The 115,343-nt window shown below is 66.9% G+C and carries 100 protein-coding genes and 4 pseudogenes (2 of these 104 running past the window's edge); 43 read left to right on the top strand and 61 right to left on the bottom strand.

The window, feature by feature from the left end; genetic code table 11:
• On the top strand, nt 1-129 hold the final stretch of the coding sequence (locus OCU_RS31575; RefSeq protein WP_014379499.1) for a hypothetical protein. 828 nt of this gene lie to the left of the window's left edge; only the last 129 of its 957 coding nucleotides appear in the window; the start codon falls outside the window, past its left edge; the stop codon is at nt 127-129.
• A gap of 34 nt (nt 130-163) precedes the next feature.
• Entirely contained in the window at nt 164-1,231 is a 1,068-nt protein-coding gene (locus OCU_RS31570; RefSeq protein WP_225341449.1) for an NHL repeat-containing protein, read from the top strand.
• Nucleotides 1,232-1,246: 15 nt separating this feature from the next.
• On the opposite strand, the gene OCU_RS31565 is transcribed toward OCU_RS31570, so the two are convergent.
• The 3 genes from OCU_RS31565 to OCU_RS31555 all read right to left on the bottom strand — a co-directional run bounded on the left by OCU_RS31565 (nt 1,247) and on the right by OCU_RS31555 (nt 4,159).
• On the bottom strand, nt 1,247-2,407 hold the full coding sequence (locus tag OCU_RS31565) for a thiolase family protein (RefSeq protein WP_009953694.1): 1,161 nt from the start codon (nt 2,405-2,407) through the stop codon (nt 1,247-1,249).
• Nucleotides 2,408-2,709: 302 nt separating this feature from the next.
• Nucleotides 2,710-3,837, bottom strand: a complete 1,128-nt coding sequence (locus tag OCU_RS31560) for an amidohydrolase family protein (protein ID WP_009953692.1) — start codon at nt 3,835-3,837, stop codon at nt 2,710-2,712.
• Nucleotides 3,838-3,970: 133 nt separating this feature from the next.
• Nucleotides 3,971-4,159 carry a ferredoxin gene (locus tag OCU_RS31555; protein WP_372457228.1) on the bottom strand — a complete coding sequence of 63 codons (189 nt, stop codon included), beginning with the start codon at nt 4,157-4,159 and terminating at the stop codon, nt 3,971-3,973.
• A 153-nt stretch (nt 4,160-4,312) separates the two neighbouring features.
• Between OCU_RS31555 and OCU_RS31550 the strand changes: the two genes are divergently transcribed.
• Nucleotides 4,313-5,149 (top strand): SDR family oxidoreductase, encoded by an 837-nt coding sequence (locus tag OCU_RS31550; protein ID WP_036396783.1) that lies wholly within the window; start codon nt 4,313-4,315, stop codon nt 5,147-5,149.
• Nucleotides 5,149-6,087: an alpha/beta hydrolase gene (locus tag OCU_RS31545; RefSeq protein ID WP_009953686.1), complete on the top strand. Its 939-nt coding sequence runs from the start codon at nt 5,149-5,151 to the stop codon at nt 6,085-6,087. Before OCU_RS31550 ends, OCU_RS31545 begins: the two co-directional genes overlap by 1 nt.
• Here OCU_RS31545 and OCU_RS31540 read toward each other — a convergent pair.
• The 3 genes from OCU_RS31540 to OCU_RS31530 are packed head-to-tail and all read right to left on the bottom strand — an operon-like array spanning nt 6,084 to nt 10,119.
• Complete coding sequence (locus OCU_RS31540) at nt 6,084-7,214, bottom strand: acyl-CoA dehydrogenase family protein (RefSeq protein WP_009953684.1); 1,131 nt, start codon at nt 7,212-7,214, stop codon at nt 6,084-6,086. The two genes, OCU_RS31545 and OCU_RS31540, sit on opposite strands and share 4 nt — an antisense overlap.
• An 18-nt stretch (nt 7,215-7,232) precedes the next feature.
• The gene (locus tag OCU_RS31535; RefSeq protein WP_009953683.1) at nt 7,233-8,432 is read right to left on the bottom strand and encodes an acyl-CoA dehydrogenase family protein; all 1,200 of its coding nucleotides are present in this window, start codon (nt 8,430-8,432) and stop codon (nt 7,233-7,235) included.
• Nucleotides 8,433-8,448: 16 nt separating this feature from the next.
• Nucleotides 8,449-10,119 (bottom strand): thiolase C-terminal domain-containing protein, encoded by a 1,671-nt coding sequence (locus OCU_RS31530; protein ID WP_036396781.1) that lies wholly within the window; start codon nt 10,117-10,119, stop codon nt 8,449-8,451.
• Between the two features lie 154 nt (nt 10,120-10,273).
• Between OCU_RS31530 and OCU_RS31525 the strand changes: the two genes are divergently transcribed.
• Nucleotides 10,274-11,038 carry an SDR family NAD(P)-dependent oxidoreductase gene (locus OCU_RS31525; protein WP_009953681.1) on the top strand — a complete coding sequence of 255 codons (765 nt, stop codon included), beginning with the start codon at nt 10,274-10,276 and terminating at the stop codon, nt 11,036-11,038.
• 12 nt (nt 11,039-11,050) lie between these two features.
• The gene (locus OCU_RS31520; RefSeq protein ID WP_009953679.1) at nt 11,051-11,845 is read left to right on the top strand and encodes an SDR family NAD(P)-dependent oxidoreductase; all 795 of its coding nucleotides are present in this window, start codon (nt 11,051-11,053) and stop codon (nt 11,843-11,845) included.
• 41 nt (nt 11,846-11,886) lie between these two features.
• On the opposite strand, the gene OCU_RS31515 is transcribed toward OCU_RS31520, so the two are convergent.
• The gene (locus OCU_RS31515; RefSeq protein WP_009953677.1) at nt 11,887-13,053 is read right to left on the bottom strand and encodes an acyl-CoA dehydrogenase family protein; all 1,167 of its coding nucleotides are present in this window, start codon (nt 13,051-13,053) and stop codon (nt 11,887-11,889) included.
• Nucleotides 13,054-13,057: 4 nt separating this feature from the next.
• The gene (locus OCU_RS31510) at nt 13,058-14,083 is read right to left on the bottom strand and encodes an acyl-CoA dehydrogenase family protein (RefSeq protein ID WP_009953676.1); all 1,026 of its coding nucleotides are present in this window, start codon (nt 14,081-14,083) and stop codon (nt 13,058-13,060) included.
• A gap of 221 nt (nt 14,084-14,304) precedes the next feature.
• Here OCU_RS31510 and OCU_RS31505 point away from each other — a divergent pair, with 221 nt between their 5' ends.
• Genes OCU_RS31505 through OCU_RS31495 form a run of 3 tightly spaced genes read left to right on the top strand, consistent with a single transcriptional unit; the run spans nt 14,305 to nt 18,360 of the window.
• On the top strand, nt 14,305-15,489 hold the full coding sequence (locus OCU_RS31505; RefSeq protein WP_014379493.1) for an amidohydrolase family protein: 1,185 nt from the start codon (nt 14,305-14,307) through the stop codon (nt 15,487-15,489).
• Nucleotide 15,490: 1 nt separating this feature from the next.
• Nucleotides 15,491-16,735: a cytochrome P450 gene (locus OCU_RS31500; protein WP_009953671.1), complete on the top strand. Its 1,245-nt coding sequence runs from the start codon at nt 15,491-15,493 to the stop codon at nt 16,733-16,735.
• Nucleotides 16,735-18,360: a class I adenylate-forming enzyme family protein gene (locus tag OCU_RS31495; protein ID WP_009953669.1), complete on the top strand. Its 1,626-nt coding sequence runs from the start codon at nt 16,735-16,737 to the stop codon at nt 18,358-18,360. Before OCU_RS31500 ends, OCU_RS31495 begins: the two co-directional genes overlap by 1 nt.
• 688 nt (nt 18,361-19,048) lie before the next feature.
• Here OCU_RS31495 and OCU_RS31490 read toward each other — a convergent pair.
• The 10 genes from OCU_RS31490 to OCU_RS31445 form a co-directional block, all read right to left on the bottom strand.
• Nucleotides 19,049-19,561, bottom strand: coding sequence for a Dps family protein (locus OCU_RS31490; protein WP_044059204.1), 513 nt, complete (start codon nt 19,559-19,561; stop codon nt 19,049-19,051).
• Between the two features lie 179 nt (nt 19,562-19,740).
• Nucleotides 19,741-20,235, bottom strand: a complete 495-nt coding sequence (locus OCU_RS31485; protein ID WP_014379492.1) for a MarR family winged helix-turn-helix transcriptional regulator — start codon at nt 20,233-20,235, stop codon at nt 19,741-19,743.
• 318 nt (nt 20,236-20,553) lie between these two features.
• Nucleotides 20,554-21,393, bottom strand: coding sequence for an enoyl-CoA hydratase (locus OCU_RS31480; RefSeq protein ID WP_014379491.1), 840 nt, complete (start codon nt 21,391-21,393; stop codon nt 20,554-20,556).
• Nucleotides 21,365-21,898 (bottom strand): acyl-CoA thioesterase domain-containing protein, encoded by a 534-nt coding sequence (locus OCU_RS31475; protein ID WP_009953207.1) that lies wholly within the window; start codon nt 21,896-21,898, stop codon nt 21,365-21,367. Before OCU_RS31475 ends, OCU_RS31480 begins: the two co-directional genes overlap by 29 nt.
• Nucleotides 21,895-23,541 (bottom strand): AMP-binding protein, encoded by a 1,647-nt coding sequence (locus tag OCU_RS31470; protein WP_009953206.1) that lies wholly within the window; start codon nt 23,539-23,541, stop codon nt 21,895-21,897. Before OCU_RS31470 ends, OCU_RS31475 begins: the two co-directional genes overlap by 4 nt.
• Nucleotides 23,534-24,274, bottom strand: a complete 741-nt coding sequence (locus tag OCU_RS31465; RefSeq protein ID WP_009953203.1) for an SDR family NAD(P)-dependent oxidoreductase — start codon at nt 24,272-24,274, stop codon at nt 23,534-23,536. The genes OCU_RS31470 and OCU_RS31465 overlap by 8 nt, the downstream gene beginning before the upstream one ends.
• Complete coding sequence (locus OCU_RS31460; RefSeq protein ID WP_009953202.1) at nt 24,274-25,086, bottom strand: enoyl-CoA hydratase/isomerase family protein; 813 nt, start codon at nt 25,084-25,086, stop codon at nt 24,274-24,276. Before OCU_RS31460 ends, OCU_RS31465 begins: the two co-directional genes overlap by 1 nt.
• The gene (locus OCU_RS31455; protein WP_009953201.1) at nt 25,083-26,075 is read right to left on the bottom strand and encodes an acyl-CoA dehydrogenase family protein; all 993 of its coding nucleotides are present in this window, start codon (nt 26,073-26,075) and stop codon (nt 25,083-25,085) included. The genes OCU_RS31460 and OCU_RS31455 overlap by 4 nt, the downstream gene beginning before the upstream one ends.
• Nucleotides 26,075-27,193, bottom strand: a complete 1,119-nt coding sequence (locus OCU_RS31450; protein WP_009953200.1) for an acyl-CoA dehydrogenase family protein — start codon at nt 27,191-27,193, stop codon at nt 26,075-26,077. The genes OCU_RS31455 and OCU_RS31450 overlap by 1 nt, the downstream gene beginning before the upstream one ends.
• 15 nt (nt 27,194-27,208) lie before the next feature.
• Nucleotides 27,209-28,207, bottom strand: coding sequence for a dihydrodipicolinate synthase family protein (locus tag OCU_RS31445; protein ID WP_036396691.1), 999 nt, complete (start codon nt 28,205-28,207; stop codon nt 27,209-27,211).
• On the opposite strand from OCU_RS31445, the gene OCU_RS31440 reads away from it, so the two are divergent.
• Together OCU_RS31440 and OCU_RS31435 are read left to right on the top strand one after the other, a co-directional pair.
• Nucleotides 28,200-29,141 (top strand): SDR family oxidoreductase, encoded by a 942-nt coding sequence (locus OCU_RS31440; RefSeq protein ID WP_196771100.1) that lies wholly within the window; start codon nt 28,200-28,202, stop codon nt 29,139-29,141. The genes OCU_RS31445 and OCU_RS31440 overlap by 8 nt on opposite strands.
• Nucleotides 29,142-29,194: 53 nt before the next feature.
• A complete protein-coding gene (locus OCU_RS31435; protein ID WP_014379488.1) occupies nt 29,195-30,406 on the top strand; it encodes a CaiB/BaiF CoA transferase family protein in 1,212 nt (403 codons plus the stop codon).
• 18 nt (nt 30,407-30,424) lie between these two features.
• Here the strand turns inward: OCU_RS31435 and OCU_RS31430 are convergent, their stop codons facing one another.
• The 3 genes from OCU_RS31430 to OCU_RS31420 all read right to left on the bottom strand — a co-directional run bounded on the left by OCU_RS31430 (nt 30,425) and on the right by OCU_RS31420 (nt 33,630).
• Nucleotides 30,425-31,114 (bottom strand): TetR/AcrR family transcriptional regulator, encoded by a 690-nt coding sequence (locus tag OCU_RS31430; RefSeq protein ID WP_009953194.1) that lies wholly within the window; start codon nt 31,112-31,114, stop codon nt 30,425-30,427.
• A complete protein-coding gene (locus tag OCU_RS31425) occupies nt 31,098-31,892 on the bottom strand; it encodes an alpha/beta fold hydrolase (protein ID WP_014379486.1) in 795 nt (264 codons plus the stop codon). The genes OCU_RS31430 and OCU_RS31425 overlap by 17 nt, the downstream gene beginning before the upstream one ends.
• Before the next feature lie 235 nt (nt 31,893-32,127).
• The gene (locus OCU_RS31420; protein WP_044059229.1) at nt 32,128-33,630 is read right to left on the bottom strand and encodes an aldehyde dehydrogenase family protein; all 1,503 of its coding nucleotides are present in this window, start codon (nt 33,628-33,630) and stop codon (nt 32,128-32,130) included.
• A gap of 225 nt (nt 33,631-33,855) precedes the next feature.
• Between OCU_RS31420 and OCU_RS31415 the strand changes: the two genes are divergently transcribed.
• On the top strand, nt 33,856-34,698 hold the full coding sequence (locus OCU_RS31415) for an SDR family oxidoreductase (RefSeq protein ID WP_009953190.1): 843 nt from the start codon (nt 33,856-33,858) through the stop codon (nt 34,696-34,698).
• Between the two features lie 414 nt (nt 34,699-35,112).
• Here the strand turns inward: OCU_RS31415 and OCU_RS31410 are convergent, their stop codons facing one another.
• From OCU_RS31410 to OCU_RS31400, 3 genes are all read right to left on the bottom strand, one after another.
• Complete coding sequence (locus OCU_RS31410; protein WP_009953188.1) at nt 35,113-36,504, bottom strand: AAA family ATPase; 1,392 nt, start codon at nt 36,502-36,504, stop codon at nt 35,113-35,115.
• Between the two features lie 150 nt (nt 36,505-36,654).
• Nucleotides 36,655-37,479: a hypothetical protein gene (locus OCU_RS31405; RefSeq protein ID WP_009953187.1), complete on the bottom strand. Its 825-nt coding sequence runs from the start codon at nt 37,477-37,479 to the stop codon at nt 36,655-36,657.
• A 998-nt stretch (nt 37,480-38,477) separates the two neighbouring features.
• Entirely contained in the window at nt 38,478-38,738 is a 261-nt protein-coding gene (locus OCU_RS31400; protein ID WP_029384319.1) for a helix-turn-helix domain-containing protein, read from the bottom strand.
• A 272-nt stretch (nt 38,739-39,010) separates the two neighbouring features.
• On the opposite strand from OCU_RS31400, the pseudogene OCU_RS51880 reads away from it, so the two are divergent.
• A pseudogene (locus OCU_RS51880) lies at nt 39,011-39,430 on the top strand (TniQ family protein); the annotation flags it as partial.
• 258 nt (nt 39,431-39,688) lie between these two features.
• Nucleotides 39,689-40,189 carry a hypothetical protein gene (locus OCU_RS51615; protein WP_225323323.1) on the top strand — a complete coding sequence of 167 codons (501 nt, stop codon included), beginning with the start codon at nt 39,689-39,691 and terminating at the stop codon, nt 40,187-40,189.
• 86 nt (nt 40,190-40,275) lie between these two features.
• On the opposite strand, the gene OCU_RS50230 is transcribed toward OCU_RS51615, so the two are convergent.
• The 5 genes and pseudogenes from OCU_RS50230 to OCU_RS31370 all read right to left on the bottom strand — a co-directional run bounded on the left by OCU_RS50230 (nt 40,276) and on the right by OCU_RS31370 (nt 47,748).
• Nucleotides 40,276-42,498 carry a TniQ family protein gene (locus OCU_RS50230; protein ID WP_230487559.1) on the bottom strand — a complete coding sequence of 741 codons (2,223 nt, stop codon included), beginning with the start codon at nt 42,496-42,498 and terminating at the stop codon, nt 40,276-40,278.
• 82 nt (nt 42,499-42,580) lie between these two features.
• Nucleotides 42,581-43,742 (bottom strand): annotated as a pseudogene (locus OCU_RS31385) (ATP-binding protein).
• The gene (locus OCU_RS31380) at nt 43,739-45,868 is read right to left on the bottom strand and encodes a helix-turn-helix domain-containing protein (protein ID WP_029384314.1); all 2,130 of its coding nucleotides are present in this window, start codon (nt 45,866-45,868) and stop codon (nt 43,739-43,741) included. The pseudogene OCU_RS31385 and the gene OCU_RS31380 overlap by 4 nt, the downstream one beginning before the upstream one ends.
• The gene (locus tag OCU_RS31375) at nt 45,865-46,530 is read right to left on the bottom strand and encodes a TnsA-like heteromeric transposase endonuclease subunit (RefSeq protein WP_224112302.1); all 666 of its coding nucleotides are present in this window, start codon (nt 46,528-46,530) and stop codon (nt 45,865-45,867) included. Before OCU_RS31375 ends, OCU_RS31380 begins: the two co-directional genes overlap by 4 nt.
• A gap of 55 nt (nt 46,531-46,585) precedes the next feature.
• Nucleotides 46,586-47,748, bottom strand: a protein-coding gene (locus OCU_RS31370) for an IS3 family transposase (protein ID WP_085977638.1) whose coding sequence is annotated in 2 segments (ribosomal slippage) — nt 46,586-47,454 and nt 47,454-47,748 — 1,164 coding nt in all. Because the reading frame shifts where the segments join, the coding sequence is not laid out codon by codon here.
• A 386-nt stretch (nt 47,749-48,134) separates the two neighbouring features.
• On the opposite strand from OCU_RS31370, the gene OCU_RS31360 reads away from it, so the two are divergent.
• Both OCU_RS31360 and OCU_RS31355 read left to right on the top strand, forming a co-directional pair.
• Nucleotides 48,135-49,376 carry a cytochrome P450 gene (locus OCU_RS31360; protein ID WP_008254689.1) on the top strand — a complete coding sequence of 414 codons (1,242 nt, stop codon included), beginning with the start codon at nt 48,135-48,137 and terminating at the stop codon, nt 49,374-49,376.
• Nucleotides 49,376-49,957, top strand: a complete 582-nt coding sequence (locus OCU_RS31355) for a TetR/AcrR family transcriptional regulator (protein ID WP_008254688.1) — start codon at nt 49,376-49,378, stop codon at nt 49,955-49,957. The genes OCU_RS31360 and OCU_RS31355 overlap by 1 nt, the downstream gene beginning before the upstream one ends.
• Before the next feature lie 121 nt (nt 49,958-50,078).
• Here the strand turns inward: OCU_RS31355 and OCU_RS31350 are convergent, their stop codons facing one another.
• Together OCU_RS31350 and OCU_RS31345 are read right to left on the bottom strand one after the other, a co-directional pair.
• Nucleotides 50,079-51,218: an acyltransferase family protein gene (locus OCU_RS31350; protein ID WP_009953175.1), complete on the bottom strand. Its 1,140-nt coding sequence runs from the start codon at nt 51,216-51,218 to the stop codon at nt 50,079-50,081.
• A complete protein-coding gene (locus tag OCU_RS31345; protein ID WP_009953174.1) occupies nt 51,215-52,918 on the bottom strand; it encodes a DEAD/DEAH box helicase in 1,704 nt (567 codons plus the stop codon). The genes OCU_RS31350 and OCU_RS31345 overlap by 4 nt, the downstream gene beginning before the upstream one ends.
• Before the next feature lie 99 nt (nt 52,919-53,017).
• Here OCU_RS31345 and OCU_RS31340 point away from each other — a divergent pair, with 99 nt between their 5' ends.
• Together OCU_RS31340 and OCU_RS31335 are read left to right on the top strand one after the other, a co-directional pair.
• Entirely contained in the window at nt 53,018-53,620 is a 603-nt protein-coding gene (locus tag OCU_RS31340; RefSeq protein WP_036390547.1) for an LppP/LprE family lipoprotein, read from the top strand.
• 60 nt (nt 53,621-53,680) lie between these two features.
• Entirely contained in the window at nt 53,681-57,112 is a 3,432-nt protein-coding gene (locus OCU_RS31335; RefSeq protein ID WP_014379477.1) for a TM0106 family RecB-like putative nuclease, read from the top strand.
• Here OCU_RS31335 and OCU_RS31330 read toward each other — a convergent pair.
• Entirely contained in the window at nt 57,109-59,121 is a 2,013-nt protein-coding gene (locus OCU_RS31330) for an MFS transporter (RefSeq protein WP_020188814.1), read from the bottom strand. The genes OCU_RS31335 and OCU_RS31330 overlap by 4 nt on opposite strands.
• Before the next feature lie 273 nt (nt 59,122-59,394).
• Between OCU_RS31330 and OCU_RS31325 the strand changes: the two genes are divergently transcribed.
• The 4 genes from OCU_RS31325 (at nt 59,395) to OCU_RS31310 (ending at nt 65,983) form a co-directional block, all read left to right on the top strand.
• On the top strand, nt 59,395-60,174 hold the full coding sequence (locus OCU_RS31325) for a hypothetical protein (protein WP_029385054.1): 780 nt from the start codon (nt 59,395-59,397) through the stop codon (nt 60,172-60,174).
• A gap of 184 nt (nt 60,175-60,358) precedes the next feature.
• The gene (locus OCU_RS31320) at nt 60,359-64,111 is read left to right on the top strand and encodes a multifunctional oxoglutarate decarboxylase/oxoglutarate dehydrogenase thiamine pyrophosphate-binding subunit/dihydrolipoyllysine-residue succinyltransferase subunit (protein WP_014379474.1); all 3,753 of its coding nucleotides are present in this window, start codon (nt 60,359-60,361) and stop codon (nt 64,109-64,111) included.
• An 81-nt stretch (nt 64,112-64,192) separates the two neighbouring features.
• Nucleotides 64,193-65,020 (top strand): SDR family NAD(P)-dependent oxidoreductase, encoded by an 828-nt coding sequence (locus OCU_RS31315; RefSeq protein ID WP_009957428.1) that lies wholly within the window; start codon nt 64,193-64,195, stop codon nt 65,018-65,020.
• A 111-nt stretch (nt 65,021-65,131) separates the two neighbouring features.
• A complete protein-coding gene (locus OCU_RS31310) occupies nt 65,132-65,983 on the top strand; it encodes an SDR family NAD(P)-dependent oxidoreductase (protein ID WP_009957427.1) in 852 nt (283 codons plus the stop codon).
• A gap of 5 nt (nt 65,984-65,988) precedes the next feature.
• Here OCU_RS31310 and OCU_RS31305 read toward each other — a convergent pair whose 3' ends face one another.
• The 3 genes from OCU_RS31305 to OCU_RS31295 all read right to left on the bottom strand — a co-directional run bounded on the left by OCU_RS31305 (nt 65,989) and on the right by OCU_RS31295 (nt 69,110).
• Complete coding sequence (locus OCU_RS31305; protein ID WP_009957426.1) at nt 65,989-66,861, bottom strand: glycine betaine ABC transporter substrate-binding protein; 873 nt, start codon at nt 66,859-66,861, stop codon at nt 65,989-65,991.
• Nucleotides 66,858-68,057, bottom strand: a complete 1,200-nt coding sequence (locus OCU_RS31300; RefSeq protein WP_009957425.1) for an NAD(P)-dependent malic enzyme — start codon at nt 68,055-68,057, stop codon at nt 66,858-66,860. The genes OCU_RS31305 and OCU_RS31300 overlap by 4 nt, the downstream gene beginning before the upstream one ends.
• A gap of 63 nt (nt 68,058-68,120) precedes the next feature.
• Complete coding sequence (locus OCU_RS31295) at nt 68,121-69,110, bottom strand: malate dehydrogenase (RefSeq protein WP_008254662.1); 990 nt, start codon at nt 69,108-69,110, stop codon at nt 68,121-68,123.
• Between the two features lie 179 nt (nt 69,111-69,289).
• Between OCU_RS31295 and corA the strand changes: the two genes are divergently transcribed.
• The gene (corA, locus tag OCU_RS31290) at nt 69,290-70,384 is read left to right on the top strand and encodes a magnesium/cobalt transporter CorA (protein WP_008254660.1); all 1,095 of its coding nucleotides are present in this window, start codon (nt 69,290-69,292) and stop codon (nt 70,382-70,384) included.
• A gap of 83 nt (nt 70,385-70,467) precedes the next feature.
• Here the strand turns inward: corA and OCU_RS31285 are convergent, their stop codons facing one another.
• From OCU_RS31285 to OCU_RS31260, 6 genes are read right to left on the bottom strand one after another with little or no spacing between them, the layout of a single operon-like run.
• Complete coding sequence (locus OCU_RS31285; protein WP_009957423.1) at nt 70,468-71,061, bottom strand: suppressor of fused domain protein; 594 nt, start codon at nt 71,059-71,061, stop codon at nt 70,468-70,470.
• Nucleotides 71,058-72,236, bottom strand: coding sequence for an ABC transporter ATP-binding protein (locus tag OCU_RS31280; RefSeq protein WP_009957422.1), 1,179 nt, complete (start codon nt 72,234-72,236; stop codon nt 71,058-71,060). Before OCU_RS31280 ends, OCU_RS31285 begins: the two co-directional genes overlap by 4 nt.
• 4 nt (nt 72,237-72,240) lie before the next feature.
• Nucleotides 72,241-73,080: a carbohydrate ABC transporter permease gene (locus OCU_RS31275; protein ID WP_014379470.1), complete on the bottom strand. Its 840-nt coding sequence runs from the start codon at nt 73,078-73,080 to the stop codon at nt 72,241-72,243.
• The gene (locus OCU_RS31270; RefSeq protein ID WP_014379469.1) at nt 73,070-73,954 is read right to left on the bottom strand and encodes a carbohydrate ABC transporter permease; all 885 of its coding nucleotides are present in this window, start codon (nt 73,952-73,954) and stop codon (nt 73,070-73,072) included. Before OCU_RS31270 ends, OCU_RS31275 begins: the two co-directional genes overlap by 11 nt.
• Before the next feature lie 50 nt (nt 73,955-74,004).
• Nucleotides 74,005-75,417, bottom strand: coding sequence for an extracellular solute-binding protein (locus tag OCU_RS31265; RefSeq protein WP_008254648.1), 1,413 nt, complete (start codon nt 75,415-75,417; stop codon nt 74,005-74,007).
• Between the two features lie 23 nt (nt 75,418-75,440).
• Entirely contained in the window at nt 75,441-75,968 is a 528-nt protein-coding gene (locus OCU_RS31260; protein WP_009957418.1) for a general stress protein, read from the bottom strand.
• A gap of 183 nt (nt 75,969-76,151) precedes the next feature.
• Between OCU_RS31260 and OCU_RS31255 the strand changes: the two genes are divergently transcribed.
• The 4 genes from OCU_RS31255 (at nt 76,152) to OCU_RS31240 (ending at nt 80,064) form a co-directional block, all read left to right on the top strand.
• Nucleotides 76,152-76,730 carry a DUF4190 domain-containing protein gene (locus OCU_RS31255; protein WP_008254645.1) on the top strand — a complete coding sequence of 193 codons (579 nt, stop codon included), beginning with the start codon at nt 76,152-76,154 and terminating at the stop codon, nt 76,728-76,730.
• 60 nt (nt 76,731-76,790) lie between these two features.
• Entirely contained in the window at nt 76,791-78,098 is a 1,308-nt protein-coding gene (locus OCU_RS31250) for a magnesium transporter MgtE N-terminal domain-containing protein (RefSeq protein ID WP_008254643.1), read from the top strand.
• Complete coding sequence (locus tag OCU_RS31245; RefSeq protein ID WP_008254638.1) at nt 78,095-78,637, top strand: DUF1003 domain-containing protein; 543 nt, start codon at nt 78,095-78,097, stop codon at nt 78,635-78,637. Before OCU_RS31250 ends, OCU_RS31245 begins: the two co-directional genes overlap by 4 nt.
• A 104-nt stretch (nt 78,638-78,741) precedes the next feature.
• Complete coding sequence (locus tag OCU_RS31240; RefSeq protein ID WP_179960063.1) at nt 78,742-80,064, top strand: lytic transglycosylase domain-containing protein; 1,323 nt, start codon at nt 78,742-78,744, stop codon at nt 80,062-80,064.
• Here the strand turns inward: OCU_RS31240 and OCU_RS51610 are convergent.
• Nucleotides 80,034-80,303, bottom strand: a pseudogene (locus OCU_RS51610) (hypothetical protein); the annotation flags it as partial. The gene OCU_RS31240 and the pseudogene OCU_RS51610 overlap by 31 nt on opposite strands.
• On the opposite strand from OCU_RS51610, the gene OCU_RS31235 reads away from it, so the two are divergent.
• Nucleotides 80,302-81,456, top strand: a complete 1,155-nt coding sequence (locus OCU_RS31235) for an Mrp/NBP35 family ATP-binding protein (protein ID WP_008254633.1) — start codon at nt 80,302-80,304, stop codon at nt 81,454-81,456. The pseudogene OCU_RS51610 and the gene OCU_RS31235 sit on opposite strands and share 2 nt — an antisense overlap.
• A 7-nt stretch (nt 81,457-81,463) precedes the next feature.
• Here the strand turns inward: OCU_RS31235 and tatB are convergent, their stop codons facing one another.
• The 4 genes from tatB to sigE form a co-directional block, all read right to left on the bottom strand.
• Complete coding sequence (gene tatB, locus OCU_RS31230) at nt 81,464-81,883, bottom strand: Sec-independent protein translocase protein TatB (RefSeq protein WP_009956299.1); 420 nt, start codon at nt 81,881-81,883, stop codon at nt 81,464-81,466.
• Nucleotides 81,884-83,398 (bottom strand): serine protease HtrA, encoded by a 1,515-nt coding sequence (gene htrA / locus OCU_RS31225; RefSeq protein ID WP_009956301.1) that lies wholly within the window; start codon nt 83,396-83,398, stop codon nt 81,884-81,886.
• Between the two features lie 154 nt (nt 83,399-83,552).
• Nucleotides 83,553-83,948: an anti-sigma E factor RseA gene (gene rseA / locus OCU_RS31220; RefSeq protein ID WP_041787176.1), complete on the bottom strand. Its 396-nt coding sequence runs from the start codon at nt 83,946-83,948 to the stop codon at nt 83,553-83,555.
• Between the two features lie 141 nt (nt 83,949-84,089).
• Nucleotides 84,090-84,845, bottom strand: a complete 756-nt coding sequence (gene sigE / locus OCU_RS31215) for an RNA polymerase sigma factor SigE (RefSeq protein ID WP_014379464.1) — start codon at nt 84,843-84,845, stop codon at nt 84,090-84,092.
• 201 nt (nt 84,846-85,046) lie between these two features.
• Between sigE and OCU_RS31210 the strand changes: the two genes are divergently transcribed.
• The 5 genes from OCU_RS31210 to OCU_RS31190 all read left to right on the top strand — a co-directional run bounded on the left by OCU_RS31210 (nt 85,047) and on the right by OCU_RS31190 (nt 89,703).
• Nucleotides 85,047-85,715, top strand: coding sequence for an O-methyltransferase (locus tag OCU_RS31210; RefSeq protein WP_014379463.1), 669 nt, complete (start codon nt 85,047-85,049; stop codon nt 85,713-85,715).
• Between the two features lie 72 nt (nt 85,716-85,787).
• Nucleotides 85,788-86,426, top strand: a complete 639-nt coding sequence (locus OCU_RS31205; protein WP_014379462.1) for a TetR/AcrR family transcriptional regulator — start codon at nt 85,788-85,790, stop codon at nt 86,424-86,426.
• On the top strand, nt 86,416-87,381 hold the full coding sequence (locus OCU_RS31200; protein WP_041787038.1) for an ABC transporter ATP-binding protein: 966 nt from the start codon (nt 86,416-86,418) through the stop codon (nt 87,379-87,381). Before OCU_RS31205 ends, OCU_RS31200 begins: the two co-directional genes overlap by 11 nt.
• Entirely contained in the window at nt 87,378-89,021 is a 1,644-nt protein-coding gene (locus OCU_RS31195) for an ABC transporter permease (RefSeq protein ID WP_014384062.1), read from the top strand. Before OCU_RS31200 ends, OCU_RS31195 begins: the two co-directional genes overlap by 4 nt.
• A 7-nt stretch (nt 89,022-89,028) precedes the next feature.
• Entirely contained in the window at nt 89,029-89,703 is a 675-nt protein-coding gene (locus OCU_RS31190) for a methyltransferase family protein (RefSeq protein WP_009956312.1), read from the top strand.
• A 112-nt stretch (nt 89,704-89,815) separates the two neighbouring features.
• Here the strand turns inward: OCU_RS31190 and glgC are convergent, their stop codons facing one another.
• On the bottom strand, nt 89,816-91,030 hold the full coding sequence (glgC, locus tag OCU_RS31185; RefSeq protein ID WP_008254617.1) for a glucose-1-phosphate adenylyltransferase: 1,215 nt from the start codon (nt 91,028-91,030) through the stop codon (nt 89,816-89,818).
• A gap of 156 nt (nt 91,031-91,186) precedes the next feature.
• Here glgC and glgA point away from each other — a divergent pair, with 156 nt between their 5' ends.
• Nucleotides 91,187-92,359, top strand: coding sequence for a glycogen synthase (glgA, locus tag OCU_RS31180; protein WP_014379458.1), 1,173 nt, complete (start codon nt 91,187-91,189; stop codon nt 92,357-92,359).
• Nucleotides 92,360-92,386: 27 nt separating this feature from the next.
• Here the strand turns inward: glgA and OCU_RS50220 are convergent, their stop codons facing one another.
• The 7 genes from OCU_RS50220 to OCU_RS31150 form a co-directional block, all read right to left on the bottom strand.
• Entirely contained in the window at nt 92,387-92,560 is a 174-nt protein-coding gene (locus OCU_RS50220) for a DUF3117 domain-containing protein (protein ID WP_003878471.1), read from the bottom strand.
• 166 nt (nt 92,561-92,726) lie between these two features.
• Entirely contained in the window at nt 92,727-93,308 is a 582-nt protein-coding gene (locus OCU_RS31175) for a DNA-3-methyladenine glycosylase I (RefSeq protein WP_009956315.1), read from the bottom strand.
• 2 nt (nt 93,309-93,310) lie between these two features.
• Nucleotides 93,311-93,664: a DivIVA domain-containing protein gene (locus OCU_RS31170; protein WP_009956316.1), complete on the bottom strand. Its 354-nt coding sequence runs from the start codon at nt 93,662-93,664 to the stop codon at nt 93,311-93,313.
• A 59-nt stretch (nt 93,665-93,723) separates the two neighbouring features.
• The gene (locus OCU_RS31165) at nt 93,724-94,722 is read right to left on the bottom strand and encodes a glucosyl-3-phosphoglycerate synthase (protein ID WP_014379457.1); all 999 of its coding nucleotides are present in this window, start codon (nt 94,720-94,722) and stop codon (nt 93,724-93,726) included.
• Nucleotides 94,719-95,594 (bottom strand): dihydropteroate synthase, encoded by an 876-nt coding sequence (folP, locus tag OCU_RS31160; protein ID WP_036397383.1) that lies wholly within the window; start codon nt 95,592-95,594, stop codon nt 94,719-94,721. Before folP ends, OCU_RS31165 begins: the two co-directional genes overlap by 4 nt.
• A gap of 127 nt (nt 95,595-95,721) precedes the next feature.
• Entirely contained in the window at nt 95,722-97,500 is a 1,779-nt protein-coding gene (gene fadD6, locus OCU_RS31155) for a long-chain-acyl-CoA synthetase FadD6 (RefSeq protein WP_009956208.1), read from the bottom strand.
• Nucleotides 97,501-97,575: 75 nt separating this feature from the next.
• Nucleotides 97,576-98,139 (bottom strand): LOG family protein, encoded by a 564-nt coding sequence (locus OCU_RS31150; RefSeq protein WP_020188822.1) that lies wholly within the window; start codon nt 98,137-98,139, stop codon nt 97,576-97,578.
• An 87-nt stretch (nt 98,140-98,226) separates the two neighbouring features.
• On the opposite strand from OCU_RS31150, the gene OCU_RS31145 reads away from it, so the two are divergent.
• Nucleotides 98,227-100,344: an ATPase AAA gene (locus tag OCU_RS31145; RefSeq protein WP_041784835.1), complete on the top strand. Its 2,118-nt coding sequence runs from the start codon at nt 98,227-98,229 to the stop codon at nt 100,342-100,344.
• Here the strand turns inward: OCU_RS31145 and dapE are convergent.
• The 3 genes from dapE to OCU_RS31130 form a co-directional block, all read right to left on the bottom strand.
• On the bottom strand, nt 100,341-101,405 hold the full coding sequence (gene dapE / locus OCU_RS31140; protein WP_009956183.1) for a succinyl-diaminopimelate desuccinylase: 1,065 nt from the start codon (nt 101,403-101,405) through the stop codon (nt 100,341-100,343). The two genes, OCU_RS31145 and dapE, sit on opposite strands and share 4 nt — an antisense overlap.
• Before the next feature lie 218 nt (nt 101,406-101,623).
• Nucleotides 101,624-102,784: a PPE family protein gene (locus OCU_RS31135; protein WP_020415601.1), complete on the bottom strand. Its 1,161-nt coding sequence runs from the start codon at nt 102,782-102,784 to the stop codon at nt 101,624-101,626.
• A 37-nt stretch (nt 102,785-102,821) separates the two neighbouring features.
• Nucleotides 102,822-103,634 (bottom strand): PPE family protein, SVP subgroup, encoded by an 813-nt coding sequence (locus OCU_RS31130; RefSeq protein WP_014379453.1) that lies wholly within the window; start codon nt 103,632-103,634, stop codon nt 102,822-102,824.
• A gap of 308 nt (nt 103,635-103,942) precedes the next feature.
• Between OCU_RS31130 and dapD the strand changes: the two genes are divergently transcribed.
• On the top strand, nt 103,943-104,896 hold the full coding sequence (gene dapD, locus OCU_RS31125; RefSeq protein WP_029385460.1) for a 2,3,4,5-tetrahydropyridine-2,6-dicarboxylate N-succinyltransferase: 954 nt from the start codon (nt 103,943-103,945) through the stop codon (nt 104,894-104,896).
• On the opposite strand, the gene OCU_RS31120 is transcribed toward dapD, so the two are convergent.
• From OCU_RS31120 to OCU_RS31105, 4 genes are all read right to left on the bottom strand, one after another.
• Nucleotides 104,893-106,158 carry an MFS transporter gene (locus tag OCU_RS31120; protein WP_009957210.1) on the bottom strand — a complete coding sequence of 422 codons (1,266 nt, stop codon included), beginning with the start codon at nt 106,156-106,158 and terminating at the stop codon, nt 104,893-104,895. The two genes, dapD and OCU_RS31120, sit on opposite strands and share 4 nt — an antisense overlap.
• Nucleotides 106,159-106,321: 163 nt before the next feature.
• Nucleotides 106,322-107,746, bottom strand: coding sequence for an acyl-CoA synthetase (locus OCU_RS31115; RefSeq protein WP_014379452.1), 1,425 nt, complete (start codon nt 107,744-107,746; stop codon nt 106,322-106,324).
• A gap of 29 nt (nt 107,747-107,775) precedes the next feature.
• Nucleotides 107,776-108,684, bottom strand: coding sequence for an alpha/beta fold hydrolase (locus tag OCU_RS31110; RefSeq protein ID WP_014379451.1), 909 nt, complete (start codon nt 108,682-108,684; stop codon nt 107,776-107,778).
• Nucleotides 108,685-108,816: 132 nt separating this feature from the next.
• Nucleotides 108,817-110,277, bottom strand: coding sequence for an aldehyde dehydrogenase family protein (locus OCU_RS31105; protein ID WP_014379450.1), 1,461 nt, complete (start codon nt 110,275-110,277; stop codon nt 108,817-108,819).
• 198 nt (nt 110,278-110,475) lie between these two features.
• On the opposite strand from OCU_RS31105, the gene OCU_RS31100 reads away from it, so the two are divergent.
• The 7 genes and pseudogenes from OCU_RS31100 to OCU_RS50215 all read left to right on the top strand — a co-directional run.
• Nucleotides 110,476-111,021: an FAS1-like dehydratase domain-containing protein gene (locus OCU_RS31100; RefSeq protein WP_009957215.1), complete on the top strand. Its 546-nt coding sequence runs from the start codon at nt 110,476-110,478 to the stop codon at nt 111,019-111,021.
• Nucleotides 111,021-111,461 carry a Zn-ribbon domain-containing OB-fold protein gene (locus OCU_RS31095; RefSeq protein WP_014379449.1) on the top strand — a complete coding sequence of 147 codons (441 nt, stop codon included), beginning with the start codon at nt 111,021-111,023 and terminating at the stop codon, nt 111,459-111,461. Before OCU_RS31100 ends, OCU_RS31095 begins: the two co-directional genes overlap by 1 nt.
• On the top strand, nt 111,458-111,907 hold the full coding sequence (locus OCU_RS31090; protein WP_014379448.1) for a MaoC family dehydratase: 450 nt from the start codon (nt 111,458-111,460) through the stop codon (nt 111,905-111,907). Before OCU_RS31095 ends, OCU_RS31090 begins: the two co-directional genes overlap by 4 nt.
• Nucleotides 111,904-113,073 carry a lipid-transfer protein gene (locus OCU_RS31085; RefSeq protein WP_014379447.1) on the top strand — a complete coding sequence of 390 codons (1,170 nt, stop codon included), beginning with the start codon at nt 111,904-111,906 and terminating at the stop codon, nt 113,071-113,073. Before OCU_RS31090 ends, OCU_RS31085 begins: the two co-directional genes overlap by 4 nt.
• A 15-nt stretch (nt 113,074-113,088) precedes the next feature.
• Nucleotides 113,089-113,700: a TetR/AcrR family transcriptional regulator gene (locus OCU_RS31080; protein WP_014379446.1), complete on the top strand. Its 612-nt coding sequence runs from the start codon at nt 113,089-113,091 to the stop codon at nt 113,698-113,700.
• Between the two features lie 104 nt (nt 113,701-113,804).
• Nucleotides 113,805-115,067: an IS30 family transposase gene (locus tag OCU_RS31075; protein ID WP_168162059.1), complete on the top strand. Its 1,263-nt coding sequence runs from the start codon at nt 113,805-113,807 to the stop codon at nt 115,065-115,067.
• A gap of 29 nt (nt 115,068-115,096) precedes the next feature.
• Nucleotides 115,097-115,343 (top strand): annotated as a pseudogene (locus tag OCU_RS50215) (IS3 family transposase); it runs 993 nt beyond the window's last position.

Here is a 115,343-nt window from a genome sequence, read left to right as displayed (position 1 = left end):
GAACCCAACGCTGCACCCGACGTGCGGATCAAGTTTGAAGACGATGCGGGCCAGGTGTGGTCCAGAGCGAACGACGCTGAACCCGAGAGGGTTTCGTCAATATCACGAAGTTCAGGCGAGCTGCGGTAGCGCTATCGCCGCCGAGTAGAGCGGAAGGCTCGTCGTGTCATCAGATACCCGCAGGCCCATTAGCATCCCCTCCTACGAGGTGGTCGGTGATTGGGCAGAACTGTCCGCCGTCCCGGGTGCCCCGTCCTGTTGGGTGCACAACGCTGTCGTCGCCACCGACGGTGGCGAGATCATCAGTTTCCACGCCGGGCGACTCGTCGCGTTCGACACCGGAGGCCGTCTGCTCCGCGTGGTCGACACAGACCTCACCGAAGGCCATGGCATCACTCTCGTGCGCGAGGGCGATGACGAACTCCTCTGGGTGAGCGATCCAGGGTTCGTGTTCAGCTGCGGCGCCGACGACGGAGACCCCGACTGGACTCCGATGTTCGGCAAGGGAGTCCGCTGCCAGACCCGGGCACCCCGAGTGGTGAAGATGACCGTGGACGGTCAGATCCGGTCCGAGTTGCCTGTGCCCCAACAGAATCCGGACATCCCCGCCGGCCCGATGGGACCGTATTGTCCGTGTGGTTGCGCTGTGGACGAGGAGCGGTTCGGTGGAACGGGCGACATCTGGGTGGCGGACGGATACGGGTCAGGTGTCGTGCACCGCTTCGACAAGCAGGGAAACCATCGGTCGACGCTGACCGGTGAGGAAGTCGGCCAACGACTCGCATGTCCACACGCAATTTTCATCGATCGCCGCAAAACGGTCCCTGAGCTCTACGTTGCCGACCGAGTCAACACCCGCGTGCTGGTCTACGATATCGGCGGCCGCTATCTGCGGTCCTTCGGTGAACAGTTCCTCAACAGCCCCAGCGATTTTGCGCAGTGGGGCGACCTGCTGGTCGTCGCCGAGCTCTATGGGCGAGTGGCCGTACTCGATCCCGAGGACAATCTGCTGGGATACATCGGCGACGACCCCACTGCCGCCCCGGGGTGGCCGACCCGGCCGGGCTGGCCCAACACGCTCGCCGGCGATGGGCGTACGGAGATACCGCACCTGCCCAGCCACGATCGCTTCAACTCCCCGCACGCTGTCGCAACGGACCCCGACGGAAATCTCTATGTGTCTGAATGGCTTTTGGGCGGCCGTTACACCAAGCTCACCGTCCAGCGCTGAGCGTTCGGGCTCGAGTTAGATCCGTTCGACGACCATCGCTGAGCCCATCCCTCCCCCGGCGCACATCGCCACCACCCCGATGCGCGAATCGCGGCGTGCGAGTTCATGAACGATCGACACCACCATCCGAGCGCCAGTCGCCGCGATGGGGTGGCCAAGACTGATACCGCTGCCGTTCACATTCACGATTGACTCGTCCAATCCGAGGTCACGCGTGCACGCCACGGCCATCGTGGCGAACGCCTCGTTGATCTCGAAGAGGTCCACGTCGTCCACTGTGAGACCGCTGCGCCTGAGCGCCAACGGGATTGCGGTCACCGGGGCCATTCCGGTGTGTTCGACCTCCACGCCCACAGATGCCCAACCCCGGATCCGTGCCAGCGGTGTGAGGCCGCGACTGGACGCGAAGTCAGAGCCTCCGATAACCAGCGCGGCGGCGGCATCGTTGATGCCCGCAGAATTTCCGGCAGTAACGACCGCATCGGGTAGTTCCGGGTGCAGGACCTTCAGCCCGGCGAGCGCGTCGGGCGTGGTGTCTCGCGGGTGCTCGTCGGTGTCGAACACAGCTTCGCCGTGGTTGATTGGGACGGTGACGATCTCGTCATCGAAGTAGCCCTTGGCAATCGCGTTGAGCGCCCGCTGCTGTGAGCGTGCGGACCAGGCGTCGGCTTGCTCGCGGGTAACATGGTGGAGCCGGGCGGTGTTTTCACCGATGGTGACCGACATATCGAAAGCGGGAATGCCGGGGGCGTCGGGATGGCTCTGCGGCGACCATGGGGTTGGTTCTTGGGCACCTGGTGCCACCTTGGTCAGCCGCGGCATGGTGCTCGCGCTTTCCGTTCCACCGGCGACGATCACGTCTGCCATGCCGGCCATGATGGTGGCCGCCGCCAACTGCACGGCAGTGGCGCCCGAGGCGCAGTGCCGATTGATAGCCACCCCGGGCACGTTGGTCATGCAGAGGCGCACTGCGATGTTGCGCCCGATCACCCCTCCGCCCTGCAGGGACTCCGCGAGCAACAGGTCGTCGAGGTCAGCCACGGAGATCTGTGACCGTTCGACGGCCGCGGTAACGGCGACCTCGGCGAGTTCGTAGGCGTCGACTGACGTCAGGGATCCCTTGCGGGCCCTGCCGATTGGTGTTCTAGCGGCCGAGAGTATGAGCGCGTCAGGCATTGTTGTCGCTTCCGTCGAAGGTTGGGTGCGGCGGTTGATCGGTCATAAAGTCGCTGTCCGCTTCGCGCCGAGTAGGTCGGCGATGAGATCGCGCCGCAGGACCTTTCCGGTCGAGGTTTGCGGCAGCGCGTCGCGAATGACCACCGGCGTCTTCGAGCCACGCAGCCGGCATCGCAGTCGCTTTCCCCGTGTGAGGTCAATCATTCGGTCACCTTTCATCATGCGCAGATGAGCACGCCCGCGGTATCCGAGCTGGCACGGGTAAACGGCGCGGTTGCCGGGTCGTCACGAGCCGGCCGGGTTTAGACCCAGAAGTTGTACAGGGCCCGGGCGTTGAGTTCGACGATCTTGCGCGCTTCCTCGTCGGGTACGTCGACCAGGTGTTCGGCGAGCAGCTTGCGGGTGTGTGGCCAGTTGGAATCCGAATGCGGGTAGTCGCTTTCGAACATGATGTTGTCCACACCGATGCGGTGACGCTGCTCGATCCCGGACCGGTCGGAGATGAAGCACCCGTAGATGTGCTCGCGGAACAACTCCGAGGGCAACTTGTCGGCGTTGATGTTGCACCAATACTTGTGCCGGCCGAACGAGTAGTCGATGCGCTCCAACAGATAAGGCATCCATCCGATACCGCCCTCGGACAGCGCGACCTTGAGTTTGGGGAACTTGTAGAACACCTCCGACATCAGCAGGTCGACGGTGGCCATCATCGAATTCAATCCGAACAATGCGATGCCGATGAACAGGTCGCCGTCGGGGGCGAGCCCCTGCGGCATCCCACCGGAGCCGAAGTGCATGGACAGCGGCAGTTCCGCTTCCTCGCAGATGCGCAGCAGCGGATCCCAGTGGTCGGTGTGAAACGACGGCAGTCCGATCTTGTGCGGCGCCTCGATGAACGAGATGGATTTCGCGCCCTTGGCCGCGGTGCGCTCGACTTCGGCGACCGAGGCCTCGACATCCCAGAACGGAACCATCATCAGTGGGATCTGACGTTCCGGGGCGTAGCCGCACCATTCGTCGAGGATGAAGTCGTTGTAGGCGCTGATGCACAGTTTGGCGAAGTCCTTGTCCTTGGCCTTGTGAAATGTGCTGCCGGCGAATCCGCCGAAGTTGGGGAAACACAGCTGCGCCCACACGCCCTCGGTGTCCATGTCCTTGATGCGGTCGGCGATTTCATGACATCCGGGCAACATGTCGTCGTAGCTGCGCGGGTCCATGCCGAAGTCGCGTGGGTGCTTGCCCGCAACGGCGTTGAGGGCAAAGTTGCCGGACTGGCTGCCCTCGTAGAGCCAGGTGTCGTTGCCGTCGGGCAGCTTGACGATGCGCGGAGCCACGTCGGCGTACTTGGCGGGGACGCGGTCCAGCCACACTCGGGGGTGCTCGATGACGTGGTCGTCGACGGAAATGATCTTGGCGTCGTCGGGCAGCATTAAGGACTCCTCATGGCACAGACGGATAAACAAGCTCGCAGTCAGCTGTAAGGCAGACTTCCCTCAGAGTAGAACGATAAGTTCGTATTCTGCAACGTTCGTGTGCGATGTAGCGTTGCAACAAGCGCTGAGGTCAGTCCGCAGGTAGTCGCAATGCCTGCTTAGGGCAGGCAATCACCGCGTCAGTGACGGCGGACTCCACCTCGGGTGCCGGTTCCGGAAACAGGATCTCGACGACGTCGTCATCGATAAGTTCGAATACTTCGGGCGCCGCTAGCACGCATAATCCATTGGCTTCACAGAGATCGGGCTCGAAAGTCACCTTCACAAGTCGAGTAGACCATCACATTCTTTCTAGGACAACTAGGGTTTCCTCCATCGCATATTTTAAGTTGCTTTTATGGCACACTACGGCTTGTCGGCGGATTCGTCGGCCAGCGGGGCCGATGGTGATCCACCGATGGAGAGGAGCCGGATGACTGTGAACAACGTCCTGGTGATCACCGGGGGTGCGGGCGGCATGGGGCTGGCCTGCGCCCGCGCGCTGGCCGATCGTGGCCGCCTGCTGCTCGTGGACATGCGCGAGGATCTACTCGACCAGGCGCGCAAGGCGCTGACTGGGCACGGGGCCGACGTCGAGACGCTGCGCTGCGACGTGACCTCCCCCGCCGATGTCGCCGCGGTCGCCGATCGGGTACGCGAGCTCGGGCGTCTGCGCTGCCTCGTGCACACCGCGGGTGTCTCACCGGAAATGGCCGGTGCGGCGACGGTGCTCGACGTGGACCTGGCCGGATCGGTTCGAATCACCGACGCCTTGCTCCCGTTGGTCAACCCGGGGAGCTCCGCGATCCTGATCGGATCGATCGCCGGATACAGTGACGTCCCCGCGGGCGTCGAGCCGTTGCTGGACGATCCGCTGGCCGAAGGGTTCTTCGCCACGATCGAACAGGCCATGGGCCAAGAGCTCGACAGTGCCACGGCCTACGTCCTGGCCAAACGCGGCGTGGTCCGGCTAGCAGAACGGCTGGCCACGCCGTGGGGCAAAAGGGGCGGCCGCACCGTCGCGATCTCACCCGGCCTGATCGACACACCGATGGGCAGGCTGGAACTGGATCGTCAGCAGATCATCCCGGTCATGATCGACGTGACCCCGGTCAAGCGCCCAGACCGACCGCTGCCCGGGCGTCCCGAGGACATCGCCGCCGCGGTGGCCTTCTTGGAGTCCGACGCCGCGGGGTTCATCTCCGGCTGCGACATCCGCGTCGACGGTGGTCTCGTAGGCGCGGGCAAGCACCTGATGGGTGTCGGTTAATGGCGACGATCAAAGCCACCTGGATCGACCCGGAGATAAACGAAAGTTTGGATGGATTCCCCGATTTCGACTTCTCCATCGACACGCTTCCGGCCATGCGCGCCGGATCGATGTTCGAGCCGCAGTCCGCGCCCGACATCGAGCGCCTCGAGCTGACCACCGAACGCGATGGCGTCGCTCTGTCGCTGCTACGACCCGTCGAAGCCGCGGCCGAGCCGCCCGTCCTGTTCTGGATGCACGGCGGCGGGATGGTGATCGGTAACCGGCACATGGACGATGCCCGCCTGATCGAGTGGTGCCGCTGGTTGGGTTGCGTCTGCGTCAGCGTCGAATACCGGCTGGCACCCGAATCGCCTTACCCCATGCCGCTGGACGACTGCGAGGCCGGGCTGCGCTTCCTCTTTGAACACGCCCATGAGCTAGAGGTCGACCCGCAGCAGGTCGGTATCGCCGGACGCAGTGCCGGCGGGGCACTGGCGGCGGGCCTGTCGCTACGGTGGCGCGATAATGTAAACGCCCCCTTGGCATTTCAATACCTGGAATATCCGATGCTCGATGACCGCGGCCGCACCGAGTCGAGCCAGCTCGAAGGATTGCCGGTGTGGACCCGGGAATCCAACGCGTTCGGCTGGCGCAGCTATCTCGGCGACCGGTATCGCACCGAAGACGTGCCAGAAGATGCGGCGCCTGCGCGGGCGACCGAATTAAAAGGTCTGCCAGCGACTTTCATCGCCGTCGGCACGGCTGACTGCTTGCGCGATGAGTCGATCGATTTCGCCGCGCGACTATCCCGGGCGGCGGTGCCCACCGAACTGCATGTCTACTCAGGCGCTGTGCATGGCTTCGACATGTTCGCCGACACCGCCGTGGCGCGAACCGCGGCACGCGACAGCGCGGACTGGTTGGCCCGCCAGTTCGGCCGGCGAACGGTTGCCTAGGCGGTAGCCGTTTCCAGCACCGCCGCGAGCCGCTCGTGGTGCAGATAAGGATCACCGAACAGGACCTGGTTCGCCTTGGCCCGACGATGGTAGAGATGCAGGTCGTGTTCCCAGGTGAAGCCGATACCACCGTGCACCTGAAGGGCCTCACTGGTCAGAGCGGCGATCGCCGAAGAGGTGTACGCCTTTGCGACGCTGGCGGCTTCCTCGGCATCATCCGCCTCGGCGGCCACGGCCATCGCGGCGTAATAGGTCGCGGCCTTCGAAGCTTGCAGCCACATCCGCATCGTCGCGCACTTGTGTTTGACCGCCTGGAAGCTACCGATGGGGCGACCGAACTGGACCCGCAGCTTTGCGTACCGGACAGTCATCTCCAGCACGGCCTCACCGACACCGATATTGTCAGCGCTGACAAGTACTGCACCACAGCGATTTTGGTGTGCAACCGCCGTTTCCGCAGCGTCGCCTGCGTGCAGCAGCGCCGATGGCGGCACCGCAACATCGTCGAACACGACCTCGTCGAGGCGCCGGGTGATGTCGAGGGTGTGCTGGCGCCGCACACCGATTCCTGCGGACCGTCGGTCGACAAGGAATTGCGCCACGCGGCCTCCCAGCTGGGCGGTGACCAGAATCCAGCCCGCGGCGTCGGCGTCTTGCACCGCGACCTTGATGCCGCTCAGCCGGAAGCCCCCGGCATGTTCGGCAGCCACCGCGCACACTCCGTCGGCGTCCCACGGCTGGCGCGACTCCGCGAAGGCCCACGCTGCGACGCCCCGGGCACTTGCCAGTAGCGGCAATATCTCCGAACACAGGTCGTCGCGTCCGGATTGTGAGATCGCCACTGCCGCGAGGGTATTACCGATGAGCGGGCCCGGCTGCACCGTCCTGCCGTGTTCCTCGGCGATCAGCGCGACGTCCACCAGATCGCGCCCCAAACCGTCATATTGCTCGGCGATGAGTAAGCCGGCCCACCCCAGTTCCGCGCCCAACTGCCAAACGCGCTCGTCGTAGCCGCGCTCATCGGAATCGGCGAGTTCGCGCACACGACTGATCAGCGATTCGCGCGCCAGGAACTTGCGGCTGCTTTCCACGAGCATCCGTTGTTCATCACTCACGGTGAAATCCACGACTTACCTCCGAAGACGTCAAGAACCGCGCGGTTCCCTGGGCAGTCCAAGCGAACGCTCGGCGATCATGTTGCGCAACACCTCATTGGCGCCACCGGCGATCGTCAGAGCCCGCGAATAAAGGAATGCGTCCTGCCACCAACCGCCCGCGATCGCCTCGGGGTCGTCTTCGGTGAGCAGCGCATCGGTGCCCTGCAGCCCGAGCCCGAACTCGGTGAGCGCGAGATTGGTCTCGCTGTAGAGCACCTTGGCCAAAGGAGCATCGCCGGGATCGGAATCGCCACTCAACGCGCGCGACAAGTTGTACTGGCCCAGCCGAACGCTGACCCGCGCGGCCGCGTACAGCCGGCCGATGTCTTGGCGGACCGTATCGTTGTCCAGCGCTGGGCCGGATCCGCGCCGCAGCGACCGCGCCATCACCACGGCGTCACGTACCGCACGCACCTGGATGATGCCCGCGGTGCCCACACTGGAGCGCTCCTCAACGAGACTCGTGGTCGCGACCTTCCAGCCTTGGTCGACTTCGCCGAGCACATTGTTCGCAGGTATCCGTACACCATCGAAGAAGACTTCGTTGAAGTCGCTGGTGCCGGTGATCTCGCGCAGCGGCCGCACGTCGACGCCCGGGCTCGTCATGTCCAGGACGAACGCGGTTATGCCGGCATGCTTGGGTACATCGGGGTTTGTTCGGGCCAACAGGTAGCCGAGTTGGGCGTGCTGGCCGTTGGTGGTCCAGACCTTTTGACCGTCGACGACGAAGTCATCGCCGTCGCGACGCGCGCGCGTGGTCAGGCTCGCCAGGTCGCTGCCCGCGCTGGGTTCGCTGAATAGTTGGCACCAGATGTCTTCGCCGGTCCGGATCCGGGGCAGGTAGCGCCTCTGCTGGTCGGGGCGCCCGCAGTGGATGAGGGCCGCGGCGGCCAGCAGGCCGGCACCGATCGGCGTGGGTACCCGAGCCCGCGCCATTTCTTCGCCGACGACCGTCGCGCGCAGCGCATCTTTGGTGCCGGCACCGCCCCATTCGGTGGGCCAGTCAGCGCCCACATACCCGGCCTCAAACAGCTGGGCGGTCCACGTCCGCAGGGCGGGAATGTCTTCGGCGTCGGGTGCGCGCACCCCGGCTTTACCCAGTGTGCGCACCCGCGGGCGGTGCTGCTCGAGGAAACTTCGGACCTCGGCGCGGAAACTCTCGATCTCCGGATCCTGTTGCAGCTTCATCCGTCCGTCCTGCGCATCAGTTCTCCCGTCTCAGCAGCAGCGCTCCACCGGGCGTACCACCGCCGGTAGTGACGACCGCAACCTGTGCGTTGGCGACCTGTCGCCCGGCCGCCTCGCCACGCAGTTGCGCGATGGCCTCGGCCAAGAAGCCGAAGCCGTGGGTCCGTCCGGCAGACAACTGACCGCCGTGGGTATTCAGCGGTAACTTCCCGTCCAGCGCGATCGTGGTTCCGCCGTCGAGAAAATCCGCGGCCTCGCCGACACCGCAGAACCCGAGCGCCTCCAGCCACGAGACGGCGTTGAAGGTGAACCCGTCGTAGAGCTCGGCGACGTCGACATCGTCGGGCCGCAGGCTGGTTCTGGTCCACAGGTGTTTCGCGGGACCAAACACCTGCGGTTCGTGCGTGAGAGTGTCCTGGTCCCAAGAGATCCGGTCGAGCACCTGGGTTCCGACCGCTTCAACCAGCACCGGCGGTTTCGGCCGATCCGCCGCGGTGTCAATCGATGACACGACCACCGCGATCGCCCCGTCGCACGGCACGTCGCAGTCGTAGAGGCCGAACGGCGAGCTGATCATCCGTGCTGACAGATAGTCGTCCAGGGTGAGGCGATCGCGGTAGATCGCGGCCGGATTGCGCGACGCGTTCGCCCGCGCCGTCAGGGCGATGGGGGCCAGCGTCGAGGCGCGGTCACCACCGTAGCGCCAGAAGTAGTGCGAGGCGTTGACCCCGATCCAGTTGGCTGCCGACATCGCGCCGAACGGCGCGCGCCACTCGAACATGCCCGACGCCCGGCTTTCCCCTCCCGCGGACTTCGCGCGCCTGGCCAGGGCGGTATGGGTCGATTCCCAGACTGTCCGAAAGCACAACACGTGCCGGCACAGTCCGGCGGCGACGGCGAGCATGGCGGCCACGACGCAGCCGCTGGGCCCGGGGACTTCGGCCCCACCCGCAATCCAGGTGGGCCGGATGCGCAATGCCTCCTCGACCGCGGTGACCCCGCCCTCCGACATCCCCCCGGCAAGTCCGCCCGGATAGGTGGCCAGGCCGTCGATGTCGGCCAGGTCTAGGCCGGCGTCGGCCACGGCGCGCAGGCACGCCGTCACGGTCAGCGACAACGGATCGACCATGAGGCGACGCCCGATCGTCGAGCTCCCGACCCCGGTCAGCGCCACCTTGTCTTCGAACTTGCGAGTGGACGACATGGGCCGCACGTCGCGACTGAGATCACCGGGCCCTGGGACCGGGCCGGCATCGGCGGCCTCGGAATCCGGTTCGAACAGTGGAATCCAGATGTCGTCCTGCCGCTCGAAAATTACTTTGACCTGCAGACCGATAGCGACGTGTTCGGGGTCGCAGCCGACGATGTTCGTGGTGAGCCGCGCCGAGGGGTCTTCGGCGAGGGCGACGACCGCGACGACGTAGGGCGGCGGGAGGCGGGGCAGCCACTGCTGATGATTCACGGTAAAACCGGCGACCGTCGCGCGTCCCGATACCGGCGTCATCGCAACCTCGTCACCGCGGCAGTGCGGACAGATCGGACGCGGCGGGTGGTGGTACCGGCCGCACGCTTGGCACTGGGCAATCCTGAGCCGGCCATCGGCGCCACTCGTCCAGAACGGCTCGGAGCTGATGCTCGGTTGCGGCAGGGGCCGCACAACCGGCTCGGCGGGGCCGGGCTCTGTCATCACACCTCCGGTGGTAACCGACGAACAACCACCACGAACCGTAACAGATTTCGAATACATCACCCGCTGTTTAAGTAGAGCGTCACTCTACTTATGTGTACGGTGATGACCTCATAGGAGGACAACCGATCATGACAGCAGATAGGGGGTTGGCGTGAAGGTCAAGGGCAGCGGCGCGGTGGTCGTCGGCGGCGCCTCGGGCATGGGACGGGTGACCGCGGAACGGCTGGCAGAGCAGGCTGCACGAGTCGCCGTGCTGGACCTGCCGACGTCGGATGGAGCCACTGTCGCCAAGGAGCTGGGCGCCGGCGCGTCGTTTCACCCCTGCAACGTGACCGACAGCGACGGCGTGGAGACTGCGCTGGAAGCGGCCGTCGAAGACCTGGGTGCCCTGCACGTCGCGATCAACACCGCAGGTGGCGGGGTCTCGGCACGCACGCTGTCTAAGAGCGGGCCTCACTCCCTGGACGCCTTCCGGTCCGTGATCGAGCTCAACCTGATCGCGACCTTCAACCTGAACCGGTTGCAGGCCTGGCACATGAGTCGCAACGAACCCGACGACGAGGAACGCGGTGTGATCGTCAACACCTCCTCGATTGCGGCATTCGAAGGGCAAATCGGCCAGGTCGCCTATAGCGCCGCGAAGGCTGCGATCGCCGGAATGGTATTGACCATGGCGCGTGATCTCGGCAGCCTGGGCATCCGGGTTACCGCCATCGCGCCGAGCCTGTTCGCGACCGGGATTACCTCACGAATTCCGGAGAAAATGGCCGGTGAGCTGACCCGCGACGCGGCCTTCCCGCGTCGGATGGGCCGGCCCGATGAGTACGCCGCGCTGGCGCTCTCCATCGTCGAGAACCAGATGCTCAACGGGTCGACCATCCGACTCGACGCCGGCCAACGGTTCGCACCGAAGTAGCCGGCGACCATCGTGGATCTTGGGTTCGCCGATGCCACCGCGGTGATCGCGGGAGGCACCCGCGGCATCGGGCTGGCGACCGCAGTGTGCCTGGCCAAACAGGGCGCGCGGATCGGCGTCATCGGCCGAGACGACACCCGGCTGAAGGAAACCGCCACGGCATTGTCGGACGCCGGCAGCCCGGAGGTGCTGACGTTGCCCGCGAATCTGACTTCGGCCTCCGACGTCGACAGCGCCTTTTCGACAGTTAGCGCACACTGGGGTGTACTCAACGTGCTGGTCAATGCCGCCGGGCCAATGGGGGCTGGTCGCTTTGAGGACCTGGGCGACGCTCAGTGGGCGGCGGCATTCGATGAGGGGGTGCTTTCCGCGGTTCGGTGTGTGCGTGCGGCGTTGCCGCTGCTGCGAGCCGCCGAGTGGGCCCGGGTGGTGAATGTGACGGCGATGTCGGTGCAGCACCAGTCTGCGGGTTTGGTGAGCTATACCGCGGCCAAGAGCGCACTACTCAGCGTGACGAAGAACCTCGCCCGCAGTCTCGCCAGCGATGCCATCTTGGTCAACGCCGTCGCCCCGGGTCCGATCCTCACCGACTGGGCACGGCCGGTGCTCACCTCCGCCGGAATCGCGACGGATGACCCCGTGGGTGCCTTCGGACTACTGGGACGCGGTCACGGCATGTCGGTGGATTTGGGTCGGCTCGGGCTGCCTCACGAGGTTGCCGCCGTCATCGCGTTCTGTGCCTCACCCGACAACACCTACATGACGGGCGCCCACCTCAATGTCGACGGAGGCAGCGACTTCCTTTGAGCGCGTTGCCTTCTCGGCGTATTGTCCGCGGGGGAGGCCCGTCAGCGCCGTGGACGGCTACGCGGAAACCCGAGGCGGTTTTCCACGATGAGGCTGCGCAGCACCTCGCTGGACCCGCCGTAGATCGTCGACGCGACGGCGCTGCGATAGTGCGCGTCCAGGGCGCCGTCCACAGCGCATTCCGGGTCGGTCCAGTCGATCATGCCCGCGGCCCCCGCTATGTCGACCGCCGCGGCCGATGCGCGCACGTAGCTTTCCGGCCCGAACAACGCCGATACCGGACCTGGCTTTTCGCCCTCGGCGTCGAGGAAGGCCACCCGCAAGTCCAGCAGGTCGGCCACCTGAGCTTCCATCGCCATGCGGGCCAGGCGCTCGCGGACCAGGACATCGTTGATCAGCTGAGCGCCGTCGGGACCGCGGTGCGTGCGGGCGAATTCCAGTGCATCATCGGCGACCCACGCCGTGCGCGAACCGGGGGCGACATTCTGCTCGGCCTCGAGCGCGGCCCGCATCACCGCGAAGCCTTCGTGCGCCTCACCTACTCGGTTCGCATCGGCGACTCGCACATCGTTGTAGAACACGATATTGGTGCGCTCGTGACCCATCGTGTGCACCGCCTGGATCTCGATACCGGGCGTGTCCAGCGGTACCAGCAGCATCGTCAGGCCACGCGGTCCCACCGATCCGCGTTGCGAGCGGGTAAGTAGAAAGCAGTAGTCGGCAAGATGGGCGAACGTCGTGAATATCTTCTGCCCGTTGACGATCCACTCATCCCCATCGAGCTGCGATCGGGTCGCGCAGGCGAACACATCCGAGCCCCCTGCGGGCTCGGTGTACCCCAGACAAATCAGAACCTCACCGGCGGCGACACCAGGCAGGACTCTGGCTTTGAGTTCCTCCGAACCGGTGGCGCGGATGGCGTTGGCCGGCAGCATGGTCGTACCAGGGCCCGCGGTCGGCACGCCACCCTTGCGCAATGCGTTCCACAGCGCGGCCACCTCGAACGGATCCAGCCCGGCACCACCTTCGGCGATCGGCCACCCCGCGGCAATCCAGCCGCGCTCCCCCAGCTTGCGGGTCAGCGCGCGATCAACGCCGTCGCCGGTGCGGCGCTCGTGCTCGATCACCTCGCGGGTGACATGCTCGGCGACGAATGCCTCTGCCTCGCGGCGGATTCGGGTCCAGTTCTCAGGTTCGCTGAAGTCCATCGAGTCACCAACCTCCGGTCGTCACGGGGCCGAACCGCCGGTCGGCGACAGTGAGGAGCTCGCGCCGCGGATCGGCGAACGCGGCCGCCCACGCTTTGGCCCTGCGGTAATACAGCTGAATGTCGTACTCCTCCATAAACCCGTATCCGCCGTGCACGTGCAGGCTGTGCGTCGTCGCGTGATAAGCCGTCTCGGCCGCGAACACGAACGCCATCGCCGCCAGCGCGCCGGCGTCCTCCTTCGCGGAATCCATTGCCCAACAGGCCTTACGGACCAGCAACTGGGCACCATCCAGGCCGGCAACCGCGTCGGCGAACGGATGCGCGACCGCCTGGTACATTCCGATCGGCTGGCCGAATGCCTCGCGCACGATCGCGTACCGGGAGCCGATCCCGACGGCCTCGGAGGCCAACCCGACCAGCGCGGATGCGCGTAGCACGCGTACTTCATCGATCGCGGTGTCGAAGATCGCGCGCGCCTCGCTGCCCTGGGCGAGGATCGTGGTTGCACCCGGGTCGTCCCAGCGGGACAGCGATAGTCCGCCGAGGTTGCGATGTCCAGTTTTGGACAAGCCTTCCGGGCGACTTATGTAGACCAGGGAGTCTCCGTCGTGCGCCAGCACGGCGTCCGCGATTGCGCCGTCGACCAAACACTGCTGCGTCACCGGGCCGGGCTGCGTGGCCAGTGACACGATGACAGATCCGCTGAGGACCGGCCCCAGCAATTCCTTCTCACGCAGCCGACCCAACGCCCGGGCCGCGGCGGCGGTCTCGGCGACCGGGATCGGGGCGAGGCGTCGACCGGCTTCCTCGGCAACCAGGGCCAATTCGAGGAGTCCGCCGCCCCCGCCCCCACAGTCCGAGGGGACCCCAATACCCAATGCGCCGATCTCGGCGTAGTGCCGCCAGAGCAGTCCGTCGAAGCCAGTGGCCTCCGCCCGCCGCACCCGCTCTGGGGTGGCCTGTTTTACGAACAAGGCCGCGAACGCGTCGCGGACCGCGCGCTGCTCCCGCGTGAGCGACAGATCCACCGATACCTCCTCCCAATCGCAAAGCCCTCGACAACGGCAACACGCGAGCGTCGCCACAGAAGGCACGTTACCCGTAAAACAGATGGGTGCACGACGAAAAAGTAAACGTATATCCTCTTTTTACGCACTCGATGCTAGAGTCAGTCGCACATCTGATTGTCGCTATGTTGAGTAGTGGCCGTTCTACACCGCAGGTACGGCTAGGCACGAGGAGGATTTCAATGACGTCGCGATTGGGCTATCCGGTCTTCGATGGTGATAACCACATGTACGAGACACGCGATGCGCTCACCAAGTTCCTGCCGCCCGAGTACCACGGCGCGATCCGGTACGTCGAAGTAGACGGGCGCACCAAGATCGCCACCCTGGGGCAGATCAGCGACTACATTCCCAACCCGACTTTCGACAAGGTCGCCGCCCCTGGAGCCCAGGAGGACTACTTCCACAACGGCAACCCTGAAGGAAAGTCGCACCGCGAGATTCTGGGGAAAGCGATCGAGTCGACCCCGGCGTTCCGTGAGCCCGGGCCCCGTTTGGCATTGCTGGACGAACAGGGCATCGACAAATCGATGATGTACCCGACACTGGCGAGCCTGGTGGAGGAACGTTTCCGAGAGCACCCCGAGGCGACTCACACGATCATTCACGCTCTGAACCAGTGGCTGCACGAGACCTGGCAGTTCGACTACAAGGGCCGCATCTTCACCACGCCGATCATCACCTTGCCCATCGTGGACAAGGCCATCGAAGAACTGAACTGGGTGGTCGAGCGCGGTGCGCGCGCCATCCTCATCCGGCCGGCGCCGGTACCCGGGCTACACGGCCCGCGGTCATTCGCCCTCCCCGAGTTCGATCCGTTCTGGAAGCGGGTCGTCGAGACCGGCGTGCTGGTCATCATGCATGCGTCGGACAGCGGGTATTCCCGTTACGCCAACGACTGGGAGGGCTCGGGTGAGTTCCGGCCGTTCCAGCCGTCACCGTTCCGCTCCTACTACAGCCTGGCCCGCAACCCGGCCGAGGACGCGGTGGCGGCGCTGGCCTGCCACGGGCTGCTGACGCGGTTTCCCGAACTTCGGATTGGCATGGTGGAGAACGGGACCACCTGGTTGCCGCGACTGCTGGAGAACCTCAGGGACACCCGCAAGAAGATGCCTCAGCTCTACAGCGAGGATCCGGTCGAGGCCATCCAACGCTGCATTTACTTCAATCCCTTCTGGGAGGAGAACGTCGCCGAGCTCGCGAAGTTGGTGCCGATCGATCACCTGTTCTTCGGCTCGGACTACCCGCATCCCGAGGGCTTGGCCGACCCGCTGAGCTACCCCGAACGTCACCCGGAGCTGAGCGACGCCGAGATCGCCATGGTGATGGGCGGCACCCTGTCGAACATGATGCGGATAGACGCCTGAGATGTCGACTGACCACGGTGCAGGATCGGTCACCAAACAGCGCGAGGATGGCTCCCCGATGGAGTTCGACCCTTACTCCGACAGTTTTTTCGACGATCCGTACGACACCTATCGCTGGATGCGCGACGAGGCGCCGGTGTACTACAGCGAGCGGTGGGATTTCTATGCCCTGACCCGGAATGAGGATGTCGTTGCCGCCCACCGCGACTGGGAGACATTCAGCAGCGCCTACGGCGTCACCCTGGACGCACTGTCGATGCGCCACAGGTTCGACGAACTCAAGATGTTGATCCTCATGGATCCCCCCGAACACGAACTGCTCCGCAAGCTGGTCCGCCAGGTCTTCACCAAGGCGGCGATCGCCAACCTGGAGCCGCTAGTGACCGACGTCGTCACCTCCTACGCCGACGCCCTCAGTGGCAGAGACGATTTCGACATCGTGGCCGACTTCGCGGCGCTGTTCCCGGTTGAAATCATCTCCTCAATGCTCGGCGTCCCCCCGGGAGAGCGCCAGCAGATCCGGCATTGGACCGACGGGTTCCTGCACCGTGAGCCGAACAACCCCTTCGCTACCGAAAGCGGCGTCGCCGACTCGATGGCGATGAACGCTTACTTCCTGGCCCTGTCCAAGGAGAAGCGCCGCCAGCCCGACGACCTGATCATTAGCAGGCTGGTGGACGCGACCTACGAGGACGAGACCGGGGTGACGCACCGGCTCACCGACGAGGACATCGCCACGTTCGCGGTGCTGATCGCGGCGGCGGGCAGCGAAACAGTCACCAAGCTAATTGGCAACGGCACCATGGCTTTTCACCACAATCCCGATCAGTGGGAGTTGGTGCTCGCCGATCCCGGCCTAGTCCCCGGCGCGATCGAGGAGATGCTGCGACTCAACCCGCCCTCGCAGTATCAGGGCCGGTTCGCCACCCGTGATGTGGTACTCGACGGCGGCACCATCCCCGCCGGATCTCCGACGCTGCTTGTTACCGGGGCTGCGACCCGCGACCCGCGGGCCTACGACCAGCCCGACGCGTTCGACATCAGGCGGGGCGGCTCCACCACCCTGGCTTTCGGATATGGCGCGCACAGCTGTCTGGGCTCTTGGTTGGCGCGGCTCGAGACTCGGGTGGCCTTGCACGCGATCCGCGAGCGCTGGCCGCGGTTCACCGTGGATACCGAAGGGTTGCGGCGGGTGACAATGTCCAACGTAGCCGGCTACTCGCATATCCCGGTGCACGTCGCCTGATGGCCGCGGCGCAGACCGCCTCGGATGCATTCCTTGGGCTGCCGGGCAGTGTCCCCGAGTTGCTGTCACGGCGGCGCGCCGAGCCTGATGGCGAGTTCCTGGTCACCGACTCCGAGCGGCTCACTTTCGCTGAGGCCGACGCGCAGTCCAGGGCACTCGCCGATGCGCTGTTGGCATCGGGCGTGGGCAAGGGAACCCGCGTCGGCATCCTGTTCCCCAACTGCGCCCAGTGGCTCATCGCCTGGTTGGCCGCGGCACGCATCGGCGCGCTCACCGTCCCGTTGTCGACCTTTGCCCCGGGCGCCGAACTCGCTCGGCTGTTGCGCCACACCGACACCCAGGTGCTATTGATGGGCCGGTCGATCGCCGGCCACGATCTCGTTGCCCGAGTAGCCGATGCGTTACCGGGCTTGGCCGACGGTGAAGGGGCGATCGCGCTCGAGGCTGTCCCCTATCTGCGGCGGGTGCACGTGTGGCCCGACTGTGACCGAGCCTGGGCAACCCCGTGGCCTGGTAACGCGGCTCCGGTCGCGCCCTTGACCGGCTCCGTCGAGCAAGAGGTTGGGCCTGCCGATGAGCTCGTGCTGGTGACGACGTCTGGGACCACGGCGCTACCGAAGTCCGTCGCACACACCCACGGCAGCCTGGTGCGCCACGCGGCCATCCTGGCCCGCCACCGCGGGGTCACCGCCGCCGACCGCATCTACTCCCCAATGCCGTTCTTCTGGGTGGGCGGACTGACCATGGTGGTGTTGCAGGCGCTGTCCACCGGAGCCGCGATCCTGGCTCAAGACGTGTTCGACGCAGGCGCCACGCTTGCCCTGCTGGAACGGGAGCGAGCCACCTTCATCTCCTGCTGGGCACAAGCCAGCCAGGCCATGGCCGACCACCCCGATTTCGCCAAGCGCGACCTGTCCACCGTCCGGGGCGGCACCATGCTGCAGGCGCTCCCGCCCGACCGTCGACCCAGCGAACCCGAGCTGACCCCAAACCTGCTCGGCATGACCGAGACCGGCGGCCCGCACACCATGGTCGAGGTGCCCGACACCCCGCTTCCCCCGGAACGGCGCGGTTCCTTCGGAATCCCGTTGCCCGGGGTTGTGCAGCACCGGATCGTTGATACCGCGGGTCTTCCAGTGCCGCAGGGTCAGGAGGGCCAGATCCAGGTGCGCGGCCAGATCCTGATGAACGCGATCTACAAACAGGAACGCCACGAGGTGTTCACCGCCGACGGCTGGTATGACACCGGGGACCGCGGCTGGTTCGACGACGCCGGGCATCTGCACTTCACCGGTCGCGCCAGCGCCCTGATCAAAACGGCCGGATCCAATGTCTCACCGGCAGAGGTCGAATCGGTTCTGGACGCCATGCCCGGCGTGCTGCACAGCTTCGTGGTCGCCCTGCCTCACCCCGTCCGTGGCGAAGTCGTCGGAGCCGCCGTCGTGCCGGCGCACGGCGCCCAGCTGTCCATCGATGCCGTCACAGCGCACGCCCGCGCCAACCTCTCCGGGTTCAAGGTGCCGACCGTGATCGCGGTCCTTGCCGAGAGCGAGTTACCGATGCTGCCCACCGGCAAGCTCGACCGCCAGGGCCTTGTCGGGCTGTTGGGCGGTGGGTCAGTTTGATAGTCGGTTTCGCGGGCGACCACCCCTGGCAGCCCCGGCGGATTCTGCCAACCGGCCAGCAAGCGACCAGCGGGCGGTTACCCATCTATAGCTGGATGCGTGTGGGCATGCGTTCCATCTATGCCGCTGCGGCGGTCGGCATAGCCATCGCCGTCCTGCTCACCGCCCTGGTTGTGCTGATAGGGGCGTCGTCTGCGCACGCTGACACTGGCATTAATGGTTACGTTCAATGCCTAGGAGGCGACGCGAAGCCCCCACCGCCGGGGGTAAGTGTAGAAGATTGGTTTCCCAGCATTCATGTGATCGCAACGGATCTCAATTCGGGCGTTCCCCCGGACGAAATAGCTCTGAGGTTGGTGGATATGGGAGTCAAGCCGAACGATGCCGCTAGGCGGGTTCAGTGTTTTGTAGCCAACCAACCGCAAGGAGAAGGGCATTGACGCCGTCAAGAGTGCCGCTATCGACGCCGAGTTCGTCGACCTGACAGAAGCCCGTTCGACACGCCCCAGCCGGCGTCGATCGACCAAGCCCGCCAGCCTGCCAACGACACCTGGCGGTGGCGGGCACTCGCTACCGGATAATGCGTTGTGGCTCTTAGGTCCAGCGCTTCTGTGACTTCCCTGAAGCAACCCGCCCGGGCGCCACTCCGATTTCTGGTCCAGTTGACGCCAGGCTCGGCACGTCGAGTTTAAAGCTTGCGGTTTTCGGACTTGATCATCCAGGCGAGCTTCTCCAGTGAGTCGACGATCTCGTGAAGCAGATCGCTCGTGCTGGGGTCGTCGGCGTCGACTGCGTCGTGCACGTTACGGATGGTGTCGACGGTAGCGTACGTCCGTGCGGTCACCAGATCGACGACCTCGCCGGTGGCGACCTCGTTGGCCGGGAACTGCGGCAGGCTCGTCGTCGCCGCGACCGTGTCGGACCGTCCGTCTGGAACGGCGTCGAGGGCCCGCATCCGCTCGGCGATGGTGTCGCTGGCCTCACGAGCGGCGTCAACGAGCTCGTCGAGCTGCAGGTGCAGGTCGCGGAAGTTTGAGCCAATGACGTTCCAATGCGCTTGCTTACCTTGGAGGTTCAGCTCAATGAGGTCAACGAGCACGCGTTGCAGATTGACGGCCAGCGTTGGGGACGCCGTGAAGTTCCGGATGTCGTCGTCGAAACGACGGTTGCCACGCCTTTCGGCCACGGGGGCTGCGGTCATAGTTGACCCTCCTTCTAGGTTACTTTGCTTGCGCTAGCAAGTTTATGCTTGCTAGCGCAAACAAACAAGGTCGATGACGGAGGCGATCGGTGGCATCGCTCACAGACGACGAAGCGGGCGCGGCGTGGAAGCAGGCCGGACGCAGCGGCCCGGCCAGCAGTCTCGACTCCGACGATCATTCAGGTCGAGATGTATCGCCCCACCGGGGTGTCTGGTGATGGTTGACCGGGAACTCCGTGAGGGTCTCCGCTAGCGGCGGCCGCGATGCGTTCGAAGGCATCGCCGATGGCTTTGAGGTCCACTCCGTCGAGGTGGTCGAATAGGTGGCGGCGCAGGCTGACAACGTGGGTGGGGACGGCTTGCTCCAATCGGCTTAGTCCGGCCTCGGTAAGTACTGCGTTACAAGCGCGCGCATCCCGGGATGACTGCTCACGGCGAACCAACCCCTCGGCCTCCATCCGCCCGACGGTACGGCTGATCGCGCTCAACGACTGCTGGCATTGCCGAGCCAGTTCGCTGAGCCCTAACGTACGGTCGGAAGCCTCGGACAAAAACATCAACGCGACGAATTCGGCGTGCGACATGCGATGCTCGCGCTGCAGGTCAGCATCGAGTTGCTTCATCATGGTCACAAAACCGGGGTGCAGCGCGCGAATCACCTTGATTTCACCCACGCTAAGCGCGGTCACCTTGTCGGCCTTCGTACTTCGTGCTCGCTTCCCGCCCGTCTTAACAGCTGCCATGAGTCCAACATACGTAGTATCTGTTCGCGCGAACAAGTAAAGCGTATTTGCTTCGACCAGGCCCGGCTGGTTACGGTCGGCGTGCCGACTCCGGGCCCGCCTAGACGACGCACGCGTCAGCCGGCGGCCGATCCTGGCAGCAGGATGGCGACCAATCCGTCGGCATGAGCCCGAATCCACTTGGGGCTGTGGGATCCTGCCCGGTGAGAAGGCGAACTTCGGGCGCACTGACGTACGACTGACATCGGCTCACTTGCTGCGGCCCGCGGCCTTCATCCGTTCCAGGTCGGCCATCACGACGGTCTGCCCGTTAGTCGCGGCCAGCGCCCGGGTGTGGCCGAGATGATGCATGTCAAAACATGAGGCGATCGCCGTCGAGAAGCCCATGGTGTCCATAGTCTGATTGACCGCCCGCTTGGCCAGTCGCAGGGCCCACGGATCGGTCTGAGCGACGCGATGAGCGAGATCCATTGTGGCGGAACGCAAGTCCTCCAGCGGTACGACGTGGTTGACCATCCCGCAGCGCAGCGCCTCTTCGGCCGTCACCGAACCGGCGGTGAACAGCATTTCCTTGGCTTTGCGGGGACCGAGTTCCCAAGTGTGAGCGTGGTATTCGACGCCCATGATGCCCAGCAGACCGACCGGGTCGGAGAACCGCGCGTTATCCGCGGCGACGATGAGATCGCACGGCCAGCAGAGCATCAATCCGGCCGCAATGCACTTGCCCTGCACCGCGGCGATGGAGGGCTTGGGGATGTCGCGCCAGCGCGTCGCGTACTCGAGGTAGCCGCGGGTCTCCCAGTCGTAGTAGGTGTCCGCGAGCAGCTTGCCGTCGGTGCGCTGCGGACTCAGGTTGCGCCCATCGGCGGATGGATCGGTGCCCGACATGTCGTGCCCGGCGGAGAAGTGCTTACCGGTGGTCTGGAAAACGATGACCCGAACCTCGGGTTCCCCGTCGGCACGCCGCCAAGCTTCGTCGAGATCCTTGAGGATTCCCGGGGTTTGGGCATTGGCGGCCTCGGGGCGGTCCAGGGTGATCACCGCGACCCGGTCATCGACCTCATAGCGGACGAAGTGTTGAGCTGTCATGGCTGCATTCCTGTCGGTGGGGTCCGCACGACGCTTTCCTGCGCGAACGATGCGACATGAGTTCCGGATTCGGTGTAGACGTCTCCGGTGCCGAAGCCGCGGCCACCAGCCAATCGCACGCCATGGATCTGCCCCGCAGCCACCGCGCGACGTCCAACGGTTGGTGAAACCAGACCGAATGGGTCACGACACCGGTTTGGACGCTGACGTCGGCATCGCGCTGGCTGGCCCACGCCACCGCACGCCGATGGCCCAATGACCGACCGTCGTGGGTTTGTTCGAGGTCCAGGTGCAACGGGCCGGCGGCGCGTCCGGCGCGCGGGAACGCGATCTGCAGTGACTTCACCGCTTTGGCCGATCCCGGTGGTGCGGCGGCAACGATGAGCTGTGCCATAGTTTGTCCGCCGAAGATCCGCTCTGCGCTCGGATCCGGCACCGGCAACACGGTGCGGCCCTCGATGCCGTCGCAGAGGGTGAGCATGGCGCGAAATTGATCGAGATTCATCCCAGCCTTTCCTCGGTGCTCGTGGTTGCGATCAGCTCGAACTTCTTGACCTTCCCCGAAGAGGTCGTCGGCAAGGCGTCGACGAAATGCCAAGCGACGGGGGTCTTTTGGCGGGCCAGTCCGGTGGCGTGCAGATAACGGCACAGGTCTTCGGCTGTCACCTGGCCTGGGTGGTCGAACACGACGAACGCCACGGGCACTTCGCCGAACCTTGCGTCGGGTCCGGGTACCACGGCGGCGTGGCGCACCGCCGGGTGTTTGACGAGCAGGTCTTCGATGTCGCGGGCCGAGAACTTCTCGCCGCCGCGGTTGATCACGTCTTTGACCCGCCCGGTGATGGTGACGAAGCCGGCGCCGTCGACGAGACCGACATCCCCGGTGCTGAACCATCCCGCGTCGTCGAGGGCCGCCCGGTTGGCGTCAGGATCGAGGTAGCCGAGCATCTGCTCGGGCCCGCGCACCAGCAGTTCGCCCGGGCAGCCTGCGGCCAGCGGCTCGCCGTCCGTCCCGACGACCCGGACCTGCACCCCCGGGGCGATCGCGCCGTCGGTCCCCGCGCGCAGGTCGAACGGATACGCGCGGTTCATCACCGTCACGGTCGGAAGTTCGGTCATGCCGTACACCCGGGCGGCCGGAATCCCCTGCTCTTCACTGTGTTCCATGACCGCGCGCGGCACCGCCGCCCCGCCGCAGGCGAAAATCCGCAGCGGCAGGTGCACGCGGGCGGCGCGAGCGGCGTCGGTCAATTCCTGCAGGAAAACCGTTGCCCCGGCCGAATACGTCACCCGGTGGCGCATGATGTCGGCCACCGCGACGTCAGGTTCCCAACGGTCGGCCAGCACCGCGGAGGCGCCGACCAGCAACGGGATGGTCATTGCGTTGAGCACGCCCGTGATGTGCTGCAGCGGGGCGGCCATGTAGGCGACGTCCTCCCAGGACAGGCCCCACGCATCAACGAGCTGGCGGGTTTCGGCCAGCAACGTGCGCGACGAGTGCACCGCGGCCTTAGCACCCGACGTCGTGCCCGAAGTGAAGAGGATCAGGCACGGATCATCGGGTCCGACCGTGGCGGATTTCTGGCGGCGCCCGTGCGAGACGACCGCGTCGAACGGCGCCCAGCCCGGCCGGGTCCCCCGCAGCACGAGGCGGGCAACGTCGCCGAGACCGGTTGCCGCAAGGAGGTCGTCGAACGCGTCGGCGTGGGCGAATCCACGAAACGCCTCGGCGGTCACCACAGCGGCCGGCCGCACCTGCTCGATGACCTGGCGCAGCTCGTGTTCCCGGTAGAACGGGGCGACCGGGCAGCTCACCGCCCCGGCATGCCAGACCGCCAGGCCCAGCACGTGAGCTTCCCACCAGTTCGGCGTCTGCCAGCAGACGACGTCGCCAGACCCGATGCCCGCCCCGGTCAGCCACGCGGCAGCACGTTCCACCACCTCGAGCAGCTCCTGGTAAGTCAGCTGATGGCCGCCTTCGGCGAGGGCCGGCTGTGAGCCCCACTGACGGGCGGCGCGGACGACCGACGCAGAAATCGTCTGGTCGCTGATGTAGCCGAAGCGGCGGTATTCGGCGAGGCGGCCCGGGGCCACCGGCGGCGCCACGATGTCACTCGCGGTGAGTCGAGTTCGGTTCACCTTATCCACCCATGCTCATTCCGCCGTCGACGGTCAGGACGGCGCCGGTGACATAGGAGGCGAGGTCGTCGAGCAGAAACGCGACGGCGTGCGCCAGCTCCTCGGGACGGCCCCAGCGCCCGACCGGGATCATCGACGTCACCGCATCCCGGTCGGTGTATGCCAGCTCGGCCGACAGATCGGTGTCGAAGCTGCCGGGTATCACGCAATTCACGGTGATGCCCTTGCGCGCGACCGCCCGAGCACACGATCTGGTCAGCCCGACGATGCCGCCCTTGGCAGCGCCGTAGGCGATCTGCACCGGGCTGCCCAGCAGTGCCGTGACCGAGCCGATGTTGACCACTCGCCCGAAACGCTGCTGGGTCATGTGCGCCAGCGCGGCCTGGCTGAGGAAAAACGCCGCAGACAGGTTGACCGCGAGCTGGCGTTGCCAGTCCTCGGAGCTGACCTCGCTGAGCCGTTGCTCGTTGACCATCCCGGCGTTGTTGACCAAGTAGTCCAGCCGGCCGTGCTGCTCGAGAACGTCGGCAACCAGCCGCTGGCAGCATGTCGGCTCCCCTACATCGGCCTGATGCAGACTCACCGTGGCCCCGCACCGCGAAGCCTCCTCGCGCACGGCGTGTGCGGCGACGTCGTCGCGGGCGTACGCCGCGGCCACCGCGACACCGGCATGCGTCAGCCGGTCGGTGATGGCACGACCTATCCCCCGGGTGCCGCCCGTGACCAATGCGACGCGAGCCATTACGGGATCCTCGCGTTCTTGGCTGCCGCGCGTGCGCTCAGCCGCTCGAGCAGCACGCGATGCTCCTCGGTGTCAAAGCACTCGCTTTCCGCGCGGGCGCAATGTGGCAGTAACGCGGCAACCCGGTCGATGTGGAAATTCAGCAGCTGGCGCGTCTGCCGGACGGCCTGCGGCGGGAGCGCGGCGAGGCGATCGGCCAGCCGCAACGCCTCCTCCAGCACGTCGGTTGCGGGTACCGCCCGGTTCGCCAGCCCCAGGCGATGTGCTTCGGCGCCGCTGACCCGGTCGCCCAGGAGCAGATGTTCCTTGGCGGCGGACAGGCTCGTGAGCAACGGCCACAGCAGCAACCCGCCGGCGCCGTCGAGCAGCCCTAGCGAAACCCGCGGATCACTGAGGAAGGAGTCTTCGGCCATCACGACCAGGTCGCACAGCAGCGCCACCGTGACGCCGGCACCGACTGCAGCGCCGTTGACGGCGGCGACGGTGGGAAACGGCAGGCGCGTCATTGCCCAGAACAGCTCTTGGTGGGCGGCGAGCACGGTGTCGCGCAGAGAGCGGTCATCGCGCATGGCACGGATGGTCTTGAAGTCCCCGCCGGCGCTGAATGCGCTGCCCTCGCCGGTCAGCACCATCGCGCGCACGTCTGAGTCATCACGCAGCGCTAGGACGGCCCCGAGCAGTGCATCGGTGATCTCGGCGTCCAGGGCGTTGGCCTTTTCCGGCCGGGACAACGTCACGCACGCCACCGACCCGAGACGGTCGACGATGACGGCCGGATGTGTTTCCGTGCACGACGGATCGCCGCCGCTCACAGCTCTACCAACCGGGGAATCGTCCCGGCCGAAATCAAACGGGCACCGATCACCGAGGGCAGTTCGCTGGCCGAGCCCAGCACCGAATCCAGCACCAGCGCACGGGCCAAGAAGCGGTGGAAGGGATGCTCGGCAGTGAAGCCGATGCCGGCCAGGACTTGCTGGCACTGGGTGGCGGCGATGCGGGCCGCACGCCCCGCCAACGACTTCGCCAGCAGACCCGCTAAAACGGCATCATCGGCATCCCAGGCCGACGCGAGGGCCGCGGCGGCGCCCGCACGAGCGACGTGTGCGTCGGCCAGCCGGGTGCTTACCGCCTGAAAGGAGCCGATAGGCCGGCCGAATTGCACTCTGCTGCAGGCGTGGTCGACGGCAAGGTCGATCATCCGCCCGACCGCCCCGATGATCTGGTAGCCCAGCGCCACCCGGCCTGCCGTCGCCACTGCATCCCAGGCTGCAACGGCCTGTTTCCCAGCCAGGACCACCTCGGACAGCACGTCAACGCCGCTGACTTCGATCATCTGCAATGCCGGATCAAGACCATCGATCCGCCGCGTCGAGACCCCCGACGACTCCTGCAGGTCAATCCAGACCAGCTCACCGCGGATCGCGATCGGCGCCAGATACCTCAACACCGGCCGCGCTCCGATGACCAGGCCGCGCACCGCCAGCAGTTCGCCGTCAGCCGCGCCGACCAGATCGGCGCCGATGCCGGGTAGGACAACGTTGTATGCCGTCGCCGCGGCCGGCAGATGTTCGGCCAACGGTCGCAGCAGCACATCCTGCAGCGACGTCGACATCGATCCGGCGCCACCGAGCGCGGTGAACAGCGCCGACACCGCATCCCGGGGCGCCTCGGCGAGCAAGTCGGCGAACCCGAACGCATCGAGTGCCTGCGCAAGCTCGGTCCCGTCGAGTTCCTCCGCCAGTCCACGGATGGTCGTCGCCATCAGTTCCCGCTCGGCGGCATCGATGGTGTGAGGCCGCATCACGCGCTTCTCGGCAATCCGAGCAGCCGCGTAGCCACGATATCTTTCTGTATTTCACTGGTGCCCCCGTAGATGGTGGCAGCGCGCGAGTACGCCCACTCGCGGCGCCACGCCCGGCTACGCGCGGTGTCATCGGTTTCCATCTCGCCGCGCAGGAGCTCGCGCGCCGCGTCGAACACGGCCTGATCAGCGGCAGCGATCATGATCTTGTCCACCGAGGCTTCCGGTCCTGGCATATCACCCGCAGCGATGCGGTCCTGTGTGTTCTTCGAGGTGGCGCGAAAAGCCCACAACAGCTGGTAGGCCTCGCCAAGGGTCGACGTGGACTCACCGTCGGGTGTGGCGTCAAGGAGCAGACCGAGGTGGTGGGAGAGCCAGGCGCCGCGCTGCCAGAAAATCGGGCCGCGTTCACAGGACAAAATGAACTGTGCGACCCGCCAGCCGGCGTCGAGCTCACCGAGCAGACGCTGCGCGGGGACTTCGACGTCGACGAACGACGTCGAGCAGAATTCGTCGACACCGGCCATCGTCTCCAGCGGGCTCGCGGTCACGCCCGGTGTGTCCATATCCACCAGAAAAGCGCTGATACCCCGAGACCCGGCGCCACCGGTCCTGGCCAACACAATGCACCGCGTGGCGTGATGAGCCCAGCTGGTCCACAGCTTCTCGCCGTTGATGATCCAGCCGGCACCGCTCGTGCGCGCGGTGGTCCGCATCGATCCCAGGTCGCTGCCCGCGTCGGGCTCGGAGAACCCCTGACACCAGAATTCGTCGCCCCGCAATAGCCGCGGGAAGATCTCCTCGACCAGGTCGGGCCGGCCGAACTCGGCCACCGCCGGCCCGAGCACTTCGTGCATCGACCAGGACGTGGTGTGCACCAGCGCTCGGCTGGTGAGCTCCTCGCCCAGGACGGCGCGCAGCATCGGCGAGCCCCCCAGGCCACCGATCCGAGTCGGCCAGCCCCAGCGCATCCAGCCGGCGTCGAACAGCAGTCGCTGCACTTGACGTTGGTGGTGCAGCTGGGCGTCAACACTTTGGTCTTCGATCGCGGGGACCAACGGCTCTCCGACCTCGTCGATCCAGGCCCGCACGCCGGCGCGAAATTCGCGCACCTCCACTACAGCTCTCCGTTCTCAGGACTCGATGAACCCAGAGGCGACATAGGCCTCACGGATCGGCTGCCTCAGGTCGTCGGGGAACGCGGTTTGCGGCGGCCGGGCCGGGTGGTCACCGACGGGGAGGCCGAGCAACGAAGCGCCGAATTTGAACCCGGCTCCCCAATGCGTGAACATTCCGGGGCGGGCGGGATGGGACTGATAGCGGCGGCTCGCCTCGCGCATGGCGGTCAGACCGGTCTCGGCCGCAAAGGTATCGGCACGCTCGAAATCGCCTAGCATCAGCAGTGCGCGCCACTCGCTGAACAGCAGTGCACCCGGCTTCTCGTAGAGGTAGAGCGCCGAACCCAGCGCTCCGGGGTGGGGTATCCCTAACCGGATCCCGGCCTCATCGGCCGCTTCCCACAACACCATCTCCGGGGCCAGCTTGTGAATCGCAAGGCTGTGCTCCGCATCGAGCAGCCCGTTCTTCAGTCCGCAGAGAGCGGGGATCTCACGGTAGAGCTCGACACATTCCTCGGGGGTTAACACCAGCCCTGTCGAGTGAGAGTTGAAAAAGCCCAGCGGCATATCGGTGCGATCAGCGACATAGCGCAGATATTCGAGCACCCCGGGCTTCCCCGAGCACTCGAAATACGGCGTCAGGATGTAGCAGATGTCGGCGCCCAGCTCTTGGGCGTTCAGCGTGAGCTCGACGGCCTGCTTGGCAGTGTCGGTACTCGACATCACCTGCACCAGCGCGCCGGGTTTGACCCGTCGAGCCTCCTCGATCGCGACCCGGACTACTTCTTTGAGTTCGTCGGTGGTCAGTGACCAGAATTCGGCGATACCGCCGGTCAGCCAAATACCGTCCTGGTCCAGGTCGACCAGGCAATGCCGCACCAGCGCGCGCAGTGCCCCGTAGTCGATTTCGTCGCCGTCGAGACCGCAGAACGGAGTGTAGAGCGAGCTGCAATTGCCCCACAGGTGCTCCGACGCCCAGTCCTTCGCCTCTTTGCCGGTGACACCTGTGACCACAACCGACTCCTTCTGCATTTTGCCGGACGCGAGTTCCGGGCCAGGTGATGACTATCACGTACGCGTCATGGTAGAACCATATGTGCATTGCATGCAAGGAACAAGTGCATGCTCGATGCACCCTGATCCGCGTATTTCGATAGCGCGGCAACCGGCCAGCATGAGGAGCGTGATGTCGCAGAGCATGGAGGGCCGAGTCGCCGTGATTGCCGGCTCATCGATGGGCGTCGGCCGGGCCACCGCCATTCGCCTCGCGCAGGACGGCGCGACGGTCGTGCTGCTGGCCCGCCGTAAATTGCTGCTCGACGAGGTCGTCGAGATAATCGGGCCCAGTGCCGTTCCGATCGTCACCGACATCACCAACAGCCACGATGTGCAGGCCGCCTTCGAACAGATCGCGACGCAGTTCGGCCGTATTGACGTCCTGATCAATTCCGCGGGTGCCAGCCGGATCCGGCTGATCGAAGAAGCCAGCGACGAAGATATCGCCGTGACCGTCAATACCAACCTGGTGGCACCCATCTACACGACGCGTTCTGCCATTCCGCTACTGCGCGCGGCCGGCGGCGGCGACATCATGAACATCTCCTCGGAGATCACCCTCGACGACATGCCGATGATGACCCTTTACGCCGCCACCAAACGTGGCCTCAACGGTTTCACTGGAGCCATGAGCAAGGAGCTACGCCGAGACGGCATCCGGGTGACCCTGGTCGTACTCGGCGCGGTCGGAGATACCGGAATCCACGAGAACTTCGGGCCGGGCGACCTCGAAAAGGCCTGGCCGCTGTGGGAAGCCGACGGCTACCTCACCCGGATGAGTGGTACCCACCTCCTCACCTCGGCCATCGTCGCCGACGTGTTGCACGACGTCATCACCAGGCCCCGCGAAGTGATGATGGACGTGATCCACGTCCGTCCGGCCAGCAGCTGAGCCCCTCTCCAGGATGAAGCCGAAACCGCAAAGGAGACAAAGTGATTCGACCGATGGACGGCGTCCGGGTACTGGAGGTGGCACAGTTCACCTTCGTCCCGTCCGCGGGTGCGGTCTTGGCCGACTGGGGTGCCGACGTCATCAAGGTCGAGCACGCAGAAAAGGGTGATGCCCAGCGCGGCCTGAGCGCCGTGATGGGCATGGCGGTCGGCAGCGGGTCGTTCGCACCCTTGATGGAACACCCTAATCGGGGCAAGCGCAGCATCGGCCTCGCGCTGGAGCAGCCCCAAGCGCTGCAGGTCCTGCACGAGCTGATCCGCACCAGTGACGTGTTCTTGACGAACTTCCTGCCCGCCGCGCGACGGCGGCTGGGCATCGAACTCGACGATGTCCGCAAGATCAACCCGGACATCATCTACGTCCGCGGATCCGGTTTCGGCGCCAACGGCCCTGACAGCGAGAAGGGCGGCTACGACAGCACCGCCTTCTGGGCTCGGGCCGGTGGCGCGGTGGGGGCCGCGCCTGCAGAGTTCGATGGCATTCCCAAGATGCCTGCCGGTGCCTACGGTGATTCGTTGGGCGGAATGACCATCGCCGGAGGCATCGCCGCGGCGCTCCTAGCGCGCGAACGCACCGGCGAAACGTCGGTTGTCGACGTCTCACTGCTGGGCGTGGGTGCCTGGGCCAGCGCTCTCTCCGTAGGTTTGGCGCTTCTCGAGGGCGGCCCACCGGCGCCCCGCGCACCCGGCAACACGGCGCCGACGAACCCGCTGGTGGGCAACTACCGAACCGCCGACAACCGTTGGCTCGTGCTGGCCATGCTCCAACCTGGGCGCTATTGGCCCGAGTTCTGTCGGCACATCGACCGCGAGGACCTCATCCATGACGAGCGATTCGCTAGCACCGAGGCACTCATGGGCAATACGCTGGTAGCGGCCGAGATCGTGCAAGAGGTGCTCGCCGCGCGGCCGCTGGCCGAGTGGGTCTCCCGGTTCGCCGGCATGGAAGGCCAGTGGGCCATCGCGCAGGATCCGTGGGAAGTGGGCCAGGACCCGGCGTTGCGAGCCAACGGAATGATCGCCGAAGTACTCGACATCGACGGCGCTCCGCGGGAACTGGTCGCCAACCCGGTGCAGTTCGACGAGAAGCCCGTACAGCTCAAGCGGGCGCCACAATTCGCCGAGCACACCGATGACATTCTGCGGGCGCTCGGCAAGTCGGACGACGAACTGATCGACCTCAAGGTCAGTGGCGCGGTCACCTGAGAAGTGCCGCCTCGGCTGTTAGGTTGCCGCGCGGAGGATGGCCGCCGAGCAGAAAGCCCACAGGTCATCGACACTGGTTGTCCGCCCACCGGACAACACCGCGGAGTGCGACGTCGCCAGCAGGAGCTCCTGAAGTAGCGCGGCCTGGGTGGCTAACGGCACGTCATCGCGGAGCAAGCCTGCATCGGCAACTTCTTCGAGCAACTCAACGATGAAGGAGTGCAAGGGTTCCAGGGCGTAAGCGAGGTCGTTGGGGCGGGACTCGGCCAGCCGCAGGTGCAGGACACTGAGCCCACGCGCCAGCCGGGCCGGCATCGCGGTGATTTCAGACAGTGCCTCCATCAAGGCCCGCACCCGCTGCACGGGATCCGTGATGCCGTCGCACCGCTCGCGGATCATCGGCATCGCCGTGGTCCGCAGGATCGTCTCGTACACCGCCAACAGCAGGCTGTCTTTGCCATCGAAAAAGGTGTAGAAAGTCCGCTGCGACATGCTGGATTTGTCAACGACGTCCTGGATGGTGAAGTCGCTTTCGTCTCGCTCCCCCAGGAGCTGTATCGCCGCCGACACGAAGCGATCGCTACGTGCCTGGGCTCGCGCGCGGGCGTTGCGCAGCGAGCGATCGACACTGTCCCGCTGCCAACTCGGTACGGGCGCCTCCGCCGGCTGGTGATTTTTCTTTGCCTTCAGCTCAGTTGACCGCGCCATGACGCTCCGCTCTCTCAAGGTCGACTTCGGCCAGGAAGTCGCCGATAACTCCCCTGACCGTATCTGGGCACTTCTGGTGGGCGGAATGCGCCGCGCCCGCTATCTCGACAAACCGGGCCCGCGGATTGACTTGCGCGAATCGCCGACCCTGCTGCTGACGCGTGAGTTCGTCCCGATCCCCTGCCATCAACAGAATCGGGCACGCGATGCCGGCCAACGTCTCCTCGCTCAATTCGGGCCAAGACACGCTGTCCTCGTGTAGCGCGGTGACCAGGTCGCGCCAGTGCTCGGGCCCGTGCACGGCCTCATGCAAGCGTCGTAGCGCAAACGGCCACGTGCGGTGCAGATGCTCCAGCCGAGGAGCGCGGTAGTCGCTGGGGCGTCCCGTCCCGGGAGAAATGAGGATCAAGGATCGGGCCGTTCCCGGGTTCTCCAATTCCAGCGTCAGCGCAATCTCCGCACCATAGGAGAAACCCACGATGTGCGGGCGGCCCAGGTCCAAATACTCGATGAGATACCGCAGGTCGGAGCGGACTGCGGTCCCCGTCGTAGCCGTCGATCGGAATTCCGATCGGCCATGGCCGCGTAGATCGGGCAGGATGCATCGGTACCCCGGCCCCAGGGCCGCGGCCAGGCCAGCCCACTCGAACTCGCCCGTGGCGGTCGCGCCGTGGACGAACAAGACCGGCTGAGGTCCGTCGCCGACCACCGCATAGGCCAACGTCAACCCATCGTGTTGATAGGTGAAGGGACGAGGCGCTCCCAGCTGCCCAGTCATGCACGGCCCTCAACAACCTGCTTCTCGTTCAACGGCACACCACAGGTCCGTTCGGAGACAGATGACCCCCATTGAGCCTCCACTTGTCTCCCTCATGCCCTCGGTTTGAGTGAGCAAATTCTTGCATGACGCCCACCATGTTCTACCAGTGCAAAACGCTCAGGTGCTGTCTCACGAGGTTAACATGCTGAATCAAAGCCAGCCTGCCTATCGCACACGTGATAGTGATTGCAACTCAGCTCCAGGCGATGGATTTGAGTTCGGTGAACTCCTCAATTCCGTGGTGGCCCCATTCCCTGCCAATGCCGCTCTGCTTGAATCCGCCGAAGACACCGGTGATGCCCACCCCATTGGGCTGATCGGCTGACCAGCCAGGGCCGGAGCTGCCCAGAGCCTCGACGTTGACGGTGGGCGGCCCCACCGTCTGCACCGAGACATTTCCGGCCCGGATCTGACGGGCAACGTTGAAGCCGCGCGCGGTGTTGCCCGTGATGACGCCGCCGCCGAGTCCGTAAATCGAATCGTTGGCGATGCGAATCGCCTCCTCTTCAGTCTTGTAGGTGATCACGGTGAGGACCGGACCGAAGATTTCCTCCCGCGCAATCCGCATGTCATTGCGGGCGTTGACGAACAGCGTCGGCTCGTAAAAGAACCCCTTGGCTAAGTGCGCGGGACGCTTGCCGCCGAAGACCAGCTCGGCTCCCTCATCCAGACCGGATTGCACGTATGCCTCGACCCGGGCTCGCTGCCGCTCTCGGATCAACGGGCCGATGAGCGTGTCGGACTCGCGGGGGTCGCCGACCTTCAGAGACGACGCCGACCTCTTGGCGCCGTCGACGTACGCATCGAGCAAGTGCTCGGGCAGCAGCATTCTCGTCTGGATGGCGCAGCCCTGCCCAGCATGGATCATCGAGGTGATAATGCCCATGTTGGCGACGTGGTCTTCAGGGACATCGTCCAAGACGATCGACGCACTTTTACCGCCGAGCTCGAGTTGCAGGCGCTTGACTGTGGGGGCAGCGGCCGCCATGATGGCTCGCCCGGTGGTAGTCGAGCCGGTGAAAGTGACCATGTCGACCAGCGGGTGGGTGGTCATCTCCGCCCCGACCTCGGGGCCACCCGCGATGACGTTGAGCACGCCTGGCGGAAGGTCAGCATCCTGAGCCGCTTTGGCGATCTCGAAGGCGTCAAGCGGCGTCCACTGGTGCGGCTTGAGCACCACGGTGCAGCCGGCCGCCAGAGCCGGCAAGACCTTCACAATGTTGAGGAAAAACGGGAAGTTGAACGGGGTGATCGCGGCCACCACACCGACCGGTTCGCGGACCACAACGTGCCCGGCCATTCCGGTCGGACCCCCGGCCGGCGGAGACACTTCGGTCCACCGCACCGCGAGTTCCATGGCCTCGGCAATCCACTCGGCGATGTCAATCGTGCCGCGCACCTGAATGATGTCGGCGAGAAAGCCGACCGACCCGGACTCGGCCATCACCAGCTTCTTGAGGAAATTATGGCGCTCATCAAGGATGGCGGCGAATCGGCGTAGGACCTTTGCCCGATCTCGCGGCGACGTCCGCGGCCAGGGGCCGTCGTCGAATGCCCGGCGGGCGGCTGCGATCGCCGCGCGGGTGGCCTTGAGGCCCGCTTCCGGGACCGAGCCGATGGCCTCCTCGGTGGCCGGGTCTATGACTTTGATGACCCCGACCGTGTCGTCGGCCGTCCAAGCGCCGTCGATGAACATGTTGTCGTAATCCCAGCGGTCGCTCACCGCGCATTACCTCCAACTCTGAAGAATTTGACGCCCGCTGCATCGCCCAGTCGGGCCTACTGCCGCAGACGTGCCGATGCCAGAAGACGCTAGCAACAGCGTATCCCTATAGGGAGAATATAATGTTCCTCTTTGGACACCTGTTATATCTGTATACCGGTAGTCATCATCTTCGCGGTCAACTTGGTTGGAGGAAACATGGAAGACGTACTGGGATATGCGGGGCGCCATGTGGTGGTTACCGGCGCCGCGTCGGGCATGGGCGCAGCGACGGCAACGATCTTGACCAAGCTAGGGGCACGCGTCACTGCGCTCGACGTGCGGCCTACCGAGGCGTCGGTCGACCGGGCGCTGGAAGTGGACTTGCGTGATCGCACATCGATCGAGCGGGCAGCCGAGTCCATCGACGGGCCCGTCCATGGTTATTTTGGCTGCGCGGGCCTGCCTGGGCCGCCGTTCTCTGGCCTGGACGTGTTGCTGGTCAACTTCGTCGGAGCCCGGCACCTGGTGGACCTGGTCCTGCCCAAGATTCCTGCCGGCGGTGCGATCGCGGTGGTCGCGTCCAATGCCGCCATGGGGTGGCAAAAGGAGCTGGAGCAGCTTATGGAACTGGTGTCCACCGACGGGTTCGATGAGGGCAAGCGGTGGTGTGTGGCTAATGACGAGATGGGAGCGGTCGGTGCATACCCACTTTCCAAGAAGGCGATCAACGCCTGGGTGGCGTCCCGGGCCGCCACGCTGATCACCGATGACATCCGGCTCAACTGCATCAACCCCGGCCCCACCGACACCGCGATGCTGCCCCATTTCGTGGAATTCGCCGGGCAGAACATCATTGACGCCTTCGTCGGGCCGATCCGTCGGCGCTCAACCGCCGAGGAACAGGCGTGGCCTCTGATCTTCCTTAACAGCCCCCGATCGAGCTACATCAACGGCGAAGCATTGGTTACCGATGGCGGATTCTTCGGCGCGGTGCAGTCCGGTCAACTCGACCTCGGCAAGATGTTCGACACCCCAGACATCAGCGCCACCGGAGCTTGACGGCTACTCGACCCTTCCCCGGAGCGCAGCGCCGCACGTCGCCTTGACGAAGCCTGTCCACCACAATCGTGCCCTGGGGCGCCGATGGTTAATGCATACGAACTGTGATTAGCAATGGACCGGATGCGGCCAAAACCTCGGCTCGTCACAGCCAACCAGCGCGGCAGTCCGAGCCTTCACTTCGCATGGTTCGGAGATTATCCCGCGTCGGAGAAGCCCCGATAATGACCAATTACGTCGGATCGATAAGGTCGGCGTCGCGGCCACAGGAGAATAATGCCCGGTTTTGGCCACCGAAGCTCGGAGTTCCAGTCCCCCTTCGACTCTGGTGACGTGGCGTAGCTCGGGAGGCACAGCTCGCCGACGGGGCCCCGTTCTACTAGCTGAGCTCGGGGATGCTGTCGCGGTGGCTCGTTACAGGTACATCCCTGACGACAACTGGGCCCGGTATCGCCCGGTGCCGACTTCGGATAGCAACGTCGCGGTACTGATGCTTCCCTCGTCACCGGGGGCGAGCACGGCACGGCGCACAACTTCACGAAGGTCACTGCCGCTGGTATTTTCAGGCAGCGCGGCTACGACGGTCGCAATGTCAATGGTCTGACCGCCGGGAATCTCGTTGATCAACACCGAGAGGATCCGGGCAGCCTGCGTGCTGTTTGGATAACCGACCTCGACGATGGAGTCGAATCGCCCCGTGCGGATCGCCGCCTTATCCAATGTGGCGGCATCGTTCGTGGACGCCAGTGTCAGGATGCGGGCGTTGGGTTCGATGTCCATTGCCTGCAACAGTTCCGACAGTCCCCCATCACCGGTCGAGCGGTCCCGGCACCAGAGGTCGACGTCCTCCAGGACGAGCAGCACCGGACCGTCGAGGCGCTGCGCCTCCTCGACGACGGCGGTCAGCAGCTCAGCACCCGCCTTGGCCTCGATGTAGATGACGGTGAAGTCGCCGACGACTTCGCTGGCCACGACCGCGCTAATCGCTGACTTGCCGGTGCCGGGTGGTCCGCACAGCAAAACCCCGCGGCGGGACCCCAAGCCGTGCGCGTTGAGCACGCTGTGGCGGTCGCGTACCGCGGTGACACCAAGATCGACCTCGGCCCACACCTCGTCGCCGACGATGACGTTGTGGCGCGTCGCGGTTGCGGGCAGGTCGATGACGTCCAGGCTCAGTCCGCGTTGGTAGGTGGCGCGCACCGCGCGGCCGCGGTACGGGTTGAGTGCGTTGGCGCGTTCGGCGAGCCGATCCAATAGCGCGCAGGCATCTGCTTGCTTATCGGGCGTCACGAAGGCACTCACGTGAGCGGACCGCATGACGTTCTCACGGGTCTCGATGTGGATGATGCATCCGGTGTCGTCGAGCAGCGTCCCGGCGGGAAAGTGCACACGCAGGCAGAGTGGGTGGCGGTAGCGTCGGGCGCCGATCTTGGTCTGCGTCCACGTTGGGGGGTGGGTGGATTCGCCTGGACCGATCTCGCAGTCCGGCCTGTGTTCCTCGATCCATTGCGCCAACGCCAGTGCGGTGGTCAGTCGTGATACCGGATGCAAGGGGCGTTCCTCGTCGAGCAGGTGCCCGCAGTCCGGTACGCCGAGGCAGCGGGCGGTGAATCGTTCAGCGTTCTCGGCACTGTCTTGTTCGGCGACGCCGACCAGCAACTCCCCGAGTGCGCACAGCGCTGATCGCACGTCGCCATTCTGGCTGTCCAGCCAGCCGTTGACGTCGGTGATGGGTCGGCGGACTGGGTCCGCGCTTCGGGTGAGCCCGGCAGGCAGATCGTTCGATCCGCTAGCGTTGCGGTTCATCGCTTTGGGGTGATTCGGCTACAGGACAGCTTGACAGATTCTCACCTGTCTGCCGGGTCGTCAACGGGTTTTCGTGTCGACGGCCGCGTATCGATCTCAGCGCTTCGCCGGTGGCGGTTTGGCACTGAAAACGTGCGTTGGTTGCTGCGGTCACGAGGTGGATAGGCGGGTTCCGCAAGCTGGGCACCAGCTGAGCACGCCGCCCAGCGACGCTTGTATCGAGGGCAGGTTGTCGCGGTGCAGTGTGCATGCTTGGCGGGCGAGATGGACGCGGATGGTATCGATAATGAAGTCTGCCCGCTGAGCTGGGGTGCTGCCGTATCCCTCAACATCGATTGTGCCAGAGGCGATTACATCACCTTCGTCCAGTTCACGCTCGTAGCATTGGCCCGCACCATCACTGTCGTCCTCAGTCAGAGTACGGACGAAGCGACCGCTTGGCCGCAGGTCGAGTTCGATGCGCCACTCGCCGCGGCGTTCACAGAAGTAGAAGCTGTGGCCGTCGACTTCTCCGGTCCACTCTTCGGGGAACCACCCGCCATGGCTGCGCACTATGACATCGCTCTGGCCCGCCAGCCAGGCCTGCAGGTCGGCTTCGGCGGTTTGCGCGTCGGCTTTGATCTGTTGGCCCTCTGGCGATTCCCAGATCGCCGCCAGGCCCTGGCGCCACTTCTGCCACGAGCGGCGGCGATCCTCGGGCGTGCGTGTGCACACGCAATCAAATCCGTAGTCGTGAAAATCACTTTCGGGTAGCCGCGGGTGGCAGCCGCACCGGCATCGCTCGCCGCTGTCGATGTAGCGCCAATCCGTGAGTGCCTTGAGCGCGAGGTCGGCGAGCGTCTCGGGTTGCGGGCAGCGGTGCAGCTCGAATGCCGCCGCCAGGTGGTCGCGGTAGCGGCGGCGCGCCTCGGCGCGAGCATGCTCGAGCTGTTCTCGGTACTCGGCCTCACTCCGGACATGGGCGAAATCGACCATATGCATCTCCGGTTGTCATCCATACCGTCGCGGCTGGCATGAGATCGCCATGGCGTCAGATTGATTTCGAGTTGACCGGTGATCGATATCGACCCGCAGCAAGAGCGACTGCTCGCCGACCGTGGAATCACCCCCTGAGCGCCGTGACCGAAAACCCTTCAACGTCGACCTATTGTGAATAGTGTTTGGCCTCAATGTCTGCTTCATCAACCACCGTTCGGGTAGCCGGAGACCAACTCGCGCTCCATCTAGCACGATCGCCCGGTATTCGGTGAAGGTGGTTGCCCCACTGCTGAATTGGGCGAGCCGTTTCACGGATCGCGCATCAGGATTCCAGCCCTCCAACGTGCTGTAGGCAATGGCTCTGCGGTGCGCGCCTCGCTGGTCGGGTATGAGGTTGTTGGCGGTGTCGAGCCACTCCCGCCAACCATGTGGTGACATGCCCAACCTCCGTCACGCTTGCGCCCGCCCGGGAGCGGCAAGGTGGCCGCGGTGGCGGGTGGACCTGGCCGGCGGCACTGCGGGGCGTCTGATCGGCGGTGAACCGCCCCTTGCGCGGCCGAATCCTCACCCGTTGTCCGACTCTTCAGGTCAGCCAGCAGACCAGGTCCCCATTGCAGAGTGTAGCACTAGTAGGGCAGAACACGTTGTTGTGTTGCATTGGATCGCGCATTTGGCCGCAGACGTCGACACCCGTCTACGTCAACCGGAATGCAGCATTATTTCGTAGGAGGCTTGGAGTGTCGCTTACGCGCTGGTGCCGGTTCGGGTACGACAAGCAGATCAGCGACCGGCGCCTCGAGGGCGTCCGCGAGGTCAAAAAGCTGCGTAAAGCAGGCCACGCCGGCCGAACTCGACATGGATCAGCACATTGCGGGGTACACCCGCGTGCAGCGCGATAGAGCGTCCGCCTGCCCTCCGAGCCCGCGAGTCCTCAGCTCGAGGAAACACTGTTGACAACAAATCTCGACCGAGTTGGTCGAGCGCTCCGACATCAGTCATTTTATGCCCTCGAGCAGCTCTGAAGCGGACACGCCGAGGGCCTTCGCGATATCGAATAGTCTTTCGTGCAGGATGCCGCGGCGGCCGTACTCGAGGTCGATTAACACGTTGCGTGAAACACCGGACCTCAATGCAAGCTCCTCTTGGGTGTAGCCGCGGTCGATGCGCAGGGTCTGTATTCGAGTGCCCACCTGACGGCGCCGTCTCTCCCACACAGCGACCCGTTTGGGGTCGTTTTGACTGGGGCGCGTCGGCACGCATACCAGTACTGCTGCAGATCCCGGAAAAGTCTGCCCTACTAGTAGGTCTAAATTTGCAGTATGGCCGCCCACCGAGCGTGGACCCCCCGGATCTCGGTGCATGTGACGCGTTCACTCACCTCTATACGCGAGTTTGCTCGGATTGGCGGGGGCGAGACTTGACTCTGCACAATTAGGACGCCGGAGCCCGAAATCCCGACATCCCAAACGCGCAGCACGGCAATGGCGAATCAACCCAGAATGCACTACTAGTAGTGCATTCTGGGTTGATGGTCGCCGAGGTGCTTCCACGGGAGGTCGTCCCTCGCGGCGGCGGCGTAGAGCCTTGGCGCGCAGTGCGGACTCTGCCGATCCGGGTGAAACCGTTGCCAGAAGAGAGCCTTGAGTCCTGGCTGGAAGCGTTGGCTAGCCGCACAGACGCGACCTGGGGTCAAATTTTGCGCGCAGTAGATATTTCGGGAGCGCGGGGTAATACGGCCTCGCACTGGGCGGGGCGGGCCAACGTGTCGCTGACACCGGGGCAGGGGGACACCATCAGCTACTGCACCGGCGTCGAACCCTGCCTGCTTCAGGCGATGACTCTGCAACCGTGGATCAACGACACCAGCTGGCAACGTCCGTCTGCAGCCTCACTGCGCATGACTGGTTCGCGGTTCTGTCCCAAGTGCCTTGAGGAGCGCGGTGGCAGATGGCGGGTGTGGTGGCGGTTGCGGTGGGCATTCGTGTGCCCGACGCATGGATCCTTGCTCGCCGACGCGTGCCGCGTCTGCGGCGGTCTGCAGCGCACGGCACCGCCTCGCTTCAACGAGGTACCGAAGCTGGGGTCGTGCACCCGGGGTGTGACCCGATCCGGCGAGGGACCACGGTGCCATGAGCCGTTGTCGGGTGCTCCTGCCATACGCCTCGGGACAGATCCGGCGGTGGTGACCCAATGCGAGCTTCTCCGCGTGCTGCGCGCGGGCTATGCGTTGGGTGGCATCTACGGGTCGTCGCCAGTGCCATCGACGATATTCATGGGAGATCTACACACGCTGGGCAGTTGGATGTTGCGCTACGCGCAGCCCTTTCATGTGGCCGCCCCGATCTCCGATCTGCTCTGGGAGCAGTTCGTGCTCGCAGCAAAGAACGGGTTTGCGCGGCCTTTAGTCACGGGTGGCGGTGCGCGGGTAGCGTGCTCGAACGCCGCCGCCGATGCCGTCACCGCTTGTATGGCGATGCCCGTCCTCCAGGCTGATGACACCGAGATCGCCGCCCAGCGCCTGCAATGGCTGACGACGTCGATGCGCCGGCGTGGATTCTCACCGATGGATTCCCGGAACTGTTGGAACATCGGGCACAGCCCGTCACTTGACGCCCTGCGACGGACGGTGCTTTCGTCGCGCAGTTTGCACCAACATCGGACGACTCGACCATTCCCGGGGACTGGGCCGCAACTCAGCGCCGTGTGATCGGCAGCGTGCAGGCAACCGCCGCTCGCCGACTCTCGACGCGGTAGGTAGTCACGGAGCTGGTCACGCAGAGCGGTAAACGACTCTCATGCACGCTGAGAAGACTGGCGCCGCTTGCGGGGGTCTCGGCAGACCAGGATGCCGTACTTTCTCGCTGCTCGACTCAAAGCGGAAAGAGAGACGCCGACGTCTTGAGCTATAGCGGTGAGGGTGCGCTGCTTGACGACGTGTTCTTCGTACAGCCAGTCCAAGATGTCCGGACCAATTCTGTAGTAGTGACGAATTGGGATGCCATACTTTCGGGCTAGGTCGCCGACCGCCTCACGCCCGACGCCGACCTCGGCCGCGATGGCCGTCAGCGTCATGCCCTCGCGGTTGTACATGCGAAGAAGGTCTGCTTTTGTCAGGCGCGTCTCGGCGGGGTCGTTGCGAATCCGCCGGCGTGTCGTTGGTCGCACAAGCGGAAATTGCTCCAGCAGATACCTCACGACGTCGGCGGAAACCGCCAAATTGCGCGCGATTGCAGCCGTGGTCATTAAGGGATCCTGAGCTAGCTGGTGCACCTGCGTGACAGAAATCGAGTTGAGGTCCGGTCGCGGCAACTCAAGGTCGTTAATTAGGGAGAACGGCGGCGCCCAGGTAAGGGGCTCGCCTATCACGTTGTTGTGCGATAGGTATTGCAGACCGGCACTGTTCAGAGCATCGATCAGGGCGGGTGTGAACATAGCGATCATCTCGGCGCGCACAGCATCGCGGTATTGCGTTGTCGTTTTAAATGGGGCAGCGCTTCGGGGCAGCATACTTATCCGCTCAAAGAGCCATGATCGCGCAATGTCGCCGACCCGGTTTCTCCAGCCGGGTCCGTGATAAGCGTTGTCGTAGATGGCATTCCATTGCTGGGCCGGCAGCAGGTCTCGGTAATCAAGCAGGCGACGTCGTTGGTAGTCGATCGGACTCGGGTTTTCGCGAAGATAGTCGGCCAGCCGCATCATCGTGGCGAGGATGTTTGGCCACAACCGGTGAGGGCGCAGTTCTGCGACCATGTAGGCGAATCTCCTGTCCGTCATCGACAGGCTCAGTCTGCGGGCGGCACTTGGCACCGTTGTCTGATGTCCGTGGCACACGAGCATGATCGAGAGCACTGGGCGGATCACGGAAAGAGTGCCGCGTCCGACGGTCAAGCGAAAAGACCACTCGCGCCAGAACAAGGTGGGGATTGACCGCAACGAGTCGGGGGTCAACGTGCGCGGATAGCGCGGCAAGCACGACGCCGTGCCGTATCGCATCCTATCCAACACCCCGAACGAAGGCTCGAATGCACGGATGTGAACGGCGTCCATCGTTGCAGTCGGGCCGCCGCAGCGAAGAAGCGTCGGTGTGAGCTCTCGTCCCGTTGCCTTCGCCCTTTCTATGAGCGGGCGAAGCCGCGACGCGGCATCTTCTACACTTTCACGTCCAATGACATCGAGGGCCAGCATGATTCCAAGCCCGGTGACCAACGCAGGTGCGCTCGCCGCGAAGGCCCCAGGTGTCGACCAGCGGTCCAGATTCGAACCGTAAGCTGCCGAATGCTCTCGAATATGACTATCTCCACGCATCTCGAGTGACTCTGCGATGTAGTCAAGCTTTGCCATCGACAGCATTCGCGCCGAAAGCAGTCGCACGTCTCGGAGGAAATCAAGGGTCGACGTTGGCATCGCCTGATATATCCCACAGTCGATCACCGACCGCGACAGCAGTCCCGATAGACGGCACTGCGCCAACATGATTGGGTGCTGCCGGGCTAAGTATGGCATCGCAGCATACGCGAGATCGCCGAGGCATCGGCGCTTCTCACCATCTAATTCAATATTCCTTGAACATCGACAGAGGTCCGGAATCTCGTGCGCCCGCAGCCACCACGGCATCACACGCTGAAACATTGCGCATTCGGGGCACACATCGACGAGCAGGCAACTGTGTACCTGGCAGGTGAAGATCCACGGAAGTCGCCACGATAATTGCCAGCGGCCGTTCGAGACGCGAAGACACTGCGGGCAAAATCTCGATCGCACGGACTTCCAGGTCGACCGCACCCGTCCGGTGGATCGATCGACGGTGATCAGATGCCCGTCGTAGTGACCGAGCGTCGAGGCTTCGACCGCAGCTTGCCAGATCCCAGTGGCATGGGCGATTGCTGCGGCTTCGCGGGTGTGAAGGCAGGCCGTGAGGTTCTCTCGAACGAGACCTGGCGGGTCGGCTGGCGTCGGCTCGAGCGCTGCGAGTAGATGGCCCCAAGGAGTTTCGAGCCTTCGCGCAATTGCACCCAACCACGACTCCAGGGCCTCTCCAGGGACCGGAGCAACCCTGATGGGCAGTGTGCGTGGCGGCATCGCTCAGCAGCGCCTGAATCTATGACACACGTGGCGGTCGCGCAGATCGCGCTCGCAGGCGGCGAGTGCGGAATGCTGCAGCGAGTTCTTTCCGCGCCTTTTCGGCCGCACTGTCAATCCTGAACGAGTCCAACATTTTTCGGTTCAATGTTTCAGTGCCGGTTCGAACCGCGCGGGCACATCCGCGCCGGATGAGCTCCATGAGCGATCCGATGTGACCGGTGCTTCGTTCATAGAGATACTCTGACAAATCTTCCACCAGCATGCCCTGATGTTTGGCCCCCAGGACCAGTCGCTGCTCCACGGTGGCTAGGAGCGCGTTCCATTGGCATCGTTCTTTGTCGTTTTGCAGACCGTACGGCCGCATCTCCAACATTGTTGTGCGCCGGGCCGTTTGTTCTAGCACGATGTCGCCGTAGCCTGCTCCCTCGAGGCTGCAGCACAGGTCCTCCATCAATACTCCCCGATCACCGAGCCCAATGCCGATGAACAGCAACGTTACTGGGAACTCGTTGGAGACATACTTGAAATGGTTGCTGATCTCCACTCCACCAGATCGCTGCCAGTGCAGGAAGTGGAGGTCATCGATGATCAGTAGCCTTGTCTCGCAGCTTAGTACGCAATCGAGCGCTTGGCGTCCTAGTTGATCGTTACTTCTGTTTCCGCGACGGTAGCCTGGATGCGCATAAAAGTCGCACAGCGCGGCATTGAAGTCCTTCATGCTGGTATTGCCGCGCATACCTATTCGGCAGACCGGCCAACGCTCGTTCCCGGCGACCGTGAATTCACCATGCCCGCCCAATCTCGCGCTTATGGAACTCCTTCGCGAAGGTTTCCGCCGCCCAGGTCTTGCCTAAGCCGGGGTAGCCGTCTATTGCCACTGCGCCCTTGGCATGATTTCCGTCCTGCGTGCTGCTATCCATGATGTCCCACAGATCTTCATGCAGCATCGCGAGCTGTGGTGTTCTCAACGGGCCAATGTTGTTGTGCCAGTCGGCTCGTCGCTGATTGTAGATGTCGGCTGCTGCATCGCCGAGACGGCGGATCTGGCCTCTCGAGAGCTCTTCGGGCCTGATCCGCCGGGGCGCCTCGACATACTCACGCCATCCCTCCTTGCGCGACAGCGTCAGGTTATCTAAGTTACTGGTCTTTTTCCGGCTCGCCACCCCGGTCGCACTCATACGTCCTCCAATACATCCTCATAGAAGTGACCGTCGTCGATGCGCGGATCGTCGTCGAGTTCGTCGGCCGATCCCGGGTCATCTGGCCCAATCTCCGTCGCGGTCAGTGCACCGAGGATCCTTTTCGCCGTGGGCAGTTCGGGAACGTGCGCCGCTTGCTTGACATCCAGGGCCAGACTGGACTGCTCGCGAGACAAGCGCAGGGCAGCTCGTCGCTCGGCCATGGTGTGTCCTTGACCAAGGTTGCGGCGTTCGAGAAATTCAGACAATGCCAACTTGTCGTCAAAATAACGGTATTTAGCCTTCACCAGTTCACGGCTGAATAACAGCCCGTCCTCGTTCATTGGGCCATCACACAGATCGGCATGGTCCCACATCAACGCGTGCCACCGGCGGGTCGATTTGGAGTCGAAAAAGTAGATGAAGCGCACGTCGTTAGGGTCGACATGAAACGGCCACTGCCCGTGATGTTCTCGGAAGGAACTCTTCTCCCCCGGCCGATATCCCGTCAGTCCAGAACCGCGGTAGATACGGTTGTCGACCTGAACACCGTAATGCTGAATCGTCCGCCATTCCACTTTCAGGAAGTTATAGGCGAAGTCGGGTTCGCGCGGCGCCTCGATATACCCGGCGCGCGAGACGCCATGCTCGAACATTTGCGCCGGGCTCAGTCCCAGTTTCCACAGGCCAACCTCTCCAACACCGTCGTGCGGCTTATTGTGGTAGCAGACGGCTATCCATTCACGAAGTAGTGCCTCCAACTCGTCGATGAAGAAGAAGGCCTCTCGTTCTGGAGCGGCGCCGCGGGAGTACACATCAGGGCCCTTGTAGCCAGGCAGCTCCTGCAAGAACCTTTGACGGACGGTCAGAAAGAACCGCTCCACGGGGCCTTTGTCGTACGCGACACGCACACGTGCGGGTTGGATCGAGATGCCAAGTTGCCGGCAGGTGCTCGCCACTTGCTCTGAGACGTAGATCTTGCCGTGATCAACGACCAGTGTCTCCGGCACGATTGCGGGCGCCGCCGCGAACACGCTTTTGCAGTGAAGCGCTTCGTCTTCGACCAGCACTGATCGTGGCACACCGTGCGGTGGCCACACGGCCTCAGCGGGCCAGTCCGCACCGGCCGGCGCTGGGCGAAATGATTGATAAAGGACTGCAGCGACATCGATCGACTTCGTCGTCGGGCTCAATCGCATACCGGTGATGCACCGCGAGTACCAGTCCATCGACACGGTGAGTTCCACACCTACCCATTTCAGGGTGTGTGGATCCATGGCGTACACGTCAAGCGGTGTGGTGTCCATCAGCAGGTACTCGCCCGGCCGGGAAGGGTGCAACTGTCCGTACGGCCGATCCGGGCGGGCCGCGATGTCACGGATGCGCTTGGTGCTCGGCCGAAACAGTGGTTGGGTCAGCTCAAGCCGTCGCAAGATTCGATACGCCGTAGCTGGTGAGGGCAACCGCACGACACCCTTACCGTAGGTGGCGTTCAATCGTGCTTCGGCGTGGTTGATGATCAGGTCCATCGTCGGCTTCGACAAGTCCGTGTATTCGCGCATGATGTCTGATGCGGTCTGTTCGAATAACGCGAACTTGTTGCTGCCCAGAGCAGAATGAATCGCCTTCGCCGACAGCAATCCGACCTCGCCCTCGGCTTCATAGGCGCTAACCCAGCGCTCGATCGTACGCCGTCCGATGCCCAGCTCGTTCGCCTTGACGGCGAGACGTTTCATCCGCGGATTGGCGCTTTTGTAAGCAGACCGCGGTTCGTGCGGTAGCGCCGTTGCAGCGGAACCGGATCGATAACCCGTCACAACCTCGCGCACGTGTGCTGCGCGATCACGTGCATCGCAGCGCGCTTGCTCGGACACCGCGGCCCATTTAACCGATGGCGGGTATTCGGTGGAGCCGGTGATTTCGATGTCGAGGTCGTCGCTCAAGAGACGGCATCTCTGAGAGGGTCTCACTTCATCGAGCGCGAAACGGTGCACCGTGTCCCGTCGCAGCTCTCTCGCAAGGACCTCCGGCATGCCGGCGACCGGATGCATCTCGATGACTTCCAGGACCTCCCCGTCATAGATGAATTGCGTGCCCACACCTATGCGCACAGCGGCGGGCTTCACGATGCCCACTCAAGCACTGTTGATCGTTCAAGCCGAACATCTAGGTTTACCTCGAGCTCGTGGCGCCACAGCATGCTCAGCAACGCCGAACGGACCAGTGGTCGCGGGTGTCCCTCGATGAGCTTTTCAGCCTCGTCGATGGATCGACCGGCGAGATCTGCCCGCCGACAACGCAATTCAGCTAGAACGTCCTGGTTTATGAGCCACTCGCGCCGATAGCCCGCCAGGAAACGCACGTTGGCGAGGCGCACGGCGACCGGCTCATTCACCACCAAGTAGGACCAGCCCAACGATTCGACGATGTCCTTCGTCCACGCGCACAACCTCACGATCCGTGGATTAGTCACCCTTTCGGAGCGCACGACGTCCACCACAACCGGTCCTTCGTCGCTGTCCCAAAGGTAATCCAAAATGTGGCGCCGTTCCTGCCCGTCGACCTCGGCGGTCAATCGAAAAGGCTGCGCCACAATGCGATGCACAGTCACATCAAAATCCGCCAGGATAAGGTTCGCCAGCTCGAGGCGCGACTCGTAAATGACGTGATCGCGCTCAGTCGCCGACCAATACGTGCCCGAGTAGTGACGCTGCCCGAAATACCAGCGGAACGTGCGCCACGGCGCTGCGCGAAACAATGCTGCCGGCGACACCTCACCAGCCGGCACACACCGTTGCTCCCCGGGACTGCCCCGAGTTCAGTTGACTCGCGGGGTGTGATTTTCAGGCCGCGGTTGCGACTGGTGTGTGGAGCAGTTCGAACTCTATCGGGGTGAGCCTGCCGAGTGCGCGTTGCCGGCGGCGTCGGTGGTAGGTCCGCTCGATCCAGGTCACGATCGCCAGGCGTAGTTCGGCTCGGGTGGACCAGCGTCGCCGGTCGAGCACGTTGCGTTGCAGAAGGGCGAAGAACGACTCCATGGCGGCGTTGTCTCCGCACGCACCGACCCGGCCCATCGATCCGTGTAACCCGTTGTGCGACAGTGCGTGGACGAATTTTCGTGACCGAAATTGGCTGCCCCTGTCGGAATGAACGATCGTCGCGACAGGTGCGCGAAGCGCCACGGCGTGATCCAGGGCGGCCACCGCCAGCGAAGACTTCATTCGCGAGTCGATCGAGTAGCCCACGATCCGGTTGGAGTGGACGTCTTTGATGGCGCAGAGGTAGAGCTTGCCTTCGTCGGTGCGGTGCTCGGTGATATCGGCCAGCCAGACCTGGTTGGCGGCCGGGGCGCCGAACTGACGCTGGACGAGGTCGTCGTGGACCGGTGGTCCGGATCGACGGTTTAGTCCACGTTTCTTGGCGAAGATCGACCAGATGCGCTCCTGGGAACACAGCCGTGCGACGCGGTTCTCACCGGCGGTGATCCCGCGCCCGGGAAGTTCGTCTGCGATGAATCGGTAGCCGAATGCGGGGTCGTCGGCGTGGATGTCGCGGGCGGCGTTGATCAGGTGCGCATCGTCCCAATCTCGCTGCGACAGCGGTGCTTTGCGCCATTTGTAGAACGCCTGGGTAGAGAATCCCAAGACCCGGCAGGTCACCGTAACAGGGATCCCGTCAGCGGCAAGGTCGAGGACCAGCGGGTACATCATTTTGGGTTAGCGTCCCGGGACAGGTAGCCGACCGCGCGGCGCATCACCTCGGCCTCCTGCTCGAGGAGTTTGATCCGCTTGTGCGCCTCGCGCAGCTGCGCGGCTACATCGTCAGCAACGGCAGATGGCGTGCTGGCCCGGTCGCCACCGTCTTGGCGGTCGGCGATCTTGAGCCAGCGGTGCAAGCAGGCTTCCGAGATGCCGAAGTCCTTCGCGATCTGGCGCAGCGGCGCCTCGCCCTTGCGGGCCACAGCGATGACGTCGGCTCGGAACTCGGCAGGAAACGGTTTCGGCACGAGCTGATCCTTCCAGCGAGGACGAATCCTCACAGGTCAGGAGTCAACCAAACTGGGGGCAGTCCCCCCCGCCGCAGACCGATACGCAACGGCCGCGGAACTCAAATCAACCCTGACTGATTCCGACATCACCACACCACGCGGTTAACCGCGACACCCCAGCGTCTCACCTTCTGCGGGTTTTGGCGCGAAAACAGTGTTAATAAGCGCGGTGCACCAACTAGCGCGACTAACTACTTTCTCAACTTCATGACGGATTCGCCAAGCGTTCGCCATTCCTGTGAGAAGTTCGCCATGCAAAATGAGAACCTACAACTGCCCGGCTGGCCGGGCGCTGGGCTCGCCGGGCGGTTGACATATCTCGGCTGCTGTCGTACGAATAAGACATGGCTGCTGTTATGTCTCAGAACGCACCGGTCGCCTTCCAGCTCGCGACCGCCGCCACCTGGTCGAACCCGTGGCCGATGTACCGCGCTCTGCGCGACCACGACCCCGTACACCACGTCGTTCCGGCGAATTCGCCCGAGCATGACTACTACGTGTTGTCGCGGCACGCCGACGTGTGGGCGGCGGCCCGCGACCACGAAACCTTCTCCTCGGCCAAGGGCCTGACCGTCAACTACGACGATCTGGAACTGATTGGCCTGCAAGACAATCCACCGTTCGTGATGCAGGATCCACCGGTGCACACCCAGTTTCGCAAGCTGGTGTCGCGCGGGTTCACGCCGCGACAGGTCGAGGCTGTGGAACCCAAGGTGCGGGAATTCGTCGTCGAGCGCATCGAGGGGTTGCGCGCGGCCGGCGGCGGTGACATCGTCACCGAGCTCTTCAAACCGCTGCCGTCGATGGTGGTCGCGCATTATCTCGGTGTGCCCGAAGAGGACTGGGTGCAGTTCGACGGCTGGACCCAGGCGATCGTCGCGGCCAACACCGCCGAGGGCGGCGTCGCGGGGGCGCTGGAGACCGTCGGTGATGCGGTCGGGTCGATGATGGCCTACTTCACCGGCCTGATCGAACGTCGTCGCACCGACCCCGAGGACGACACGATCTCCCACCTGGTGACCGCGGGGGTGGGCGCCGACGGTGACGTCGCCGGCACGCTGTCGATCCTGGCGTTCACATTCACAATGGTGACCGGCGGCAACGACACCGTCACCGGCATGCTCGGCGGCTCGATGCCGCTGCTGCACGAGCGTCCCGATCAGCGAAAGTTGTTGGTGGACAACCCCGAATTGATCACCGACGCTGTCGAGGAGCTGCTGCGGATGACCTCACCGGTCCAGGGGTTGGCGCGCACGACCACCCGCGAGGTGACGATCGGCGACACCACCATTCCCGCCGGGCGCAGGGCGCTGCTGCTGTACGGGTCGGCCAACCGCGACGAACGCCAATACGGGCCCGACGCGGCCGAACTCGACGTGACCCGGTGCCCGCGCAACATTTTGACGTTCAGCCACGGCGCGCACCACTGCCTGGGCGCCGCCGCGGCCCGGATGCAGTCCCGGGTGGCGCTCACCGAGCTGCTGGCCCGATGCCCCGACTTCGAGGTCGACGAATCAGGGATCGCCTGGGCCGGGGGCAATTACGTGCGGCGGCCGCTGTCGGTGCCGATTCGTGTGGGGTCCTGATGCCGGGAAACGACTGGCTTTCCGCGCGGCGCAGCGAAGCGGCCGCCGACCGGATACTCGACGCGGCCGAGGAACTCTATACCCAACGCGACTCGGATTCGATCGGCATGAACGAAATCGCCAGGGCCGCAGGGTGTTCCCGAGCGACGCTGTACCGGTATTTCGAGAATCGCGAGGCATTGCGCACCGCGTACGTGCACCGCGAGACCCACCGGCTCGGCCGCGCCATCCTTGCGCGCACCGGCGGCATCGAGGACCCGCACGAAAGACTGGTCGCGAGCATCCTGGTCACCTTGCAGATGGTGCGCGAGAGTCCCGCGCTGGCGTCATGGTTTGCCACGACGCGCCCGCCGGTCGGCGGCGAGTTGGCGGGCCAGTCCGACGTGATCGCGGCCCTGGCGGCGGCGTTCCTGAACTCGTTGGGAGCCGATGATCCCGCGGTGGTGGAGCGCCGGGCGCGCTGGGTGGTCCGGGTTATCGTGTCGATGCTGCTGTTCCCGGGCCACGACGAAGCCGACGAGCGGGCGATGATCGAGGAATTCGTCGTGCCGATCGTGGCGCCGGTGTCCGCCCGCGGCTAGGCGCCGCCGGATTCGTCACGCTCCCGGGCCGGAAGCAATGTCCTCAGCGCCCGCCTCCCAGCGACAACGTCGGCTCGGCGCGCTGCGCAATGCGCTTGTCGCTGGGAGGTGGGCAAAGGCGCTAGTCCCGAACCCGCGTGAAACGGTGCAGCAGCCACGCCAACGGGATCGTCAGCGCCAGCGTCGCGACGAACAGATAAAGCATCGGCCCGGTGTAGACGCGCGCGCCCACCACGTAGTCCATCGCGAATTCCATGGTGATCAGGTGGATCAGGAAGATTTCGTAGGAGATGTCCCCCAGCCACACCATGGGGCGGCTGGCCAACAGCCGCGAATACCATCCGTGATCCCCCAGCGCCAAGGGCGCCACCGCCAGTGCGGCGATCACGGCATAAAAACAGGTCTTGAACAACGCCTCGCTCAACGTCGCCGGGGAGGTGGTGGGCGCGCCGGCGATGGGTGTGGACGCGATGAAATAGCTGATGATCGCCAGCGGGATGGCCACAAACCCGTACGCGCGCACGCCCATCTCCTGCAACACGGTGAGCATCATGCCGGCGAGGAACCAGGCCAAATAGGTGGGCAGCCACAGCCGGGCGCCGTCGGGGAACCAGTGGTCGGTGTGCACGAGAACCAGCCACGCCGGGCTGATCAACGCCATCGCCGCCAGGGCGCCCAGGACCAGCTTCGGCTGCCATTGACGCCGGCATATCAACACCAGCAGCAGGTAGGCCAGCAGCGGGAGGATGACGTAGAACGAGGCCTCCACGGCCAGGCTCCACATCTGGGTCAGCCCCTGGTGCAGATACTTGCCCAGGTAGCCGTTGCAGTAGATCTGGGTCAGCGTCAGGTTGCGCGCCAACCCCAGCCACGAGTGCCCGGGGTTGGGCCCCGCCTCGCGGAAGTGGTACAGCACGTAGGCGAACAACACCGTGACGACGTACGCGGGCATGATGCGCCGAACCCGGTGCCACGCATAGCGACTCAGCGACGGCGGCGGGCCGCCGGTTGCGCCGGACTTCACCCACGGGCGGAACAACAGGTAACCGGACAGCACGAAGAAGATCGGCACCCCGATCTCCATCCGGGAACCGACCAGGCCCCAATAGCCGTGGGTGTATTTGCCGGTGGTGTAGGCCGCGTGGGTGCCGACGACGAGCAGCGCGGCGACGGCCCGGACGCCCGTCAGCGAGGCGACGCGGTCGACGCGCGAGGTCTGCTCGAGTCCGCCCTGGGCGTCCTGTTCTTCGGACAGCGTCATTCGCCGTGTTTCCTGCGCGGTTTCCCGCCGTCCCGGCCGCCGCGGGCCTTGGCTGAGGACCTGTCCGGCTGAAGGTTGATCAACACCCCCGAGATGCGGGTCCGCTCAAGCCTTTTGAACGTCGACTTGGGCAACTTGGCCGGCAGTTCCACCAACGAGAAGTCCGGGCCGATCGCGATGTGGCCGAAGTCGCTGCGATGCAGCCCTCCCTCGTTGGCGATGGCGCCCACGATGGCGCCCGGACCGATCTTGTGGCGCTTGCCCACCGCGATGCGATACGTGGCGAACGGCCGTGTAGACCTTGGCTTTTCGGGGCGGTCGCGGCGTTCGGTGCGCCGCTCGCGACGCTCGGGCGGAGGTTCGGGCGCCATCAGGAATTCCTCGCCGTCGCGGGATTGCAGGGCCAGCGCGGCGGCGATATCGGCCATCGGGGTGTCGTGCTCGCGTTCGTAGTCCTGGACCAGCTTGCGGAACAGGTCGATGCCGGGGGCCCCGAGCGCGGTGGTGATCGAATCGGCGAACTTGGCCACCCGTTGCGCGTTGACGTCCTCGACGGTGGGCAAGGCGGTTTCGGTGAGCGTTTGCCGCGTGGCCTTTTCGATCGCCTTGAGCAGGTGGCGCTCTCGCGGCGAGACGAACAGCAGCGCGGTGCCCGAACGTCCGGCCCTGCCGGTGCGCCCGATCCGGTGCACGTACGACTCGGTGTCATGCGGGATGTCGTAGTTGAGCACGTGCGAGATCCGCTCCACGTCGAGTCCGCGCGCGGCCACGTCGGTGGCGACCAGGATGTCGATGCTGCCGTCCTTTAGGGCGGCGACGGTCCGCTCGCGCTGGCCCTGCGGGATGTCCCCGTTGATGGCCGCGGCGGAGAAACCTCGCGCCCTTAGCTTTTCGGCGACTTCCTCGGTGGCCTGTTTGGTTCTGACGAAGACGATCATCGCCTCGAACGGCTCGACCTCGAGGACCCGGGTCAGCGCGTCCATCTTGCGGGGACCGGCGACCTGGATGTAGCGCTGCGAGATGTTCTCGGCGGTCGCGGTTTTCGCCTTGGTGCTGACCTCGAGCGGGTCGTGCAGGTACTTGGTGGTGAGCTTGCGGATCGCGGGCGGCATCGTCGCGGAGAACAGTGCCACCTGCTTGTATTCCGGGGTCTCCGACAGGATGCGATCGACCTCTTCGGCGAAGCCCATGGTGAGCATCTCGTCGGCCTCGTCGAGCACCAGGTAGTCGACGTGGGACAGGTCCAGCGTCCCCCGTTCGAGGTGGTCGATCACCCGGCCGGGCGTGCCGACCACCACGTGCGCCCCGCGCCGCAGCCCGGCCAGCTGCACGCTGTAGGACGAGCCGCCGTAGATCGGCAGCACGTTGATCTTGGGCAGGTGGGCTCCGTACCGGCTGAACGCCTCGGCGACCTGCAGGGCCAGCTCCCGGGTCGGGGCGAGCACCAGGGCTTGGGTGGCGGTGCTGGTGACGTCGATTTTGGACAGGATCGGGATCGCGAACGCGGCGGTCTTGCCGGTGCCGGTCTGCGCCAGCCCGACCACGTCGGAGCCCGCCATCAGCGCCGGGATCGTCGCGGCCTGGATGCCGGTGGGTGATTCGTAACCGACGTCGGCGACCGCCCGCAGCACCGAGGGGTGGATCTGCAGGTCGGCAAACGTCGTAGAGGCAGCCCCGGTCGAGCTGTCTGAGAGGGTCATCGCCCAAGAAGTCTAGTGGTGACCGGCTGTCCGGCGGTCCGCGTGATCATCAGCACAGCCGAGCGGGCCTCGGCCACGCCTGCCACACCCGCGGCGCCGATGACGGTACGGTGCGTCGATGTGTGGTCGCTACCGTGTCGTACCGAGCCACTGACCTGCTCGGCCGCTGTTGCATTGATCGCCGCCACGTTGACCGGCTGCGGTTCAGGAGATTCCACAGTCGCAAAGACACCGCAGGCAAGGACTTCTGAGACCCCGTCGATCACGGCCCCGGCCACGCCATTGCCGGCCGCCCAGCCCGGCAACGCGCCACCGGCCGATCCATGTGCGGTCAACCTCGCCTCGCCCACCATCGCGAAGGTGGTGTCCGAACTGCCACGCGACCCGCGCAGCCAGCAGCCGTGGAATCCCGAGCCGCTGGCCGGCAACTACAACCAGTGCGCGCAGCTGTCAGCGGTGATCATCAAGGCCAACACCAATGCGGTCAGCCCCACCACCCGCGCGGTGCTGTTCCACCTCGGTCAATTCATCCCGCAGGGCGTCCCCGACACCTACGGCTTCAACGGCATCGACCCGGCGCAAACCACGGGCGACACGGTGGCGCTGACCTATCCGGGCGGGATCCAGGGCCTCAACACCCACGTGAAGTTTCATTGGAACGGCAACGCCGTCGAACTGATCGGCAATACGCCCGCGCACTGATCCCGGGCACGCCCGCCCGGCGCGACCATCGTGTCGGAGCCCTGTCCTACAGTGGCTCCAGTGTTCGTGACCGGCGACAGCATCGTTTACAGCGCGTCGGACCTTGCCGCCGCCGCCCGCTGCGAATTCGCGCTGCTGCGGGATTTCGACGCCAAACTCGGCCGCGGGCCGGCGACCGCGATCGAGGACGAACTGCTCACGCGGACAGCCACCCTCGGCGACGAGCATGAGCGGCGCGAGCTCGCCCGATTGCGCGAGCGATTCGGCGATGCCGTCGCGGTCATCGGCCGCCCGGCCTACACACCCGCGGGGCTGGCGGCGGCCACCGACGCGACGCTGCGCGCCGTCGCCGACCACGCCCCCGCGGTGTATCAGGCCGCGATGTTCGACGGCCGCTTCCTCGGGTTCGCCGACTTTCTGGTCCGCGACGGCGAGCAGTATCGGGTCGTCGACACCAAGCTGGCCCGCTCCGAAAAGGTGACCGCGCTGTTGCAACTGGCCGCCTACGCCGACGTGCTGGCGGCCTCGGGTGTGCCCGTCGCGCCCGAGGCCGAACTGCGGCTCGGCGACGGAACGGCCGTGCGGCACCGCGTCAGCGACCTGGTCCCGGTCTACCGATTGCAGCGGGTGCGGCTGCAGCGGCTGCTCGACGACCACCATGCGAGCGGCGCCGCGGTGCGATGGGACGACGAAAGCGTGGCCGCCTGTTTTCATTGCCCGTCGTGCATCGAGCAGCTGCGCGCCGCCGACGACGTGCTGTTGGTCGCCGGTCTGCGGGTAAGCCAGCGGGACAAGCTGTTCAAGGCCGGCATCACCACCGTCACCGAACTTGCCGCCCACAGCGGGCCGGTTCCCGAGCTGGCCGCGGGAGTCGTCACCGCCTTGACTACCCAGGCGAAACTGCAAGTGCGCCAACGCGATACGGGCGTTCCGCAGGTCCAGGTCATCGACGCGCAGCCGCTGGCGCTGCTCCCCGAGCCGGACCCCGGTGATTTGTTCTTCGACTTCGAAGGCGACCCGCTGTGGACCGCCGACGGCCGCGAGTGGGGCCTGGAATATCTGTTCGGCGTCTTGGAGGCCGGGCCTACGGGCCGGTTTCGCCCGCTGTGGGCGCACAACCGGGCAGACGAACGCAAGGCGCTGACCGATTTCTTGGCGATGGTGGCCAAGCGGCGCAGGCGCCGCCCCAACATGCACATCTACCACTACGCGCCCTACGAGAAGACCGCGTTGCTGCGGCTCGCCGGGCGCTACGGCGTCGGCGAGGACGAGGTCGACGAACTGCTGCGCAGCGGCACGCTGGTCGACCTTTATCCGTTGGTGCGCAGGAGCATTCGCGTCGGCGCGGAGTCATTCAGCCTCAAGGCGCTCGAACCGCTCTACATGGGGTCCCAACTGCGCGCGGGCGACGTGACCACGGCGACCGGTTCGATCACCTCCTACGCGCGCTATTGCGAACTGCGCGCGGAGGGCCGCGGCGACGAGGCCGCCTCCGTGCTCAAGGAGATCGAGGACTACAACCACTACGACTGCCGGTCGACACAGGAACTGCGTAACTGGCTGATGTTGCGCGCCTATGAATCCGGTGTCGTACCGATCGGCGCCCAGCCCGTCGGCGACGGCAACACCGTCGAGGACCGCGACGAACTGGCGGTGACCCTGGCGGCGTTCACCGGGGCCGCCGGCATCGACGAGCGCACCCCGGAGCAGACGGCGGTGGCGCTGGTGGCCGCCGCGCGCGGCTACCACCGCCGCGAGGACAAGCCCTTCTGGTGGGCGCATTTCGACCGGTTGAACTTCCCGGTCGACGAATGGGCGGACAACACCGACGTTTTCGTCGCCCACGAGGCGTCCGTCAGCGTCGACTGGCACACGCCGCCCCGGGCGCGCAAACCTCAGCGACGGCTCGAGCTGCGCGGCGAGTTGGCGCGCGGCGATCTCAAGAGCGACGTCTTTGCGCTGTACAAACCGCCGGCGCCGCCCGGCATGACCGACAGCCCGGACCGGCGGGCGGCCGGACGGGCCACGGTCGTCGAGGCCGACGACCCGGCGGTGCCCACCACGGTGGTCGTCCTCGAACGAGTCGGCGGCGACGGCAAGCCATTTCACCAGCTTCCCTTCGCGCTGACGCCGGGCCCGCCCATTCCGACCACGGCCCTGCGGGAGTCGATCCAGGCGACCGCGGCCGCGGTCGGCGCCGGGTTGCCGCGTCTGCCCGACAGCGCCATCGTCGACGTCCTGCTGCGCCGCGCGCCCCGCACGCGCAGCGGCGCTGCCCTGCCGCGCGGCGGCGAAACCTCGAACATCACAGCCGACATCACCGCCGCGCTGCTCGATCTGGATTCGTCGTACCTGGCGGTGCACGGGCCGCCGGGCACCGGCAAGACGCACACGGCCGCGCGGGTGATCCAGCACCTGGTCACCGAGCACCGCTGGCGCGTCGGTGTCGTCGCGCAATCGCACGCCACGGTGGAGCACCTGTTGGACTGCGTGATCGATGCCGGCCTGGATCCGCAGCGCGTCGCGAAGAAGCGTTACGACCACCAGGCTCCGCGCTGGCAGGAGATCGACGGCGGGGCGTACGCGGCCTTCCTCGCCGATACGCCGGGCTGTGTGATCGGCGGCACCGCATGGGATTTCGCCAACGCCAACCGGATACCGCCGGGGAGTTTGGATCTGCTGGTGATCGACGAGGCCGGCCAATTCTGTCTGGCCAATACCATCGCCGTGGCCCCGGCCGCCGCGAACCTGCTGCTGCTCGGAGACCCTCAGCAGTTGCCGCAAGTCAGCCAGGGCACCCATCCCGAGCCGGTGGACACCTCGGCGCTGGACTGGCTGGTCGACGGCCGGCGCACCCTGCCCGACGAACGTGGCTACTTCCTGGACCTCTCCTACCGGATGCACCCGGCCGTCTGCGCCGCGGTCTCGGCGCTGTCCTACGAGGGCAGGCTGCGCTCCCACGAATGCACCGCCGCCCGCCGCCTGGACGGGCATCGGCCGGGCGTGCAGCTGCTTTCGGTTGAGCACCAGGGCAATTCGACCGAAAGTCCCGAGGAGGCCGACGCGATAGCCGCCGAGATCGGGCGACTGCTCGGCGCGTCGTGGACCGATGAGCACGGCCGCCGGGCGTTGACGGCCGCCGATGTGCTGGTGCTGGCGCCCTACAACGCCCAGGTGGCACTGCTGCGTCGCCGGTTGAGCTCCGCCGGGCTCGGCGGGGTGCGGGTGGGGACCGTCGACAAGTTCCAGGGCGGACAGGCGCCCGTGGTGTTCATCTCGATGACGGTGTCCTCCATGGACGTGGTACCGCGCGGAATCTCCTTTCTGCTCAACAGGAATCGACTCAACGTGGCGGTCAGCCGGGCCCAATATGCAGCGGTGATCGTGCGGTCGCCGTCGTTGACGGAGTACCTTCCCGCCACACCCGCGGGGCTGATCGATCTGGGCGCGTTCTTGGCGCTCACCCAACCCGATCTGCGCGGAGGCGCCTAATTGCCCGACGAGTGCCGGCCGTGACCGGTGGGATCGTCGTCGGGATCGGGGCGGTGGTGCTGGCCCCGCAGCGGGTCGCCGTCGGTGAAGTGGTGACCCGACGGACCCCGGTGGGGGCGGCGCGGCGGTCGGGTGAGCCGGTCGACCGGCGGGCTGGGCGTGACCGAGCGCCGCACCGGCACCTGACGGAGGCGCTTTCCGCTGTCCAGATGAGACCCGTTGTGGGCAAATCCAATTGGCTGTGCCCGCGCAACCGGCTCGTCGAACACACGGTGCCACGAATCGTCCGGGCCCCGATGCCGCACCCCGGCGGGTGGCGTGGCCGCCGCATGAGCACGTTCCCCTGACGGCGGGTTGCCGCGCCCGACATCGGGTTCGCGCACGAGGACGAACTCGACGTATTCGTCGTCGTCGTAGTCGTCGTCGACGATGTCATCCTCGTCGGGCCCGAAGGGGTCGCCGCCCCGGCCGGTGCGGGACCAGGGCGCGAAGCCCACCAAGAACAGGGCGGCAATGATCCCGAACAACGCGATGAACGCCGGCAACAGCACCGACTGCGACATCGCGGCGGCAAACGGTTCGCGCAGAAACCGCGGCAGTTGCAACGTGGCGGCGTCCTCGTCGATGCCCCCACCGGCGGGCCGCCGCGGCATTTCGGCGGTGATCCGCCAGGTCATGAACGCGGCCATGCCGGCGCTGCCGAGCACCGCGCCGAGCTGGCGCACGGAGTTGTACACCGCAGAGCCCGCACCGGCCAGGTGCGCCGGCAGGTTGCGCGTCGCGGTCGCGGTCAGCGGCGACCACACGAACGCCATGCCGACGCCCATCGCGAAGAACGGCAAGACCAGCCGCCAGATCGGGGTCGTCGGCGACATGTCGAAGGTCAGCCAGGTCAGCGCGATCGCCAGCACCGAAAAGCCGAAACCGAGCACCGGCCGGGGATGGTAGTTGTCGACGATCTTGCCGACGAACGGCGCGAACACCCCGTTGGCGATCGCCATCGGCGCGATCAGCAAGGCCGAGCGCGTCGGCGACAGCCCGCAGACGGCCTGCGCGTAGAACGTCAGCGGCAGCATCATCGCCGTTGCGGTGAACGAGACGATGGCGACCCCGACGTTGCACAGGCTGAAGTCGCGGTCACCGAAGATCACCAACGGGATCAGCGGCTCGTGGGGGTTCACCGACTGCCAGAACACGAACACCGTCATGAACCCGAAGCCCGCGACGATCAACGCCCAGATCCACGGCTCCCAATGCGCGGCCTGCCCCTGTTGCAGCCCGAACACGATCAAGAACATGCCCACCCCGGACAGCCCGACCCCGATCAGATCGAACCGGTGTGACTGGGTGGGCAGCACCGGGATCAGCCAGTACGCCAACGCCAGCCCGATCACGCCGACCGGGACGTTGACGAAGAAGATCCACTGCCAGCCCAGCCCGTCGACCAGCACACCGCCGGCCAGCGGGCCCACCAGGCTGGCGGCTCCCGCGGTGGCCCCCCACAGGCTCACCGCGATGCCGCGCCGCTCCGGCGGGAAGATCCGGGTGATCGTCGACAAGGTTTGCGGGGTGAGCACGCCGGCTCCGATACCTTGCGCGACGCGGGCCGCGATCAGCATGGCGGCGCTGCCCGACAGCCCGCACCACACCGAGGAGACGGTGAAGACCACCAGGCCGATCAGGTACAGGTTCTTGGGGCCGAACCGGTCGCCGAGGCGGCCCGCCACGAGCAGCACGACGGCGTAACCCAGCAGGTAGGCGCTGGTCACCCAGACCACGGTGTCGTAGCCGATGCGCAGGTTGGCCATGATGGTCGGGTTTGCGATCGCGACGATGGTCGAGTCGACCATGATCATGAAGAAGCCGATCATCATCGCCCAAAGCGGGTTCCAGGGATTCTGCGAGTGCGGCGAGCTGCGGGTGATGAAATCCCAATGATGGGCGGCCCGCGCCGGCCCGGAACCCGCACGCCGCTCACCCCCGGGCATGCGGGGCGCAGCCGTGGTCATCCACCCCACCTCGTTTCGCTCCCGACGATGCCGTTACGCCGCATCGGCCCGTCCGGTCGATCGGCCTGAACTCCCAGGTCATCGACCGCGCGCGCGGCGAACCGTTCACCACGACGACCGGCCGGCGGCACGGCCGTCGCAGACATCCAGCCTGCATTATTCCCGGCGGCGCAAGAGGGCCGGCAGCCACGGATCCGGTGGGCGTCGATAACGGCGTCAGGATTTGCCGCGGGCACGTTAGCCTGAAAGAACCCCATTTGCAGGAGAGACACTATGCGGGCCCGACGGAACAGGTCGCCGAAGCGGTTATTCACCATGGCCAACGCGGGAGAGGCGCCGACCGGCAAGAACGGTCGACCCAAGATGTCCGCGCGGGCGTTGGCGCAGGTCATCGAGCGCAGCTCGCGGATACAGGGCCCCGCCGCCGAGGCCTATGTGACCCGGCTGCGCAACGCCGATCCCGATGCCAGCCCGGCCGAGATCCTGGCCAAGCTGCAGAAGCGCTACGTGGCCATGGTGACGGCCGGCGGCGTTGCGGTGGGAGCCGCGGCGACCGTCCCCGGAATCGGCACGTTGAGTGCCCTGTCCGCGGCGGCGGCGGAAACGGTGACGTTCCTCGAGGCCACCGCGTTCTTCGTGTTGGCGGTCGCGGTGGTCCACGACATTCCGGCCGATCACCGGGAACGGCGCCGCGCCCTGGTGCTGGCGGTGCTTGTCGGTGACAACAGCGAGCAAGCCGTCACGCAGTTGATCGGTCCGCGGCGTACCAACGGCGGCTGGATTTCCGAGAGCCTGGCCGCGCTTCCGCTGTCGTCGATGTCGGGACTGAACTCGCGGCTGCTCAAGTCGTGGGTCAGGAAGTACACGGTGCGGCGGGGCGCCCTGTTGTTCGGCAAACTGCTGCCGGTCGGGATCGGGGTTGTGGTGGGAGCGGTCGGCAACTACCTCGCCGGCAAGAAGATGGTCCGCAACGCCAACCGGGCGTTCGGCCCCCCACCCGGGCGCTGGCCCCGCGCGCTGCATCTGGTGCCCCCGATCCACGAAGCCGGCTGACCCGCCCCGGGGCGCCCCGGTCGCCCTGGCAGATTGGTGGCGAGAGGTTAGCCTTTATAGGGCGGCAGCAATGGGTACCGCCATGGATATGAGGTGCTCGGCCCGCCGGGCAGACGAGGGTGCAGGCACCGCGCGATAGCTGCGGTGGCCCTGTAGGACAAAGGGATTGAGGCGAACTGCGGTCGTGAGCAACATAAGTTCACCATTCGGTCAAAACGAATGGCTGGTCGAGGAGATGTACCGCAAGTTCCGCGATGACCCCTCGTCGGTGGATCCGAGCTGGCACGAGTTCCTCGTCGACTACAACCCCGAGCCGACGGGCGAGGCGGCGACGGCCACCCCGACCAGCGGCGATGGCCGCCCGCCCGCGGCCCCCGCCAAGCCGGCCGCGGCGGCCCCCGCCAAGCCGGCCGCGGCGGCCCCCGAAAGCCCCAAGCCCGCGCCCCCCGCCAGCACGGCGCCCCCCGTCAGCACGGCCGCCGGCAACGGGGTGCCGGCGCGCCCCGCGCCGGTGAAGGCCGCCGCCCCCCCGCCGGCCGAAGGCGACGAGTTGCAGACGCTGCGCGGCGCCGCGGCGGCCGTCGTCAAGAACATGTCGGCGTCGCTGGAGGTGCCGACGGCGACCAGCGTGCGCGCCGTTCCCGCCAAGCTGCTGATCGACAACCGGATCGTCATCAACAACCAACTCAAGCGCACGCGCGGCGGCAAGATCTCGTTCACCCACCTGCTCGGGTACGCGCTGGTGCAGGCGATCAAGAAGTTCCCGAACATGAATCGGCACTACGCCGAGGTCGACGGCAAACCCACGGCCGTCACCCCGGCGCACACCAACCTGGGCCTAGCGATCGACCTGCAGGGCAAGGACGGCAAGCGTTCCTTGGTGGTGGCCGGCATCAAGGGCTGCGAGACCATGCGGTTCGCGCAGTTCGTCACCGCCTACGAAGACATCGTGCGGCGGGCCCGCGACGGCAAGTTGACCGCCGAAGACTTTGCCGGCGTGACGATTTCGCTGACCAACCCGGGCACCATCGGCACCGTGCACTCGGTGCCGCGGCTGATGAACGGCCAGGGCGCCATCATCGGCGTCGGCGCCATGGAGTACCCCGCTGAGTTCCAGGGCGCCAGCGAGGAACGCATCGCCGAGCTGGGGATCGGCAAGCTGATCACGCTGACCTCGACCTATGACCACCGCATCATCCAGGGCGCGGAATCCGGCGACTTCTTGCGCACGATCCACGAGATGCTGCTCTCGGATGCGTTCTGGGACGAGATCTTCCGCGAGCTGGGCAACCCGTATCTGCCGGTGCGCTGGAGCACCGACAACCCGGACTCGATCGTCGACAAGACCGCCCGGGTGATGGAATTGATTGCGGCCTACCGCAATCGCGGCCACCTGATGGCCGACATCGACCCGCTGCGCTTGGACGGCAGCCGGTTCCGCAGCCACCCCGACCTCGAGATCCTCAACCACGGCCTGACGCTGTGGGATCTCGATCGGGTGTTCAAAGTCAACGGCTTCGCCGGTTCCGAGTACAAGAAGCTGCGCGACGTGCTGGGCCTGCTGCGCGATGCCTACTGCCGCCACATCGGCGTGGAGTACACCCACATCCTCGATCCCGAGCAGCAGGAGTGGCTGCAGCAGCGCGTCGAGACCAAGCACGTCAAACCGACGGTGGCCGAGCAGAAGTTCATCCTGAGCAAACTGAACGCGGCCGAGGCCTTCGAGACCTTCCTGCAGACCAAATACGTTGGGCAGAAACGGTTTTCACTCGAGGGGGCGGAAAGCATCATTCCGATGATGGACGCGGCGATCGACCAGTGCGCCGAGCACGGGCTCGACGAGGTGGTCATCGGGATGCCGCACCGTGGCCGGCTCAACGTGCTGGCCAACATCGTCGGCAAGCCGTACTCACAGATCTTTTCGGAGTTCGAGGGCAACCTCAACCCCGCGCAGGCGCACGGCTCCGGCGACGTCAAATACCACCTGGGCGCCACCGGCGTGTACCTACAGATGTTCGGCGACAACGACATCCAGGTGTCGCTGACCGCCAACCCGTCGCACCTGGAAGCCGTCGACCCGGTGCTGGAGGGCCTGGTGCGCGCCAAGCAGGACCTGCTGGACCGGCGGGCCGAGGACCAGGGGGACGACAAGGCCTTCTCGGTGGTGCCGATGATGCTGCACGGCGACGCGGCGTTCGCCGGTCAGGGCGTGGTCGCCGAGACCCTCAACCTGACCCACCTGCCCGGTTACCGCGTCGGCGGCACCATCCACATCATCGCCAACAACCAGATCGGCTTCACCACCGCGCCGGAGTACTCACGGTCCAGCGAGTACTGCACCGACGTCGCGAAAATGATCGGGGCGCCGATCTTCCACGTCAACGGCGACGACCCGGAGGCGTGCGCGTGGGTGGCCAAGCTGGCCGTCGACTTCCGGCAGGAGTTCAAGAAGGACGTCGTCATCGACATGCTGTGCTACCGCAAGCGCGGGCACAACGAAGGCGATGACCCGTCGATGACCAACCCCGCCATGTACGACGTCGTCGACATCAAGCGCGGGGTCCGCAAGAGCTACACCGAAGCCCTGATCGGCCGCGGCGACATCTCGATGAAGGAAGCCGAGGACGCCCTGCGCGACTACCAGGGCCAGCTCGAGCGGGTGTTCAACGAGGTCCGCGAGCTGGAGAAGCACGGCGCGCTGCCCAGCGAATCGGTGGAGGCCGACCAGATGCTGCCCGCGGGCCTGTCCACCGCGGTGGACAAGGCGCTGCTGGCCCGCATCGGTGACGCGTTCCTGGCGCTACCCGAGGGCTTCACGGCGCACCCGCGGGTGCAGCCGGTCCTGGAGAAGCGCCGGGAGATGGCCTACGAGGGCAAGATCGACTGGGCCTTCGCCGAACTGCTGGCGCTCGGCTCGCTGGTGGCCGAGGGCAAGCTGGTGCGCCTATCGGGGCAAGACACCCGGCGCGGCACCTTCTCGCAGCGCCACTCGGTGATCATCGACCGCAACACCGGCGAGGAGTTCACGCCGCTGCAGCTGCTGGCGACCAACCCCGACGGCACCCCCACCGGCGGCAAGTTCCTGGTCTACGACTCCCCGCTGTCGGAATACGCGGCCGTCGGCTTCGAGTACGGCTACACCGTGGGCAACCCGGACGCGCTCGTCCTGTGGGAAGCCCAATTCGGGGACTTCGTCAACGGCGCGCAGTCGATCATCGACGAGTTCATCAGCTCCGGCGAGGCCAAGTGGGGCCAGCTGTCCAACGTGGTGCTGCTGCTGCCGCACGGCCACGAAGGCCAGGGCCCCGACCACACCTCCGGCCGCATCGAGCGCTTCCTGCAGCTGTGGGCGGAGGGTTCGATGACGATCGCGATGCCCTCCACGCCGTCCAACTATTTCCACTTGTTGCGCCGGCACGCCCTCGACGGGGTGCAGCGCCCGCTGATCGTGTTCACGCCCAAGTCGATGCTGCGCAACAAGGCGGTGGTCAGCGACGTCAAGGACTTCACCGAGATCAAGTTCCGCTCGGTGCTCGAAGAGCCGACCTACGAGGACGGCATCGGCGATCGCAGCAAGGTCAGCAGGGTCCTGCTGACCAGCGGCAAGCTCTACTACGAGTTGGTGGCCCGCAAGGCCAAGGACAACCGGGACGACGTGGCGATCGTGCGGATCGAGCAGCTCGCCCCGCTGCCGAAGCGCCGGCTGGGCGAAACGCTGGACCGCTACCCGAGCGTCCAGGAGTACTTCTGGGTTCAGGAAGAGCCGGCCAACCAGGGCGCGTGGCCGCGCTTCGGCCTGGAATTGCCCGAGCTGCTGCCCGACAAGCTGACCGGGCTCAAGCGGATTTCCCGCCGGGCGATGTCGGCCCCGTCGTCGGGCTCGTCGAAGGTGCACGCCGTCGAGCAGCAGGAGATCATCGACACGGCCTTCGGCTGATTCGCCGTTCACACCCGAAGAGAGTGGGACCGCCGGTACCGGCTAGCCTCGACGCAAACGGGCCGACTAGGAAGGGTGCTCATGCAAGGATTCGCCGGCAAGGTCGCGGTAGTGACGGGCGCGGGTTCGGGTATCGGGCAGGCGCTGGCCGTCGAGTTGGGGCGCTCGGGGGCCAAGGTGGCCATCAGCGACGTCGACCTCGAAGGCCTGGCCCAGACCGAGGAGCAGCTGAAGGCGATCGGCGCCCAGGTCAAGGCGGATCGCCTCGACGTGACCGAACGCGAAGCGTTCCTGGCCTACGCCGACGCGGTCAAAGAGCACTTCGGCACGGTCAACCAGATCTACAACAACGCCGGGATCGCCTTCACCGGCGACGTCGAAGTCAGTCAGTTCAAGGACATCGAACGCGTGATGGACGTCGACTTCTGGGGCGTGGTCAACGGCACCAAGGCGTTCCTCCCGCACCTGATCGCCTCCGGTGACGGGCACGTCATCAACGTCTCCAGCGTGTTCGGGCTCTTCTCGGTGCCGGGGCAGGCGGCCTACAACTCGGCGAAGTTCGCCGTCCGCGGCTTCACCGAGGCGCTGCGCCAGGAGATGGTGGCCGCCGGCCACCCGGTCGCGGTGACCACGGTGCACCCGGGCGGCATCAAGACCGCGATCGCCCGCAACGCCACCACCGCCGAGGGCCTCGACCAGGCCGAGCTGGCCAAGTTGTTCGACAAGCGGCTGGCCAAGACCACCCCGCAGCGCGCGGCCCAGATCATCCTCGACGCGGTGCGGAAGAAGAAGGCGCGGGTGCTCGTCGGCGTGGACGCCAAGTTGTTGGACATCTTGGTGCGCCTGACGGGTTCGGGGTATCAGCAGCTGTTCGGCCCCGTCATGGGCCGGCTGCTGCCGAAGCAGTGATCGATCTCTCAGTGTGACGGGCGCGCGCGTTCACCGTTTCGCCCTGCGCTAGCCACCATCACTGGTAACGATTAGCCTCAACGCGGTCAATCCTGGTCGAGGGAGTGTTGCATGGATGGGTTCGCCGGCAAGGTCGCCGTGGTCACGGGCGCGGGCTCGGGCATCGGCCAGGCGCTGGCGGTCGAGCTCGGTCGCGCCGGCGCCAAGGTCGCGATCAGCGACGTGGACACCGCAGGGCTGGCGCAGACCGCAGAGCAACTGGCGGCGATCGGCGCGCCGGTCAAAGCCGACCAGCTCGACGTGACCGAGCGCAGCGCCTTCCTCGCTTACGCCGACGCGGTCAACGAGCACTTCGGCGCGGTCAACCAGGTCTACAACAACGCCGGCATCACGTTCATCGGATCCATCGAGGACAGCCGGTTCAAGGACATCGAGCGCGTCATCGACGTCGACTACTGGGGCGTCGTCAACGGCACCAAGGCGTTCCTTCCGCACCTGATCGCCTCCGGGGACGGCCACGTCATCAACATCTCGAGCGCGCTCGGCCTGTTTTCCGCGCCCGGTCAGGCGGCCTACGTCTCGGCCAAGTTCGCCGTCCGCGGGTTCACCGAGGCGCTGCACCAGGAGATGGCGCGCGCCGGTCACCCGGTGCGGGTGACGACCGTGCATCCGGGCGGCATCAAAACCGCGTTCGCCCGCAACGCCACCGGCGTCGAGGGGCTCGACCACGCCGAGCTGGCCAACCTGTTCGAGGAACAGCAGGCCAAGACCACCCCGCAGCGTGCGGCTCAGCTCATCCTCGAAGGGGTGCGCAAGAACAAGGCCCGGGTGCTGGTTGGGCCGGACGTCAAGGCGATGGACCTGGTCGTGCGGCTGACGGGTTCGCGGCCGGAGCTGCTGCTGGGCGGGCCGGTGATGAGCCGGCTTCAGCAGGTCGTGCACCGGCTGCTGCCCAAGCGCTGATTTGTTCAGCGGCCCAGCGGGTGCTCGGCTAACCAGCCTGTCGCCACCGCCTGCGGGTCGGCGCCGGCACGCACTTGCCGGCGCATGTCGACCAGGGCCGCGGTGTCGAGCACGCCGGCCACTTCGTTGATCGCCAGCACTTGCCGTTCGCTGAGCGCGTTGCGCCGATACAGCGGCACCACGTTCTCGGCCCGGATCAGCGTGGGCTTGGTGTCGGCCAGCGCGACCAGGTCGGCGGGGACACCCGGGTCGGCGGTGGTCGTCCATGCCGCGGTCAGCCGTCCGGACGCGACCGCCGCGAACATCGTTGTGCCATCCGGGAATTCACGCGGATCCGGAAGGCGGCAGGGGCCGATGGCCGACGGCGCCCGGTGGCCGGCGACGGTCCCGAGGACGAGATCGGCGCAGTGCCGCGGCAGCGTGCTCAAGTCCGCGCTGACGTCGCTGCCGCCCCATGCCTTGGCGGTGGCCCGGCTCACCAACAGCACGGGTTTGTCCTCGGCGGCGGTCGTGTAGTCGCCCGCCGCGATGCCCTCGGGTAGGGCGGCGATCATCGCTCGGTAGACGTCTTTGTCGGACATCGCCGTGGCACTTGGCTGCAGGCGTTGCAACACCCGGCCGGTGAAGGCGGGAACGACGGTGATTGCGCCCGAATCCAATTCGGCCTTCGGGTCGGTGGTCGGCTGGAACCGCGCGCCGAATCCGTAGGACCGCAAGGCGGCCACGTAGATGCCGGCCAGCAGCGCCGATTCGGCATCAGACCGGGACCCGACCACGACCTCCGCGCGGGCGCGAGGATCGCCGCCGGTGTCGGTCGCGCAACCGGAAACGGCGAGTATGGCGGCGAGCAGCGGTGCCGCCAGCCTGCCGATTTTCACCCCCCGGAGACGGAAATGTCGGCGGCGATCGCCACGGCCGCGGCAACCGCCTCCCCGACGCGCAGGTCCAGCGGGCTGGGGACGATCCGGTCGGGGGCAAGGTCGTCGCTGACGACGGAGAAGATCGCCTCGGCCGCGGCGACCATCATCTTCTCGGTGATCCGGCGGGCACCCGCCGCCAGCGCGCCGCGGAACACCCCGGGGAATGCCAGCACGTTGTTGATCTGGTTCGGGAAGTCGCTGCGGCCGGTGGCCACCACCGAGGCGTACTTGGCCGCGATCTGGGGGTGGATCTCCGGATCGGGGTTGGACAGTGCGAACACGATTCCGTTGGGTGCCATCGTGGCGATCATCTCTTCGGGGACCACGCCGCCCGACAGGCCGAGGAACACGTCCGCGCCGCGGAGGGCTTCCGCCGCGCTGCCGGTCAGGCCGTCGGGATTGGTGCGCCGCGCCAGGGCCGCCTTGACGTCGTTCATGTCGTCCCGAGCGGTGTGCAGGATTCCGCGCGAGTCGAGGACGGTGATGTCCGAAACACCCATCACCATAAGGAGATTGGTGCACGCGACACCGGCGGCCCCGGCCCCGGACACCACCACCTTCAGCGAGTTCATGTCCCGGCCGAGCAGCTTGCTGGCGCCCATGAGCGCGGCCAGCACCACGATGGCCGTGCCGTGCTGGTCGTCGTGCATCACCGGGCAGTCCAGGGCCTCGATGGCCCGGCGTTCGATCTCGAAGCAGCGCGGCGCGGAGATGTCCTCGAGGTTGACGGCGCCGAACGTCGGGCGCAGGCGCACCAGGGTTTCGACGATCTCGTCGGGATCCTTGGTGTCGAGCACGATCGGGATGGCGTTCAGCCCGCCGTACGCCTGAAACAGGGCGCACTTGCCCTCCATGACCGGCAGCGACGCCGCGGGCCCGATGTCGCCCAGGCCGAGCACCGCGCTGCCGTCGCTGACGACGGCCACCAGCCGGTTCGCCCAGGTGTAGCGGGCCGCCTGAGCGTGGTCGGCGGCGATCGCGCGGCTGACCTGCGCCACGCCGGGGGTGTAGGCGATCGACAGCGCGCGCTGGGTGTCCAGCGGGGACGTCAGGCTCACCGAAAGCTTGCCGCCTACGTGTGCCTCGAAGATCTCGGCATCGGTGATCGCACCATGCTCGGCCTGCGTCTGTATCGATTCAAGCAATTCGGACACGGGGTTCAGGGTAAGGCCTACCCATTAGTAGGCCTAATTGGTGATCTGGGTCATACTCCGGCGTTAGATCAGCTTGAGCTCGGTGACCGCGGTGCGCTCCTCCACCAGCTCGGCGGTGGTCTTGTCGATGCGCCCCTGGGAGAACTCGTCGATCTCCAGGCCCTGCACGATCGACCAGTTGCCGTCCTTGGTGGTCACCGGGAACGACGACACGATGCCTTCGGGCACGCCGTAGGAGCCGTCGGAGTAGACGGCCATCGACACCCAGTCGCCCTCCGGGCTGCCGAGCAGCCAGGAGCGGGCGGCGTCGACGGTGGCCGAGGCGGCCGACGCGGCCGAGGACGCGCCGCGGGCGTCGATGATGGCCGCGCCGCGCTTGGCGACGGTCGGGATGAAGTCGTTCTCGATCCAGGCCTGGTCGTTGACCACCTCGGCGGCATTCTTGCCGCCGATCTCGGCGTGGAAGATGTCGGGGTACTGGGTCGCGGAGTGGTTGCCCCAGATCGTCATCTTCTTGATGTCGGTGACCTTGGCGCCGGTCTTTCGGGCCAGCTGCGAGATAGCCCGGTTGTGGTCCAGCCGGGTCAGCGCCGAGAACCGCTCCTTGGGGATGTCGGGGGCGTTGCTCAGCGCGATCAGCGCGTTGGTGTTCGCCGGGTTGCCGGTCACGCCGATGCGGACGTCGTCGGCGGCAACCTCGTTGAGCGCCTTGCCCTGGGCGGTGAAGATCGCGCCGTTGGCCTCCAGCAGGTCGCTGCGCTCCATGCCCGGGCCGCGCGGCCGCGCCCCGACCAGCAGGGCCAGGTTGACGCCGTCGAAGATCTTGTTCGCGTCCGCGCCGATCTCGACGCCGGACAGCAGCGGGAAGGCGCAGTCGTCGAGCTCCATCACGACGCCCTCGAGCGCCTTGAGCGCGGGCTCGATCTCCAGGAGACGCAGCTCGATCGGGCGGTCGGGGCCCAGCAGCGAGCCACTGGCCAGGCGGAACAAGAGGCTGTAGCCGATCTGGCCGGCGGCGCCGGTGACGGCGACCTTGAGAGGACTTGCGCTCACGTCGATGTACTCCTTGTGGAGAAGGTCGTGCGGATTCCGGTTTCGGCTCGAAACTAGCGCACCCTTTTTCGATCGCATTCTCCGGTCCGCTACCAGGGCTGATCGTCAGGCTTTGAACAGCCGGGACGCGTAGCATGGAGCACCGCCTGGTCGGGACCTGCGCTGCGAGGGAGGTGGATGTGTTCCAAGGATTCGACGCACTGCCCGAAGCGCTTCGGCCCCTCGCGCAGGAACCCGAACCGCAGCCGGGCGCGCGACCGGCCAAGGAGACGCTCGTCGACTGCGCCGTCTACGCCGACGGCCACCGGCTGCCCGGCAAGATCGGTTACGCCGCCTCCCTGGACAAGGTGCGCGAGATCGAAGCGCAGGGGCACGAAGGGTTCGTCTGGGTGGGCCTGCGCGAACCCAGCCAGGCCCAGATGCAGGAGGTGGCCGACGTCTTCGGCCTGCACCCGCTGGCCGTGGAAGACGCGGTGTGCGCCCATCAGCGGCCCAAGGTGGAGCGGTACGACGACACCCTGTTCCTCGTCCTCAAGACCGTCAATTACGTCCGGCACGAATCGGTTGTGCTGGCCCGTGAGATCGTCGAGACGGGCGAGATCATGGTCTTCGTCGGCCGCGACTTCGTGGTCACGGTCCGCCACGGTGAACACGGCGGACTGTCCGAGGTGCGCAAGCGGATGGACGGCGACCCCGAGCAGATGCGGCTGGGCCCCTTCGCGGTGATGCACGCGATCGCCGACCACGTGGTGGACCACTACCTCGAGGTGAGCAGTTTGATGTTGTCCGACATCGACAGCATCGAGGGTTTGGCCTTCGCGCCGGGCAGCAAGATCGACGTCGAGCCGATCTATCTGCTCAAACGCGAGGTCGTCGAGCTCCGCCGGTGCGTCAATCCGCTGTCGGCCGCGTTCCACCGGATCCAGGTGGAGAACAAGGACGTGATCTCCAAGGAGTTGCGGCGCTATCTGCGCGACGTCGCCGACCACCACTCCGAGGCCGCCGACCAGATCGCCAGCTACGACGACACCCTCAACTCGTTGATCCAGGCCGCGTTGGCTCGCGTCGGGATGCAGCAGAACAACGACATGCGCAAGATGGCGGCCTGGGCCGGCATCCTGGCGGTGCCCACCATGGTCGCCGCCATCTACGGGATGAACTTCCGTTTCATGCCCGAGCTGACTTGGACGTGGGGCTACCCGGGGGTGATGGCGGTGATGGTCGTCGTCTGCCTGGTCCTGTATTTCCAGTTCCGCAACCGCAACTGGCTCTGACGCTTCCTCGCCGAGCGTGTACTCACGGCGACGAAATCGCAGAATTCTCGCCCTGAGTGCACGTTCGACGATGCGCCGTGGCGTCAGTTTGGTTGTGCGGCAGGGCGATTCGTGTTCAGCACATCGACGCCGTCGTTATCCCACGCTTGCCGCATCGCCTCGGCGCCTTTCAACCGCACCCACGCCGCCTCGGTCGCGGTGATGGGGGTCGCCGACAGGAAGCGCACCGGGTCGCGCGGCGGTTCCAGCGGCAGATCCGCGATCTCGCTGCGGCCCAGCAACACCGCGGTGAACGGCACCTTCCGCGACGGCGACGCCCACAGCGGCGAGCCGAGGTCGATCAGCGCATCGGCACTCAGCACGGCGCCCTCGACGGCGGGAGTTGCCGCCAGTATCGCGATGCTGCGGGCGATGCCGGTGATCGGGCCGGGATCGCGCAACTGCAGGACGATTTCGGCCCGCGGGCCGCGTACCGGGTCGGCGATATCGAGGGTCGGTTCGGTCATGGGGTGGCGCGAGCAGCCCAGGGAGACGTAGTGCACCAGCCCGCTTGTCTCGCGGAATCGCAGCACTTCGATGGTTTCGGTGCCCAGGAATGTCACGCTCGCCGAATCGGGTTCGAGGTCGCCGAAGTGGGCGCGTACATGCGCACGGACCTGCTCCAACGGCTGTGTCACCGCGCGTCCGACGGCGCGATGGTCAGGTTGGCCCCGGAGTCGGCGTCGAAGACCACGAGCCGTGTCGTGTCGAACGCCAACTCGATCGACTGCCCGATGACCGCCTTGGATTCGCCGGGAACCCGTGCCACGAATTGGTTTTCGTGCGCGTCTCCCTCGGCGGCAAGATCGTCCAGTTGCGCCGAGTGCGCGGCCCATGCCGCGGTGGAGAAGTACACGTACTTGTCGGCGCCCAGCGATTCGACCAGGTCGACCTTCACCTCGAAGGTCAACGCCCTGATGCGCTGGTAACCGTCGATCAACGCGGCGTCGGACAGATGCTCGGGCCGCACCCCCACGATGACGTTGCCCGGCGTGGGGTGCTGGGCGATCACCTCTTGGACGTCCGGTGTCAGCATCACCTCCCCGAAGGGCAGCGTCAGCCCGATCGGCGTCAACGTGGCCGGGAAGAAGTTCATCGCCGGCGAGCCGATGAAGCCCGCGACGAACAGGTTGGCCGGGTGCTCGTAAAGCTCATCGGGGGTGCCTATTTGCTGTGCGACGCCCGAATGCATCACCACCACCCGGTCGCCCAGTGTCATGGCCTCGGTCTGATCGTGGGTGACGTAAACGGTCGTCGTGCCCAGCCGCTTTTGCAGCCTGGCGATCTCGCCGCGCATCTGGACGCGCAGTTTGGCATCCAGGTTGGACAGGGGCTCGTCCATCAGAAACGCCTTGGGATGGCGCACGATCGCGCGGCCCATCGCCACCCGCTGCCGCTGTCCTCCGGACAGCTGGGAGGGCTTGCGGTCCAGAAAGTCGGTCAGGTCAAGGGTTTTGGCGGTCTCGGCGACCTTTTGCGCGATCTCGGGCTTCGGCATCTTCGCCAGCGTCAACGGGAACGCGATGTTCTGCCGCACCGTCATGTGCGGGTACAGCGCATAGGACTGGAACACCATCGCGATGTCGCGGTCTTTGGGCGCCTTCTCGTTCACCCGTTCGCCGCCGATGCGCAGCTCACCCGAGGAGATATCTTCAAGCCCGGCAATCATGTTCAGCGTCGTGGTCTTACCGCAGCCCGACGGGCCGACCAGGATCAGAAATTCGCCGTCGGCGATGGTGATGTTCAGGTCGTGCACCGCCACGGCGCCGTCGGGATAACTCTTGCTGACATGGTCCAGCACAATCTCGGCCATCGCGTCATCCCTTCACGGCGCCGGAGGTCAACCCGGCGACGATTCGTCGTTGGAAGATTAGAACAAAAGCGATGATGGGAACGGTGATCACCACGGCGCCGGCCGCGATCGATCCGGTCGGCTCCTCGAACTGTGAACTGCCACTGAAGTTCACGATCGCCACCGGCGCGGTGATCGCCGCCTTGGTAGCGGTCAGGGTCAGCGCCAGCAGCAGATCGTTCCAGGCGAAGATGAACACCAGGATCGCGGCGGTCACCACGCCCGGCGCCGCCAGGGGGACGATCACCTTGCGGAACGCCTGCGCCGGGGAAGCGCCGTCCATTTTCGCCGCCTTCTCCAAATCCCAGGGGATCTCGCGGAAAAACGCCGACAACGTGTAGATCGCGAGCGGCAGCGCGAACGTGATGTAGGGCAGGATCAGGCCCGGCCAGGTGTCGAACAGGCCGACGAAGCGTTCGATGTTGAACAGCGGTGTGACCAACGAGATCGCGGGAAACATCGTGATCAGCAGGGTGGCGCCGACCAGCGCCCGCTTGCCCGGAAAATTCAGGCGCGCGATCGCGTAGCCGGCCATCGCCCCGAGAGTCACCGCGATCGCGGTGGTGATCAACCCGATCCCGACGGAGTTGATCAGTGCCGAGCTGAAGATGTCGCCGCGAAAGATGCCGCGATAGTTGTCCAGGGAGACCGACGACGGAATCAGCTTGCCGTCCTTGACCGTTGACGTCGGCTTCAGCGAGAGGCTGAAGATCCACAACACCGGCAGCAGCGCGTACACCACGACCACCGTGTCGATGACGGCCCAGATCGCGGTGCGCCGCGCGTCCTGCCGGTTAGCGGCCATCGACGTCACCACCGGGCGCCGCCGCGCCGAAGACCTTGATGAACAGTAGGGCGATGAGGCCCACGCACACGAAGATCAGCACGCTGATCGCCGAGCCGAGCCCGACGTTGAACCCCTTGAACAGGTTGTCGTAGCCCAGGATTGACACCGAATCGGTGTTGTTGGCGCCGTTGGTCAAGACGTAGATGTTGTCGAAAATGCGGAACGCGTCCAGGGTTCGGAACAGCAGGGCGACCACCACGGCCGGCTTGATGATCGGCAGGATGACGCCGGTCAGCCGGCGCCAGGGGCCGGCGCCGTCGACCTGGGCGGCTTTCAGCAGCTCCTCTGGCACCAATGCCAGCCCGGCCAACAGCAGCAGCGACATGAACGGCGTCGTCTTCCAGACCTCGGCGACCACGACGATCGCCAGCGACGGGATCTGCGAAGTCAGCGGTGCGCTGCCATGCGGCAGCAGGTTGGCCAGGTAGCCCGTCCCGGGCGTCCAGGCGTAGTACCAGCTGTACGACGCGACCACGGTGACGATGCCGTACGGGATCAGGATCGCGGTGCGCACCATGCCTTTTCCGACGAGGGTGCGGTGCATCACCAGCGCCAGTGTCAGGCCCAGGACGAATTCGACGGTCACCGACACGACGGTGATGCCCAGCGTGACCGCCAGCGCGGTCCACCAATACCGATCGGTCAGGATCGTCACGTAATTGCCCAGGCCGATGAACGCGGTGTCGTCGGGGACGGCAAGGTTGTTGCGCTGCAGGCTCAACCACACGGCGTAACCGATCGGATAGGCCGTCACCGTCAGCATCAGAAGCGCCGCCGGGGCGACGAGCAACAAGGCCAAGCGCTGTTCGGAGAGCCGGTTTCGGGTCCGCAAACGCGGTGCGACGGAAGACGGCCGGGCGCGCGTTGCGGGGGCGGTGGCCGTCACGGCAACAGCCCCTTCCCGTCGATCGCCTTCTGCACCTCGGCGCTGAGTTCGTCGGCGGTTCGCTCCGGGTCGATCTCGGTGATCGGGCTCAGTGTCGCGGCCAATCGGATGGCCACCGCCTGGTAGACCGGCGTGGCCGGACGCACCGCGGCGTCGGTGAGTTGCCGCCGGATGATCGTGTACATCGGATACTTGGCCTGGAACTGCGGATCGGAATACAGCGACGTGCGCACCGGGGGTAGGCCGCCTGCGATCGACACGTACTTCTGATGTTGCAGGCTGCGCAGGCAGCGGATGGCCTCGAACGCCTCGGCGCGGTGGCGGGTGGTGCTGGCCACCGCCAGGTTCGCCCCGCCGATGGTCACCTTGGCCGGATGACCCGGCGCCACACCGGGATACGGCGCGAAGCCGAAGACCTTCTGGCTGGCCTGATAGGCGATGCGGAATTGCTCGTCGCTGGGCACGAACGTCCCGACGTCGTTGATGCTGCCGGCCAGCCGCGGATCCTGGTTGAGCGGCAGAACGGGCACACCGCCTTTCACCGCGTTCTCCAGCATGGATGCCAGCGCATACGGCCAGTTGACCGCGAGTGCGGCCCGGCCCTGTTCGACCGCCAACCGCGCGGTGCCCTCGTCGGTGCGGGTGATCGACGGATCGGCCCCGGGCGCGGTCGCCACGGATTTGAGGGTCCGCAGCGCATCGACGGTGGCGGCCCGGTGCGCCGGCGTGTCGGTCAACGTGACGCGGCGGCCGTCCTCCGAGAGGACCTGGCCGCCCCCACTGGCCAGCAGCGTGTTGAACCAGACCACCAGGCCTTCGCCCTCATTGGCCTGCACGGCGATCCAGCTGGGCTGCCCCGCGGCGTGCAATCTGGTGGCCTCGCGCACCATCCCATCCCAGGTTCTCGGCGGCTGACGCACCAAATCGGGCCGATACCAAAGTAATTGGGTGTTCGTCGTGACGGGGGCCGCGAACAACTTGCCTTCCCAGCGCGCCGTCGACAGCGGGCCCGGCAGGACGTCGGCCGTCGCGTCGGGTTCGGCGCGCCCCGCGGGATCGTCGGACAGCGGTAGCGCCCAGCCCGCCTCGGCGAACTCGGCCGTCCACACCACATCGAGCGACATCACGTCCAGCGTGCGGTCGCGACCGGTCAGCCGCCGCGCCAGCTGCAAACGCTGCTCGCCGGGGGCTCTGGGCAGACTGATCTGTTGAATGGCGAAGCGGCCATCGAACTGCTTCGTGCAATCCTGAGCGACCGCGGTGAACGTCGCGCCGTCGGCGGCCGTGGTGTAGAAGCTGATTACCAGCCCGTGGGTTCCCGAAGCGCACGCGGGTACCGTCGCGGCGATGGTGAGCGTCGCCAGCGCGATTGCGCCTGCCCGGCGTACGCGCCCACGACGACTCACCACCGCTCACACCTCTCGTGCGCGCCTCAAATCGCCAAGCGCGCCAACAGGTCCCGCGCCTTCTCTGCGTTTTGCGGGTCACACAGCACGTCGTAACGCCCGGCCACCAACTGCATGGTCGAGCTGAAATCCCTTGTGCCACGGGCCATTGAGTACGGAACGGCCGAAGTGATCAGCCCAAAGAAGACACCCGCGACCAGGCCCGTGATCAGCGCACCCCACGGATTGGGACTGAAGAAACCCAGCACCAAGCCGATGAACAGGCCCAGCCACGCCCCGCTCAGCACGCCTCCGCCGAGCACCTTGGGCCACGTCAACCGGCCGGTGACCCGCTCCACCTGCATCAGGTCGACCCCGACGATCGTCACCTGCTGGACCGGGAACTGCTGCTCGGACAGATAGTCGACGGCACGCTGCGCCTCGGCGTAGGTGGGATAGGAGCCGACCGGCCAGCCCCTGGGCGGTGTCGGCAGTCCGGGCGCGCCTCGTCCACGCCCCGTCGCGTTTCCTGGTGTCGCCCCGGGAAACTGCCCAGGCTGGTAAGGATTAGTCATCGCCGTTCATTGTCCTCCGCCTTGGGGATGGTTTCATCTCAGGCCCTCCCCAGCCTAACCACCGGCCTTCCTCCACCTGCGAAAACACGGCGCACGGGGTGGCGGGAACCCTCCCGGGCGCCCGTGGCGCGCTGACGTTTCGCACCCACGGCCACCGGCGGCGGATGGGTTAGGTTGAACACCATGACAGCTCCCGGCGGCGGCTTCGGCGAGGGCGGCCACGACGACAACACCGACTCGCCCCCCACCGGCGGCGAAGCCTCCGAGCCCGCCCCCTGGGAGTCCCCCGCCGCCGAGTCGGCGCCCCCGGCGTACCCGCCGCCGGGTCCCACCGACCACCCGCCCGGGTACCCGCCGTCGTATCCCCCGCCCGTCCCCCCGCCCCCTGGGTACGAACAACCGCCCGGCTACTTCGGACCGCCCTACCCGATGGCGCCGCCGCCGTACGGCGGCCCGCCCCCCTACGGGGCGCACGGATATCCGGGCTATTACCCGCCGCCGGACTACCAGGGCGGCTATCCCACTCAAGCCGCTGTGCCCGGCACCAACGCGCTGGCGATCGCCTCGCTCATCGCGTCGTTCACCGGCCTGTTGTGCGGGCTGGGCTCAATCGTCGCCATAGTGCTGGGCGCGATCGCCCTGGATCAGATCAAGCGGACCCGGCAGGAGGGCTTCGGCCTGGCGGTCGCCGGCATCGTCATCGGGATCGCCACGCTGGTGGTGATTTTGGTGGTCGTGCTCTTCACACTGCGCACGCATTAACGGCCTGACCGCCCCCGGCCGGTCTGCCATCGGGCCGGCGGCTGCCTAGGCTCTACTTCCATGGGATCGGTCAACAGGGTGTACATCGCGCGGCTCGCGCGAATGTTGGTGTTGGGTCCACTCGGGGAATCCGTCGGTCGGATCCGCGACGTGGTGATCAGCATCAGCATCGTCCGCCAGCAGCCGCGGGTCCTGGGACTGGTCGTCGACCTCGCGACCCGGCGCAGCATCTTCATCCCGATCCTGCGGGTCGCGTCCATCGAGCCCAACGCCGTGACGCTGAGCACCGGCAACGTGTCCCTACGCCACTTCGTGCAGCGACCCGGGGAGGTGCTGGCGATCGGCCAGGTGCTGGACACTCAGGTCAAGGTCAACGACCCCGAACTGCCGGAGCTGGCCGGCCTCGACGTGGTGGTCACCGACCTGGGCATCGAACAGAACCGGACGCGCGACTGGATGGTGAGCCGGGTCGCCGTGCGCACCCACCGGCGGCTCGGACGGCGCGGTCCCGTGCACGTCGTGGACTGGCAGAGCGTGCAGGGTTTGACCCCGTCGGCCCTGGCCTTGCCGGGGCAGGGCGTGGCGCAGCTGCTGGGCCAGTTCGAAGGGCGCAAGCCGGTCGATGTGGCCGACGCGATCCGCGGGCTGCCGGCCAAGCGCCGCTACGAGGTGCTCAGGGCGCTCAACGACGACCGGCTGGCCGACATCCTGCAGGAGCTGCCGGAGCAGGATCAGGCCGAGGTGCTCTCGCAGCTGGGCACCGAGCGATCGGCCGACGTGCTCGAGGAGATGGATCCCGACGACGCCGCCGACCTGCTCGGCATGCTGAACCCCACCGACGCCGAGATGCTGCTGACCCGGATGGACCCCGACGAGTCCGCCCCCGTGCGCCGGCTGCTGACGCATTCGCCGGACACCGCGGGCGGCCTGATGACCTCCAATCCGGTGGTGCTCACCCCCGACACGTCGGTCGCGGAAGCGCTGGCACGGGTCCGCGATCCGGACCTGAGCACCGCCCTGTCGTCGATGGTTTTTGTCGCGCGGCCGCCAACGGCGACGCCGACGGGCCGCTATCTGGGCTGCGTGCACTTGCAGCGGCTGCTGCGCGAGGCGCCGGCCGAGCTGGTCGGCGGGATCGTCGACAGCGAGTTGCTCACGCTGACACCGGAGACTCCGCTGGTCGCCGTGACCCGCTACCTCGCCGCGTACAACCTGGTGTGCGGTCCCGTCGTCGACGACCAGAACCACCTGTTGGGCGCGGTCACGGTGGACGACCTGCTCGATCACCTGCTGCCGCACGACTGGCGCGTGGACATGCAGGAACTCGACACCGCCGGCCGGTTCGAAGGACTGGGAGGATCCTCGTGAGCAAATCCACGGCTCCGCGAGGGCTGTACACCCCGCGGACATCGCGCAGATACTCGCCGCGGCTGGACCCCGAGACCGTCGGGCAATTCACCGAGTCCATCGCGCGGTTCTTCGGCACCGGCCGCTACCTTTTGCTGCAGACGGTCGTGGTGTTCGTGTGGATCGCGTTGAACCTGTTCGCGGTGACGGTGCGCTGGGACCCCTACCCGTTCATCCTGCTGAACCTGGCGTTCTCAACCCAGGCCGCCTACGCGGCCCCGCTGATCCTGCTGGCGCAGAACCGGCAGGAGAACCGCGACCGCGTCACGCTAGAAGAGGACCGCCGTCGCGCCGCCCAGACCAAGGCCGACACCGAGTACCTGGCCCGCGAACTGGCCGCGTTACGCCTGGCCGTCGGCGAGGTGGTGACGCGTGAATACCTGCGCCACGAGCTGGATGACCTGCGCGAAAGGCTGGCCAATCTGCAGCCCGGGACCCCGGACTCGGGGCCTCCGCGGCAGGGCGACAACTTGGAGCGCGCGGCTAAGAAATCCAGGTGAGAACCTCTTCAACCATTGCGCCACTCGTGTCACAAGAGTTATGTATGGTGATCTGGTTCACCGAGCTAACAGAAAGTACGCCCAGCTCACACTAGGACGGTCGAGTGCGCATAGGGGGAAGCCGGGGTGCGAGCCCGGCCGCCGCGACTGTGCGGCAGCAAGCACTTCGGAACACGCGCAAGCCGATATTCGGCGTCGCCATGATTACTCCATTGGTCTTCGCGGGCGCCGTCAGCGGGGCGGCTCCTGAACTTCCGGCGCACATGCCGCCGGTCCACGCCGCCGTCACTCCGGTGGCCGCGGTCTCGCCCTCCTTCCCGGACCTCTCCGGGCCCGCCGTCGTCCCAATCGACCGCAGCCCCACCGCCTTTCACGTCGCCGAGCCCGCGCTGTCCGCGCCGCCGCCGGCGATGATCGTCAATGCGCGTGGCGCACTGGGCATTCCGAGCATCGCATTGGCCGCCTACCGCAATGCGGAGCAGAAGATGGCCGTCGCCGCCCCGGGTTGCGGCGTCAGCTGGAATTTGCTGGCCGGCATCGGGCGCATCGAATCGGGCCACGCGGGCGGCGGTGCGGTGGATGCACGCGGGACCGCGATCAACCCGATCTACGGCCCGTCGCTGGACGGCACGCTGCCCGGCAACGAGGTCATCATCCAGAGCAGCGCCGGCAGTCGCGTCACCTACGCCCGCGCGATGGGACCGATGCAGTTCTTGCCGGGGACCTGGGCGCGCTACGCCTCCGACGGCAAGGGCGACGGCGTGGCCGACCCGCAGAACCTGTTCGACTCGACGCTCGCGGCCGCCCGGTACTTGTGCAGCGGCGGGCTGAACCTGCGTGATCAGTCGCAGGTGCTGGCCGCGATTCTGCGCTACAACAACTCGATGCCCTACGCGCAGAACGTGCTGGGCTGGGCGGCAGCCTACGCCACGGGCGTCGTCCCGGTCGACCTGCCGCCGATGACCGGACCGCCGCCGCCGCTGGGCGACGCGCACCTCGAGCATCCCGAGGGGCTCGGACCCAACCTGCCGATGAACATCAACGGCCTGCCGATGGACGACCCGCTGGCGCGCGTGCCGCTGATCGACCTGAGCAGCCCGGCGATGGTCAGTCCGCCGCCGATGTTCCCCTGGATGTCTCCCACGCCTCAGCAGGCGCCGACCCAACTTCCCGGGTGCACCGTGATCTGCATCGGCACCCAAAGCGCGGCGCCCGCGGGGCCCCCGCCACCGTTCGCGCCGCCTGCGCCCTTCGCGCAGCCGCCGTTCGCTCCGCCGCCCCCGGATGTCGTCACGCCCCCGGCACCGATCGCGCCGCCGGCACCCCCGGTTGCGCCGCAAGCCGCACCGTCGCCCAAGCCGGCCGCTCCCCCGGCGGCGCCGAACGCGTCAGCGCCGCTTAAGCCCACGCCGGGCCCGGCCAACTGACCCCGCGGCGATCGCAAGCGCGGCGAAGCCGGGCGCAGCGGGTCGCCGCCAACTGACACGCGGCGATCGCAAGCGCGGCGATCGCAAGCGCGGCGAAGCCGGGCGCAGCGGGTCGCCGCCAACTGACCCCGCGGCGATCGCAAGCGCGGCAAGGCCGGGCGCAGCGGGTCGCCGCCAAACGATCCTGAGCGGGTCGCCGCCCAACCGCTCCGTCGCGCACGCCTACACTCGGCGGTGATGTCCAGCCACGACTCTTCTGACGCAGCCGACCTGAGCGCGGCGATTCGCACCGCACTGGGGAAGGTGATCGACCCCGAACTGCGGCGCCCCATCACCGATCTCGGGATGGTCAAAAGCATCGACACCGAACCCGACGGCTCGGTTCACGTCGCGATCTATCTGACCACCGCCAGCTGTCCGAAGAAGAACGAGATCAGCGACCGGGTCAGCCAGGCGGTCTCCGACGTCCCGGGCACCGGCGCGGTGAAGGTCACCCTGGACGTGATGAGCGACGAACAGCGCACCGAGCTGCGCAAGCAGCTGCGCGGTGACGCCCGCGAGCCGATTATCCCGTTCGCACAACCGAATTCGCTGACGCGGGTCTATGCGGTGGCGTCCGGGAAGGGCGGGGTCGGCAAGTCCACTGTCACGGTCAACCTGGCCGCGGCGATGGCGGCCCGCGGCCTGTCCGTCGGGCTGCTGGACGCCGACATCCACGGCCATTCCATCCCCCGGATGATGGGCACCACCGACCGGCCCACCCAGGTCGAGTCGATGATCCTGCCGCCCATCGCGCACGAGGTGCGGGTCATCTCGATCGCTCAGTTCACCGAGGGCAACACTCCGGTGGTGTGGCGCGGACCGATGCTGCACCGCGCGCTACAGCAGTTCCTGGCCGACGTCTACTGGGGCGACCTGGACGTGCTGCTGCTCGATCTGCCGCCGGGGACCGGCGACATCGCCATCTCGGTGGCTCAGCTGATCCCCAACGCGGAGATTCTGGTGGTGACGACGCCACAGCTGGCGGCGGCCGAGGTCGCCGAGCGGGCCGGCAGCATCGCGCTGCAGACGCGCCAACGCCTCGCCGGCGTCGTGGAGAACATGTCCGGGCTCACGTTGCCGGACGGCTCGACGCTGAAGGTGTTCGGTGAGGGCGGCGGCGAGCAGGTGGCCGAGCGGTTGTCGCGCGCGGTCGGCGCCGATGTGCCGCTGCTGGGCCAGATCCCGCTGGATCCCGAGCTGGTGGCCGCGGGCGATTCCGGCGTTCCGCTGGTACTGAGTGCGCCGGATTCGCCGGTGGGCAAGGCGCTGCGCGGGGTGGCCGACAGTTTGTCCTCACGTCGGCGCGGGCTGGCCGGCGTATCGCTCGGGCTCGATCCCAAAGGCCGCTGAAACCGGTTCAGGTCGCGTCGGTGTCGAACGGCGTGCGGTCGCCCGTCTGCTGTTCCGCCCCAAGCGTCTGGCCGTTCGCCGGCGTGGGAGGCGCGGGTGGCGGCGTCTCCGGCGGGGCGCCGTTCACCGGCTTGTCGAAGTTTCCGGTCAGAAACGAGTCGTCGCCGTCCAGCAGGTGCTTGGTGAGCGCGGCGCGGGGGGTCATGCCGCGCAGCTTCTGCAATTCGCTGAGCGGGCCCCGCAGGTCGTCGAACTCGGGCCCGAGGTCCTCGCGCAGCTGACTGGTCACACCGCTGAGGTAATCGCGCGCCTGACGCAGCGCGTTGGCCGACCATCGGATGGCGCCGGGGAGCCGTTCGGGGCCGAGGACCACCAACCCGACCACGACGAGGACGAGCATCTCTCCCCAGCCGACGTTGGCGAACATCTAGCCGTTATCCGGGTCCGGTTTCACCGTCAGGCTGACGTGGCGGCCATCGCGGACAACCTCGATCGGGGAATCCTGGCCGATGGTCAGCTGCCGCACCGCGACCACGAACTCGTCGGCGTCGGCAACCTTGCGGTTACCCACCTTGACGACGACGTCGTTTTCCAGGACGCCGCCCTTCTGCGCCGGACTTCCCGCCTTCACGTTGGCGACCTGGGCGCCGGAGGCGATCGCGTTGCTCACCGAGCGGGTGCTGACGCCCAACGTCGGATGCACGATCTTTCCGTCCCGGATCAAGGTCTGGGCGACTTCCTTGGCCTCGTTGATCGGGATCGCGAAGCCGAGCCCACTTGCGCTGTCCGACAACGACTTACCCGCGGTGTCGATGCCGATCACCTGGGAATCCATGTCGATCAGCGGGCCACCCGAGTTGCCGTGGTTGATCGACGCGTCGGTCTGCAGGGCGTCGATCACCGTGTCGGTGTCCGAGCCCTCCCCGGACAGCGGAACCGGCCGGTGCAGCGCGCTGATGATGCCGTGCGTCACGGTGCTGCGCAGCCCCAGCGGCGCACCCGCGGCGAGGACCTCGTCACCCACCCGCACCTTGTCGGAATCGCCCAGGCGCGCCACGCTCAGGTTGTCGACGTTGTCGACCTTGATCACCGCCAGGTCGGTCTTGGGGTCGCGCCCGACCAGGTTGGCCGGCACTTCCTTGCCGTCGTTGAACACCACGGTGGTCTTGAACTGGCTGGGGTTGTTCGCCGCTTCGGAGATGACGTGGTTGTTGGTGACGATGTAGCCGCGCCCGTCGATGACGACGCCGGAGCCCTGCATGCCCTCCTGGTCACTCTTGGACTCGATGGTGACCACGGAGTTCGCGGTCGCCGACGCCACCTTGGCGAAGCGCCCGGCCGGGCCTTCCCCGTTGCCGTTGGTCGACAGCGTCACCTTGGAGGTGGTGAACGCCTCGGCGACCTCGGCCGTCTTGCGGCCCACCACCCCGCCGATGAGGCCGATGACCAACGCGATGAGCGCCAACACGAGCAGCGCGAGGTAGGACACCCGGCCGCCGAACAGCACGTCGCGCACGCCCAGTTTGCCGCCGTAGCCCAGGGCGGAGCGCGACGTCGATGGCGCGACCGCCGGCGTTCCCAGGGCCGCCGCGGCCCCCGGGTCCCGCCAGGGGTCGTCCAGCTCGTCGGGCTCCCCGCCGTTTTTCTCGGCGGCCAGCGCGCCCACGTCCACGGGGTGGCGTTGCAGCGAATCGGAGCTGCCCTCCGGCCGGTGGAACGCCTCCTCGAGGACGGGGTCGGCCGGACGATCGCTCGGCCGGAATTCGGCCTGGTCCCGGTACTTCTGCGGGCGGACGCGCTCGGCCACGAACGACCCGCGCAACCCGTCGGGACGACTGAACTCCCGACGCGATGCGGGGTCGACCGGCGGACGCGAGACGGGGCGCGGCGCCAGGCGGTTGCCGCTGTCATTGCTTCGGTCGAAGCCTTGGTCGGACGTCACGTTATCCCTTTTGGATCCTCTACTTGAGCGCTCGAGACGGGCCTTTACCGGCCGAGATACGCGGCACCGGCGTTGTCCGTGTCCACCCTAGTATCCACGGCGCGCCGTAGGGCGACATGAACGAGCGTGTGGGGCGAGTGCGCAGCGGGTCCGACTATCGGCGCTTGCGCCGTTCGCGGGCCTCGTGGTCGGCGAAGGGGTCGGAGGCCGGCGCGGTCGAGTCGTCGCGCGAGTCGTAGGGAATGTCGGCCAGCATGCCGAGCAGCGTGCTGGGGATGCGGATGGGGTGGGAGTCGCGCAGCGCCGCGCGCGTCCGGCTCTGATCGTCGACCTCGGCCGCGCACTGGGGGCACATCGACAGGTGATGCGCGGCCCGCAGGTGAGCGTTCATCCGCAACTCGCCGTCGACGAACGCGGCGATTGCTTCGACGGACAGGTGCTCGGTGGAACCGAACTGGCGGGGTGCGCCCACGGGCGCGTCGCTCTGGGAGGCGAACTGAGCGGGAAGCCAGGAGAACGCGCGGCGGAACACATGTCCTCGATCGGGCATTACCAGCTCCTTGCCACTCATTCTCATTGCCGCCTCCTCTCGAATGTAGCGCGAGCCGGTGCGCAATACCGCAGCTACGGGCGCAAAGCCGCTGAATATCTACCTGATCGCTCCGCTGCCGAGACAGGCGGGCGACGCTGCCTACGCCGACTGGGCGCGCAGTTCCTGCCGACCGGAGTGGGCGGCCAGGTAGTCCCGCAAGGCTTGGCGTCCGCGGTGGATGCGGCTGCGGACGGTCCCGAGCTTCACGCCCAGGGTGGCACCGATCTCCTCGTAGGACAGGCCTTCGATGTCGCACAGGACGACGGCCGCGCGAAATTCCGGCGGCAGCGAATCGAGCGCGGCCTGCAAATCGGGCCCCAGCCGTGAGTCGTGATAGATCTGCTCGGGGTTGGGCTCGTCGGCGGGCACCCGCTCGTAATCCTCGGGCAGCGCCTCCATCCGGATGCGCGCGCGTCGGCGCACCATGTCGAGGAAGAGGTTGGTGGTGATGCGGTGCAGCCACCCTTCGAACGTTCCCGGCTGATAGTTCTGCACGGACCGGAAGACCCGGATGAAGGTCTCCTGGGTGAGGTCCTCGGCGTCGTGCTGATTGCCGGAAAGCCGATAGGCCAGCCGGTACACCCGGTCGGCGTGCTGGCGTACCAGCTCGTCCCACGACGGCATGGCCGCCTTGTCGCCGGTCGCGTCGAAAACCGCGGTCCCCTGCGGGGCGTCCGAGGGCTCCACCCACTCGTCGGTGGGGCGCCCTTGCGCGTGCGACATGCTGGACGGACTGAGAAGAGTGGTGATAATCAATTCCTCCGAATCGGGTGCGCCACCCAGTGGCACTTCGTCATTGACGGCAACAGGCAGCTGCCATTCGGTATTCCCCGTCCAACGCGCTCCGCGATCCATACGGACACCGTCGCGTATCGGCGTATGTGCGGTATATGAACAGTCTGAGCTGCGCCTGAGAAACCGTTTCTTGCCCTGCGTTGTGCAGGAAATATCCACCGCGCGGTGACCTTAAACGCGCCGGGCCTCTTGGGCGTGTCGCCAGCGTGCGGTTCAGGCGCGCCTGTCCGTTCGTGCGATGAATTGGAATACGCTGCGGGCATGGACGGCACCGACGCAGAAGCCCCTGGCCACACGGCGCCCAGCCGGGCCGAATCGCTGTTTGCCCACGCCGAGGGATCGATATCGGAGGACGCGCTGCTGGCCGCCGCCCGGGAGCGGGCCGTCGACATCGGGGCGGGCGCGGTGACGCCGGCCGTCGGGGCGTTGTTGAGCATGCTTACGAAGCTGAGCGGCGGCAAGGCCGTCGCCGAAGTGGGCACCGGCGCGGGAGTCAGCGGCTTGTGGTTGCTGTCGGGCATGAGCGACGACGGCGTCTTGACCACGATCGACATCGAGCCCGAATACCTACGGCTGGCCAAGCAGGCGTTCAGCGAGGCGGGCATCGGACCGTCGCGCAGCCGGCTGATCGGCGGCCGCGCCCAAGAGGTGCTCACCCGGCTCGCCGACGAGTCCTATGACCTGGTGTTCATCGACGCCGACCCGATCGATCAGCCGGACTACGTCGTCGAGGGCGTCCGGTTGCTGCGCCCGGGCGGCGTGATCGTGGTGCACCGGGCCGCGCTGGGCGGGCGGGCCGGCGATCCGGCCGCCCGCGACGCCGAGGTGGTGGCGGTGCGCGAGGCGGCCCGCCTCATCGCCGAGGACGAGCGGCTCACCCCGGCGCTGGTGCCGCTCGGCGACGGCATCCTGGCCGCCGTTCGCGACTGATTCGCACTTTTACGAATTCTTGACGCGGGTCGTCCTTGACCGCGGGCTGAACGCATGTTTAGTGTACTGAACATGCGTTCAGCCGACCTGACGGCCGCCGCCCGGATCCGCGATGCGGCCATCGAGCAGTTCGGCGAGCACGGGTTCGGTGTCGGGCTTCGCGCCATCGCCGAAGCGGCGGGCGTGAGTGCCGCGCTGGTGATCCACCACTTCGGCTCCAAGGAGGGCCTGCGCAAGGCCTGCGAGGACTACATCGCCGAAAAGATCCGCAACACCAAGTCCGAGGCTATCCAGTCCAACGACCCGGCCACCTGGTTCGCCCAGTTGGCAGAGATCGAGGACTACGCACCACTGATGGCATACCTGGTGCGCAGCATGCAGACCGGCGGCGATCTAGCGAACATGATGTGGCGCAGGATGATTGACAACGCGGAAGGGTACATGGAAGAGGGCGTGCGCGCCGGGAGGATCAAACCCAGCCGCGATCCCCAGGCCCGGGCCAAGTATCTGGCGATCACCGGAGGCGGCGGATTCCTGCTCTACATCCAAATGCACGACACACCAACGGATCTGCGCGCGGTGCTGCGCGACTACTCGCGCGACATGATCCTGCCCGCCCTCGAGGTCTATACCGAAGGGCTGCTGACCGACCGGACCATGTACGACGCGTTCCTGGCTGCCGAAGATCAAGGAGAATCCCATGGCACCTGAAAATTCAGTCGGCTCCGCCCCTATCGAAATCCGGGGCCTCACCAAGAGATTCGGCGCGGTGCGGGCGCTGGACGGCCTCGATCTCACTGTGCGAGAGGGGGAGGTCCACGGATTTCTCGGCCCCAACGGCGCCGGGAAGTCCACCACCATCCGCATCCTGCTGGGCCTGGTGAAGGCCGACAGCGGTAGCGTGCGGTTGCTGGGCGGTGATCCCTGGACCCAATCCGTTGCGCTGCATCGTCAAATCGCTTACGTTCCTGGTGATGTGACGCTGTGGCCGTCGCTGACAGGTGGAGAGACCATCGACCTGCTGGCCCGCATGCGCGGCGGCATCGACAAGCGGCGCCGCGCGGAGCTGATCGAGCGCTTCGATTTGGACCCGCACAAGAAGGCCCGCACGTATTCGAAGGGCAACCGCCAGAAGGTCTCCCTCATCTCGGCGTTCTCGTCCCATGCCAGGCTGCTGCTCCTGGACGAGCCCAGCAGTGGACTGGACCCGCTGATGGAGAACGTGTTTCAACAGTGCGTGGCGCAGGCCCGTGACCGGGGCACGACGGTGTTGTTGTCCAGCCACATCCTGGCCGAAACGGAAGCGTTGTGCGAACGCGTGACGATCATCCGGGCGGGCAAGACCATCGAAAGTGGTTCGCTGAGCTCCATGCGGCATCTGAGCCGCACCTCGATCAGGGCCGAAATGATCGGCGATCCGGGCGATCTCAGGCGGATCAAGGGCGTCGAGGACATCAGCGTCGAGGGTAATACGCTGCGCGCCCAGGTCGATAGCGAAAGCCTGGGTGAGCTCATCCGCGTGCTCGGTGACGCCGGCGTGAGCAGTCTCGTCAGCCAGCCGCCGACGCTCGAAGAGCTCTTCTTGCGCCACTATGACACGTCCGGAGACGCGTCCGGCGGCGACGGCCGGCACGGGCGCGATGCGCAAAAGGTGTCGTTGTCATGAGCGCGACCACACTGGACCGGCCTCACGCGTCGGCATCGCCTGCGCCCCAGCGCAGTTCGAACTTCTCCGGAACGCTTGCGATGTTGCGGCTATACCTGCGCCGGGATCGGCTCTCGTTGCCGCTGTGGGTGTTTCTGCTGTCGGTGCCGCTGGCGACGGTGTACGTCGGCAGCATCGAAAAGATCTACCCCACCGAGGCCGCCCGTGCCGGGTTCGCCGCCTCCATCATGGCCAGCCCGGCCCAGCGTGCGCTGTATGGCCAGGTCTACAGCGACAGCCTTGGCGCCGTGGGGATTTGGAAGGCCGGGATGTTCCACGTGCTGATCGCGGTGGCCGTCATCCTCACGATGATCCGGCACACCCGCGCCGACGAGGAGAACGGACGGACCGAGTTGGTGGACTCGACCGCGATCGGTCGCTACGCCAGCCTGAGCGCGGCGCTGCTGCTGTCTTTCGGGGCCTCGCTCGGCACCGGCGCGATCGGCGCGGCCGGCCTGCTGAGCACCGACGTCCCGGCGGCCGGGTCACTGGCGTTCGGTGCGGCGCTGGCCTGCTCCGGCCTGGTGTTCACCGCGGTCGCCGCGGTGACCGCGCAGTTGTCGCCCAGCGCCAGGTTCGCCCGCGGTGCCGCGTTCGCCGTCCTGGGAACCGCGTTCACGCTGCGCGCCGTCGGCGACGCCGGGTCGGGCACACTGTCGTGGCTGTCTCCGCTGGGGTGGTCGCTACTGGTCAAACCGTATGCGGGTGATCGCTGGTGGGTGCTGCTGCTGCACCTGGTCACGGCGTCCGCGTTGACCATGGTGGCGTATTGGCTGCTCGCCGGCCGTGACGTCGGCGCGGGGCTCATCGCGGAGCGGCCCGGTCCCGCGACCGCCGCGCCGGCGCTGGGCAACGCGTTCGGGCTGACGTGGCGTCTCGACCGGGCCGCGCTGCTGTTGTGGACGGTCGGACTGTGCCTATACGGGTTGCTGGTGGGCAGCGTGGTGCACGGCATCGGTGACGAGCTGGGCGACAGCGGTCCGGCCCGCGATATCGTCGCGCGGATGGGCGGCACCAGCGCCCTCGAGCAGGCCTTCATCGCCGTGGCTTTCGCCATGATGGGCATGGTGGCCGCCGCGTTCGCCGTTTCGCTCACGTTGCGGTTGCACCAGGAAGAATCCAGCCAGCGAGCCGAAACGGTGCTGGCCGGCGCGGTGTCGCGAACTCGTTGGCTCGCGAGCCATTTGGTGACCGCGCTGGGCGGATCCGCGCTCGCGATGCTGGCCTGCGGGGTAACCGCCGGAGTTGTCTACGGCATCGCGGCCGGCGATGTGGGCGGCAAACTCGCGATGGTCGTCGCAAGCGCGGCGGTCCAACTCCCGGCCGTCTGGCTGTTGTCGGCCGTGACGGTCTGCGTATTCGGCGTCGCGCCGCGGTTCACACCGGTGGCCTGGGGCGTGCTGATCGGTTTCATCGCTCTGTACCTGATCGGATCGTTGGCCCGGTTCCCGCAGTGGTTGCTCGACCTGGAACCGTTCGGGCACATCCCGAGAATTGGCGCCGATTTCACCGCCGTGCCCTTGCTATGCCTACTGGCCATCGACGTAGGGTTGGTAATTCTGGGCGCCCTGGCTTTTCGGCGCCGCGATCTACGCTGCTAGGAGCGAGATGAAAACCGGGATCCGCGTGACGACGACATCCCTCGGAGGCATTCTCTCGTGGGTGTTGATCCTGCTCTTGCCGGCGGGCACGCTGCACTACTGGCAGGCGTGGGTTTTCATCGCCGTGTTCACGGTGGCGACCATCGTGCCCACGGTCTACCTGAGCAGGGCCAACCCCGCGGCCCTGCAGCGGCGCATGCGTGCCGGCCCGCGGGCCGAACCCCGAACCTCGCAGAAGTTCATCATCACCGCCTCGTTCCTGGGTCTCTTCGCGACGATGGTGTTCAGCGCGCTCGATCATCGGTTCGGCTGGTCGTCGGTACCGGTCTGGCTGTCGCTGCTCGGCGATCTGCTGGTGGCGACCGGGCTCGGCATCGCCATGCTGGTGATCGTCCAGAACAACTATGCCGGCGCCACGGTCACGGTGGAAGCGGACCAGACCTTGGTGTCCGGCGGCCTGTATCGATTCGTGCGCCATCCGATGTACGTCGGAAACGTGATCATGATGATCGGTATCCCCCTGGCGCTCGACTCGTATTGGGGGCTGCTCTTCGTCATCCCCGGCACCATCGTGCTCGCGCTGCGCATGTTCGACGAAGAGAAGCTCCTCTTCGACGAATTGCCCGGGTACCGCGAATACGCCGAGCGCGTGCGCTACCGGTTGGTTCCCTACCTCTGGTAGCCGGCGCGCCGAGGGCATTAGCCCGGCGTCGGCGCCACCAGGCGCGACGATGTTGCGGATCAACAACTTTCGCAATGTCGGCGCCGAGCACGCTTCGCGGTGCCTGACCGAGCTAGATCCAGACGCCCTTGCCCACCGCGACCACACCGCCGGCGCTGATCGCGAAGCGCTCGCGGTCCTTCTCCAGGTCCACCCCGACCATCTCGCCCGGCCCCACGACGACGTTCTTGTCCAGGATCGCGTGGCGCACCACCGCGCCACGGCCGACGCGAGCGCCGGGCATGATCACGCTGCCCTCCACGATCGCGCCGTCGTCGACCACGACGTTGGACGAAAGCACCGAGTTGCGCACCGAGGCCGCCGAGATGATGCTGCCGGCGCCCACCACCGACTCCTGCGCGGAACCGCCGTTGACGAACTTTGCCGGCGCCAGGTTCTCCGACTCGCCGCGGATCGGCCAGCGCTTGTTGTAGAGGTTGAACACCGGATGCACCGACACCAGGTCCATGTGTGCGTCGTAGAACGCGTCGAGCGTTCCGACGTCACGCCAGTAGGCCCGGTCACGGTCGGTGGCGCCGGGCACCTCGTTGTCGCTGAAGTCGTACACCGCGGCCATCCCGTCGTCGACCAGTCGCGGGATGATGTCACCACCCATGTCGTGATCGGAATGGTCGTCGTCGGCGTCCGCGCGGATCGCGTCGATGAGCACCTTGGTGGTGAAGATGTAATTGCCCATCGACACGAACGTCGTCTCGGGGTCGTCCGGGGTGCCGGGCGGATCCAGTGGCTTCTCCACGAATTGGCGGATGCGCCCGGACTCGTCGGAGTCGATACACCCGAACGCGGTGGCCTCGCTGCGCGGCACCCGGATGCCGGCGACGGTCGCGCCCGCCCCGCTGTCGATGTGGAACCGGACCATCTGCTCGGGATCCATCCGGTACACGTGGTCGGCGCCGAAAACCACTATGTAGTCGGGGTCTTCGTCGTAGATCAGATTGAGCGACTGGTAGATCGCGTCGGCCGAACCGGTGTACCAGCGCGGACCGAGCCGCTGCTGCGCGGGCACCGGGGTGATGTACTCACCGGCCAAGCCGGACAACCGCCAGTTCTGTGATATGTGACGGTCCAGTGAATGCGACTTGTACTGCGTCAGAACGCAGATTCGCAAATAGCGGGCGTTGACGAGGTTCGACAGCACGAAGTCGATCAGCCGATAGGCGCCGCCGAAGGGAACCGCGGGCTTGGCGCGATCCGCGGTCAGCGGATACAGCCGCTTGCCCTCACCGCCGGCCAGGACGATGCCCAGCACGTGTGGTGCTTCCCTCATGGTGTCAAACCTATCGGCCGCCGCGAAACGCTGCCAGGGGGAAGGGGCTATTGCCCGCGTTCTGTGGGGCTGTCCGTCAAGGTATTTGGCTGCGCGGGCGCACCGAGGGTGCCGCCCGGCTCGCGGCCCTCCCCGTCGCGGAACTACCGTGCGGGTATGCGGGTGGCGATGATGACTCGGGAATACCCCCCAGAGGTCTACGGAGGGGCGGGCGTACACGTCACCGAACTCGTCAGCCAATTGCGCCGGCTGTGCGCGGTGGACGTGCATTGCATGGGGGCACCCCGGCCGGGCGCCCAGGGCGTGCAGGTGCATCAGCCCGACCCGCGGTTGCAGGGCGCCAACGCGGCGATGACGACGCTGTCCGCGGACCTGCTGATGGCCAACGCGGCATCGGCGGCCACCGTGGTGCATTCACACACCTGGTACACCGGCATGGCCGGGCACCTGGCCGCGCTGCTCTATGCCGTCCCGCACGTGTTGACCGCGCATTCGCTCGAGCCGCTGCGCCCGTGGAAGTCCGAACAACTCGGCGGGGGCTACCGGATCTCGACCTGGGTCGAACACACCGCAGTGCTGGCCGCCGACGCGGTGATCGCGGTGAGCTCCGCGATGCGCGAGGACATCCTGCGCGTCTACCCCGCGCTGGATCCCGGGGCCGTGCACGTCATCCGCAACGGTGTCGACACCGACGTGTGGTGCCCGGCGGCCCCATCGCAGGGCGAGTCGATGCTGGCCGCACTGGGTGTCGATCCGGACCGTCCCCTGGTGGTGTTCGTGGGCCGCATCACCCGGCAGAAGGGCGTCGCGCACCTGGTGGCGGCCGCCCACCGGTTCAGCCCGGAGGCGCAGGTGCTGCTGTGCGCCGGGGCGCCCGACACCCCGGAGATCGCCGAGGAGATTCGGGATGCGGTCGCCGGCCTGGCCCGCGGACGCACCGGCGTCTTCTGGATCCGGGAAATGCTTCCCATCGGCGAGTTGCGCGAAATCTTATCGGCCGCAGCGGTTTTCGTGTGCCCGTCGGTGTATGAGCCGTTGGGCATCGTGAATCTGGAGGCGATGGCCTGCGGGGCCGCGGTGGTGGCCTCGGATGTGGGCGGGATCCCGGAGGTGGTCGCCGACGGGGTCACCGGGACTTTGGTGCATTACGACCCCGGCGATGTGGCGGGCTATCGGGCCGGACTGGCCGAGGCGGTCAACGAGCTCGTCGCCGACCGCGCAAAAGCGCAGCGCTACGGCAAGGCGGGACGCCGACGCTGCGTCGAGGAGTTCTCGTGGGCCCACGTCGCCGAGCAGACCCTGGAGATCTATCGGAAGGTGTGTGCGTAGCACCGCCGAATCGTTCGGCGGCAAGCCCTAGCTGGAGCTTGTGACGCCCTTGAGTTCGTCACCGAGGGCAGCGGCTTCGTCGGGCGTCAGCTCGACGACCAGTCGACCTCCACCTTCAAGTGGTACCCGCATCACGATGCCGCGCCCCTCCTTCGTTGCTTCAAGAGGACCGTCTCCGGTCCGGGGCTTCATCGCCGCCATCGAGTGCTCCCTCCAGGTTCGAGCTGGCCCGCCCGCGCGGACCTGGTCGGCACCGAGCACGCCCCGCCAGCGAACTTCAAGCCATGCCCGGCCACGAACTGACTTATCACCCCTCCATTGTTCCCTATCCAGGTCACCGCTCGTACAAAGACCCACAACTGTGTGCTCAGCGGGCGGTCGCGGGCACCCAGCAACCCCGGATATGGTCGTCGACCATGCCGGTTGCCTGCATCAACGCGTAGGCGGTGGTCGGACCGACGAAGCGGAACCCGCGCCGCTTGAGTTCACGGGCCATGGCCTTCGATTCGTCAGTGGCCGAGGGAATTTGGGATGCGTCGGCCGGGCGTGACCGCGGCGACGGCGCAAACGACCACAGCAGCTCCGCCAGGTCCGCCGGAGTACCCAGCTCCGCGGCCGCGCGCGCGTTGGCGATTGTCGCGTCAATCTTGGCGCGGTTGCGCACGATTCCCTGATCGGCCATCAGCCGCCGCACGTCGTCGTCGCCGTACTCGGCGACCGTCGTGATGTCGAACCCGGAGAACGCGCGCCGGAAATTCTCCCGTTTGCGCAGGATGATCAGCCACGACAGGCCGCTCTGAAAGGCCTCCAGGCTCATCCGTTCGAACAGGGCCACCCCGTCGTGCAGCGGGCGACCCCATTCCTGGTCGTGGTAATCGCGGTACATCTCGAAGTCCGGCCCGGGCCGAATGGCCGCCCAGCTGCACCGAACCAGCTCGTCTTCGCTCACATTCAGTCCTGACGATCCTCGCCCTCGCCGGGTTCCGCCGAATCGTCCTCGTGGTCCTGGTCGGCGGCGGGCGCGGCGTGCACCGCGGCCAGCTGGCCGCGCAGGGCCTCCAGCTCGCGGGCGAGGCGGTCCAGCACCCAGTCCACCTCGCTGGTCTTGTATCCACGCAGCGTCTGGGTGAACTTGACGGCGTCGACGTCGGAGCCGGTCACCCCGTAGGCCGGCAGGACGGTCGCCGTCGTCCCCCGGGGCAGGGGCGGCAGCTGCTCGCCGCGACCGAACAACAGGCTGGCCGCGCCGAACAGGACGATCGCCACCAGCACCAGGACCACCAGGTACAGCAACACCAACGCCACGGGATCGATACTGCCCTATGCCGCCGACACGGCGATGCCCAGCGTGACCGCGTCGGCGGCTACCGGGGCCTGATCGCCTGCATCGGCGGCCGGTCCGCCAGTGACACCGGCGAGGTGTGCTGGGTGTAGCCCTCGCCGTCGGGCCCGTGGGCCACGAACTGGGTCAGGCCGACCCCGGAGTCGGGGATCCCGCAGCGCGACAGCAGGGTCGCGATGACCTGGCGGCTCATCGCGCCCAGCTCGGCCAGCGGCCGGTTGCGGTGCTCCCGCACGCCCAGGTTGACCTGGGCGATCGCGTCCAGCCCCAGCCGGTCGAAGGTGTCCACCAGCAGTCCGATCTCCACGCCGTAGCCCGGGGCGAACGGCACCGACGTCAGCAATTCGCGGGTGGCCGCGTATTCGCCACCCAGCGGCTGCAGCACTGCGCCCAGCTCGGGGCGCAGCGCCGCGAGCAACGGCCGGGCCACCAGCTCGGTGACCCGCCCGCCGCCGGTCGCGCCCGCGCTGCCGCCCACGTCGGCGACGTTGAGGGGCCGCCGGTAGAAGCTCTTGACCAGGTGAATCCCGCGGGAGGGTGGGCAGGTGAGCAGGGGGCCGACGAGCCACGGCACGAACATCGGGTGCGGGTTGATCAGGTCGGAGTCGACGAACACCACGATGTCGCCGCGGGTGGCCGCCAGCGACCGCCACAACGCCTCGCCCTTGCCGGGCCGTATCGGCACCTCGGGCAGCGCCTGCTCGCGGCTGACCACGCGGGCGCCGGCGGCGACCGCCCGGATCTCGGTGTCGTCGGTGGAGCCGGAGTCCAACACGATCAGCTCGTCGACCAGCCCATCAACCAGCGGTGAGATGCTGTCGATCACCGACTCGATGGTGTCTTCCTCGTCGAGGGCCGGCAGCACCACCGAGATGGTCCGCCCGGCCTTGGCCGCCTCCAGCTCGGCGACGGTCCAGCTCGGACGGTTCCAGCTGCGGTCGCCCAGCCAGGTGTCCCCCGGCCTCGCGGCGAGCATCCCGTCGCTGGCCAGATCGCCGGCGACCAGGTCCGACATCGTCATGCGAGCCCCCTCACCGTGCGGGTCGGCGGGCGCGTCCCCTGGATCGACGCCACCATTTCCAGCACCCGGCGGGTGGCGGCGACCTCGTGCACGCGAAACATCCGCGCACCGGCGGCCGCGGCCAGCGCGGTGGCCGCCAACGTTCCCTCGAGCCGCTCGGTCAATTCCACACCCAGAGTCTCCCCGACGAAGTCCTTGTTACTCAAAGCCATCAGCACCGGCCACCCGGTATCGACGAGATCGCCGACGTGCCGCAACAGCAGCAGCCCGTGGAAGGTGTTCTTGCCGAAGTCGTGGGTCGGGTCGATCAGTACTCGGTCGCGCGCCACCCCGCACGCGACCGCCCGCTCGGCGGCGGCGGTGACCTGGGCGATCACGTCGTCGACGACGCCGCGCGTGGCGGTTCCGTAGTTCACCCGGAACGGGCGCGTGCGCGGCTGCGCGTTGCCGGTGTGCGAACAGACCAGACCCGCCCCGAACTCCGCGGCCACCTCCGGTAGGGCGGGGTCGACGCCGGCCCAGGTGTCGTTGATCAGGTCCGCCCCGGCCGCGCAGGCCACCTTGGCGACCTCGGAGCGCCAGGTATCGGCGCTGATCACGTGGTCGGGATAGGCGTCGCGCAACCATTCGATGAACGGCACCAGCCGGGCGATCTCGGTGTCGGCGTCGACCTCTTGGCCCGGGCCGGCCTTGACGCCGCCCACGTCGATGACGTCGGCGCCGTCGGCCACGGCCCGGTGCACGGCCGCCCGGGCGGCCTCGTCGCTGAAGGTCGCGCCCCTGTCGTAGAACGAGTCCGGGGTGCGGTTGACGATCGCCATGATCAGCGCGCGATCGGCTGACACGGGACGGCCGCAGAACGACGATTGCACGCGTCTATGGTGCCTGGTCGCCGAACAGCGTGCAGTGCCAGGTCGCGAGCGTGACGGCACTGCGAAATCCGACTCGCCCTCTCGCAGTGTGGTTACGCTCGCGACCGGCCGATCGGCGCTGCCGGCCCTACGGGCGTTTACCCTCGGCCACCTCGTCGGGGTACTCGTCGTAGAACGGCACGTAGCCCTCGTCGCGTCCGGCCAGCACGTAGAGCGGGTCCTCGACGTCGGGGCCGTAGGCCTGCTCGCGCAACTCCACCTTGCGGCTCTTGAAGGTCGTGGTCTGCTCGATCGACTCCACCACCCGCACGAACAGCGGCAGCGCGTAGCCGGGCAGCTGCTCGTAGACGGCGCGGGCCAACGACTGCCCGTCGAACTCGGCGCCGTCGCGCAGCTTGACAGCGGCCATCCCGGCGCGACCGCCGGTGCGCGGCACCTCGACCCCGAAGACCGTGCAGTCCTCGACGGAGTCATCGGATGCCAGTGCGGCCTCGACCTGGGTGGTGGCCACGTTTTCGCCTTTCCAGCGGAACGTGTCGCCCAGCCGGTCGACGAACGCCGCGTGTCCCATGCCCTGCGGGCTCATCACGTCGCCGGTGTTGAACCAGCAGTCGCCCTCACGAAAAGCGTTGCGCACCAACTTTTTTTCGCTGGACTCCGGATCGGTGTAGCCGTCGAACGGCTGCAGCCGGTTGACCGGGCTGAGCAACAGGCCCGGCTCCCCGGCCGGCACCCGGCGCACGCGCCCGTCGTCGCCGCGCAGCGGGGCGCCGGTGTCGGGGTCGTACTCGACGTAGGCCAACGGCATCGGGAAGACACCGGTGGAGCGGGGCACGTTGAAGACGTTGATGAACGCGGCGTTGCCCTCGCTGGAGGCGTAGAACTCGCAGACGCGCGCGATCCCGAACCGTTTCGTGAACTCGTCCCAGATCTCCGGGCGCAGGCCGTTCCCGGCGATCACCCTCACCTTGTGCGCTCGGTCGGTCGGCTTGGCCGGTTGGTTGAGCAGGTAGCGGCACACCTCGCCGATGTAGATGAACGCCGTCGCATCGTTGGCGATGACCTCGTCCCAGAACTTCGACGCCGAGAACGACTTGCCGAGCGCCAGCGTCGCTCCCGACGTGATCACCGACGACAACGCGACCGTCAGCGCGTTGTTGTGGTACAGCGGCAGGCAGCAGTAGAGGGTGTCCGAGCTCTTGAGCCGCAACCCGATGCCGCCGAACGCCGCGAGCGCCTTCAGCCAGCGCAGGTGCGTCATGACGCTGGCCTTCGGGAAACCGGTTGTGCCCGAGGTGAAGATGTAGAACGCGGTGTCCCGGGCGTGCACGGCCGACGCCGACGCCGGGTTGGTGGCCGGGGCGCTCGCCGCGAACCGTTCGAGGTCTTCGACGGTCAGCGTCTGGGTGCCGCCCGAGCCCCCGCACTCCGCCACGGCGCTGACCAGATCGGTCTCGGCGATGAGCACCTTGGCCTCCAGCAGGCCGAGACTGTGCGCGAGGACCTCGCCGCGCTGGTGGTAGTTGAGCATGCCGGCGACCGCACCGCACTTGACCGCGGCCAGCATGGCCAGCACGGCGTTGGGCGAGTTGCGCAGCATGATGGCGACGACGTCGCCGTGGCCGACGCCGCGCGCGGCCAGCACCGCGGCGTACCGGTTGGCGGCCGCGTTGGCGTCGCGGTAGGTCAGTTGCTGGTCGCCGAAGCGCAAAAAGATCCGGTCGCCGTAGCGGGCGGCCCGCTCCTGGAACACCGTGCCGATCGATTTCTTGGACCCCGGCTGGGCCGCCAGCCCGGTCAGCACGCCGCGCGCGATCACCGGCAGGTCGGCCAGCACGGCCGGCACCCGAGATGCGATGTCGGTCAGTTTGACCGCCGTGCGCGCTCCCCCGTCACGATCGGACACGTGATCCCCTCGATTCGTTTGGTAAAAGTCAAGCTCGGCGGACAGCCTAGTAGGGGCTGGGACGGGCCGGCGGGCTCAGCCGGGCGCGCACGCGTCCAGCGCCGCGCCCACCTTGTCGACCAGCACCAATCGGTCCATCGCCACCTGGGAGACGTAACCGCTGTCGAGCAAGCCGCACAACCACGTCCACAGCCCCTCGTAGTGGCCGACGGGGTCCAGCAGCACGATGGGTTTGTCGTGGAGACCGAGGTAGGCCGTGGTCCAGGTGTCGAGCAACTCGTCGAGGGTGCCGATGCCGCCCGGCAGCGCGATGAACGCGTCGGCGCGGTCTTCCATGATCTGCTTGCGCTCGTGCAGGGTGTCGCTGACGATCAGCTCGTCGGCGTCCGCGTCGGCGATCTCGCGCCGCATCAAGACCTGGGGGATGACGCCGACGGTCCGGCCCCCGCGGGCCCGCGCCGCGCTCGCCACCGCGCCCATCGCCGAAACGCGGCCACCGCCCCACACCAGCGTCCAGCCGCGCTCCGCGATGGCCTCGCCGAGTTCTGCAGCGACACCGAGCAATTCGGGATGCTGCGGACCGGACGCGCAGTACACACACACCGCCCACTCGCGGGCTGAATCGCGTTCCCCGGGCATATCCGCCAAAGGTAGACCAATTGCGATCACCGCTCATATGTGGGGCTTTCGCCGTGCCGACGGGCCCGCGCGCCATAAAATCCGGCAGTGCCGATTCGATGGAACGTCCCCCAACATGCGACGGCCTCAGAGCGGCTGGATGCGGCGTTGGCCGCGGGGGGCCGGGGAGCGGCGGTGTTGGGGCCCGACGGCGTCGGCAAATCCACCTTGGCCCGCGTGGCCGCCGAGCACTTCGCCGGTCAACATCCCGACACGCTCGTCCGCTGGGTCACCGGCACCCCGACCGAACGCGCGGTGCCCTTCGGGGCCTTCAGCCACCTGGTGCAGATCGCCGACATCGGCAAGCCGGCCGCGCTGCTGCGGGCCGCGCGCGCCTCGCTGGGCGGCGACGACCTGCTGCTCGTCGTCGACGATGCCCAACACCTGGACGTGCTGTCGGCCACGCTGGTCTACCAGCTGGCGCGGGCCGGGACGGCGCGGCTGATCGTGACCGCCCGCGCCGACGCCTCCCCCGATGCGATCGCCGCGCTGTGGAGCGACGGCCTGCTCGACCGGATGGATATCGAGCCGCCCGGCGGGACGACGCCGCCCGCGGAGGTCGACGCCTTCCTCGCCGAGTTGCCCGCGCCGGCCCGGTCGGTGCTGGAGTATCTCGCCGTGTGCGAGCCGCTGTCGCTCGCCGACCTGACCGTCCTGGCCGGCGACGGCGCGGTGGCCGAGGCGGTCAGGTGGGGCGCCGCCGAGACCCGGGTGCGGGGCGGGGCCTCCGAGGACCCCGTCGTCTACACGGCCCACCCGCTGTTCGCCGAGCGGACGCTGGCCGCGCTGGACCCCGACGACGCGCGACAACGGCGCACCGAGCTGGTCACGTTGCTGTCGCAGCGTCCATCCGAGCATCTCAGCGACCGGCTGCGGCTGATGTCGTTGGCGCGAGACAGCGACGCGCGCCAACGGCCCGCCGACGTCGTCGCCGCCGCGCAGCAGGCGCTGAGGCTGGGTGACATGGCGCTGGGCGAGCGGCTGGCCCGCTCGGCGCTCGAGCGCTCCGGCGGGCTGGCCGCGCGGCTCGCGCTCGCGCACGCGCTGGGCTGGCAGGGCCGCGGCCGCGAGGCCGATGCGCTGTTGGCCGACGTCGACTCCGCCGGGTTGACCGAAGCCGCCCTGATGGAGTGGGCGTTGCTGCGGGCGGCGAACCAGTTCTGGATTCTGAGCGAGCCCGAGCGTGCGACGGCGTTCTTGCGGACCGTCCGCAATCGCGTCGCAGATGCCGGGCCGCGGACCACGCTGGACGCGCTTAGCGCGACCTTCGCGATGAACGCGGGCAACGTCGGGCACGCGGTCAAGGTCGCCGAGGAGGTGCTGGCCTCGGCGTCGGCCGACGACCAGGCGGTGGCCTGGGCCGGCAGCGCGGCCGCGTTGTGCGCGGCGCGGCAGGGCCGGTTCGGTGACGTCGAGCCGTTGGCGCAGCGCGCCCTGGGAGCCGAACATCCCGGGTTGCTGCGCTTCACCATCGGGCTGGGCCAGACGACCACGTTGTTGATGGCGGGCAGGCTCGAGGAGGCCCGCCAATTGGCCCGGCAGTTCACCGATTTCGCCGAACTGCAGCAGCCGGGCCGCGCGATCGGCGAGGTGCTGCTGGCGCATGTGCTGCTTGCCGGCGGCGAATTCGCCTCCGCAGCAGACATTTTGATCCCGGCGACCGCCACTCTGGAGCGCACCGGCTATTCGTGGGGGCCGCTGTCGCTGACGCTGCTGGCCACCGCGCTGTCCCAGCTCGGAGATACCGCTGCCGCGGCAAAAGCGTTGAGCAGGGCCGAATCCCGGCACGGAACCAAGTCGGCGTTGTTCGCCCCCGAGCTCGGGGTGGCGCGCGCGTGGCGGCTGGCGTTGCTGCGCGACTCGCACGGCGCGGTGGCCGCCGCGCGCGAGGCCGCCCGCGCGGCCGAGCGCGGCGGGCAGCGGGCCGTGGCGGTGCGCGTCTGGCACGAGGCCGTGCGGTTGGGCGACAGCCGTGCCGGCGATCCGTTGGCCCGGCTCTGCGACGAGATCGATTGTGTCGTTGGCAGAATCGCGTTGGCCCACGCCCGCGCGCTCACCGCGGGCGATGCCGAGGCGTTGCGGGCGGTGTCGGACGAGCTGACGTCGATCGGGATGCACGCGGCCGCCGCCGACGCCGCCGCGCAGGCTCGGCGCTGCGGCGGCTAGCCGCCCAGGTAGCGGCGCAGCATGTCCACCGCCGCGGTGATGTTGGCGACCGCCACGCGTTCGTCGCGCCGGTGCGCCAAATTCGGGTCGCCGGGGCCGAAGTTGACCGCCGGTATACCCAGCGCGGCGAACCGCGCGACGTCGGTCCAGCCGTACTTGGCCCGCACGTTACCGCCCGCCGCCTCAACCAACGCCTTGGCGGCGGGCTGGGACAGCCCGGGCATCGCCCCGGCCGCGGCGTCGGTCTGTTCGATGTGCACGTCCAGTCCGGCGAGCACGTCGTGCACGTGTTGCAGCGCGTCGGGCACCGACCTGTCCGGGGCAAAGCGGAAGTTGACCGTCACCGCGGCCGCATCGGGAATGACGTTGCCCGCCACCCCGCCGTCGATGCGCACGGCCGACAAGCCCTCGCGGTACGTGCAGCCGTCGATGTCCACGCTGCGTGCCTCGTACGCGGCCAGCCGTTCGAGCACGGCACCCAGTTTGTGAATAGCGTTGTCCCCCAACCAGGATCGCGCCGAGTGGGCGCGGGTCCCGGCGGCGCTGACGACCACGCGCAGGGTGCCCTGGCAACCGGCTTCGATGTAGCCGCCCGTCGGTTCGCCCAGGATGGCCACGTCGGCGGCCAGCCAGTCCGGCAGTTCCCGTTCGATGCGGCCCAAACCGTTTGCCGCCGCGTCGATTTCCTCGCAGTCGTACATCACCACCGTCAGATCGTGCACGGGTTCGGCGACGGTGGCGGCGAGATGGAGGAACACGGCGTCCCCGGATTTCATGTCGGCGGTGCCGCAGCCGTGCAGCTCGCCGCCCTCGTGACGGCTGGGCAGGTTTCCGGCCACCGGGACGGTGTCCAGGTGGCCGGCCAGCAGCACCCGCGACGGCCGCTGGTGTCGGGTTCGCGCCAACACGGCGTTGCCGTTGCGGACGACCTCGAAGCCGGAGGTCTGCGCGCGCAGCGCTGCCTCGACCTCGTCGGCCAGGCGCGCCTCGTTCCTCGATTCGCTGGGGATGTCGACCAGCGCCGCGGTCAGCGCGATCGGATCCCCGCGTAAGTCCAGCACGGTCTCAGGGTAGTGGCGATCGCAAGCGCGGCGGAGCCGGGCGCAGCGGGTCGCCACCATCTAACCCAGTGGCGATCGCAAGCGCGGCGGAGCCGGGCGCAGCGGGTCGCCACCATCAACACCCAGTGGCGATCGCAAGCGCGGCGGAGCCGGGCGCAGCGGGTCGCCACCATCAACACCCGTGGGTGACCGTGATGGCGAGCCGCCGGACGCAGCGGCTACACGAGCAACCGCGTGGGCATCACCGTCGGCTTGACCCCGTAACGCGGGCCCATGCCGTAGCCGCCGCGCCCGGCCGAGGCCACCGCCGGCATGCCCGTCGCCCACGTCGTGCGCGGCTCTTCAACCGGCGCGGTCCACCCCGAACTCACAGGCGTCGCGGCGGCAGGCGCGGGCGTGGCCGCGGACCACGCGGCGGGCGTCGACAAGCCGCCGACCGGTGATGCCGACGCCATGCTCGCCAGCACCGGCGCGGCGCCGACGCCCGCGGTGCTCGCCGGGGCCGCCGCGCTTACCAACATGCCGCCGCCGACCGCGCCCCCCACCTCGCCGGCCGTGCCGGTGGCCGCCGCCACGTCGAGGGTGTGGTTGTAGAGGATGTTGGACACCATGGTGTTGAACACGTTCCAGGAGACCACGTCGAAACCGGCGTTGCCGACGTTGTTCACCACCGGGTTGCCCAAGAAGCTGTCCAGCCCGCTCAGTGCCGACGGCGGGTCGGCCATCGGGGCCGCCAGTGCCCGAACCGCGTTGGGCGCGTTGGTGACGGTCTGCTGGAGGCCGCTCGTCTGCGCGCCCGTTGCCGCGGCCTGGGAGACGGCCGCGGCCTGCGCCCCCAGCCCGCCCGGGTTGTTCGTCGGCGCCGGCGAGGTCAGGGGGCTCAGCTTGGCCGCGGCCGCCGACGCCGCCGCGTAGCCATACATGGCGGCGGCATCCTGGGACCACATTTCGCCGTACTGCGCCTCGGTGGCCGCGATGGCCGCGGTGTTCTGACCCAAGACGTTCGTCGCGATCAGGGCCGCGAGTTGGGCCCTGTTCGCCGCGATCAGCGGGGGCGGGACCGTCATCGCAAATGCCGCCTCGTAGGCCGCCGCCGACGCCATGGCCTGGGAGGCCGCCTGCTGCAGCTGGGCCGCGGTGGTGTGCATCCACGTGATGTAGGGCTCGACCGCGGTGGCCATCGCGGATGAGGAGGGCCCGATCCACTCCTCGCCGGTCAGGTTAGAGATCGCCGACTGGCTGGCCGAGGCCGTCGTACTCAATTCGTCGGCGAGGCTGCTGAAGGCCGCCGCGGCGGCCATCATCGGCGCGGCCCCCGCCCCGGTGTACATGCGGAGGGAGTTGATCTCGGGGGGAAGTGCTCCAAAGTCGAAAGACATTGCGTCGCTCCTATTCTCGGTTGTGGTTCGTGGGGTGCTAGATGGCTGGCTTGGGCATGACGGTCGGCTTGACCCCGTAGCGCGGCGCGCCGAGGCCATAGCCGCCGCGTCCGCTCGTGGCCATCGACGGCAGGCCGCCCGGCACGGTCGTCACCGGCGCGGCGTGGGGCGCGGCGCTGGTAAAGCCCGCGCCGACCAACTGCGTCGGGGTGGCGTTCACCGACGGGACACCGCCGGCCGCCCAGCTGGGCGGCACCGACAACGCGCCGATCGCGGGCCCGCGGCCCATGCTCGCCAGCACCGGCGCGGCACCGACTGCGGCGGGGGCCGCGGGCGCGGGCGCTGACGCCGAGGTGAGCCCGGGAGTGAAGTTGGGAATCCCCGCGGCGCCGGTGACGGGGGCGAATTGCCCCTCCCCCAGGGTGATGAAGTCCGACGCGGCGGCACCGACGTTCTGGCCCCACCCGATCCCGGTCCCGAGCGTGGTGCTCCCCGCGGGCGGGGGGTCGGCCGCCGCAGTCGGTGAGGCGGCAAGCGGCGACAGCGACGAGGCGGCGGTCGTCACCCGATTCGCGGTTTCGGTCTCGCCATAGGAACCGGCGCTGGTGTCCAGGTTGTTGACCATCGTCTGGTGGATCGCCTTCGCCTGGGCGCTGACCTGCTGATACCAGGCGCCGTAGGCGGAAAACTGCGCGGCCTGCAGCGCGGACACTTCGTCGGCCGCCGCCGGGGCGATGCTCGTGGTGGGCGCCGCGGCGGCGGCGTTTTGGGCGTCCATCGAGGAGCCGAGCGCTTCGAGCATGCTCGCCGCGGCCATCAGCGCCTCGGGGCGTGTGGTGACAAAGGACATGGTGTTCTCCTTCTCTAAACGAGCCGGCCCCTTGCGGACCCGCGCCGGTGGCTCCCCACCAGGCTCAGGACGTGACCAGCCGATCCCCGGGACCGAGGTACCCCGAAACGGCCGAGTTCACGCGGTTGACCTGGTAAGACGGTGGGCCTCGACACCCGCAGCGCAGCGGCTGCGCAGCGAGGGCCTCCGAATCACGTTGCGCGGGCCAGCGTTTCACAGGCGGCGGCGCACTCCGTGTATTTCGCGGCGCCCCGGGTCCGCGTTGCCGTGCAGGGTGGACGGACCTACGCAACCACCCAGGAAGTAACCTGACCGCCGTGACTGGAGCTGCAGGTATCGGGCTGGCAACGCTGGCCGCCGACGGATCGATCCTCGACACATGGTTTCCCGCACCGGAACTGACCGAGTCGGGCGCGAGTGCCACGTCGCGACTCGCGCTGTCCGACGTTCCCCCCGAGCTGACCGCATTGATCGGCCGGGACGACGACCGCGGCACCGAGACCGTCGCCGTGCGCACGGTGATCGGCTCGCTCGACGAGGCGGCCGCCGACGCCTACGACGCCTACCTGCGGCTGCATCTGCTGTCGCACCGACTGGTGGCGCCGCACGGGCTGAACGCCGGCGGCTTCTTCGGGGTATTGACGAATGTGGTCTGGACTAATCGCGGGCCCTGCGCCGTCGAGGGGTTCGAGGCCGTGCGGGCCCGGCTGCGCCGCCACGGACCGGTCACGGTCTACGGCGTCGACAAGTTCCCGCGGATGGTCGACTACGTGTTGCCGACCGGGGTGCGCATCGCCGACGCCGACCGGGTGCGGCTCGGCGCCCACCTGGCCCCGGGGACGACGGTGATGCACGAAGGCTTCGTCAACTACAACGCCGGCACGCTGGGAGCGTCGATGGTGGAGGGCCGCATCTCGGCCGGCGTGGTGGTGGGCGACGGCTCCGATGTCGGCGGTGGGGCCTCGATCATGGGCACGCTGTCCGGCGGTGGCACCGAGGTCATTTCGATCGGCAAGCGGTGCCTGCTCGGCGCCAACGCCGGCCTGGGCATCTCACTGGGCGACGACTGCGTCGTGGAAGCCGGCCTCTATGTCACGGCGGGCACCAAGGTCATCACACCCGAGGGCAAACAGATGAAGGCGCGGGAGTTCTCCGGCGGCAATAACCTGTTGTTCCGGCGCAATTCGCTGAGCGGGGCCGTGGAGGTGGTGGCGCGCGGCGGCCAGGGCATCGCCCTCAACGAGGACCTGCACGCCAACTAACCGACGCCGAGCGCCGTGCCGTTGGTTTCGGGCAGCAGATAGGTGCACGCCAGGCTGACCGCCGTGAGGGCGGCCAGCATGAAGCCGATCGCCCAGCTGCCGTATGTCGCCTGCAGGGTCCCGGCGATCAGCGGCGGCGACGCGCTACCGACGATGCCGGCGAGGTTTTGCGCCAGCGCCGTTCCGCTGTAGCGGTAGCGGGTGGCGAACAGTTCGGGGATGAACGCCGCCGTCGGGCCGGAGCCGATCGCCGCGGCCGTGCACATGCCGACGATCGCCACCGCGTACCCCACGGGTTTGCCGGTGTTCAGCAGCGGCATCACCAGAAACGACCACAGCAGACAACAGCTCCACCCCACCAGCATGATGCGACGGCGCCCGAGCCGGTCGCACAGAGTGGCCGACACCGCCATGAACGCCATGCTCGCGACCCCGCACAGCGCGCCGACGAACCAGATGAAGTTGCGCGAATACCCCAGGTGGGAGTGCGCGTACATGGCCAGATAGGTGTGGGCCATGTAAATGAACCCCAACGCGCCGAGGATGCTGCCCGCGGCCAGCGCGATCTCACGGCGCTGCAGCCGCAGCAGCTCCGCGAGCGGGGTTTTGGGGATCAGCTGGCGCGCCTTCTCCTCCGCGAACACCGGGGTCTCCTCGATGTTCAGGCGCACATACAGCGCGAGCCCGACCAACACCGCGCTGAGCAAAAACGGCACCCGCCATCCCCACTGCAGGAACGCCGCACTGCCCTCGCCGATGGTGAGGTTGACCGCGAGAAAGGTCGCACTGCTCAGCACGGCCGCGATGCCGCCGCCCATCAAGGTGAACACGCCGTATCGGCCGCGCCGGTCGGCCGGGGCGTATTCGGCGCTCAGCAACGCCGACCCCGCCCATTCGCCGCCGACGGCGAACCCTTGCAGCAGCCGAAGCGCGACCAAGATCAGCGGCGCCGCGGCACCGATCACCCCGGAGCTGGGGACCAGGCCGACGCACACCGTTGACACGCCCATGATCAGCAGCGTGGCGACCAGGGTCTTCTTGCGCCCCAGCCGATCCCCGAAGTATCCGAACACGGCCGCGCCGAGGGGCCGGGACAGAAAAGCCGTCGCGAACGTCCCCATCGAGGCGATCGTGGCTCCGGAGGGGCTGAGGTGCGGGAAGAACACCATCGGGAACACCAGTGCCGCCGCGGTGCCATAGATCATGAAGTCGTAGAACTCGATCGCCGAGCCCACGAGGCAGGCGACGGCGATCCGCCGCATCGGCGTGGGCGCGGTTACGACGGTCGCGGCGGCGCCGGCGGGGGGTACGTTCCGTCCTTGCACCGTTACGACGGTACCTGCCGCCGCTCGGACCGCGGGCGTAACGGGACTGCGAAGAATCGAGCCGAAATTTTCGGTGGGGTTGCGCTCGCGCGCAAGGCGCTCAGCCGTCGGACAGCAGCTCCTTTTTGAGGACCTTACCCATGGCGTTGCGGGGCAGCGTGTCGACGACGCGCACCTCGCGTGGCCGCTTGTGCACCGAAAGTTGTTGCGCGACATAGTCGATCAGTTCGTCGCCGTTGGCGGATCCGACGATGTAGGCGACGATGCGCTGACCGAGGTCCGCGTCGGGCATCCCGACCACCGCGGCCTCCTGCACGCCCGGATGACCGAGCAGCACCGTCTCGATCTCGCCCGCACCGATGCGGTAGCCGCCGGACTTGATCAGGTCGACCGACTCGCGTCCCACGATGCGGTGCATCCCCCCGCCGTCGATGACGGCGACGTCACCGGTGCGGTACCAGCCGTCGGCGTCGAACGCCTCGGCGGTGGCGTCCGGCCGGTTCAGGTAGCCGTCGAACATCATCGGACCGCGAACGTGGAGCTTTCCCACGGTTTCGCCGTCGTGCGGCACCGCGCCGCCGTCGTCGTCGAGCACCCGGGTCTGCACCCCGGCCAGCGGCAGGCCGACCCACCCCGGTCGCCGCTCGCCGTCGGCCCGCGTCGAAATGGTGATCAGCGATTCCGAGGCGCCGTAGCGTTCGACGGGCTGGTGCCCGGTGAGGGCGGCCAACCGGTCGAACACCGGAACCGGCAGCGGTGCGCTTCCGGAGACCAGCAGCCGCGCCGGGCCCAGCGCCCGGGCGGCCGCCTCGTCGGCGCCGACCCGCGACCACACGGTGGGCACGCCGAAAAACAGCGTGCCGCCGAAGTCGGTGCGGGCCTGGGCGTAGCCCTCCGGCGTCGGCTTCCCGGTGTGGATGAAGCGATTCCCGACCCGCAACGAGCCGAGCAGGCCCAGCACCAGGCCGTGCACGTGAAAGAGCGGCAAGCCGTGCACCAGGACGTCGTCGGCCGTCCATTGCCAGGCTTGCGCCAACGCGTCGAGGTCGGCGGCGATCGCGCGCCGGCTCAGCACCACCCCTTTGGGCAACCCGGTGGTGCCCGAGGTGTAGATGATCATCGCGGTGGCGTCCGGCGAGGGTTCGGGATAGCGGTGCCAGGAGCGGGCGTGCAGCCGCACCGGGATGTGCGGCAGCCCCTCGGGCGCCGAGTCTTTTGGGGGCGCTGCCCCAAGCCAGGCCTGGGCTCCCGAGTCCGTGAGCATGTGGCGGCGTTCGGCGGCGCCGACGTCGGCGGGCACCGGGACGAAGGGCACACCCGCGATAAGGCAGCCGGTGACGGCCAGCACCGTCGCGGCGGTCGGGGCGGCCAGGATGGCGACGCGGCCCGCGCCGCCCACCCGTTCGGCCACCGACGTCGCGGCTCCGGCGAGGTCGCTGCGGCTGAGCACGGTGCCGTCGATGCGCACCGCGTCGGCGACATCGGTGGCGGTCAGGACCGAGGGATCAAGGGACGCCAGCAGCACGTCAGCAGGCTACCCGGCGCCGGACGAGGTCAGCCCCGCTCGTCCCAGATCTTCATCAGGGTGGACAGGATCTCCTCGCCGCGTCCCAGCCCGCCGAGGTGGCTTTCGCCCGGGAGCACGATCAGCTCGCAGTCGGGCAGCCTGGCCACGACGTGCTCGCCGTGGGCGAACGGCACGATGTGGTCGCTGTCGCCGTGCCACCAGCGCACCGGGACCTTGACCTCGTCGAGCCGGAATCCCCAGTCCCGGGTGAACAGGATGATGTCGTTGAACGGGGCCGCCAGCTGCTTGCGGCTGCCGTTGAGCAGGTCGTCGAGGAACATGGCCCCGAACTCGGGCCGGGTCAGCAGGCGCCGGTCGCCCTCGGGCGATATCGCGGCATACAAAAACAGCGCGGGGTTCGCGACCGGGCGGATCGCCCGGACCACCAGGCTCGCACCGATCCGCAGCGGGTCACCGCCCAGCCGCAGCAGCGGCGCCACCCGCTTGCCCAGATTCATCAGGCCGCTGGTGATCCCCTCGTCGCCGAGGAAGGGCGCGACGCCGCCGAGGATGCCGGCGGCGACGACGCGATCGGACAACACCGCGCCCGAGGCGAGCGCGTACGGACCGCCGCCGGACAGGCCGATGACGGCCATCTTGTCGATGCCGAGCGTGTCCGCGATGGTCCGCAGGTCCTCGGCGAACGCGCGAATGTTCTCGTACCGATGTGGTGTCGACGAGCCGATCCCGGGACGGTCCAGGCCGATCAGCCGGATCTTGTGGTTCTCGGCGTACAGGCGGGCCTCGGTGGGGATCTGGCGGCGCGCGCCGGGGGTGCCGTGCAGCCAGAAGACCGCGCGGCCCTGCGGATCACCGAATTCGGCGAAGCCGATCTGGCGGTCTTCGCCGACGGCGACGTTTCCTTCGAGTTTGGGGCGGGCGATCTCGATGGCCATGTCAGCAGCTTGGCATGGGACGCACGGTTTACCAAAGGTGGACCGGGCCGGCGCCCGGCGCGCCCGACGTTAAGGCATCATGTCGGCGTCGGATGTGCCTCTGGCGCAGGGCATTTCGTGGAGCGGAGCCCGTCACGCGGGGACGCCGACGGCCATTGGCTCCATGTACTGGTGTAGCCCGCCGATGCCGCCGCCCTCGCGGCCCAGCCCGCTGAGTTTGAAGCCGCCGAACGGCGCGCCGCCCGGGCCGCAGCCGTTGACCGCGATCTGTCCGGTGCGGATGCGGCGTGCGACGCCGACGGCGCGGTCGACGTCGCCGCCCCACACCGCCCCGGAGAGGCCGTATTGCGAATTGTTCGCGATGGCGACGGCGTCGTCGTCGTCGCGGTAGCGCAGCACCGTCAACACCGGACCGAACACTTCCTCTTGCGCGATGGTCGAATTCGGCTCGACATCGGACAGAATCGTCGGTTCGAAGTAGAACCCGATGTCCAAGCCGGCCGGACGGCCGCCGCCGGTCACCAGCTTCGCCCCGTCGTCGAGCGCACCGGCGACGTGGGCCTCGACCCGGTCGCGCTGCGCCGCGCTGATCAGGGGGCCCATCTGCACGTCGGGATCGGTGGGATCGCCCACCTTGACCTCGCGCGCCAGCGCGGCGAGCCGGTCGACGACGTCGTCGTGTAGCGAGTCCGGCAGCAGCAGCCGGCTGTGCAGGATGCAGGCCTGTCCGGCGTGCAGCGAGCAGCAGTCGAACAGCATCTGCTGCAGCATCTCGTCGGTGACCTGCGCGTCGTCCAGGACGATGCTGGCGGACTTGCCGCCGAGCTCGAGCAGGATCCGCTTCATCGTGTCGCCGGCGGCGGACATGACCTGGCGGCCGACCACCGAGCTGCCGGTGAAGCTCACCATGTCGATCCGCGGATCGGTGGTCAGCAACTTGGCCGCCTCGACCCCGGAGGGGGTGACGACGTTGACCACGCCCGGCGGGATATCGGTGTGTTCGTCGATGATCCGCGCGAGCGCCAGCCCGGCCAGTGGGGTCAGCGGCGAGGGCTTGAGCACGACGGTATTGCCTGCGGCCAGAGCATGATTCAGCTTCATCACGTTGAGGCAGTGCGGGAAGTTCCACGGGGTCAACACCGACACGACACCCAGGGGTTCATGGCGCAGCAACGTGGTGCCGGCGCCCATCCCGGTGACCGCTTCGTCCTTCAACTGGGTGGCCAGCTGGGCGGCGTGCATCGACATGAAGCCGGCGCCGTCGATCTGCATGATGCGTTCGTTCGCAACGCAGCCCCACTCCACCTGGGACAGCGCGAAGAAGTCGTCGGCGTGTTTGCTCAGCGCCTCGCCCAACTGGTTGAGGCACCCAGCGCGCTCCTCGGCGCTCATGGTGCGCCAGGGTCCGCTGTCGAACGCGCGGCGCGCGGCGGCGATCGCCTCACCGACCTGGGCGATGCTGGCGTCGGGCGCGGTGGCGATCACGTCCTCGGTGGACGGAGAGATGTCGTCATAGCGGCCGTCCTGCGGCTCGACCCAGTCGCCGTCGATGTAGAGCGGATAGGACTGAACAAGGGCGGGCGAATCGGCCATGTGCTTCCTCCGGTCATCTGATCACTTGGTGTACCCGTCCCAACGGCCGCCGTCAATCGTCATTTGCATGAATTCCGGAGCTCCTCGCGCACTTTGCTGTTGTATTGACACCATGCGACGGCGCAGAGTACACACAACTCGCGAGACAGATCGCATCAATCTGTCGGATCAAGGTGTTCTGCGAGAGGGGCTTGCTACGTGACCGACCCAGAATCCGTCAGCGCCAAGGTGCGGGCCCTCGTCGGGCAGCCGACCGGCGGCACCGGGAAGCCCTCGGTGGCGCCGGACCCGGTGAACCAGCCGATGATCCGGCACTGGGCGTACGCGATGGCCGACATGAACCCGGTGTACCTCGACCCGGAGTTCGCGGCCTCGTCCCGGTTCGGCGGCATCGTGTCGCCACCGGTGATGCTGCAGACGTGGACGATGCCATCGCCGATACTGGAGGGAATCGGCGAACGGGGCGGGGCACCGATCGAGATCAAAAGCAACCCAACGGAATTCCTCGACGAGGCCGGCTACACCAGCACGGTGGCGACCAATTCGGAGTTCGAGATCGAGCGTTACCCTCGGCTGGGCGATGTGATCAGCGCGACGACGGTCTACGAATCGGTCTCCGACGAGAAGAAGACGGCGCTGGGCACCGGTTTCTTCCTGACGTGGCTGACCACCTACACCGACCAGAACGGCGAAGTGTTGGGGCGGCAGCGATTCCGGGTACTGCGATTCAGGCCGGCGAACTGATGGCGGCCCGTCTGGCGCCGGCGATCACCCCGGACACCGAATTCTTCTGGAATGGATTGCGGGAGAACAAGCTCCTGATTCAGCGATGCGGTGGCTGCGGGGAGCTCCGGCACCCGCCCCGGCCAATGTGCCCGCACTGCCGTTCTCTCGAGTGGGACACGATCGAGGCCTCCGGCCTCGGCACGGTGTACAGCTACGTGATGCCACACGAACCCAAGTTCCCGTTCTTCGACTATCCCTACGTCGTCGCGCTGGTGGAACTCGAGGAAGGGGTGCGGCTGGTGTCCAACATGACCGGCATCGATCCCCCCGACGTGACAACCGGATTGGCGGTACAGGTCTACTACCAGACGTTCGACGACGGCCTCGTGTTGCATCAATTCCGGCCCCGCGGTCGGTCAGCGCGCCTTGACGCAATCGATTCGGAAGGACAGGCATGACGGCCACCGCGAACCGCACTTTGCAATGGCGGGACATTTCGGTCGGTGACGAGGTCACGCCCCTGGAAATCCCGATCACCACAACGATGATCGTTGCCGGCGCGATCGCCACCCGTGACTTCATGCCCGTGCATCACGACCGTGACTACGCCAAGCAGCAGGGTTCGCCGAACTTGTTCATGAACATCCTGACCACCAACGGCTATTGCGTACGCTTCCTCACCGATTGGGCGGGGCCCGAGGCGATGGTCAAGAACCTGTCGATTCGCCTGGGCGTGCCGTGCTTTCCGGACGATCCACTGCGGTTCACCGGCAGCGTCACCGGAAAGCGTGAAGGCTCGGGGGGCGAGAACTTCGTCGAGGTGACCTTCGCGGGGGCCAACAGCCTGGGCGACCACGTCTCCGGCACCGCGGTCCTCAGCCTGCTCGACGGGCCGGGCGCATGAGCCGGACGCTGCCGGGCGCCGCGGCCATCGCCGGGATCGGTCAGACGGAGTTCTCCAAGGAATCCGGGCGCAGTGAACTGCAATTGGCGTGCGAGGCGGTCAGCGCCGCACTGGATGACGCCGGCCTGACGCCCGGCGACGTCGACGGCATGGTCACGTTCACCATGGATTCCAGCGACGAGATCGACATCGCCCGCAACGTGGGCATCGGCGATCTGAGCTTCTTCTCCCGCGTGCACCACGGCGGGGGCGCCGCCGCCGGCACTGTGGTGCACGCGGCGATGGCGGTCGCCACGGGCGTGGCCGATGTGGTGGTGTGCTGGCGTGCCTTCAACGAACGTTCCGGGTTCCGGTTCGGCGGCAGTGGGCGCAGCATGGCCGAAACCCCGTTGTTCATGGCGCATTACGCGCCGTTCGGGCTGCTCACTCCCGCGGCCTGGGTCGCGATGCACGCCCAGCGGTACATGTCGACGTACGGCGTCACCAACGAGGACTTCGGCCGGATCGCCGTCGTCGACCGAAAGCATGCGGCGACAAACCCCGACGCCTGGTTCTACGAGCGTCCGATCACGTTGGAAGATCATCAGAATTCGCGCTGGATCGTCGAACCTGTGCTGCGGTTGCTGGACTGCTGCCAGGAGAGCGACGGCGGTGTCGCGCTCGTCGTCACCAGCGCCGAACGCGCCCGCGACCTGCGGCAGCCCCCTGCCATCATCACCGCGGCCGCGCAGGGCGCGGCCTACAACGGCGAGATGATGACGAGCTACTACCGCGACGACATCACCGGTCTGCCCGAGATGGGGGTGGTGGCCCGTCAGCTGTGGCGCGATTCGGGTCTCAAGCCGCAAGACATCCAAACCGCCTTCATCTACGACCATTTCACGCCGTTCGTGTTCACCCAGCTCGAGGAACTGGGCTTCTGCGGGCGCGGCGAGGCCAAGGACTTCGCCACCGTCGAGCGGCTGTCGTTGGGCGGCGATCTTCCGATCAACACCAACGGCGGCCTGTTGGGTGAGGCGTACATCCACGGGATGAACGGCATCACCGAGGGGGTGCGCCAGGTCCGCGGCACCTCGCACAACCAGGTCGACAACGTCGAGCACGTTCTGGTCACCTCCGGAACCGGCGTGCCCACCAGTGGGCTGATCCTCGCGCCGGCGGGTTGAGGGGGCGTTGGTCTTGTGACGACTCAACCGGCCCAGGCCGCAGACACCCGCGAGCTCATCGTCGAATCGGCGTTCACGTGTTTCGGCAAGCAGGGATTGGACAAGGCGACGATCGTCGACATCGCCAAGCAAGCGAGGGTATCCCGCAGCACCATCTATGAATACTTCAGCGACAAGGCCGCGATTGTCGAGGCGTGCGCCGAGCACGCGTCGCAGCAGTTCTACCGCGAGATGACCAAGGCGATGAGCCGCGGCAGCACGCTGGAGGACAAGCTCAGTCGCGCAGCGGTATTCGTCACCCAGGCGCGGCGGACCATTGCCTTCGAGAAGTATTTTGACGAGGATGCGATCAGTCTGTTGTTGACCAAGGACGCCCGCGTGCTGCTGCGCGAATGCGTCGAGTTCTTCGCCCCGTACCTGTCGGCCGCCAGGCTCACGGGTGAGGTGCGCAAGGATCTCGACGTCGAGGCGGCCGGCGAGTGGTTCGCACGGATCCTGTTCTCGCTCTTCAGCACTCCGTCGTCGACCCTGGACATGGACGATCCCGACGTGGCGGCGGAGTTCGTGCGCGCCCACGTGGTGCGCGGCTTCGCCAGCGACCGGCCGCGGCCCCGCCGCGCTCAGTGAAGCGGCTTTGCGTGTGAATCGTCGGCTTTGCGTGTGAATCCTGGGCGGGGATCATCGGCTTGGGCTCAAGGGGTGATTGCAACACTTCGTAGTTAGGGGTGTTGATGACGGGTCAGCCTCAGTTGTTGTCGGTGCAGCGCCGGTATTGGGAGTTGATCGCGTCCGGGGTGTCCTCGGAGGACGCCGGGGTTGCGGTCGGCGTGTCGGCGACGTGCGGCGGCAAGTGGTTTCGCAGGTTTGGTGGTGTGAATCCGCGATGGTTAGCCCCTCAGGGGCAGAAACGGCCGCGGTTGTCGGCTGATGAGCGTGAACAGATCATGATCGGCGCCGCTCAGGGCGAATCGATTCGCTCGATGGCAGCCCGGTTGGGCCGGGCCCCGTCGACAGTCATGCGCGAGATCGCCAACAACGGCGTCATGCGGGGGTATGTGGGCCGTTATCGTTCTCGTTACCGCTTCGGAGCCCGCCGAGCGGGCGTGGATGCGAAATCGGGCTATTCGGCGCGGATTGCTCAGCTTCGCAGCGAGCAGCGAGCGCGCCGGCCCAAGATCGGCAAGCTGGGTCGCTGCCCTGCGTTGCGTGATCAGGTGCAAGCGTGGTTGGTCAAGAAGTACAGCCCGGAGCAGATTGCCGGGATGTTGGCCACGACGTATTCCGACCGCCCGGAGATGCAGGTGTCCCACGAAACCATCTACAAGGCGCTCTACGTGCAAGGACGCGGGGAGCTACGCCGCGAGCTGACTAAGTGTTTGCGGACCGGGCGGGCATTGCGCAAGCCACGGGCCAGAGTCGGCGCCCGTAGCGGCTGCGGCCGAATTCCGGGCATGGTCAACATCAGTGAGCGGCCCGCTGAGGCCGCTGACCGCGCGGTGCCCGGGCACTGGGAGGGTGACTTAATCCTGGGCAAAAATCAACACTCTCAGATCGGCACCCTGGTCGAACGTTCCACCGGGTTCGTGCAACTGCTGCACCTGCCCGCCCGTCGCGACCCTGAGACGGTGGCTGATGCGATGATCGCCACCATCAAAACCCTGCCCCAGGCATTGCGGCGCTCGCTGACCTGGGACCAAGGCCACGAAATGTTGCGCCATGCCCGCATCAGTATCGACGCCGGCATCGACATCTACTTTTGCGATCCACACTCACCCTGGCAGCGCGGCAGCAACGAAAACACCAATGGCCTATTGCGCCAATACTTTCCGAAAGGCACCGACTTATCCGTGCACTCGGCCGACTACCTCGCCGAAGTCGCCGCTGAACTCAACGAACGCCCACGCAAACGCTTCGGCTGGGACAGCCCCGCCCAAGTCCTCAACCGGCTACTGTCAAACCCGCCACAAACCACTGTTGAACTACCCCGGGTTTAGTTCCGATCCTTATAGGAGGATTGGAAGCTATGCCCCGTCAGTATTCGCCGGAGTTTCGGCAGCGTGCGTTGCGGTTGTTGGACACTGTGATGGAAGCCTCGGAAGTGTCGGAGTTCGAGGCCATAAAGTCTGTGGCCAGCAAACTCAATATTTCGGAGGAGTCGGTGCGTCGGTGGCGACGCAAGGCCCAAGTCGATGCTGGTGAACGGCCGGGCATGACCAGCTCTGAGCATGCCGAGATCCGTAAGCTCAAGCGCGAGAACGCTGAACTGCGCA

The organism is Mycobacterium intracellulare ATCC 13950 (genome assembly GCF_000277125.1).
GTDB classification, from domain to species: Bacteria; Actinomycetota; Actinomycetes; order Mycobacteriales; family Mycobacteriaceae; genus Mycobacterium; species Mycobacterium intracellulare.
Note: the sequence above shows the minus strand (reverse complement) of the source record. Positions and strands in the feature narration are given on the sequence as shown.

Excerpts from the sequence above, each read along its gene's own strand:
- OCU_RS31200 (WP_041787038.1), top strand. The coding sequence starts at position 86,416 with ATGGCACCTGAAAATTCAGTCGGCTCCGCCCCTATCGAAATCCGGGGC.
- OCU_RS31135 (WP_020415601.1), bottom strand. The coding sequence starts at position 102,784 with ATGTCTTTCGACTTTGGAGCACTTCCCCCCGAGATCAACTCCCTCCGC.
- OCU_RS31210 (WP_014379463.1), top strand. The coding sequence starts at position 85,047 with ATGGACGGCACCGACGCAGAAGCCCCTGGCCACACGGCGCCCAGCCGG.
- OCU_RS31355 (WP_008254688.1), top strand. The coding sequence starts at position 49,376 with ATGCCGGGAAACGACTGGCTTTCCGCGCGGCGCAGCGAAGCGGCCGCC.
- glgA (WP_014379458.1), top strand. The coding sequence starts at position 91,187 with ATGCGGGTGGCGATGATGACTCGGGAATACCCCCCAGAGGTCTACGGA.
- OCU_RS31235 (WP_008254633.1), top strand. The coding sequence starts at position 80,302 with ATGTCCAGCCACGACTCTTCTGACGCAGCCGACCTGAGCGCGGCGATT.
- OCU_RS31105 (WP_014379450.1), bottom strand. The coding sequence starts at position 110,277 with ATGGCCGATTCGCCCGCCCTTGTTCAGTCCTATCCGCTCTACATCGAC.
- OCU_RS31430 (WP_009953194.1), bottom strand. The coding sequence starts at position 31,114 with ATGGCGCGGTCAACTGAGCTGAAGGCAAAGAAAAATCACCAGCCGGCG.
- OCU_RS31530 (WP_036396781.1), bottom strand. The coding sequence starts at position 10,119 with ATGACAGAGCCCGGCCCCGCCGAGCCGGTTGTGCGGCCCCTGCCGCAA.
- OCU_RS31495 (WP_009953669.1), top strand. The coding sequence starts at position 16,735 with ATGGCCGCGGCGCAGACCGCCTCGGATGCATTCCTTGGGCTGCCGGGC.
- OCU_RS31260 (WP_009957418.1), bottom strand. The coding sequence starts at position 75,968 with ATGACTAATCCTTACCAGCCTGGGCAGTTTCCCGGGGCGACACCAGGA.
- OCU_RS31165 (WP_014379457.1), bottom strand. The coding sequence starts at position 94,722 with ATGACGATGTCGGACCTGGTCGCCGGCGATCTGGCCAGCGACGGGATG.
- OCU_RS31360 (WP_008254689.1), top strand. The coding sequence starts at position 48,135 with ATGGCTGCTGTTATGTCTCAGAACGCACCGGTCGCCTTCCAGCTCGCG.
- OCU_RS31085 (WP_014379447.1), top strand. The coding sequence starts at position 111,904 with ATGAGCCGGACGCTGCCGGGCGCCGCGGCCATCGCCGGGATCGGTCAG.
- OCU_RS31415 (WP_009953190.1), top strand. The coding sequence starts at position 33,856 with ATGGAAGACGTACTGGGATATGCGGGGCGCCATGTGGTGGTTACCGGC.
- OCU_RS31405 (WP_009953187.1), bottom strand. The coding sequence starts at position 37,479 with ATGGTCGATTTCGCCCATGTCCGGAGTGAGGCCGAGTACCGAGAACAG.
- OCU_RS31315 (WP_009957428.1), top strand. The coding sequence starts at position 64,193 with ATGCAAGGATTCGCCGGCAAGGTCGCGGTAGTGACGGGCGCGGGTTCG.
- OCU_RS31330 (WP_020188814.1), bottom strand. The coding sequence starts at position 59,121 with ATGACCACGGCTGCGCCCCGCATGCCCGGGGGTGAGCGGCGTGCGGGT.
- OCU_RS31425 (WP_014379486.1), bottom strand. The coding sequence starts at position 31,892 with ATGACTGGGCAGCTGGGAGCGCCTCGTCCCTTCACCTATCAACACGAT.
- OCU_RS31465 (WP_009953203.1), bottom strand. The coding sequence starts at position 24,274 with ATGGCTCGCGTCGCATTGGTCACGGGCGGCACCCGGGGGATAGGTCGT.
- OCU_RS31550 (WP_036396783.1), top strand. The coding sequence starts at position 4,313 with ATGACTGTGAACAACGTCCTGGTGATCACCGGGGGTGCGGGCGGCATG.
- OCU_RS31280 (WP_009957422.1), bottom strand. The coding sequence starts at position 72,236 with ATGGCCGAGATTGTGCTGGACCATGTCAGCAAGAGTTATCCCGACGGC.
- OCU_RS31130 (WP_014379453.1), bottom strand. The coding sequence starts at position 103,634 with ATGTCCTTTGTCACCACACGCCCCGAGGCGCTGATGGCCGCGGCGAGC.
- OCU_RS31150 (WP_020188822.1), bottom strand. The coding sequence starts at position 98,139 with ATGCCCGGGGAACGCGATTCAGCCCGCGAGTGGGCGGTGTGTGTGTAC.
- OCU_RS31545 (WP_009953686.1), top strand. The coding sequence starts at position 5,149 with ATGGCGACGATCAAAGCCACCTGGATCGACCCGGAGATAAACGAAAGT.
- OCU_RS31275 (WP_014379470.1), bottom strand. The coding sequence starts at position 73,080 with ATGGCCGCTAACCGGCAGGACGCGCGGCGCACCGCGATCTGGGCCGTC.
- OCU_RS31325 (WP_029385054.1), top strand. The coding sequence starts at position 59,395 with ATGCGGGCCCGACGGAACAGGTCGCCGAAGCGGTTATTCACCATGGCC.
- OCU_RS31250 (WP_008254643.1), top strand. The coding sequence starts at position 76,791 with ATGGGATCGGTCAACAGGGTGTACATCGCGCGGCTCGCGCGAATGTTG.
- OCU_RS31205 (WP_014379462.1), top strand. The coding sequence starts at position 85,788 with ATGCGTTCAGCCGACCTGACGGCCGCCGCCCGGATCCGCGATGCGGCC.
- rseA (WP_041787176.1), bottom strand. The coding sequence starts at position 83,948 with ATGCCCGATCGAGGACATGTGTTCCGCCGCGCGTTCTCCTGGCTTCCC.
- OCU_RS31190 (WP_009956312.1), top strand. The coding sequence starts at position 89,029 with ATGAAAACCGGGATCCGCGTGACGACGACATCCCTCGGAGGCATTCTC.
- OCU_RS31480 (WP_014379491.1), bottom strand. The coding sequence starts at position 21,393 with ATGACAGCTCAACACTTCGTCCGCTATGAGGTCGATGACCGGGTCGCG.
- OCU_RS31565 (WP_009953694.1), bottom strand. The coding sequence starts at position 2,407 with ATGCCTGACGCGCTCATACTCTCGGCCGCTAGAACACCAATCGGCAGG.
- OCU_RS31120 (WP_009957210.1), bottom strand. The coding sequence starts at position 106,158 with ATGCGGCGGATCGCCGTCGCCTGCCTCGTGGGCTCGGCGATCGAGTTC.
- OCU_RS31090 (WP_014379448.1), top strand. The coding sequence starts at position 111,458 with ATGACGGCCACCGCGAACCGCACTTTGCAATGGCGGGACATTTCGGTC.
- OCU_RS31435 (WP_014379488.1), top strand. The coding sequence starts at position 29,195 with ATGGACGGCGTCCGGGTACTGGAGGTGGCACAGTTCACCTTCGTCCCG.
- OCU_RS31535 (WP_009953683.1), bottom strand. The coding sequence starts at position 8,432 with ATGAAGCTGCAACAGGATCCGGAGATCGAGAGTTTCCGCGCCGAGGTC.
- OCU_RS31350 (WP_009953175.1), bottom strand. The coding sequence starts at position 51,218 with ATGACGCTGTCCGAAGAACAGGACGCCCAGGGCGGACTCGAGCAGACC.
- OCU_RS31340 (WP_036390547.1), top strand. The coding sequence starts at position 53,018 with ATGACGGTACGGTGCGTCGATGTGTGGTCGCTACCGTGTCGTACCGAG.
- OCU_RS31110 (WP_014379451.1), bottom strand. The coding sequence starts at position 108,684 with ATGGCCATCGAGATCGCCCGCCCCAAACTCGAAGGAAACGTCGCCGTC.
- OCU_RS31075 (WP_168162059.1), top strand. The coding sequence starts at position 113,805 with ATGACGGGTCAGCCTCAGTTGTTGTCGGTGCAGCGCCGGTATTGGGAG.
- OCU_RS31490 (WP_044059204.1), bottom strand. The coding sequence starts at position 19,561 with ATGACCGCAGCCCCCGTGGCCGAAAGGCGTGGCAACCGTCGTTTCGAC.
- OCU_RS31560 (WP_009953692.1), bottom strand. The coding sequence starts at position 3,837 with ATGCTGCCCGACGACGCCAAGATCATTTCCGTCGACGACCACGTCATC.
- OCU_RS31505 (WP_014379493.1), top strand. The coding sequence starts at position 14,305 with ATGACGTCGCGATTGGGCTATCCGGTCTTCGATGGTGATAACCACATG.
- OCU_RS31195 (WP_014384062.1), top strand. The coding sequence starts at position 87,378 with ATGAGCGCGACCACACTGGACCGGCCTCACGCGTCGGCATCGCCTGCG.
- OCU_RS31500 (WP_009953671.1), top strand. The coding sequence starts at position 15,491 with ATGTCGACTGACCACGGTGCAGGATCGGTCACCAAACAGCGCGAGGAT.
- OCU_RS50220 (WP_003878471.1), bottom strand. The coding sequence starts at position 92,560 with ATGGCGGCGATGAAGCCCCGGACCGGAGACGGTCCTCTTGAAGCAACG.
- OCU_RS31310 (WP_009957427.1), top strand. The coding sequence starts at position 65,132 with ATGGATGGGTTCGCCGGCAAGGTCGCCGTGGTCACGGGCGCGGGCTCG.
- OCU_RS31255 (WP_008254645.1), top strand. The coding sequence starts at position 76,152 with ATGACAGCTCCCGGCGGCGGCTTCGGCGAGGGCGGCCACGACGACAAC.
- OCU_RS31475 (WP_009953207.1), bottom strand. The coding sequence starts at position 21,898 with ATGAATCTCGATCAATTTCGCGCCATGCTCACCCTCTGCGACGGCATC.
- OCU_RS31345 (WP_009953174.1), bottom strand. The coding sequence starts at position 52,918 with ATGACCCTCTCAGACAGCTCGACCGGGGCTGCCTCTACGACGTTTGCC.
- glgC (WP_008254617.1), bottom strand. The coding sequence starts at position 91,030 with ATGAGGGAAGCACCACACGTGCTGGGCATCGTCCTGGCCGGCGGTGAG.
- OCU_RS31420 (WP_044059229.1), bottom strand. The coding sequence starts at position 33,630 with ATGTTCATCGACGGCGCTTGGACGGCCGACGACACGGTCGGGGTCATC.
- OCU_RS31410 (WP_009953188.1), bottom strand. The coding sequence starts at position 36,504 with ATGAACCGCAACGCTAGCGGATCGAACGATCTGCCTGCCGGGCTCACC.
- sigE (WP_014379464.1), bottom strand. The coding sequence starts at position 84,845 with ATGGATCGCGGAGCGCGTTGGACGGGGAATACCGAATGGCAGCTGCCT.
- OCU_RS31455 (WP_009953201.1), bottom strand. The coding sequence starts at position 26,075 with ATGCGGCCTCACACCATCGATGCCGCCGAGCGGGAACTGATGGCGACG.
- tatB (WP_009956299.1), bottom strand. The coding sequence starts at position 81,883 with ATGTTCGCCAACGTCGGCTGGGGAGAGATGCTCGTCCTCGTCGTGGTC.
- OCU_RS31095 (WP_014379449.1), top strand. The coding sequence starts at position 111,021 with ATGGCGGCCCGTCTGGCGCCGGCGATCACCCCGGACACCGAATTCTTC.
- OCU_RS31515 (WP_009953677.1), bottom strand. The coding sequence starts at position 13,053 with ATGGACTTCAGCGAACCTGAGAACTGGACCCGAATCCGCCGCGAGGCA.